This window comes from Pseudomonas sp. MWU318 (genome assembly GCF_016756945.1).
GTDB classification, from domain to species: Bacteria; Pseudomonadota; Gammaproteobacteria; order Pseudomonadales; family Pseudomonadaceae; genus Aquipseudomonas; species Aquipseudomonas putida_A.
In genome coordinates this window covers 169,500-282,830 of record NZ_JAESJL010000003.1, presented here as the reverse complement: position 1 = coordinate 282,830, position 113,331 = coordinate 169,500, and the positions used below count along the sequence as shown (strand labels likewise).

The following is a 113,331-nucleotide window of genomic DNA, read 5'->3' as shown; positions in this document are numbered from 1 at the left end:
GGGCCTGTCCGATCAGGTGTCGCTCAAGGGCGGGCAGGTGTTCGATACCCTCGAACTGGGGATGATTGCCGCCGCCCGAGGCTACGGTGTGTCGATGGGCGATCTGCTGATGGTCGCCGAGGATGTCGCGCAGGGGCGCTTGAGTCTGCCGTGGCCGACTGCCGTCGCCAGTGGGCTGAATTATTACCTGGTGTGGCCGAAAACCCGTCCGGGAGGTGAACGTTTGCGACGTCTCAGCGACTTCCTGCAAGGCGAAGTGCGTGCCATGGCGTTGCCGGTGGTCAAGCGCTTGAGCTGAAACGTTCGAGCCCGCACAATGCCGGCCTCGGGCCATAACCCCGCTATTTACTCAAGTATTCGCGTTCACCGCCGAAAATGAGCATGTGGAACCGCCGTGCCGGTTGCCACGATTCACCCCCATTATTAGAACATTCCGAGCAATTGCTGCGATCAAGGAGGATCCGGTGGCTCGGCCAGGAGCTGTCCATGTCTCAACCTCGTGCCCGGATCGCCTCGCAGCTGGGTCTTGCGCTCGCCGTGATTCTTGCGATTGTCATCAGTGGCAGTACGGTGTTCGCCCTGCGTTCGCTGGATACCGCCAACCTTGCCACCCGTGAAGAACACCTCGCCAGTGAGGCGCGACTGCTGGCCGACCAGTTGAGTACCTTTCACGGCACGTTGCGCGAAAGCACCCAGCGTCTGAGTGGGTTGTTCGAAAAGCGCTTCAGTGCGGGCCTGAGCATTCACCCGGATGAACCGGTGAACGTCGCCGGCACCCAGACCCCGGGCCTGCACCTGGGCAGCGAAGTGTTGAACAACAACTTCAAGGAAGTCGACGAGTTCAAGCAGATGACCGCCGGCGTTGCCACGCTGTTCGTGCGCAGCGGCGAAGACTTCGTGCGGGTCAGCACCTCGCTGACCAAACAGGACGGCACGCGTGCTATCGGCACTCTGCTCGATCACGCACATCCGGCCTACGCGAAGTTGATGGCCGGGCAGGGTTACGTCGGCCGCGCGCTGCTGTTCGATCGTTCCTACATGACCCAATACACTCCGGTGCGCGATGGCAGCGGCAAAGTGATTGCGGTGTTGTTCGTTGGTTTTGATTACACCGATGCGCAGAACGCCCAGTTCGACAACCTCAAGCGCTTCCGCATCGGCCAGACCGGTTCGCTGGCGCTGCTGGATGAGCAGAACAAATGGTTGGTGGCCCCGGCGGGTGTCCAGGCGCTGGATCAGGCGGTCACGGTGATCGGCGTTCTGGCCAAGACCCCTGGCAAGGGGCAGTTCTGGAGCGACAAGAACGAAGATTTCTACAGCGTTTCGGTGCCATTTGACGGTGGGCCGTGGGCGGTGGTGGCAAGTATGCCGAAAGCCGAGATCCGCGCGGTGACCTGGAGCGTCGGCACGCAACTGGCCATCGGCAGCCTGCTGGCGATGCTGTTGGCCGTCGGTTCGGTGGTGTGGTTGCTGCGCAGCAAACTGGCGCCGCTGAGTGATCTGGTGCGTCAGGCCGAAGCGCTGGGTGCAGGTGATCTGAGCGTGCGCCTGAACGTGTCGAGCAACGACGAGATCGGTCAGCTGTCCCGCGCGTTCAACCAGATGAGTCAGGCGCTGTCGACGATGGTCGAACACATCCGCCGCTCCTCGGAAGAGGTCAACAGCCGCGCCCAGGCATTGTCCGGTTTGTCCGGTGGTGCCTACGAAGGCATGGAGCAGCAGTCCGGCGAAATCACCAGCATGGCCGGCGCAGTTGAAGAGTTCAGCGCCACCTCGCTGAACATCGCCGACAACATGGGGGCCACCCAGCGTCTGGCCCAGGAAAACGCTCAGCAGACGCAGATCGGTCGCAGCTCTATGGAGGAAGCGTCGTCCTCGCTGGAGCAAATCGCTGGCGCGTTGAACACCACGGCTACCGTGATCAACACCCTCGGTCAGCGCTCCCAGGAAATCGGCGGCATCGTCAGCGTGATTACCTCGATCGCCGAACAGACCAATCTGCTGGCGCTTAACGCGGCCATCGAAGCGGCCCGTGCCGGTGAACAGGGCCGTGGTTTTGCTGTGGTGGCCGATGAGGTGCGCAACCTGGCTTCGCGCACCCGTCAGGCCACTGATGAAATCTCCGGGATGATTCACAGCATCCAGCAGGAAACCGGCAACGCCATCAGCACCATGGAACAGGGCAATCTGCTGATGCAGGAAGGCCTGTCGCGTAACGCCAATGTTGCCTCGGCGCTGGCGCGGATCGATGAGCAGAGCCGTTCGGCAGGACAGCAGTTCGCCGCGATTACCACCGCGACGCAGGAGCAGAGCAGCACGGCTACTTTGCTCAGCAGTAACCTGCAGAGCATTGCGCTGGCCAACAGTGAGCAGCGTGAGGTTGTTTCTAACTTGGCCGTGACCGCCAAGGAGCTTGAGAAATTGGCGGCGGACTTGCGTTCTGAGGTTGATCGTTTTCGTTGATGCGCAGATGAAATAGCTATCGCGAGCAGGCTCACTCCTACAGGTGTATTGGTCGATCACAATATTTGTGATCACTGAAGACCCCTGTAGGAGTGAGCCTGCTCGCGAATGCATCACTGCCAGTCCTGGATAAAGCACTCGATCTCTTACTCTTCTGGACTTGCTGAAACGTTTCCGCAGCGCTATAAAAATGGCACAACTCCAATAAAGGCTGCTGCCATGACCCCGCTCAAACTCGCCGTTGCACTCGGCGCACTGTTCGCTGCTTCCCATGCCCTTGCTTGGGATTACGTACTCCTCGATACCAACAAGCCCGCGCAAAACTGGAGCATTACCAGTGAGCAGCTCGGGGTGAAAACTGCCAAACCCTTCTCCGTAAGCCTGCGCACCTTGCACGGCGGTCGACAGGAAGGTGTCAGCATCGTCGATATCGATAACGGCACGATGAAACTCTCGGTGGTGCCGACCCGTGGCATGAATGTCCTGCAGGCGTCTGTCGGCAACGTGCGCATGGGTTGGGATTCGCCGGTCAAGGAAGTGGTCAACCCGGCCTTCATCGAACTCAACGGCCGCGGCGGGCTGGGCTGGCTGGAAGGTTTCAACGAGTTGGTCACCCGCTGCGGTTACGAGTGGGTCGGCCATCCCGGTTTGGACAATGGCGAGTTGCTGACCCTGCACGGCCGCGCCGCGAACATTCCGGCCAGCACTGTCACGCTGCACATCGATGAAAAACCGCCCTACGCCATCAGTCTGCGCGGTGAACTGAAAGAACAGGCGTTCAAGAAAGTCGACTTCTCAGTCGTTACCGAACTGGTCACCGAGCCGGGCACTGCGCATTTTGCCCTCAACGATACGCTGACCAACAACGGTGATTATCCGAAGGAGTACCAGGCGCTGTATCACAGCAACTTCAGCACGCCTTTCCTCGAGCAGGGTGCACGGTTCGCGGCGCCGGTGAAACAGGTCTCACCGTTTAACGACAAGGCTAAAGCCGAGTTGGCGGACTGGCAGATTTATCGCGGTCCAACCAAGGACTACGACGAAACCGTCTATAACGTCGTGCCCTACGCCGACGCCAAAGGCGAAACCCTGACTGTTTTGCACAACAAGGCTGGCAGCCTCGGTGTCTCTGTTGGCTTCAATACACAACAGCTGCCAGTGTTTTCCCTGTGGAAAAACACCGACACCCAAGGGCAGGGCTATGTCACGGGCCTTGAGCCAGGCACCAGCTTTTCCTACAACCGCCGCTATCAGCGTCCGCTGAATCTGGTTCCAACCATTGCGCCAAAGGCCAGCCAACAGTTCCAGATCAGCTACAGCCTGCTGGCAGACAAAGGCGCTGTGGATAATGCGTTGAAGCGCGTGAGCGAAATCCAGGCCGGGCGTGAAACCGAAGTGCGACAGGCGCCGCTGGTGGATCTGACCGAGCATTAAGGCGTCGCCGGGCGGTATTGCAGCGCTTCGGCCAGATGCTCACGGCTGATTGCATCGACTTGCTCAAGGTCTGCCAGGGTTCTGGCGACCTTGAGCAAACGATGGGCTGAGCGCAGTGACAAGGTCAGCCGTTCGCAGGCTGACTCCAGCCATTTCTCATCGGCTGTAGATAACTGGCAGTGCCGCTTCAGGCCTGGCAGATCGAGAAACGCATTGGCACAACGCTGACGCTTTTGTTGGCGTTCGCGTGCCTCGGCCACCACGGCTGCCGCACTGGCGCTGTCCTCGCCTGGCTTCACTGCCGGATTCAACGCCGTCGCTTCCCGCGCCACCGTCAGGTGCAGATCGATCCGATCCAGCAACGGCCCCGATAGCTTGTTGCGGTAGCGCTGTACCATGTCCGGTGTACACGAGCACTTGCCGCTCGGCTCGCCAAGATATCCACAGGGACAAGGATTCATTGCCGCCACCAACTGGAAACGCGCGGGAAAGCGTACGCGATCCTTGGCTCGGGCAATCACGATATGCCCGGATTCCAGCGGCTCGCGCAGCACCTCCAGCACCTTGCGATCGAACTCCGGCAGCTCATCGAGAAACAGTACGCCGTGGTGGGCGAGGGTGATTTCGCCGGGTTGCGGTTTCGAGCTGCCACCGACCAGCGCCGGTCCCGATGCAGAATGGTGCGGTTGACGGAATGGTCGCTGCGGCCAATGGGTCAGTGGCACGCCGCTGGCGACCGATTGAATCGCCGCCACTTCCAGCGCCTCGCATTCTGAGAGTGGCGGCAGCAGCCCCGGCAAGCGACTTGCCAACAAGGTCTTGCCGGTCCCCGGCGGCCCACTGAACAACAGGTTGTGCGCGCCCGCCGCCGCAATCAGCAGCGCCCGTTTCGCGGCCATCTGTCCTTGCACCTCATTGAGGTCGGGATAAGGTTTCGCCGCATGGATAAGCCCGTCCGAGACATAAGGCTCGACCGGCGTATGCCCGTTGAAATGCGCCACTGCTTCCAGCAGATGATCCACCGCAAACACCTTCAAACCCGAAGCCAGGCACGCTTCCTCGGCATTCGCCCGCGGCACCACCAGTGCCCGCCCGGCCTTGCGCGCCGCCAGCGCCGCCGGCAACACCCCGCGTACCGGACGCACAGCACCGGACAACGCCAGTTCACCGAGGCATTCCACTTCATCCAGCGTCAGACACGGTACCTGCACACTCGCCGACAGAATCCCCAAGGCAATCGCCAGATCAAAGCGCCCGCCATCCTTGGGCAAGTCCGCCGGCGCCAGATTCAAGGTGATCCGCCGCGCCGGAAACTGCAGCCCGGAATTGATGATCGCGCTGCGCACCCGGTCCTTGCTCTCCTTCACCGCCGCCTCGGGCAGGCCGACCATGGTCAGCGACGGCAGACCGTTGGCCAGATGGACTTCGACGGTGACGGCGGGAGCATCCACGCCAATCTGGGCGCGGCTGTGGACGATGGAGAGGGACATGGTCGTTCCTTGAGCTGAATCGGGGACCGCTTCCTGCGGGTTTTTGAAGGGTAGTTGGGGAAGGGCGATCAGGCGGGGGCGAACTTTCACTGGATGTTGCGGGAAAGCGGTCAACCAATTTCGAGGCGAAAAAAAACCGCCTTGAGGAGACGGTTTTCAGTTTGCAGGCTTCGGTGAGGCCAAGGCCTGCGTATCCTTTGCGGACACACTCACGTGCGATCAGGTTATGCATGTTTGCTCATTGGCGCAAGTATCAGATGGGCTTGAAAGGGGGGCAACGGTCCCGTTGATAGCGCCTCATAACGACTTGATACAAGTTGTTTAAATCGCTTTCTAAGGGCTGTCATAAAGTCCGCAATGACGATGCCCACTCATGGGGTATTCGCGAAGTGTGGCCGGGAGCGCAAAGACTTCATGTTCCTCGACACGGTGTGAGACCCGTGCCGGTGCTGTATTTGAGGAACCCACACCCGGCCGCCTTAGCGGACATACTCACGTGTAGTCCCGAAGGTGTTCGTACGCCGGAAAGTGCATCGGAGGTTTGGCCCCACGCAAGGAGGGCCAAAGTATGTCTAAGTTTCTTAAACATATGTGGCGCCTCGTCAGAATCGCGTTATGGGCTTTTCGCCTGTACGAGTTTCTGCGAGACCGTTGGAATAATTCGTTGTAGAGGATTGATCTGACGGAAACCGCTCCTGCCTAGGCAGGAGCGGTTTAATTTCTTTCGCAAACTTCAAGGCACTTTGGCTCAGGGTCTGCAGACTTACTCGGCCGGCGGCGTCAGCTTTGCTTCCATCTCGGCCACTTTGGCTTCGAGGCTTTCGAGGCGAGCGCGGGTACGCGCCAACACAACCATCTGACTATCAAACTCTTCACGGCTCACCAAATCGAGTTTGCTGAACGCACTCTGCAGCAGCATCTTGAACTGGCTTTCGATTTCGGCTTTCGGCAGCGGGGTGTCGCCGCTGAACAGGCGGGAGGCGGTGCCGCTCAGGGCGTCGAGGAAGTCTTTTGGCGCGAGCATGGAATGTGTCCTGTAAACAGTGGCGGGCAGTGTATCACGCAGTGTCTATAGTCATTGACGCAGGCGCGGATGCACGCTTTTCGCGCAGGCGGACGGACGGCAGCGCACCGTTGTTGTGCGTAACCGTCCGGCGTTTTTCGCGCAAACGCCTGTGGCAGCGGTCAAGGGCTTGAAATCAGAGGGATTTGGCGAGATGGCAAGCTTTCTGCTTAGTCGGTAGTGACCCATGCACTGATGCAGTCGCTGTGACGAATGCAGTGCGGCAGGCGGAGCGGGGAGTTTCGTCGGCAGCGGTTAGCTGGCGTCAGTCGGGCAGGTAAGGCCGACGATGCGTTACAAAGCCAGGCACTGCGCTTAGACTTGAGTCGGGTTTGTTTTCCTGGGGCAAGTCCACCAATTCGGGAGAGAGTTTCATGAAGCTAGTCACTGCCATCATCAAGCCGTTCAAGTTGGACGACGTGCGCGAGTCGCTGTCCGAAATCGGCGTGCAGGGCATTACCGTTACTGAAGTCAAAGGCTTCGGCCGGCAGAAGGGTCACACCGAGCTGTATCGCGGCGCGGAGTATGTGGTCGATTTTCTGCCCAAGGTGAAAATCGACGTTGCTATCGACGACAAGGATCTGGATCGGGTTATCGAGGCGATAACCAAGGCTGCCAACACCGGCAAGATCGGTGACGGCAAGATCTTCGTGGTCAATCTGGAACAGGCGATCCGCATCCGTACCGGCGAAACCGATACCGACGCGATCTAAACGCCGCCACAAACCCAACGCCCCAGGAGAAAACAATATGACTCTGCGTAAATTCGCAGGGCTAGGCGCCCTGTTGTCCATCGTAATGCCCGGCCTGGCTATGGCGGCAGATCCGGTGGCGCCTCCAGTCCTCAATTCCGGCGACACCGCCTGGATGCTGACCTCCACAGCCCTCGTGCTGTTCATGACCATCCCCGGCCTCGCGCTGTTCTACGGCGGCATGGTGCGGTCGAAAAACATTCTTTCCGTGATGATGCAGTGCTTCGCCATTACCGGTCTGATCAGCGTTCTGTGGGTCATTTATGGCTACAGCATTGCGTTCGACACCACCGGCATGGAGCAGGGCGTCGTCAACTTCAACTCGTTCTTCGGCGGCATGGGCAAGGCGTTCCTCGCCGGAGTCACGCCTTCAAGCCTGACCGGTCCCGCGGCGCTGTTCCCGGAGGCGGTGTTCGTTACCTTCCAGATGACTTTCGCGATCATCACTCCGGCACTGATCGTCGGTGCGTTCGCCGAGCGGATGAAGTTTTCCGCGATGCTGATCTTCATGGGCGTCTGGTTCACCCTCGTCTATGCGCCGATCGCACACATGGTCTGGTCCGGTAACGGCGGCCTGCTGTGGGACTGGGGCGTACTCGACTTCGCGGGCGGCACCGTGGTGCACATCAACGCCGGTGTCGCCGGTCTGATTGCCTGCCTGGTATTGGGCAAGCGCAAAGGCTTCCCGACCACCCCGATGGCGCCGCACAACCTCGGTTATACCCTGATGGGTGCTGCGATGCTGTGGGTTGGCTGGTTCGGCTTCAACGCAGGTTCGGCCGCAGCCGCCAACGGCACTGCCGGCATGGCGATGCTGGTCACTCAGATTGCAACCGCTGCGGCGGCACTGGGCTGGATGTTTGCCGAGTGGATTACTCACGGCAAACCAAGCGCTTTGGGCATCGCCTCGGGTGTGGTTGCCGGTCTGGTAGCGATTACTCCGGCTGCCGGCACCGTAGGCCCGATGGGCGCCTTGGTGATCGGTCTGGCGGCAGGCGTGGTGTGCTTCTTCTGCGCCACCACCCTGAAACGCAAACTCGGCTATGACGACTCCCTGGATGCCTTCGGCGTACACGGTATCGGCGGTATCCTCGGGGCGATCCTCACCGGTGTGTTCGCTGCACCGTCGCTGGGTGGCTTCGGCACCGTCACCGACATCGCCGCTCAAGTATGGATTCAGTGCAAAGGTGTCGGCTTCACGGTGATCTATACCGCAATCGTCACCTTCATCATCCTCAAGGTCCTGGACGCCGTGATGGGTCTGCGTGTGACCGAGGAAGAAGAGGCAGTGGGTCTGGACCTGGCACAACACAACGAACGCGGCTACAACCTGTAAGTACGCGCATCGAAAAAACTTGCCCGGCTTGCCGGGCATTTTTTTGTCTGGAATTTGTCATTCAGGTAGTGGCTGAAAGGATTTTTCGTACAGCTTTGGTCGTGTTTACGACAAGCGTTTTTCTGCGGCCAATGGCTTACATCATTGCAGGAATATTAGGGCCTTTGTTTTTTCCCAGAGCGCGCTAGAATGCGCCCCGAACGTGCGGAGAACTGTATGTGGCAACAGACTCTGATAACCCTGCGGGCACGGCCCCGGGGCTTTCATCTGGTAACGGACGAGTTACTCGCCGGCCTGCCTGAACTCAAGGCGTGCTGGGTCGGTCTGTTGCATTTGTGGCTGCAGCATACCTCGGCGTCGTTGACCATCAACGAGAACGCCGATCCGGCGGTCCGTCGCGACTTCGAACGATTTTTCAATCGTCTGATCCCACAAGGAACAGACGGCTATGAGCATAACGACGAAGGCCTGGACGACCTCCCGGCGCACTTCAAGGCCAGCGTGCTTGGCTGCCAGATCAGTCTGCCGGTTTCGGCAGGTCGCCTGGCACTGGGAACCTGGCAAGGCGTTTATCTGGGCGAGCACCGTGATCATGGCGGTGCCCGTAAAGTCCTCGCCACCCTGCACGGTGAAGGGGCGTAAACCGTTGGTCACCAGCGGTTACCGATTTTTTTACGGCGACTTTCGACAGTCGCCAAAGCTGGTCTATAACTAATCTGCTTTTCGCAAGTCATGAGGTAGAACATGAGCGACGATGATCTGGAAAACGACGACCTCGAAGTAGGCGACGAAGACGAGGCCGAGGAAGGCCTGGAAGCAGCAGCGGAAGACGTTGCTGACGACGATGGCGGTGACGATACGCCGGCCCCGGCTGCCAAAGGCAAAGCCAAGGCTGCGGTGTCGGTCGACGAGTTGCCGAGCATCGAAGCCAAGAACAAGGAGCGCGACGCCCTGGCCAAGGCCATGGAAGAATTCCTTGCGCGCGGTGGCAAGGTGCAGGAAGTGGAGGCCAACGTGGTCGCCGATCCGCCCAAGAAGCCGGACAACAAGTACGGCAGCCGCCCTATCTGAGGCGTGCTACCTGCTTGCTGAAAAAGCCCGCCGTCGCTGCGGGCTTTTTCATGCCTGAAACAAAAGCGCTCGTTCACTGCGACATTGTGGCGAGGGAGCTTGCTCCCGCTGGGTCGCGAAGCGACCCCAAAATCTGCAGGCGCAGTTTTTCAGGAATATTGTGTTGGCTGGTTTTACGACTGCTGCGCAGCCGAGCGGGAGCAAGCTCCCTCGCCACAAAAAAAACGGTTGTGTGTCAGGTGGCGAGGGCATTCCAGCGTGCGAGTACCGCTGGCAAGTCGGTCAGGCTACGGATTTCAGCATCCGGCAGTCGCTCCGCTTCCCAGACCTTGCCCGTCGGGTTGAACCAGACCGCGCGCATGCCCGCCTGCTGCGCCCCGGCAATGTCATCGCCTGGATGATCGCCAATGTGTACGGCCGCTTCCGCACTCACACCACCGCGTTGCAACGCTTCGTGGAACAGTCGCGCATCCGGTTTGGCGATGCCGATATCTTCGGCGCACAGGGCAAACTTGAAGTAGTCCGCGAGGCCCAGCCGACGCACGTCGGCGTTGCCGTTGGTGACCACGCCGAGGGCGTAATGGTTGGCGAGGATTTCCAGGGTTGGTTCGACTTCGGGAAATACCGTGATCTGATGCCGTGCATGCAGGAACACTTCGAAGCTCTTGTCCGCCAGCTCGGAAGCTTCGCCATGGGCGTAGCCAGCGTCTTCCAGCGCGTGGAACAGCACGCGCCTGCGCAACGCACTGATGCGGTGCTTGAGGCCCGGCTCGCTGGCCAGTACCCGCTCACGAATCCCCCACAAATGCTCCACCGGTACCGCGCCCAGATTCGGTGCGTGTTCGCTCAGCCATTCGCGCAATACCGCTTCGGCGCTGACGATCACCGGGGCGGTGTCCCACAGGGTGTCGTCGAGGTCGAAGGTGATCAACTGGATGTTCATGAATCGTCGCCTTTGCTGCGTTTGGCCCGTGGGTGGGCGCTGTCGTAGACCGCCGCCAGGTGCTGGAAGTCCAGGTGGGTGTAGATCTGCGTGGTCTTGATGTCCGAGTGGCCGAGCAATTCCTGCACCGCGCGCAGGTCCTGTGAGGATTCCAGCAAGTGGCTGGCAAAGGAATGCCGCAGCATGTGCGGGTGCAGGTTCTGCCCCAGTTCGCGCTCGCCGGCCAGTTTCACCCGCACCTGAATCGCCCGTGGGCCGAGGCGCCGGCCTTGCTGGCTGACGAACACGGCATCGTCGGCCGGGTTGGTCATGGCCCGCAGCGGCAGCCATTGCTCCAGTGCTTCGCGCGCCTTTTTGCCGACCGGCAGCAGGCGGGTCTTGCTGCCCTTGCCGAGCACCTGAACCATGCCGTCGGCCAGATCCAGCTGATCGAGATTGAGCCCGGTCAGCTCGGACAGGCGCAGGCCCGAGGAATAGAACAATTCGAGAATCGCCTGATCGCGACGGGCGAGAAAGTCGTCCTCGACCGCACCTTCAAGCAGTTGCAATGCGCGGTCGGTATCGAGGGTTTTCGGCAGGCGCCGTTCGCCTTTCGGCGGCGCCAGACCGGTCGCCGGGTCGTGGTCGCACAGACCTTCGCGATTCAGATAGTGATAGAGCCCGCGCACCGCTGAAAGCAATCGGGCGAGACTGCGTGACGACTGGCCCTGAGCATGCAGGCGGGCGATCAGGCTGCGCAGACGCTGAATATCCAGCGCCGCCCAACTGCCAATGTTCTGCTTGAGGCACCAGCCGAGGACTTTATCGAGATCGCGGCGATAGGCCGACAGGGTGTGCGGCGACACCTGTCGCTCACTGCGCAGGTGTTCGCAGTAAGCGTCCAGTTGTCGTTCCATGCTCAGCGTACCGAGCGCAGGGAACTGTTGACCCGTGGCAGCACGCGGCCCATGACTTCGGCGATGTAGCTGAGGAACAGCGTACCGACCGAACTCTTGTAGTGCTGCGGATCACGACTGGCGATTGCCAGAATGCCGTGGATGCCTTGATGGCTGACCGCAACCACCGCCGTCGAGCCGATCTGCTTGCGCTGTTCTTCGCCGAACAGGAAGTCCAGCTCATGTTCTCGCAGAGTGCCGCTGACGCTCTTGCCTTCGGTGAGCAGACCGCCGATCGCGGTTTGCGCGTCGGCATGAGTCACCCAGCGGCCAACCGGTGCCGGGTTGTCGCCGAGCAGGATCAGGCTGACAAAGGGCACCTGAAAGTCCTGGCGCAGGCTGTCCTCGACGCTGATCACCACGTCTTCCAGGCTGGCCGCGTCCATCAGGGACAGGATCAGGCGGCGGGTCTTGTCGAACAGCCGGTCATTGTCGCGGGCGACGTCCATCAACTGCGAGAGACGATGACGCATCTCGATGTTGCGGTCGCGCAGGATGCTCATCTGGCGCTCGACCAGCGAAACGGTGTCACCGCGCTGGTGGGGAATGCGCATGGCGGGCAGCAGTTCTTCGTGCTCGACGAAGAAGTCCGGATGAGCCTCCAGGTATGCGGCAACCGCTGCCGCCTCCAGGCTCTCGGACGCGGATTCGTCGGACTGTCGGGCGGGTACCTGAGGCTTATCGGTCATGGCTTCTGCTCACTCAAAGACGCACTTGTCCTTCGTATACACGCACTGCCGGGCCGGTCATCAGCACCGGGTGGCCAGGGCCTGCCCATTCAATGGACAGACGCCCGCCGGGCAGGTCGATCAACAGCGGCGAATCCATCCACCCCTGGCTGATGGCCGCAACTGCAGCGGCACAAGCGCCGGTGCCGCAGGCCTGGGTTTCCCCGGCGCCGCGTTCCCAGACGCGCAACTGCGCGCGGTTGCGGTCGATGACCTGGATGAAACCGACATTGACCCGTGCCGGGAAGCGCGGATGGTGTTCGATTTTCGGCCCCAGTTCATGCACCGGTGCATTGTTGATGTCCTGTACGCGCAGCACTGCATGGGGGTTGCCCATTGATACAGCGGCCAGTTCGACCGTGGTGCCGTCGACTTCCAGCTGGTAACTGCTGGCCTGCGCCGGCGCGTCGAACGGAATATCCGCCGGCACCAGACGCGGCGCGCCCATGTTGACACCGATCTGGCCGTCGTTACGCACGTCCAGCTCGATGATGCCGCCCTTGGTCTCGACGCGAATCTGCCGCTTGGCAGTCAGGCGCTTGTCCAGAACGAAGCGGGCGAAGCAGCGTGCACCGTTGCCGCACTGTTCCACTTCCGAGCCATCGGAGTTGAAGATCCGGTAACGGAAATCCACGTCCGGGTTGCTCGGCGCTTCGACGATCAGCAACTGGTCGAAACCGATACCGGTGTGCCGGTCGCCCCATTGCTTGGCGTGCTTGGGCTGAATATGCGCGTGCTGGCTGACCAGGTCGAGAACCATGAAGTCATTGCCCAGGCCGTGCATTTTGGTAAAACGCAGCAGCATGGGTTACTCCGGCAGCAGGCTTTCGCCGGCAAACAGCTCGGCCACGGTTTCGCGGCGGCGCACTTCAAAAACCTGATCACCGTCTACCAACACTTCAGCGGCACGGCCACGGGTGTTGTAGTTGGAACTCATGACGAAGCCGTAGGCACCGGCCGAATGCACGGCCAGCAGGTCGCCTTCTTCCAGCGCGAGCTCACGATCCTTGGCGAGGAAATCGCCGGTTTCGCAGATCGGGCCGACGATGTCGTATTTGCGCGCAGCGGAGTCACGCGGTTTGATCGCAGTGACGTCCATCCAGGCCTGATACAGCGCCGGGCGGATCAGGTCATTCATCGCCGCGTCGACGATGGCGAAATCCTTGTGTTCGGTGTGCTTGAGGTACTCGACCTGGGTCAGCAGCACGCCAGCGTTGGCGACGATGAAGCGGCCCGGTTCGAACACCAGCGCCAGGTCACGACCGTTCAGACGCTCGCGCACGGCCTTGATGTAGTCGCCGGCCAGTGGCGGTTCTTCATCGCGATAACGCACGCCCAGGCCACCACCGAGATCGATGTGGCGCAGGTGGATGCCGCAGTCGCCGAGGCGGTCGACCAGATCCAGCAGACGGTCGAGGGCATCGAGGAACGGCGGCAGGGTGGTCAGTTGCGAGCCGATGTGGCAGTCGACACCGATCACTTCCAGGTTCGGCAGGTGCGCGGCACGCACGTACACGTCTTCGGCGTCGGCAATGGCGATGCCGAACTTGTTCTCTTTGAGACCGGTGGAAATGTAAGGGTGGGTGCCGGCATCGACGTCCGGGTTCACGCGCAGCGAAACCGGTGCGCGAACACCCAGCTCGGCAGCCACGACTTGCAGGCGCTCGAGCTCGTCGGTGGATTCGACGTTGAAGCAGTGCACGCCGACTTCCAGCGCGCGACGCATGTCGTCACGGGTCTTGCCGACGCCGGAGAACACGATCTTGTCGGCGCTGCCGCCAGCGGCCAGCACACGTTCCAGCTCGCCACGGGAAACGATGTCGAAACCGGCGCCGAGACGGGCCAGGACATTCAGCACGCCGAGGTTGGAGTTGGCCTTGACTGCGTAGCAGACCAGGTGCGGCATGCCGGCCAGCGCATCGGCGTAGGCCAGATATTGGGCTTCGATGTGCGCACGCGAGTAGACATAGGTGGGCGTGCCGAAGCGGTCGGCGATGGCGGACAGCGCCACACCTTCCGCGAACAGCTCCCCGCCACGGTAGTTAAAAGCGTCCATGGCGATCCCTTATTGGTAAACGTCGTGCTTGTGTGCTTTGGACGGCTGCTTTTGCGAAGACTGGGCTTGCTCGGCCGGGTCCTGATCGTCATCCGGCAGGTACAGCGGGCCTTTTTGACCACAGGCCGAAACGAGGCAGGCAACCGCGACGAGCGCAGCAAGGGAAGAGATCAGGCGCTTCATGGCGAAATCCTTGAAAATGCGTTAATTGCGCCGGAGTATACCGGCCACCCGGCAGCTTGCCTATGCGAGGGGGTTCCCGTCCGGCGGGGCTGTCTGGATAGACCTGAAGCCTTGTGCGAGCGAGCCTGCTCGCGAAGAGGCCGGCACATCCGATATGTTCGCTGGCTGACACACCGCTTTCGTCGGATCGCCGCCCGGAGCAAGCTCGCTCCCACAGGGGCCAGTGCTGCATGGGAAACGGTGCTTGGTCGTTAATCTTTGCAATCGGCCGGCAGCGCCCGTATCTTGCGGCGCTTGAGCCTGAGCAGACATTTTTTGAGGTTGCCACAATGAGTTTGTCCGAAGCGCGTTTCCACGATCTGGTCGATGCCACCCAGCAGGCGTTGGAAGAGTTGCTGGAGGATCATGCCGACGATATCGAGATCACGGCCGGCATGATGACCATCAAGTTCGATAACGGCAGCCAGTTGATCATCAGTCGCCAGGAGCCGCTGCGTCAGCTGTGGCTGGCGGCGCGTTCCGGTGGATTCCATTTCGACTACGACGAAGAGTCGGGCAAATGGAGTTGCGAGAAGTCCGAAGAGTTGCTCGGTGAAGTGCTGGCTCGTTGTGTCCAGGACCAGGCCGGCCTCGAGCTGGATTTCGAAGAGATCTGATCGTGACCGAGGCTGCCCCGCGTCCCCCGAAGCCGCTCTACAGCAACGTCAGCCCGGCCGTGCCGTCGCCGTGCTCCGGCGTGTGCCGGCTGGATGAGCAGAAGGTTTGCCTTGGCTGCTTCCGCCATGTCGAGGATATTCGCGAATGGCGCTCGGCGGACGATCAACGCCGCCGGATCATCTGCGCCCAAGCCGCAGACCGCCGCAATTCCTCAATGTAGGAGCTGCCGAAGGCTGCGATCTTTTGCTTTTAAGATTCAAGGATCAAAAGATCGCAGCCTGCGGCAGCTCCTACAGGGTTAGCGGGTTGCCCGGGTGGGTGACTTGTATATTTTTTGAGCTGTGATAGTGTCCGAACACGCCTCAACCCATCGAGGCCTGGTGAAAACCCCGTCTTTTTTGGCGGGGTTTTGCTTTTTTTGTGTGCAGAAGAAAGGAGTCTGCCCGGATCATGACCGCACCTTCCATCACCCTTACCCGTCTGGACGTACAACGTCTGGAGCGCCTGATCGACAGCCTGGATGACACGCTGCCGGGCGTGATCGCGCTGCAAACCGAACTGGATCGCGCCGACACCGTGGTCGGCCACGATGAAGTGCCCGCCGATGTCGTGACGATGAATTCCCGCGTGCACTGCCGCGAAGAGGGCAGCGGCAAGGACTATCACCTGACGCTGGTCTATCCCAAGGATGCCAACGCCGACGAAGGCAAGATCTCGATCCTCGCACCGGTCGGCAGCGCGCTGCTGGGCCTGAAGGTCGGTCAGCACATCGACTGGCCGGCTCCGGGTGGCAAAACCCTGAAACTGATTTTGCTCGAGGTCGAATCGCAACCGATCAAGGGTGGCGATTTTCCGGAGTAACCCGCCTCAGACCTGTTCGAGCGCCTCGTTCAGGGCGCGCTCCAGGTCGGCCTTGTAGCGCAGATACAGATTGCTTGAACTCTGACCATCACCGAGCAGGCCCGAGAGGTCCAGGTCGGTGATGTAGCAGCGATAGCGCTCGGTCTCGCGGCGCTGCTCGACGATTTCCCGGGCGACCACGCGGAACAACTGGTCACCATGTTCCAGCTCGCTGAATTCCCGTTGATTGCAATACAGGGTGACTTGCACCTCTCCGGGCGCGGCTTTGCCGACGATCGCCTGCACGTCGTAGAACGGTTTGTTGACCGGTGTCTGCGGCGCCGGCCGTGCTTCGACCCGTCGCGCGCGCCCCGGGCCAGAAGGCAATAGCTGGTAATACAAGGTTTCTAGGCCGACCGTCGGGCTGCCATCCATCGGCAATAGCGCTTCGCGTCGGTACTGGATCGATTGCAGGAAGCGCTGCAGCGGCACCAGCAGGCTCTGTTCATCGTGGTACGGCAAATGCTGTTGCCACAACGCGTTGAACTCATCCAGCACGTACAGTTCGGCCTGTTGTTCGCTGATCCGGTAGAACACCTGAATCGATTCCGGCTGGCCCATCGGCAGGATCAGCGCGAGGTCGTGATCCTCCAGCGCCATCGGGTCCAGGTGCAGCGGGCTGTAGCGCGGCTGTTCTTCGCCCAGATAATCGAGCAGCGCCGGCAAGGTGGCGAGCGCGACATGATTGACCTGTCCCGGCACCAGCTCCAGCACGTGATAGTGCTGTTGCACCTGAATCAGGTAGCGGTGATTGAGCTCGCTGAGCAGCAGGGTTTGCGCGGTGTCGATGACTTCTTCGACGCGCCGGGCAATGAACTGCGCGCGGTTGTGGCAGAAACAGCGCACCTTCAACGACGGCTGCTGCGAGCCGCGCGGCAGATTGTTGAGATAGTCGCGCAGGCAATCGAGCAATGCGTGGGGGCCGTCGAAGCGGTTGACCAGCACTTCATTCCAGCTGTTGAGCGTGACCTGGTCGAGGGTCAGCACGAGGTTTTCGCGCACCCCGGCGTAACTCAGCGAGTCAGTACGCTCGGTGGTCATCAGGATGTTCAAGTCGCGGTGATGCTTGAGCGGATCGACACCGACGTTGACCAGCATCAGCACTTCGCTCGGCACCGCGGCACGCAGCAGCGGTTCTTCGGCGACGGTCGGCAAGGGCAGGGCGATGCACTGCTGCAGGCTGCCGAGCAGATTGAACAACTCGAACTCGCTCATGTCGCTGGTACCGGGGTGCAGCGCCAGTCGGGTGCTGCTATCGATCACACCGTTGCGATGGCACCAGGTCAGCAGTTCGAGCAGTTCGCGGCTGCGCTTGATCGGCGCGAAGTGCTCCCATTCCAGGGCATTCAGGCTGCCGTTGTACAAGCCCCACTGGGTTTGCCCAGGCTCTTTTTTATTCGGCGATTGCACCAGCGTCAGGGTGTCTTCGGCCAGATCCGGGGCGATGCCGGGATTGATGAATTCGACCTTGTCGGCCTTGCGCTCGAACGCGGCGTACAGGCGACGACCGAGCACGTTCAGGTCGCGCTTGTTGATCAGGCTGACGGTCTGTTCGGTGCGGGCGAACTGGGTCAGGAAGCGGTAGCTGTAATTCAGCTCATTGACCAGGGCGCGGCGTTCGGCGCTGACCTGGCGGACTTTCCACTGGCTGCGGCTGTCGAGCAAGGCCAGCTGGCGCTGATCCCAATGCCATTCGTGCGCCAGGCGCTCCAGCAACGAGCGCTGCCAGCTCTGGGTGCGGCTGTTGCCGGTGAGCTTGCGGTTGACCTTGAGGTACAGCGCGCGCCGCACCAGCTCCAGACGCTCCGGCTCGTTGCGGGCGCTGAGGTATTCCTCGATGCGTCGGTACACCACCATGTACGGATCGAGCTCATCCAGGTCCAGCTGATTGGCGAACACGGCTTGCTTGTAGCGCAGGCTCAGGCACTGCACGTTCGGGTGTTCGCTGGCGTAGACCTCGGTCAGCAACAGCTTGAGCACCGACTTGTAGGGCGACTCGATGCCCTTGAACAACTGCCACAGGCCGGCGCCGATGAACTCGCCCGGCGGAATCGTTGCCAGATGCCCGAGATCAAGCGTCTCGTCGGCGCGAATGAAGCGCTTGGACAGCAGAGTGTGGGTGTACAGGTCGTAAGCGCGTTCTTCGTAGACCGGCACCAGCCACCAGATCGGCGTGCGCCCGGCCAGCCAGATCGCGGTGCGATAAAACTCGTCCAGCAACAGATAGTGCTGCGTGCTGCCGCAGTTTTCGGAGCTGAGCTGGGTGTCGCGTTCGCCTTTGACGAAGCGTATCGGGTCGATCAGAAAGAAGTGCGCTTCGGCGCCTTGGGTCGCGGCCCAGGCTTCGAGGAGCTGGCATTTTTTGCGCAGCTCGGCGAGTTCGTTGTCGCTCAGGTCCGGCGCATGGCAGACCCACACATCCATGTCGCTCTGATCGGCCTGAGCCAGGGTGCCGAGGCTGCCCATCAGGAACAAACCGTGAATCGGTCGTGGCGGGTTGCTGCCGTGGCGCGGCTTGTAAGAGAACGAACGGGTCAGGCGCTGGGCTTCTGCCAGCGCGTTGGCATCCGGCTCGTAGGTGGACAGCCCGGCTGGCGTGCTGCCGGAAACATAACCCGGCAGCAGCGGGTGATTGACGTGGAAGAACAGTGGCAGCAGGGTCAGCACGCCTTGCTGGCGGGTCGACAGACCTTCTAACGCCCGGCCAAGGCGACCTTCATTGAGTTTGAGAAAGCGCGCACGCAGCTGGCTGAGCACCTTGCGGTCGATTCCCTCGTCCAGATCGGGGCGGATTTCATGGGTGCGCGTCATGTCAGCTCAAACCGGCTCGCAGGCCGGACGAAGAGGGTCTCGGAATGGGAGGCAGTTTAGCCTTTGCGCAGCTGGACTTTTAAGCTGAATTTGTTTTTTTGACGTCAGATTTTTAGCGGTGAGCGATCAAGCGGGCCCGCGGAAATCCCGTGGCAGGAGTTCCCGTGGGCGAAGACGGGAAAAATCAGGCGGTTGCCTGCTCTCTCAGAATGGTCAGCACGGTTTGCACATTTTGCGCGGCATCGCGACCCAGGCTGGTCAGATACCCGCCATCAGGCTGGTCGGTGAGTTCTTTCTCGAAGAGGCGTTTGGCGGCGGCGATATGTTTCGGGGCAGCGGTCTGATGAATTTTCAAACCTTCCTGGGAACTGTCCAGGTTGAAGAGTGCGAGGACTTCCAGTTCGGCAACCAACTCAGGGGTAAGCGACATAAGGACTCCAGACTTTCTAGGAATTGGACGACAGCGCCCCTAAGGTGAACCTGCTTTTGCGGCATGTCCAGTGCTCAGATCAGGGATTTTGTCTTGAGGCGAATTCCAGTGTAGCCCCCATAAAAAAGATCGCAGCCTGCGGCAGCTCCTACAGTGGATTCGTGTAGGAGCTGCCGAAGGCCGCGATCTTTTGATCTCAGGCTTTTTCCGGCGGCAACTCGGGCAGCGCACGCAGTGCGGTTTCATACCACTCGGTATTGAACGCGCGGTCTTCATCGAGCATCGCGTCAATCTCATAGGCCAGCACGTGCGCCATCAGGTTGAGGATCTCTTCACGCTCGACTCCCACCAGCGTCAGCTTGTTGAAGGTCGCTTTGGCCGCTGGCGGGTTGTCGCTTTCGATCTGGTTCTCGATGGCTTCGATCAACGTCGCCTCGGTGAACTCTTCTTCGTCGTTGTCGATGTCTGTCGGCTCGCTCATGGCAGGCTCCTCAAGGAAAGGCGCCAGTTTACCCGCATTCAGCGGCGTGATGCTGCTGGCGGGATCGAGCCCGGCGATCTATAAACAGTGACTGCCCACCCCGCACGGCCTGGAGGCTATGTGATGTTCAAGCTCTACGGATTCGCTGTCAGCAACTACTACAACATGGTCAAGCTGGCGCTGCTGGAAAAGGGCCTGGCGTTCGAAGAAGTCACCTTCTACCCGACGCCGACGCCTGAATCATTGGCGATCAGTCCACGCGGCAAAGTGCCGGTGCTGGGCGTCGAGGCGGGTTTCATCAACGAAACCGCGATCATCCTTGAATACCTCGAGCAGACCCAGAAGGGCACGCCGCTGCTGCCGAGCGATCCATTCGAGCGGGCGCAGGTGCTGGCGATCGCCAAGGAAATCGAGCTGTACATCGAACTGCCGGGCCGCGCCTGCTATGGCGAAGCGTTCTTCGGCTCGCCGGTGCCGGAGGCGATCAAGGAGAAAACCAAAGCCGAGCTGCTGCTGGGGTTCGCGGCGTTGGGCCGCCACGGCAAATTCGCCCCGTACGTGGCGGGCGACAGTTTGAGCATCGCGGATTTGTATTTCCTGTACAGCGTGCCGCTGGCGTGTGCGGTCGGGCAGAAACTGTTCGGGATCGATTTGTTGGCAGAGATGCCGAAAGCCAAGGCGCTGCTGGAGCGGCTTGAGCAGAATCCGCATGTGCAGAAGATTGCGGCGGACAAAGAATTGGCGATGCCGGCGTTTTTGGCGATGATCGCAGCGAAGAAGTAGGTCTTGCAGTGTTCTGAAGTCAGCATTCGCGAGCAAGCCCGCTCCCACATTTGGACTGTATTAACAAATCCAGACTGTGGGAGCGAGCCTGCTCGCGAAGCTTTTGACCTTTAGCGGCTGGCGATCAGGGCCTGACCGCGAACCACCGCTGCCTTGACCTGCGCCGGCGCAGTCCCGCCGATATGGTCACGGGCATTCACCGAGCCTTCCAGGGTCAGCACGGCGAACACGTCCTGCTCGATCTGGTCGCTGAACTGACGCAGTTCTTCCAGGCTCATCTCGGCCAGATCCTTGCCAGTGTCCACGCCGTACTTCACCGCGTGACCGACGATTTCGTGGCAGTCACGGAACGGCAGACCACGGCGCACCAGGTAGTCCGCCAGGTCGGTCGCGGTGGAGAAACCACGCAGGGCCGCTTCACGCATGATCGCGTGTTTCGGTTTGATCGCCGGGATCATGTCGGCAAACGCCCGCAGCGAATCGCGCAGGGTGTCGGCGGCGTCGAACAGCGGCTCTTTGTCTTCCTGGTTGTCCTTGTTGTAGGCCAGTGGCTGGCCCTTCATCAGGGTCAGCAGGCCCATCAGTGCGCCGAATACGCGACCGGTTTTGCCGCGTACCAGCTCCGGCACGTCCGGGTTTTTCTTTTGCGGCATGATCGAGCTGCCGGTGCAGAAGCGGTCCGGCAGATCGATGAACTGGAACTGCGCGCTGGTCCACAGCACCAGCTCTTCGGAGAAGCGCGACAGGTGCATCATCGCGATGCTGGCGGCCGAGCAGAATTCGATGGCGAAGTCGCGATCGGAAACGTTGTCCAGCGAGTTGCCGCCGACGGCGTCGAAACCCAGCAGTTGCGCGGTGTATTCGCGGTCGATCGGGTAGGTGGTGCCGGCCAGCGCAGCGCTGCCCAGCGGCATGCGGTTGGTGCGCTTGCGGCAGTCGACCAGGCGCTCGTAGTCGCGGCTGAGCATTTCGAACCAGGCCAGCATGTGATGCCCGAAGGTCACTGGCTGAGCAGTTTGCAAGTGAGTGAAGCCGGGCATGATGCTCGCCGCTTCACGTTCGGCCTGCTCCAGCAGGCCTTTTTGCAGGCGGGTGATCTCGGCCAGGATCAGGTCGATCTCGTCGCGCAGCCACAGGCGGATGTCGGTGGCGACCTGGTCGTTGCGGCTGCGCCCGGTGTGCAGTTTCTTGCCGGTGATGCCGATGCGATCGGTCAGGCGTGCTTCGATGTTCATGTGCACGTCTTCGAGGTCGACGCGCCAGTCGAACTGGCCGGCCTCGATTTCGCCCTGAATGGTCTTCAGGCCGTCGATGATGCTGTCGCGCTCGGCATCGGTCAGCACGCCGACCTTGGCCAGCATGGTGGCGTGGGCGATCGAGCCCATGATGTCGTGGCGATACAGGCGCTGGTCGAAGGTGACGGAGGCGGTGAAGCGGGCGACGAAGGCGTCGACGGGTTCACTGAAGCGGCCGCCCCAGGACTGATTGGTCTTGTCAGTGCTCATGAATTCGCTCGTATCGGCTTGAAGAAAGAAGGCGTGAAACGCTGGCGCGGATAATAACAGGGTTGCCAATCCTGTCGCTGACACCGGTCGATACGTTTTTTTCTCATCTGCTCATTCATAGTCGGCGCCGTCTGCAGCGGATTTGCGCAAGGATATTTTTCGATTGAGCAATATCGGCCCGGCAAGCGTCTACAGTTGGACATAAGGGTCGGCGCGACTGCGGATCGCACAAAGGTCCGGACGCCGACTATAAGAAGAGGGGGTGGGTGGTTTTGTCCTTTGGCATACCCCGTGAAAAACGCACGAAACAGCGGGCTTTGAGCGGTACGACCCGGACACTGGCAAATATTGCTGGCCGACGTACGGCACTTTTTGGCGCTCGGGCTAGTCTTAGCGTGGATCGCGGTGACGGACGTCACTTCACCTGTCTACGCTATCCTTGTGCGAGACTCACGCAGGAATCCAGCGCAATATGAATGTCCTGATCGTTGATGACGAACCACTGGCTCGCGAGCGCCTAAGCCGAATGGTAAGCGAGCTCGAGGGTTATACAGTCCTGGAGCCCAGCGCCACGAATGGCGAAGAGGCGTTGGCGCTGATCGACAGCCACAAGCCGGATATCGTGCTGCTCGATATCCGCATGCCGGGCCTTGATGGCCTGCAGGTCGCTGCCCGTCTGTGCGAACGCGAAACGCCGCCGGCCGTGGTGTTTTGCACCGGCCCCGATGAATTTGCCCTGGAAGCCCTGCAGGCCAGCGCCGTGGGCTATGTGGTGAAACCCGTGCGAACCGAACATCTGCATGACGCCCTGAAACGGGCTGAACGTCCCAACCGGACGCAACTCTCGGCTCTGACCCGTCCCGCCGCCGAAAGCGGTAACGGCCCGCGCAGTCATATCAGCGCCCGTACCCGCAAAGGCATCGAGCTGATCCCGCTGGATCAGGTGGTCTATTTCATTGCCGATCACAAATACGTGACCTTGCGCCATGAGAGCGGCGAAGTGCTGCTGGACGAGCCGCTGAAGGCCCTTGAAGACGAATTCGGCGAGCGTTTCGTGCGCATCCACCGCAACGCGCTGGTCGCCCGCGACCGCATCGAACGCTTGCAACGCACACCGCTGGGGCATTTCCAGCTGTTCCTCAAAGGCCTCAATGGTGATGCGCTGATCGTCAGTCGTCGACATGTGGCCGGTGTGCGCAAGATGATGCAGGGCCTCTGATCCGGCCTTCGCGCACGGTTTCACTTTCTTCTGCCGGGCATTGCAGGCCAGGGAGGCCACGCCGTTTCTGATTCAGGTCAAAGTGGATTTGGCTGAGCTGTTATTATCCGCCGTATCTATTCAGTACGGATTGATCCATGTCCTCTCGCGAAATCCGCATCGCCACCCGTAAAAGTGCGCTGGCCCTCTGGCAGGCCGAATACGTCAAAGCCCGTCTGGAGGCGGCCCACCCGGGTCTGCTGGTGACACTGGTGCCCATGGTCAGTCGCGGCGACAAGCTGCTCGACTCGCCGCTGTCGAAAATCGGCGGCAAGGGTCTGTTCGTCAAAGAACTGGAAACTGCGCTGCTGGAAAACGAAGCCGACATCGCCGTGCACTCGATGAAAGACGTGCCGATGGACTTCCCCGAAGGCCTTGGCCTGTTCTGCATCTGTGAACGCGAAGACCCGCGCGATGCTTTCGTTTCCAATATCTACGCCAGCCTCGATGCGCTGCCTGCTGGCGCCATCGTTGGCACCTCCAGCCTGCGGCGTCAGGCGCAATTGCTGACCCGTCGTCCTGATCTGGAAATCCGCTTCCTGCGCGGCAACGTCAATACCCGTCTGGCCAAACTTGATGCCGGTGAGTACGACGCTATCATCCTCGCGGCGGCCGGACTGATCCGTCTCGGTTTCGAAGACCGTATCACCTCGGCCATCAGTGTCGATGACAGTCTGCCGGCCGGTGGCCAAGGCGCTGTCGGCATCGAATGCCGCAGCGCCGACACGCAAATCCACGCCTTGCTCGCACCGTTGCATCACGCCGATACCGCTTCGCGTGTGACCGCTGAACGTGCCCTCAACAAACATCTGAATGGCGGCTGCCAGGTGCCGATCGCATGCTACGCCGTGCTCGAAGGTGAGCAGCTGTGGCTGCGTGGTCTGGTGGGCGAGCCGAGCGGCGGCAAGCTGCTCAGCGCCGAAGCGCGTGCGCCGCGTGCCAATGCCGAAGCGTTGGGCGTGCAGGTCGCTGAAGATCTGCTCGGTCAGGGTGCCGACGACATTCTCAAGGCGGTGTATGGCGAGGCAGGTCACGAGTGACTGGCTGGCGCCTGCTGCTGACGCGCCCTGCGGATGATTGCGCGGCGCTGGCCGAGGTGTTGGCCGGGCAGGGGATTTCCAGCAGTTGCCTGCCGCTTCTGGACATCGTGCCGCTGCCGGTTTCTGAGAAAATACGTCAGGCGCTGAAGCAGCTTTCCGGTTGCAGCGCGGTCATCGTGGTCAGCAAACCGGCGGCGCGGATTGCGCTTGATTTGCTGGACGCTCATGGGCTTCAGTCGATGTCGATGCCGTGGTTCAGCGTCGGTGCGGCGACCGCGCAGATTCTTCGCGATCACGGTCTCGATGTGCACTGTCCCGCCGACGGCGATGACAGTGAAGCCCTGCTGCAATTGCCGCGTCTGCGCGAGGCGGTCACCGGGCCCGGCGCGCAGGTGTTGATCCTGCGTGGCGAGGGTGGTCGCGAGCTGCTTGCCGAGCGCCTGCGCGCGCTTGGTGCTAGTGTCGAGTATCTGGAGTTGTATCGGCGTGACCTGCCGGCCTACCCGCCGCAAGAGCTGCCGCGGCGCATTGCAGCGGAACGCTTGAACGGGCTGGTGGTCAGCAGTGGACAGGGTTTCGAGCACTTGCGTCAGATGGCCGGCGATGCCTGGCTTTCAATTGCGCAGTTGCCGTTGTTTGTGCCAAGCCCAAGGGTCGCCGAGCTGGCACATGCCGCCGGGGCCCTAACAGTTGTGGATTGCCGCGGCGCGAGTGCCGCGGCTTTGCTGACGGCGTTACGGGAGCATCCCGTGCCCGTTCTCTAATGCAAAGGATGGATACGTGAGCGAAACAGCCTTGCCTAAAGATGATGTCCAGCCTGTGATTGATGCCCAGGTTGAAACTCCACCGCCGGCCAAAGAGCCGCGCCGAGGCAACGGACTGGCCATTGTCGCCCTGTTGCTCGGCGCTGCCGGCGTGGCGATCGGTGGCTGGGGTGTCTGGCAGGTGCGTCACCTGCAGAGCAACACCGCACAACAGTCAGGCCAGGTGCAGGCACTGAACGATCAGGCGCAGAGCCTCAAACTCAACGAACAGCGTCTGACCGAGCGCCTCGCGCAATTGCCCGGTGCCGATGAACTCGCCGAACGTCAGCGTCTGGTGACGCAATTGCAGGGGGATCAGCAGCGCCTCAATCAGCGTCTGGAAACCGTTCTCGGCGCCAGCCGCAAGGACTGGCGTCTGGCCGAGGCTGAGCATCTGCTGCGTCTGGCCAGCCTGCGTCTGTCGGCCTTGCAGGACATCAGCAGCGCTCAGGCGCTGGTGCAGGGTGCCGACGAAATTCTCCGTGAACAGAACGATCCCGGCTCGTTCGCCGCCCGTGAGCAAGTGGCCAAGACCCTCGTCGCCCTGCGCAGCACCGAGCAGCCGGATCGCACCGGGCTGTTCCTGCGCATCGGGGCCTTGCGTGATCAGGTCATCCAACTGACCGAACTGGCGCCGGAGTACAAGGATCGCGGCGAATCGCTGCTGGGCCTGACCACTGACGGCGATGGTGCCAGTCGCTGGGCGCAATGGTGGGATCAGGTGTCGCGCTACATCCGCATCGATTTCAATGCCGACAAGAATGTGAAGCCACTGCTGGCCGGGCAAAGTCTGAGTCAGGTACGCCTGGCGCTGAGTCTTGCGCTGGAGCAGGCGCAATGGGCGGCGCTCAATGGCCAGGGGCCGGTCTACAGCCAGGCGCTGACCGAAGCGCGGGACGTGCTCAAGGGCAATTTCAATCCGGATAATCCACAGAGCAAAATCATGCTCGAACAGGTCGCCGAGCTGAGCCAGCAACCGGTCACCGTCAAGACGCCGGACCTGACCGGTACGCTGAGTGCGGTGCAGGCTTATCTGGAGCGCCGCAACGTCAACGCTGAAGAATCGGTCAAGCCGTTCGCCAAACCTGCCGCCAATACCGCGCAGGAGACCACGCCATGAAACGCCTGTATGTGATCGTATTTCTGGTGATCGCGGCGACAGCGGCACTGGGCCTGGCGATTGCCGAGCACTCCGGTTACGTGCTGATTGCCTACAAGAGCTTTCGCTATGAATCGAGCCTGTGGGCGGCGCTGGCACTGATCGCGGTGTTGTGGTTATTGATCTGGGGCATCAAGGCCCTGGTCGAGCTGGTCATGGCCTCCAGTGGCGTGGTCAATCCGTGGTCGCGCCGCAACCGCAGCCGGCGGGTACAGGTGGCCATCGAACACGGGCAGTTGGATCTGGCCGAAGGTCGTTGGGCCAGCGCGCAACGTCACCTTTCTCGCGCCGCCGAGGCCGAGCGCCAGCCGCTGTTGTATTACCTCGGTGCGGCACGCGCGGCCAACGAACAAGGCAAGTACGAAGAATGCGATCAGTTGCTTGAACGTGCGCTGGAGCGCCAGCCGCAGGCCGAGTTGGCGATTGCCTTGAGTCATGCGCAGTTGCAGACCGATCGTGGTGACACCGACGGCGCCCTGGTAACCCTGCAAGCGATGCACGAGCGGCATCCGCATAACGTGCAGACCTTGCGACAGTTGCAGCGTCTGCATCAGCAGCGCGGCGACTGGTCGGCGGTGATTCGCCTGTTGCCGGAACTGCGCAAGGACAAGGTACTGCCGCCGGCCGAACTGGCTGAACTGGAACGTCGTGCCTGGGGTAACAACCTGTCCCTGGCGGCGCATCGGGACGAGGATGGCAAGGTCGGTCTGCAGTCACTCACTCGTGCCTGGGAACAGCTGACTTCTGCGCAGCGTCAGGAGCCGGCGCTGGTGTTGGCATACGCCGAGCAACTGCGTCAGTTGGGTGCTCAGGTGGAAGCGGAGGAAGTCCTGCGCAGCGCCCTCAAGCGCAAGTACGACAGCCATCTCGCGCGTCAGTATGGCCTGGTGCGCGGCAGTGATCCGGCGCGTCAGTTGCAGGCCGCTGAAGGCTGGCTCAAGGAGCATCCGGCGGATCCGAGCCTGTTGCTGACCCTCGGTCGGCTGTGTCTGCAAACCAGCTTGTGGGGCAAGGCACGGGATTATCTGGAAAGCAGTCTGCGGGTGCAGCGTAACCCGGAAGCCTGCGCAGAGCTGGCGCGTCTGCTTGCGCAACTGGGTGACACCGAGCGCAGTAACCAGCTGTTCCAGGAAGGCCTTGGACTGCTGGATGAGCGCCTGCTGGCCGCGCCGTTGCCGGTGCCGGTTCACGTCTGAAATCACGAGGGAGGACGCTCCCTCGTGAACGTTCAGTGAGCGAATAATTACCTCCGGCGGGCTTCTTGGGCAAAGTCCTACAGCGGGATACACCTTTTCCTCTCGCGCCTGTCGGGTTTTCCCTACGCTTCTGGTGAACTGTCGCCAGGCACCTGCCTTGAAAGGCTGACAAGCTTTCCTCTACCGTAACTGCCTGTCTCCACTGTTACGGAAAAGCCATGTCGTTGGCCTGTTCACGCTCCTTGTTTTTCACGGCTTTCACTGCAGGCGCACTGGCCCTGGGAGCTTCCTATTATCTCGAATATGCGGTGGGGCTGACGCCCTGCAGCCTGTGCCTGGCGCAACGTTTTTTCATGGCGTTGCTGACGGCCTGTTGCGGGCTGGCGGCGATCCATGGCCCACGGCGTGTCGGCCTGTCGCTCTATTGGGCTGCCGCGCTTGGCCTGAGCATGGGTGGAACGACGGCGGCCTGGCGGCAGGTGCTGTTACAGAGTGATCCGCTGGTGCAAATGACCCGTTGCGCGCCCGATTCCGAAGCGCTGTTCAGCAACCTGCCGTGGTTGTGTGCAACGGTGCGGATGTTCAAGGGTGGTGTCGATTGCGCGGAAATTTCCTGGACGTTGTTCGATTTGAGCATCCCGGAATGGAGTCTGCTGTTCTTTGTGGCGATGTCGATCCTTGCGGTGTACCAATTGCTGCGTCTGGTCTGGAGCGCTCTGCGACGACCGCTCAGCGGCGAAGCGTCGCACCGGGCGCTGGTCGGGGATTAAACACTTGTATGAACTTTATCTCCTGCGTACCTTGAAGCCATAGGCGTGCGGGCATAATCTGGCCCGCACGTGTCATTGGATTTATGTTGCTCGATGACGCTCTGCCCGGTCGGCCTCCAAGCGATAACAGCCAGAAGAGTGGCGCGGGTGTAGAGCAGCATGACCCACAAGGGAAGAGAGATCGCCATGCTCGAAAGTTGTCAGAATGCTCAGGAACGCTGGGGTGGAGTTCATCTGCTGATCGACCGCTGGTTGCAAGAGCGTGAAGAACTGATCGGTGCCTACGACAAGTTGGGCGACAAACCACAGGCTCTGTCCGAGAACCGTAAACCCTTGCTGGAATTCTGCGGCGTGCTGGTCGACTACGTCTCGGCCGGGCACTTCGAGATCTACGAACAGCTGACGGGCGAAGCCAAGGCGTTCAATGACAAGCGCGGACTCGAACTTGCCGAAACCCTCTACCCGCGTATCGACGTCATCACCGAAAAACTCCTCGCGTTCAACGACCTTTGCGATGCAGGCAAATGCGTCGCCGAGAAGTTCAAGGAACTGGGTGGCCTGCTGCACGAACGCTTCGAACTGGAAGACTGCCTGATTGAAGTGCTGCACACGGCACACAAGCAGGAAGATCCGGTCCAGGCCTGACAGGTTTCTCGCAGGCATAAAAAACGCGATGCGCCGAAAGCGCACCGCGTTTTTTTATGCCCGTGAATCGGCGTGAATCAGCTCGTTGCACCGCGCAATTCGACTTCAAACACCAACGGTGTGAACGGCGGGATCAGATCGCCCGCACCGTCTGCGCCGTAGGCCTGATCCGATGGAATCACCAGTCGCCACTTGGCACCAACCGGCATGTTCTGCAGTGCGGTACGCCACCCGGCAATCACGCTGTCGAGACTGAACCATTGCGGCTGAGTGTTCTGATCGAACACGGTGCCGTCCGGTAGGCGACCGACATACAGCACCTGCACTTTGCCATCGGGGCCGGCCTTGGCACCGGTGCCCGGTGTCAGCTCGGTCAGCAGGATGCCATCGGCCAGTTCCTTCACCCCCGGCTTGGCTTTTTCGGCGGTGAGAAAACGTTGCTCGTTTTCCATCGCGGCATCGCTCGAAGGCCGCGAAGCGTGTTCGGCGTTCTGCGATTCATGATCGGCGAGGATCTGCTCGATTCGCGCTTCGCTCAGTGCCAGTGGCTTGCCTTGATAGGCCTGCTGCAAACCGTCGACCAGTGCTTGAATCTGCAGTTGCGGCACCTCCTGGCGCAGCCGCTCGCCGAGGCTGGCACCGAGGCTGTAGGCCAGATCGTGAGCGTCGTTCGCGGTGGTTTTTTCGTCGGCCTGGGCCATGGAGAAAATCATCCAGAGGGATAAAAAAAGGTAGCGCGACATGGGCACTCTCCGTCCTGAGATGCGGGCGATTATGCCAGCGCGAAGGTCTGCAACGGTGAACTGCTTTTGTCTTTGTGCAGAACATTTTCGCTTCGTTGCAACGCAACGGTTTCGTTACTGTCAAGATGACCTAGCGGCGGTAACTGCAGAGGTCTAGTATGAGCCGCACTCACGTCAGCCAGGAGGTAAACCATGTCGGCCACCAAGAAGCCTGTAAACACTCCGTTGCACTTACTCCAACAACTCTCGGGCAGCCTGCTCGAGCATTTGGAAAACGCTTGCTCCCAAGCCTTGGCTGATGCTGAAAAACTGCTCGCCAAACTGGAAAAGCAGCGCGGCAAGGCGCAAGAAAAACTGCACAAATCCCGCACCAAATTGCAGGACGCAGCCTCTGCCGGTAAAGCCAAGGCGCAGAACAAGGCCAAGGCTGCCGTCAAAGAACTCGAAGACCTGCTCGATGCGCTGAAGGATCGTCAGTCCGACACTCGCGGCTACATTCTGCAACTCAAGCGCGATGCCCAGGAAAGCCTGAAACTGGCTCAGGGTGTCGGTCGCGTGCAAGAGGCCGCTGGCAAGGCGCTGTCCTCCCGCGCTGCCAAACCTGCAGCAGCTACAGCGAAAAAAACGCCAGCCAAACCTGCTGCGGCGAAAGCCCCGGCGAAAACCGCTGCGGCAAAACCGGCAGCCAAACCAGCAGCCAAGGCACCGGCTAAAACCGCCGCCAAACCTGCTGCAAAAACCGCAGTGAAAAAACCGGCTGCGGCGAGCGCTGCGAAACCGGCCGCACGTACTGCCGCTGCCAAACCTGCAGCGGCCAAACCGGCTGCCAAGCCAGCAGCAAAACCTGCTGCGCGCAAAGTCGCTCCGGCAAAAACCGCTGCGGCTAAACCAGCTGCCAAAGTAGCGGTAAAACCGGCTGCCAAACCTGCCGCGAAAACCGCCGCTGCAAAACCGGCAGCCAAGACTGCGGCCAAACCGGTCGCGGCAAAACCTGCTGCCAAGGTTGCTGCCAAACCAGCGGCCAAGCCTGCCGCTAAAACCGCTGCCAAACCTGCAGCAGCAAAACCTGCGACCGCTGCAGCCAAGCCTGCTGCCAAACCAGTAGCCGCAAAGCCGGCCGCCAAGCCAGCAGCAAAACCTGCCGCGAAAAAACCGGCCGTTGCCAAACCCGCTGCCGCCAAACCGGCGGCTGCACCGGCTGCCAAGCCAGCCGCTCCGGCACCGGCCGCCGCACCTGCTCCAGCCGCTTCTACCTCGACCACCACGACTGCGCCAACGCCAGCCGCTGCGTCGAGCGTCAGCAGCAACCCGACCAGCGCTTCCTAAGTGCCGGTTGCCGCGACGCGCAGCACGTGCAGCGCGTCGCGGTTCGGGCTGGCGGTCGATCCCGCCAGACTCTCCAGCCATTGCCCGGACGCTGATACTTCATCACGCGGCCAGTCCTGCGCAGCCTGTTCCAGTTGCCACAGCAAGTGCCGTTCGGCTTCCAGCTCCAGCGCTTTCATTTGCTCTCGCAGACCCTTGAGTACCGGATCGTCTTCGGCCAGGGTTTTCCATTGAGTGCGTAATGCACGCAGTGGCTGCACCACCTCCCGATCCCAAGGCCCCACCAGCTCTTTCAACTGCTCTACGCGCTGTTCGTCACAGTCCGTGCCCCGTTGCTCAAGCCACAGACCACAGAGCAGCAGGCAGACATTGGCCCCTGCCATTTGCAGTTGCAGGCAGGCAGGTTCCACGCCCGGTCGGGCGTAGGTGGCAAGGGAAAAGCTCCACAGGTCAGAGGACATCGTGCTACTCGCGCCAGTTGTGAGCGAAGCTGGTAGACTCCGCCGCCATTATGATCCGACTTCAGAACCTGACTTTACAGCGTGGCCCGCAACGTCTGCTAGAAGACGCCGAGCTGACCCTGCACGCCGGCCACAAAGCCGGCCTCATCGGTGCCAACGGTGCCGGCAAATCCAGCCTGTTTGCCTTGCTGCGCGGCGAGTTGCACCCGGACTCGGGCGATTGCCTGCTGCCGGCCGACTGGCGAATCGCGCACATGCGCCAGGAGGTCGACACCCTCGAGCGCCTGGCGGTCGACTATGTGCTCGATGGCGACCTGCGTCTACGTGAGGTGCAACGTGACCTCGCCGTCGCCGAAGCGGCCCACGATGGTACGGCTCTGGCCCGCCTGCACGCCGAGCTCGACAGCGCCGACGGTTATACCGCCGATGCGCGGGCACGCAAGTTGCTCGCCGGCCTCGGCTTCACCAACGAGCAGATGGACCGTCAGGTAGGAGATTTCTCCGGTGGCTGGCGGATGCGTCTGAACCTGGCGCAGGCCTTGATGTGTCCTTCGGACCTGTTGCTGCTCGACGAACCGACCAACCACCTGGACCTCGACGCGATCATCTGGCTCGAAGAGTGGCTGAAAAGCTACCCGGGCACCTTGCTGCTGATTTCCCACGACCGCGACTTCCTCGATGAAGTGGTCGATCACGTGGCTCATGTCGATCAGCGCAAACTGACCCTGTACCGTGGCGGCTACACCGCGTTCGAACGCGCCCGTGCCGAACGTCTGGCCCAGCAGCAACAGGCCTACGAGAAGCAGCAGGCGCAACGTGCGCACATGGAAAGCTACATCGCCCGCTTCAAGGCCCAGGCCACCAAGGCCCGTCAGGCGCAGAGCCGGATCAAGGCCCTGGAGCGCATGGAAGAGCTGTCGGCGGCGCATGTCGATTCGCCGTTCGACTTCGTGTTCCGCGAGTCGACCAAGATCTCCAGCCCGCTGATCGACCTGTCCGATGCGCGTCTGGGTTACGGCGAAAAAACCATCCTGGAGAAGGTCAAGCTGCAACTGACCCCGGGTGCGCGGATCGGTCTGCTCGGGCCGAACGGTGCCGGGAAATCGACCCTGATCAAGAACCTCGCCGGGGAGCTCGAGCCGCTGGCCGGGCGCCTGACCCGTGGCGAGAACACCGTGGTTGGCTACTTCGCCCAGCATCAACTCGACTCGCTGGATGCCAAGGCCAGCCCGTTGCTGCACTTGCAGCGTCTGGCGCCGACCGAACGCGAGCAGACCCTGCGCGACTTTCTCGGCGGTTTCGATTTCCGCGGCGCACGCATCGACGAGCCGGTGCTGAATTTCTCCGGTGGCGAGAAGGCCCGTCTGGCCCTGGCATTGATCGCCTGGGAACGGCCGAACCTGTTGCTGCTCGACGAACCGACCAACCACCTCGACCTGGAAATGCGCCTGGCGCTGACCATGGCGCTGCAGGAATTCAGCGGCGCGGTACTGGTGGTGTCTCACGATCGGCACTTGCTCAAGAGCACCACCGACAACTTCTACCTGGTCGCGGACGGCAAGGTCGAAGAGTTCGATGGCGACCTCGAAGACTACGCGCGCTGGCTGGTGGAATACCGTCAGCGCAACGCGCCGGTCAGCAATACCCCGGTGAACCCGGACAAGACCGACAAGAAGGCTCAGCGCCAGGCGGCTGCTGCATTGCGCCAGCAACTGGCACCGCACAAGCGTGAAGCCGACAAGCTTGAAGACGAGCTGGGCAAGCTCCACGAGAAACTCGCCAAGGTCGACGCCAGCCTCGGTGACAGCGACATCTACGAGCCGGCACGCAAGAACGAGTTGCGTGATCTGCTGGCCGAGCAGGCCAAGCTGAAAGTGCGCGAAGCCGAGCTGGAAGAAGCCTGGATGGAGGCACTCGAAACGCTGGAAAGCATGCAGGCGGAGCTGGAGGCGCTGTCCTGATGGAAGCGTTCAAGCTGCCGCTGCCGGCGATGTGGGTCGAGCCGATCTGGCTCGGCGTGCAGATTCTGCTGATCCTGGTGGCCGGCTACTTCGCTCAACGTGTCGTCGCTCGATTCCTCACCCGCCTGGGCGAGCGCTATCCGTTTCCGCCGCAGTTGTTGATGCCGCTGCGTGGCGGTCTGCGCTGGCTGATCATGGGCAGTGCGTTGATCTTCGTGCTGGAACGCCTCGGGGTGTCGGCCACGGTGCTGTGGACGGCGCTGTCGGGTTTCGTCGCGGTGGCGGCGGTGGCGTTCTTCGCCATGTGGAGTGTGCTGTCGAACCTGCTTTGCGCGATTCTGATCTTCACCGTCGGCCCGTTCCGCCTCGGCGATGTGGTCGAGCTGGTAGACACTACCGACAAGCCGGGTGTCAAAGGCCGGGTGGTGGCGATCAATCTGCTCTACACCACATTGATCGAAGCCGAGGAACTGGGTACTGGCAGCGCCATGGTGCAAGTGCCGAACAGCCTGTTCTTCCAGCGTTCGGTGCGGCGTTGGCGCGGGAGTGATGTGTTTCCTTCCAGCGGTTTCGAGAAGTAGTTTTTCCAAGCAAGATCAAAGATCGCAGCCTGCGGCAGCTCCTACATGGAATTGATGCTCACCTGTAGGAGCTGCCGCAGGCTGCGATCTTTTGATCTTTTGCTTTTAAGCCCAAACCGCATTAGCTTTGACGTCTTGTCACGAGCATGAGTCGAGGTGTGCGATGGAGCTTCAAACATGGCTGGCATTCTTTGCCGCCTGCTGGGTGATCAGTCTGTCCCCGGGTGCTGGCGCCATTGCGTCGATGTCCAGCGGTCTGCAATACGGTTTCTGGCGCGGTTACTGGAACGCCCTCGGCCTGCAGATCGGCCTGGCGGTACAGATTGCGATTGTCGGCGCCGGTGTCGGCGCGATCCTCACCGCATCGGCCACCGCATTCCATGCGATCAAATGGTTTGGCGTGGCCTATCTGGTCTATCTGGCGATCAAGCAGTGGCGTGCGCTGCCGATGGACATGAGCGATGACGCGGCGGTACGGCCGATCGGCAAACCGCTGGCGCTGGTGTTCCGTGGGTTTCTGGTGAACATCAGTAACCCCAAGGCGCTGGTGTTCATGCTGGCGGTGTTGCCGCAGTTCATCAATCCGCACGCACCGTTGCTGATTCAGTATGTGGTGATCGGGGCAACCATGATCTGCGTGGATCTGATTGTCATGGCCGGCTACACCGGACTGGCGTCCAAGGTGCTGCGTCTGTTGCGTACACCGCAGCAGCAGAAACGCATGAACCGCACGTTTGCCGGGCTGTTCATCGGCGCGGCTGCGTTCATGGCGACGTTGCGTAAAGCGGCGGTCTAAAAGCTTCGGCCACAAAAAAGGCGACCTCTTGAGGTCGCCTTTTTATTCCTACTGATTTCTCCAGTGAACTCCGTTGTAGCGAGGGGATTCATCCCCGATGGGGCGCGAAGCGGCCCCGCTCTTGACCTGACAAGAAGGGGCCTGCTGCGCAGTCCATCGGGGATGAATCCCCTCACCACAGAGTTATTCACTCAGCCGGTCAGTGCAAAATCACCGGCGCGGTATCGCGCGGCAGGTTGTTGCGCTGCTGTGCCTCACGCGGCTGCTCGTAACCACCGCCACCAAGCTGCATGCTCAGTTGCCCGGCGACGTCTTCGCCCAACGCTTTCGACACTTCACGTACCACCCGAGGGCGATTCAACGAAATCTTGATGTCGCGGCCATTCACCAGTTTGGTGTCCTGCGCTTCGCCCATCGCCGTGAAGGCCGAGGTGATCTCGTAGGTCTTGGTGTTGATCAGGCTGAAATCGGCCACCAGCGTCAGGCCCAGCACCGCCGAGTAGCTGTCGGTGTGCGCCAGCTCGTTCATGTCCTGGGTGAAGTCGATGTCCGACACGGTGCCGAACAGCACGTAGTCGGCACCCTTGAAGTTGCCGGCCTTGATGCGCTTGATCACGTCGTACACGTCACCCTTGGACGACGCGGTGTACGGCGTGCCCTGCACCAGCTGGAACATCCCGGTGCGCAGGATTTCGCCCTTGATGTCGCCGGTGAATTTACGCAGTTCACCCTGCTCGATGTAGCTGGTGGTCGCTTCCAGCTCGTTGTAGTTCGAGGAACCACTGGAGCTGTAGTAACCCTCGCGGTAATTGTTCTGCGCCGAAACGATGTGAATGTACTGCTCCACACGCTCCTGATACGCCAGATCCGTCACCGCGACTTTCGGGGCCGCTTGCACGCTGAACGCGCAAGCCAGGGCCATCATGCCAATCCATGCGCGCATCAATTAACGCTCCGTGGTTTTGCGGATCTCTTTTTCGTCCATCCACTCGGCCAGACCGCTTTCGACGTCGATCAGTTGCAGGCTGAATTTGTAGAAGACGTCCTTGTAGTCGCTGCTGCGCTTGACGATCGAGCTGATCGAGCCTTCCAGACGGTATTTGGCGGCGATCATGTTGCCGGTCTTGGCCACGGTGCTCTTCTTGTACAGGCCGCTCTGGTTTTGCAACTTGAGCTGGTCGACCTGGCTCTGCATCGCGGTGTTATCGCTGGCGAAGCGGGCGGTGCCGGATTTCATCAACTGAGTCTTGATGCTGGTGGTGATTTCGCGGGTATCGATGTACTCGCTGGTCTTGTTCTTCACGTCGTAGACCTGCACCACCGGGCGGCCCTGCAGAATGCCGGACTGGGCCAGCGAGCGGGTCATCGATTCGGCGATCATTTGCAGGTCGGTCGAGCCGAATTCGTTGGTCACGGTTTCAACCGCTTTGGTGTCGCCGTAGCTGATGTTCTTGCTGCCCAGGGTCGGCGAGGTGTTGGCGCAACCGGAAGCCAGCAGGGCGAGGACAGCGATCAGGGAAAAGCGTGCAAACATGGGAATGCTCTCTAAAACAGGAATAGGGTGGCGGACTTAAGGCGTCTTGAGTTCGAGACGGAAATCCACGGCTTTCGGGGTCGGGGCGATGCCCTGGATGAAGCTGGTCTGAGCGCCGTACATCATCTGGCTTTTCCAGACTTCTTCCTCGGCGACCGGGAAACCTTCCGGGCCAAGCCAGGCGAAGCGGTAGTAGAACGTCTTGTTGCTGTTGAGGGTGTTGGTCAACTGCACATTGACGGTCATGAAGCCGTTCTCACGGGCGACGCGCATGGCGCCGACCGCAATGTGTTTCTGCGGGCCCATGGCCACGACCTTGCTCGCGGCGCTGCCCGGCTCCGGTGGTGGCGGGGTGGCGCAGCCGCTGGCCAGGATGGCGAGAGCGACGACGGCGAAGAGTTTCAAGCGCATGCAAAGACTCCGTTCTTAAGGTTGTTTGAGGCTGGCGACGTTGGTCGCGCTGGCGCTCGGGATGACATGGGCGGCGACGCCGCCGGCAAATACCTGATTGCCCACGGCACGCAGGCTGATCACTTGATAACGCTGATCGACGGTGACCTTGACCAGCGAACCGCCGACGGCGCTCGGCAGGCTGACCTGGTGCTCGCCTTTCTTCAAGCGCAGACGCACCACTTGGGTGTTGTCCGGCAGGGTACGCCACGTACGGGTATCGGCACCTTCCAGCACAGCTGAAGAAATACCCACGGCCAGACCGGCCAGCGGGTTGGTTTCGTTGATCTTCTTCTGCGCCACGCCTTTGGTGATTGCGCGCACGGTGGTGCGCACAATGATCCCCGGCATGTCATCGCGCAGGGCGCGGCGGGACATGGCGGTGGTGCTGTTGAGGGCGGTCAGGTTGACTTGCTGGCCATCGACGCCAATCTGCGTGAATGGTGCGGTAGAGGTGTCAGGCTTGATGATCGGGAACGACAGCGGGGTGATCACCACGTTGTTGGAGATCGGCAATGGCAGCGGCACGCGGATCGAATCACGCGAGGGTGCCAGACCGCTTTGCACGACGATCAGGATATCGCTGTCGTCGGACTTGCTCGGCTTGTCGAGGTTGACCAGCGCCTGCTCCAGCAGCGGGGTGTTCGGGCGCAGTTCGGCCGCCTTGCGGTAGCCCGGCGCAGCCAGGTCTTTCTCGCCCAGGGCTTCGTAGACGAAACCGGCCAGGTAATGGCTGAACGCACTCTGGTAGCTGTTTTTCAGGCTGACTACTTCCGGCGCGTCGAGGCTGGCAACCGGGTAGCCTTGCAGATCCTTGTACTGAGTCTTGATGCCTTCTTTCTCGGCCTCTTCCTCACTCTTGAGGTATTCCTTGTCGCGCAGGTCGGCGATCACCGCTTCACGTTCGTGAGTCTTCTTGATCGCGGTGCGGGCGCCGTCGAAGTCATTGACGGCCAGCAGATTGAGGGCCATCTGCGTGGTCAGCATGACTTTTTCGTAGTCGTAGCCTTCGTAGCGACGCACCTTATCGTTGACCAGGAAACTGCCGAACTGAGCCAGGTATTTACCGGTATCGAGCTTGACCGAATCTTCCCACTGGCCAACCACCTGATCGGCGCTGGTCCAGGCGTTCTGGCTGCCGGACAGGTCGCCCTTGGCGCGCAGCAACTCACCTTTCTCGAAGTAATAGAGCAGGTCTTTGTCCGGACCGGTGTTGTTCTTTTCCAGCAGGCTCAGCGCGGCGTCGACGTTGCCGGTGGCCAGTTGCTGGTTGGTCTGGGCCAGTTCCGAATCGTAGTTGCGGAACGCCGAACAGCCGGACAGCAGAGTGACAGCGCTGAGCGCGATCAAGGTGGGAGTGCGCAATGCCATGGGGGTACTTCTTCCCTGAGCTAGTAACTGCATCAGCCGCCGGTGCTGGTCGGGCTGGTGTGACCCATCGACAGTGGCGCTGGCCTCCTGCCAATTCCTCATAACCAGAGGAGCTTTTATGCCGCATCGCGATAGCGCGGGCGCGGCATTATAAGCGGGCGATGCTGGCCATGTAATAGCTTTTTAATCGCACTTGTTAGTTTGGTGCCATTACTTATTTCAGGGCGGATACGCGATTTTCCACCGATGTGGCAGATTGAAAAGCGCTGCCGTTCGCATAAATTCGATCGCCCAGTACGCGCAAGCCAATCATCTGGCGATTCTGGTCGATGCGGATGTTCAGTGGAGCGCCTGAAGTGTTCGGCAGGCTTATCTGGTGCTCGCCCTTTTTCAGACGCAGGCGTACGACCTGTGTCAGGTTGGGCAGGGTACGCCAGGTGCGAGTGTCGGCCTGCTCGAAACCATCCCACTGGGTGACGTAGGAGGCTTTGCCTGGATTACGGCGATTGTCGGTACCCTGAACGTCCGCCGCGAGGAAGGCACGGTAGGTGGTGCGTTGGATAATCCCGGGCATGTCGTCACGCAGCGTGCGCAAAGACATATCGGTGATGCTGTTGACCGCGATCAGCTTTTTATCGCGACCGTCGACGCGGACCTGATTGAACGGCGCAGTGGAGTTATCCGGCACCATCACTGGGAACGAAATATTGGCGACGATCACCTGGCCGTCCTTGAGCTGCACCGGATACGGTACGCGCACCGAACTGCGGGCCGGCGCCAGGCCGCTTTGCACGATGATCAGCACATCGCTTTCGTCGGCCTTGAGTCCAGGGCTGTCGAGGTCGCGCAATGCCTGTTGGAAAAACGGCATGTCCGGGCGCAGTTCGATGGCCTGACGATAACCGGGCGCTGCGAGGTCTTTTTCGCCGAGTGCCTCATAGGTGAAACCGGCGAGATAGTGACTGAACGCGCTCTGATAACCGTTTTTCAGGGCAAGCACTTCCGGGGACTCGAGCATCACCACCGGATAACCCTGAAGGTCCTTGTAGTGCACGCGTGCGCCCTGGGCCTTGGCGGCTTCCTCGACCTTTTCGTATTCCAGCTCCCGTTGCCGGGCGATCAGCGCTTCGCGCTCATGGATTTTCTTGATGTCGGCACGAGCGCCGTCGAAGTCATTTTGCGCTAACTGATTGAGGGCCATTTGCGTGGTCAGCATGACTTTTTCATAGTCGTAGCCATCGTAGCGCCGCAGCTTGTCATTGATGATGCCGCCCCAGTGATCGCCCATCGCCGCGAGCAACTTGTCGCCGGTGGTTTCGATCGTGTCCTGGCGCTGGATGATCATCTGCTCGGCGCTGCGCCAGGTTGTCTGGCTTTGCGTGAACTCGCCGCCGGCACTGAGTACGGCGCCCTTTTCAAAGTAGTAGAGCAGGTCTTTATCCGGGTCGGGGTTGTGCGCTTCGATCAGCGTCAGGGCGCCGTCGATGTTGCCGGCCTTGAACTGGTCAGTGGTCTGTTGCAGTTCCAGGTCATAGTTGCGGTACGCGGCGCAGCCGCTCAGTTGCACTACAGCGGCTATCAACAGGGGCAGCAGCAAACGATGGCGCATGAAGGGGGTCATCCTTGAGCGGGAAATGCGACGAGGTGGCGCATTATAGGCGGCAATAGTGGCCAAGTGATGCGTGGTTTTTGTTTGCTGATTGCACAGATCATTGGGATCACGCGGCGGATTTACCGGTGGGATGGATGCGGGGTTTGGGCTAGCCTTGCTGGCCTGACGCTTAACCATTGCCAGGACTTCAATGAATCAACTGCAGGCCATGCGCGCGTTTCGTTGCATCGTCGAGTGTCGCGGGTTCAGCGCCGCTGCCGAGCGCCTCGACACCACTCACTCGACCATCTCCCGGCAGTTGCAGCAGCTGGAAAGCGAGCTGGGCACGCGGCTGATCAATCGCAACACCCGGGGTTTCAACCTGACCACGGCGGGGCAGCAGTATTACGCGGCTTGCGTGGACATTCTCGAACGCCTCGATCAAGCCGCACTGGCGGCGGGGCAGGCCCATGAAAGCCCCAGCGGTGTGCTGCGCATCAGCGCGCCAATGGTCATCGGTACGCTGGAACTGGCGAGCTGGCTGCCGTCGTTCCAGCAGCGCTATCCCGAAATTGAAGTCGACCTGTCCTGCGATGACCGTATCGTCGATCTGATCGCCGAGGGTTTCGATGTGGCTTTGCGCATCTGCGGACCCTTGGCCGATTCATCCATGGTTGCGCGGTTGCTGACCGTCTCGGACATGCTGCTGGTGGCTTCGCCTGTGTATGTGGCGCGCAATGGTCTGGTGCGCCAGGTGCGCGAACTCGCCGAGCAGCAGTTGCTGGCGTTTGCCGGTGGCAGTGACTGGGCGCTGACCGACGCGCGCGGGCTCACCACTGGTGTGCGCGTGCAGGGACGGTTCAAGGCCGACTCGATCAGTTCGCTGCACGCCGCCGCGTTGGCCGGAGTCGGCATCGCCGCGTTCACCCGGGCCACGGTGCAGGAGGATCTGCTCAGTGGCCGGCTGGTGCAAATCCTGCCCAACTACAACCTTGGGCGGCGCCACTATTACGCGCTCTATCCACATGCCCGGCACGTCGCGCTGAAGGTGCAGGTGTTCGTCGAGTTTATGCTTGAACACTACCGCAACACCACCGCAGCGCTGCGTTAAAGCGCCACGAGACGTCGACAAAGCTTGAGTGAAAGGCGTTCGAAGTGAACAATATGTAACTTCGCATTTCCATTTGAGACTCATTCATGACTGCCGCGTCCCGATTCCTGGCCTGGCTGGTGTTCCCGCTGTTTGCCCTGAGCAGTTTCAACCTGCTGGCTGACACCGTGGAAGGCGCCCCGCAGGCGCTGCACCTGCTCGATTACATCAGCGCCGACTATCCGCCGACGGTCGAGGCGGGCAAGGTCGTCGACGACGGCGAATACCGCGAGCAACTGGAATTCACCCAGGTGCTGCAAGGGCTGATCGGCGGTCTGCCGGCCAAACCGGAGAAGGCTGAGCTGGAGCAGGGTGTCGAGGCTCTGCACGCCGCCATCACCGCGAAACAGGACGGCGCCGACGTCGCGCGTCAGGCCCGACAACTGGGGGCGAAACTGGCGGTGGCGTATGAAGTCAGCCAGGCGCCGATCATCACTCCCGATCCGACCCGGGGCGCGCCGCTGTACGCGCAGAACTGCTCGGTATGCCACGGTGAAACCGGCGCCGGTGACGGCCCGGCGGGGCTCGGCATGACGCCGTCGCCAGCCAACCTGCGCGATGCCGGCCGCATAGATCATCTGAGTCTGTACGCGATCTACAGCACCCTCGGCCAAGGCGTCGAAGGCACTGACATGCCGGCGTTCGCCGATCAACTGGACGACCGTCAGCGTTGGGATCTGGCGACCTACATTGCCGGTTTCAGTGCCGACCCGGCTGCGGCCAAGTCCGACAAGACCTTCAACATCGCCGATCTGGCGCGCCAGACCCCGGCCGAGGTACAGGCCGCCGAAGGCCCGCAAGCGGCGGCGACCTTCCGTGCCCAGCGCGCGCAGCCGCCGCAGGTCAAGCGCGGCCCGGCGCAGTTGCTCGATTACACCGCCGCCACGCTGGACAAGAGCCTGGCCGCGTATCGCGCCGGCGATCACGATCAGGCCTATGACCTGTCGGTGGCGGCGTATCTGGAAGGCTTCGAACTGGTCGAAAGCTCGCTGGATAACGTCGACGCCAACGTGCGCAAGGACACTGAAAAATCGCTGATGGCCTACCGTCAATCGTTGCAGGACGGCTTGCCGGTGGCGCAGGCCGAACAGCGTCTCGACGCGGCCAAGGGCAAATTGAAAGAGTCCGCCGAACTGCTCGGCAGCGATGGCCTGAGCTGGTCGCTGAGCTTCATTTCCGGCCTGCTGATTCTGCTGCGCGAAGGCCTCGAAGCGATTCTGGTGCTGGCGGCGATCCTCGCGTTTCTGCGCAACACCGGCCAGCAGTCGGCGGTGCGCAGCGTCAACATCGGTTGGGGCTTGGCGCTGCTCGCCGGTCTTGGCACCTGGGCGCTGGCGGCGTACGTGATCGACGTCAGCGGCTCGCAGCGTGAACTGCTCGAAGGCGCGACGGCGCTGTTCGCCAGCGTCATGGTGCTGTGGCTCGGCGTGTGGATGCACGACCGGCGCCACGCGGCGGCCTGGCAGGATTACATCAAGCAGAGTCTGGTGGGCGGCGGCGGACGTTTCGGCTTCGCGATCCTCGCGTTCTTCTCGGTGTACCGCGAGTTGTTCGAAGTGATCCTGTTCTACGAAACCCTGTGGCTGCAGGCCGGCCCCGCCGGGCATGACGCGGTGCTGGCCGGTGGTGCGACGGCGCTGGTGCTGCTGATCGGTCTGGCCTGGGTGATCCTGCGCGGTTCGGCGAAACTGCCGCTGGCGCTGTTCTTCAGCATCAACGCCGGTCTGCTCTGTGCCTTGTCGGTGGTGTTCGCCGGGCATGGCGTGAAAGCGCTGCAGGAAGCCGGGATTTTCGGCACACGACCGGTGGCGTTCTTTGAGTTCGACTGGCTGGGGATTCACGCCGATGCCTATTCGCTGACAGCGCAGGCCTTGGCGATTCTGGCGATTGTCGTTTTGTATGGGCGCAGCCGGATGGCCGAGAAGAAGCGGGTTTCTGCTGCCTGATCGGGTTATCGTTTGAAAGATCGCAGCCTGCGGCAGCTCCTACAGGGGTTCGGTGTATCCCTCTAGGAGCTGCCGAAGGCTGCGATCTTTTGCTTTCAAGAGGTTATCAATATGCGTGTATGGATCGATGCCGACGCCTGCCCCCGGGCCGCCAAGGATCTGGTGGTGAAGTTCGCCCTAAAGCGCCAGTTCGAAGTGGTGCTGGTGGCCGGGCAGCCGCAGACCAAGCCGGGGCTGGCCATCGTCAAACTGATCGTGGTGCCCAGCGGCCCGGATGCGGCGGACGATTACCTGGTCGAGCACGCGGTGCCCGGAGAGCTGGTGATCTGCAGCGATATCCCGCTGGCCGATCGTCTGGTGAAGAAGGGCGTGGCGGCGCTGGATCCGCGCGGCAAGGAATTCGACGCGCAGAACATGGGCGAGCGGCTGGCGGTGCGCAACCTGTTCACCGACCTGCGTGAGCAGGGCCAGATCAGCGGCGGCCCGGCGCCGTTCGGCGAGCGTGAGAAGCAGGCGTTTGCCAATGCGCTGGACCGGATCCTCACCCGGCTGAGCCGTAAACCCTGATTCAACCGTATACCTGTGGTGAGGGGATTTATCCCCGATGGCCTGCGCAGCAGGCCCAGTGCTTCAAGATGCAAGGGGCTGCTGCGCAGCCATCGGGGGTAAATCCCCTCACCACAAAAACCTTCAGAAAGGTCGTGTCAGGCATCGTTCTCGTGAGTCAGTTCGAGCACCCGATCCACCAGCTTGTTGATCCCCGAAGCCGCCTCACTGATGTTCTGCGCCAGCATGTAAGCCGGGGTCGTCACCAGTTTGCGTGCCTTGTCTTCGATGATGTCAGTCACCGCGCAGTCTTCGTGGCTGGCGCCCATCTTGTTCATCGCGGTGGCGGTGTCGGCATCGTTGCCGATGGTGCAGGTCACGCCCGGGCCGTAGATCTTCGCTGCCAGCGCCGGCGAGATGCACATCAGGCCCACCGGTTTGCCCGCTTCGGCAAATGCTTCCGCCAAGGCCAGTACCTCGGGCTGTACTGCGCAGCCGGCACCTTCGACGGCAAAGTTCGAGAGGTTTTTCGCGGCGCCAAAACCGCCAGGTACGATCAGCGCGTCGAAGTCATCGACGTCGGCTTCGCGAATGTCCTTGATGTTGCCGCGGGCAATGCGTGCCGACTCCACCAGAACGTTGCGCGTTTCGGGCATTTCTTCACCGGTGAGGTGATTGATCACATGCAATTGCGCAATGTTCGGCGCGAAGCATTGCACCTGCGCACCACGTTGATCGAGGCGCAGCAGGGTGATGACACTCTCGTGGATCTCGGCGCCGTCGTACACGCCGCTGCCGGACAGGATCACTGCAACTTTTTTGCTCATGGGTTTCTCTCCAGATTCATGGCGCTAAATGTCCACTAATTTGTCGTGCGTTGCCATAGGCCCAAGTGGCGGCTGCACCTGCATGGAGCGCTTTCTAAATGGATCGCAGCAACGGCGGGGTGTTCATTATTTGCGGTTGCCTGCTTCGTGACGAACAGGAGATTTTTCGCGCGAGAACGCCGCTGGCGAACGGGAGTCCGCTGGCGCAGAGGGGATAAATGACTAAAAGAGCCGGCCAGCCCGGGCTTTGCGCAGGGCTGTACGCCAGGCGCCAGCGCGTTATTCGGCTGGCGTCTTCGGTTCGGCAGGTTTGGCCGCTTCGGATTGATTCAGCAGTGCCGCTTTTGCGGCTTGCTCATCGGCGTAAACCTGCTTGGCCAGACGCGCATTCTTGAAGCGGCGGCGCAGCCACAGACCAACGCCAAGAATCAGCAGCGCACCGAGCACCCACAGTTCGTACTTCTTGATGCTGCCGAGCATGCCTTCGAGCACCGCACCGAAGTGGTAGGCGGCGGCTGCCAGGGCGGTGGCCCAGATCGCTGCGCCGATGCCGTTCAGCAGCAGATAACGTCCCGGCGGATAACCCGACAGGCCGATCGCCACCGGCATCACCGTGCGCAGGCCGTAAACGAAGCGGAAGCTCAGAACCCAGATGTCCGGATGCTTGCGAATGTGTTCCAGCGCGCGGTCGCCCATCATCTGCCAGCGCGGTTTGCGCGCGAGCAATTTGCGCCCGTGCTTGCGCCCCAGGAAGTACCACAGCTGATCGCCGGCATAGCTGCCGAAGAACGCCACGACCACCACCAGGTTGATGTCCATGTATCCACGGAACGCGAGGAAGCCTGCGAGCACCAGGATGGTTTCGCCTTCGAAGAACGTGCCGAGGAACAAGGCAAAGTAGCCAAAGTCATGCAGAAATTGTTGGAGCATTGTCTGGGTGCTGGCGAAATGAACGCGCAGCCTAACCCTTCGGACACATTCATGAAAGTGTCGAAATGTGTCTCGACGTGAACAATTCCTACGCTAACAATGGAATGCGGCTACATGTCACGGGGTACGCACAACTGTAATCTGTTGGTCATAATGGCCGTCTATAACTGTCACGCTCGCCCGTTTGCGCGGGCTCAGGAGTCCGCCGTGAGCTTTACCCCTGCCAATCGTCTGTTCCCTGCCACTCGCCTGCGTCGCAATCGTCGTGATGATTTTTCGCGTCGGCTGGTGCGGGAAAACGTGCTGACGGTCGATGACCTGATCTTGCCGGTGTTCGTGCTTGAGGGTGAAAACCGTCGCGAAGCCGTGGCCTCGATGCCCGGTGTCGAACGCCTGACCATTGACCTGCTGCTTGAAGAGGCGGCGCAATGGGTCGAGCTGGGTATTCCGGCGCTGGCGCTGTTCCCGGTCACGCCAATCGAATTGAAATCCCTCGATGCTGCCGAAGCCTGGAACCCGCAAGGCATTGCCCAGCGCGCCACTCGCGCATTGCGTGAGCGTTTCCCGGAATTGGGCGTGATCACTGACGTCGCCCTTGATCCGTTCACCACCCACGGGCAGGACGGCATTCTCGATGAAGAAGGCTACGTGCAGAACGACATCACCGTCGACGCACTGGTCAAGCAGGCACTGTCCCACGCTGAAGCAGGCGCTCAGGTCGTGGCACCGTCGGACATGATGGACGGCCGCATCCAGGCGATCCGCGAGGCGCTGGAGCTGGCCGGTCACGTCAACGTGCGGATCATGGCCTACTCGGCCAAGTACGCCAGCGCCTATTACGGGCCGTTCCGCGATGCGGTGGGGTCGGCAGCGAATCTGGGCAAGGCCAACAAGGCCTCCTATCAGATGGACCCGGCCAACAGCGACGAAGCGCTGCACGAAGTCGGTGCGGACTTGTCTGAAGGCGCGGACATGGTCATGGTCAAACCCGGCATGCCGTACCTGGACATTCTTTTGCGGGTAAAAGATGCCTTCAAAGTGCCGACCTTCGTCTATCAGGTTAGCGGCGAATACGCCATGCACATGGCGGCGATCCAGAATGGCTGGTTGAGCGAGGCGGTAATTCTTGAATCACTGACCGCCTTTAAACGTGCCGGCGCTGATGGCATCCTGACTTACTTTGCTGTCCGTGCCGCTCAATTGTTACGAGAGCAGAAATAGCCCTCCCAGGAACATTCGATGAATACCGAAGGACTCACTGAAGTTGCAGTAAAAGAAGCTCAACCGGTGGTGGAGCAGATCACCGAAACCCCGCCGGAACTCGAGCCTGCGCCACCCGCGCCGGTCGCTGAAGCCGTCGCGGCGGCGCCAGTGATTGCGATCCCGGGCCTGGATGACAGCAGCCTGTATATCCATCGCGAGCTCTCGCAACTGCAGTTCAACATCCGCGTGCTGGAACAGGCGCTGGACGAGTCCTATCCGTTGCTGGAGCGGCTGAAGTTCCTGCTGATCTTCTCCAGCAACCTCGACGAATTCTTTGAAATCCGCGTCGCTGGTCTGAAAAAGCAGATCACCTTCGCCCGTGAACAGGCCGGTGCCGACGGTCTGCAACCGCACCAGGCGCTGGCGCGGATCAGCGAGCTGGTGCACGGTCACGTTGACCGCCAGTACGCGATCCTCAACGACATCCTGCTGCCGGAGCTGGAAAAGCATCAGGTGCGCTTTATCCGTCGTCGTCACTGGACGACCAAGATCAAGACCTGGGTGCGCCGCTACTTCCGCGACGAGATCGCGCCGATCATCACCCCGATCGGCCTCGACCCGACGCACCCGTTCCCGTTGCTGGTGAACAAGAGCCTGAACTTCATCGTCGAACTGGAAGGCATCGACGCCTTCGGTCGCGATTCCGGTCTGGCGATCATCCCGGCACCGCGCCTGCTGCCACGGATCATCAAGGTTCCGGAAGAAGTCGGCGGCCCGGGCGACAACTATGTGTTCCTGTCGTCGATGATCCACGCCCACGCCGATGACCTGTTCCAGGGCATGAAGGTTAAGGGCTGCTACCAGTTCCGCCTGACCCGAAACGCCGACCTTGCGCTCGACTCCGAAGATGTCGAAGACCTTGCGCGTGCCCTGCGTGGCGAGCTGTTCTCGCGGCGTTACGGCGATGCGGTGCGCCTGGAAGTCGCCGACACTTGCCCGAAACACCTCTCGGACTATCTGCTCAAGCAGTTCAACCTGAGCGAGACCGAGCTGTATCAGGTCAACGGCCCGGTCAACCTGACACGCCTGTTCAGCATCACCGGTCTGGACAGCCACCCGGAGCTGCAATACACGCCGTTCACCCCGCAGATCCCGAAACTGCTGCAGAACAGCGAGAACATTTTCAGCGTGGTGAGCAAGCAGGACATCCTGCTGCTGCACCCGTTCGAGTCGTTCACCCCGGTGGTCGACCTGCTGCGCCAGGCGGCGAAAGACCCGCATGTATTGGCTGTGCGCCAGACCCTGTACCGCTCCGGCGCCAACTCGGAAATCGTCGATGCGCTGGTGGACGCCGCTCGTAACGGCAAGGAAGTGACCGCGGTCATCGAACTGCGCGCCCGCTTCGACGAAGAGTCCAACTTGCAACTGGCCAGCCGTCTGCAAGCGGCCGGTGCGGTGGTGATTTACGGCGTGGTCGGTTTCAAGACTCACGCCAAGATGATGCTGATCCTGCGTCGCGAGGCCGGCGAGATCGTGCGTTACGCGCACCTCGGCACTGGTAACTACCACGCCGGCAACGCCCGTTTGTACACCGACTACAGCCTGCTGACTTCCGACGACGCCTTGTGCGAAGACGTCGGCAAACTGTTCAGTCAGTTGATCGGCATGGGTAAAACCCTGCGTATGAAGAAGCTGTTGCATGCGCCGTTCACCCTGAAGAAGGGCATGCTCGACATGATTGCCCGGGAAACCCAGTTCGCCGTCGAAGGCAAACCGGCGCACATCATCGCCAAATTCAACTCGCTGACCGATCCGAAGATCATTCGTGCGCTGTACAAGGCCAGCCAGTCCGGCGTGCGCATTGATCTGGTGGTGCGTGGCATGTGCTGTCTGCGTCCGGGCATTGCCGGGGTTTCGCACAACATCCATGTGCGCTCGATCATCGGTCGCTTCCTTGAACACACCCGAGTGTTCTACTTCCTCAACGGCGGCGAGGAGCAGATGTTCCTCTCCAGCGCCGACTGGATGGAGCGCAACCTCGACAAGCGCGTCGAGACTTGCTTCCCGGTGGAAGGCAAGAAGCTGCTGACTCGCGTGAAGAAAGAGCTGGAGCTGTACCTGACCGACAACACCCACAGCTGGAGCCTGCAGTCGGATGGCCGTTACATCCGCAACACGCCAACCGGCAACCAGAACCCGCGCAGCGCGCAGGCGACGTTGCTGGAACGCCTGGGCAGCCCGATTCTGCCGGTGAGCAGCTGACCTTCAGCCCAATAAAAAAGGCGATCCCCACGGATCGCCTTTTTTGTACTTCGAATTCACCTGTAGGAGCTGTCGAGTGAAACGAGGTTGCGATCTTTTGATGTTGATCCTGAAAACAAGATCAAAAGATCGCAGCCTTCGGCAGCTCCTACAGGGGACTGTCAGTGGACAGTGAGGACGATGCCAACCCGCGTCAGCCAGTCGGCCTCAAGGCCAAAGTCAGCCTGAGTCAGCTGGTTTTCATCCAGCCAGTTCTCCGGGAATTCCACGTCGAGGTTGTCGCCCTTGGCATGCAGTGTCACTTGCGGCATCGCCTGGGTGCCACGGATGTGGTGGAACAGGATCGCGAAGCGCAGCAGCACGCACAGACGGATCAGCTTGTCGCCGTCGTCACCGAACTCGGCGAACTTGTCCTTGGGGATGTTGCGGCGGTGGCCGCGCACCAGCAGAGCGAGCATTTGCTGGTCTTCGCGAGAGAAACCGGCAAGGTCCGAGTGCTCGATCAGGTAGGCGCCGTGCTTGTGATAGTGGTAGTGCGCGATGTCGAGGCCGACTTCGTGGACCTTCGCGGCCCAACCGAGCAATTCGCGCCAGATGCCGTCATCCAGCTCCCAGTCTGCGGCGACCTGATCGAAGGCGTGCAGTGCCTTGCGTTCAACTCGCGCGGCTTGTTCCAGATCGACGTGATAGCGCTCCATTAGCGAAGTCAGGGTGCGTTCGCGCACGTCTTCGTGATGATGGCGGCCGAGCAGGTCGTAGAGCACGCCTTCACGCAGCGCGCCTTCGCAGTGATCCATGCGTTGCAGTTCGAGGGCGTCGAAGATCGCTTCGAGAATCGCCAGGCCCGCCGGGAAGATCGCCCGACGGTCAGGCTTGATGCCTTCGAAGTCGATCTTGTCGACATCCCCCAGTTTGAACAGACGACGTTTGAGCCAGGCCAGACCTTCGGCATTCACTTCGCCGGTGCCATGCCCGCCGGCCTTCAGCGCCAGGCCGATGGCGCGGATGGTGCCCGAGGAGCCGATGGCTTCATCCCAGGTCAGGCGGTGCAGGGCGTGCTCGATGCTCATGATCTCCAGCCGCGCCGCCGTGTACGCCTGGGCGTAACGGGCCGGGGTGATCTTGCCGTCCTTGAAATAACGCTGAGTGAAGCTGACGCAGCCCATTTGCAGGCTTTCGCGCAGCAGCGGTTCAAAACGCTGCCCGATGATGAATTCGGTACTGCCGCCGCCGATGTCGGCCACCAGACGCTTGCCCGGGGTGTCGGCGAGGGTGTGTGAAACGCCCAGATAAATCAGCCGCGCTTCTTCACGGCCGGAGATGACTTCCACCGGGTGGCCGAGGATCTCTTCGGCGCGGTGGATGAATTCCAGGCGGTTGCGCGCTTCGCGCAGGGCGTTGGTGCCGACGATCCGCACGGCGCCCAGCGGCATGCCGTTGATCAGTTGGGCAAAGCGCTTGAGGCAGTCGAGGCCACGCTGCATCGATTCTTCGTTGAGATGGCGCTCATCGTCGATACCGGCGGCGAGCTGCACTTTCTCTCCGAGGCGCTCCAGGATACGGATTTCTCCGTTCTGGGCCTTGGCCACGACCATGTGGAAGCTGTTGGAGCCCAGGTCGATTGCGGCGATCAGGGACAGATTCTTGGCTTTGGATTGCGGCATGGTCAGGGGGTCTCGGTCGATAACCCCGCCATCGTGCCACGATCAAACGCTGACGCCAACGCGCATGGCTCAAACCGTTGATCCTGCGCATAAAAGCTTGAGACCGCGGCGCGGCCATTCGCGAGCAAGCTCGCTCCCACAGGTTTTTGTGTCGAACACACAATCATGTTCCGCCGCAGAACCCTGTGGGAGCGGGCTTGCCCGCGAAGGCGTCCGCTCAGGTGCTGAAGCGTTATCAGGCTGTCGCTTCCACGGTACCAATGAAATTCGCCAGCTCCGCCGTCTGCGGATTGGCAAACAACACCTTCGGATCCCCCACCTCATGCACCTTGCCATGGTGCATGAACACCAGCTTGTCGCCGATTTCCCGGGCAAAGCGCATTTCGTGGGTGACCATGATCAGCGTCATGCCTTCCTTGGCCAGTTGGCGCACCACGGCGAGCACTTCATTGACCAGCTCCGGGTCCAGCGCCGAGGTGATCTCATCGCACAGCAACACTTTCGGCGACATCGCCAGTGCCCGGGCAATCGCCACGCGCTGTTGCTGTCCGCCGGACAACCGATCCGGGAAGGCGTCGAACTTCTCCCCCAGCCCGACGCGTTCGAGCATCTTGCGCGCCAGTTCGGCCGCCTTGGCCTTCGGTACTTTCTGCACCACTTGCGGCGCGAGCATCACGTTCTCGCCGACGGTCAGGTGCGGGAACAGGTTGAACTGCTGGAACACCATGCCGACTTTCTGCCGCAGGCTGCGCAGGTCGGCGCGGGCGGCGTCGAGGTATTCGCCGTCGACTTCGATCACCCCGTCGTTGATCGACTCCAGACCATTGAGGGTGCGCAGCAGGGTCGATTTACCCGAGCCGCTGCGGCCGATGATCGCCACCACCTGGCCTTCCTCGACGCTCAGGTCGATGCCTTTGAGCACGTGGTGATCGCCGTAGTATTTATGCAGGGCGGAAATTCTAAGCAGAGGCATGCAGTCTCCTTTCCAGGTAGCGCGCACTGAGCGACAAGGGGTAGCAGAGCAGGAAGTAGCCGAGGGCGACGAGGCCGTAGACCATGAACGGTTCGAAAGTGGCGTTGGCGAGCATGCCGCCGGTCTTGGTCAGCTCGGTGAAGCCGATGATCGAGGTTACCGCAGTGCCTTTGACCACTTGCACCGAGAAGCCCACGGTCGGCGCCACCGCGATGCGCAGCGCCTGCGGCAGGATCACGTAACGCAATTGCTCCAGTGGATTCAGTGCCAGGCTCGACGAGGCCTCCCACTGGCCATTGGGGATCGCTTCGACGCAACCGCGCCAGATCTCCGCCAGATAGGCGCTGGTGAACAATGTCAGGGCAATGGCTGCCGCCATCCACGGCGAGATCTCGATCCCGGCCAGCGCCACGCCGAAGAACACCAGAAACAGCTGCATCAGCAGCGGTGTGCCCTGGAACAGCTCGATCCAGGTGCGGGCAATATTGCTCGGTAACGGATTTTTCGAGATGCGCATGATCAGAATCAGCAGCCCGACGATGCCGCCGCCAATGAACGCCACCAGCGACAGCGCCAGCGTCCATTGCAGGCCGGTGAGCAGGTTGCGCAGGATGTCCCAGAAGGTGAAGTCGCTCATCGGCTGCTCCTCGCGATATAGCGGCGGCCGATCCAGTTCAACAACTGGCGGATCAGCAGGGCCATGCACAGGTAGATCAGCGTGGTCAGCGCATAGGTTTCAAAGGCGCGGAAGTTGCGCGACTGAATGAAGTTGGCGGCGAAGCTCAGCTCCTCGGTGGCGATCTGCGAACACACCGCCGAACCGAGCATGACGATGATGATCTGGCTGCTCAGGGCCGGCCAGACCTTGCCCAGAGCCGGCAGCAGGACCACGTGGCGGAACGCCTCGAAACGGCTCATCGCCAGTGCGGCGGCGGCTTCCAGTTGCCCGCGCGGAATCGCCTGGATGCCGGCGCGGATGATCTCGGTCGAATACGCGCCGAGGTTGATCACCATCGCCAGCACCGCCGCCTGCCACTCGGAAATCTGCACCCCGAGCGAGGGCAGGCCAAAGAAGATGAAGAACAGCTGCACCAGAAATGGCGTGTTGCGGATCAACTCGACGTAGACGCCGAAGAGTGCCGAGAACGGGCGGATGTTCCACGCCCGCACCAGTGCGCCGACGATGCCCACGCCGACCCCGAACAGCGCGCCAATCGCCGTCAGCTCCAGGGTGAACAGCGCGCCGCGCAGCAGCAGGTCGGTGTTTTGCACCACCGGCATGAAATCGAACTGATAAGCCATCGATTGTCTCCCGCGCGACCGATCAGAGGTCGGCCGGCAGCGGCTCTTTGAGCCAGGTCTGCGAGTTTTTCTCCAGCGCGCCGTCGGCCTTGGCGGTGGCGAGGATCTCGTTGACCTTGCCCAGCAGCGCGGGCTCGTTCTTGTTCACGCCGACGTAGACCGGCGAATCCTTGAGCTTCACTTTCAGCGCCGGCACGCGTTTCGGGTTCTTCTCGCTGATCGCCACCATCACCACGTTGCCGCTGGCGATCAGATCGACCTGGCCGGCGAGGTAGGCGGCGATGGTCGAGTTATTGTCCTCGAAGCGCTTGATGGTCACGCCTTCGGGGGCGACCTTGGTCAGCTCGATGTCTTCGATCGCGCCACGGGTGACGCTGATGGTTTTGCCCTTGAGGTCGTCGAGCGTAGTGACGGCGGCATCAGGCGGGCCGAACACCGCGAGGTAGAAAGGCGCGTAGGCGTGGGAGAAGTCGATGACTTTCTCGCGCTCCGGGTTCTTGCCGAGGCTGGAGATCACCAGGTCGACCTTGCCGGTGGTGAGGAACGGGATGCGGTTGGTGCTGTTGACCGGGGTCAGTTCGAGTTTGACCTTGAGCTGCTCGGCCAGCAGTTTTGCCGTGTCGATATCCAGACCACGGGGTTTCATGTCCGGGCCGACCGAGCCGAATGGCGGGAAGTCCTGAGGCACGGCAACTTTCAGTGTGCCGCGTTTGACCACGTCTTCCAGGCCATCGGCGTGGGCGGGGATCTGGCTCAGCATCAGGCTGGAAAACAGAGCGGCGAGGAGGGCTCGGTAACGCAGGGTCATGGCAAATCTCCGGATCGACGGGAAGTGGTTTCTGCGATCGGACAGAGCATGCGCCGTGCCAATACCCGGATTTATCCCCGGCAGGCCGCAGGTTTGCCGGGTTTGTTCGGTCTTACTGGTCTGAACAGTCAGGTTGTTTTTCGCACCCCGATGGCGCACCGGCAGCGGGCGCCGAACCCCGCTGGGGCACGACTTGCCGGATCCGGCGAATAGCTTTACAACTAGCCGCACCTTGGCCTGGCTCGTCTGAAAAACCATGAACTCGATCTCCCGCGCCGTACCCGAAGTGGCGCTGCAAGCCATACGCAAACTGATCACCGAGCAGGGTTTCGGTGCGGGCGATGCGTTGCCGTCGCAACGGGATCTGGCGGTGCAACTGGGGGTCAGTCGGGCGTCGTTGCGCGAGGCGCTGTCGTCGCTCAGTGCGCTGGGCGTGGTCAGCATCCAGCCGGGCAAAGGTGTGTTCGTGCAGGCACCGGTGGAGATTGCGCAGGGCGACAATGCGCCGGGTTGGCCGTTTGCGGCGCAGGCCTCGCCGCTCGACATCTTTCAGTTGCGCTATGCGCTGGAGGGTTTTGCCGCCGGGCTGGCGGCGGTGACCTTGAGCACGTTTGACCTGGATGCGCTTGAGGACAACGTTGCGGCGATGCGCGAGCAATTGAAGGCTGGGGACTTCGAGGCTGCGGCGAAACTCGACTTCGAATTCCACCGGCGCATTCTGCTGGCCAGCGGCAATCAGGCGATGCTGAGCATCCTCACTGCGAGCGCCGAGATCTTTTTGGAGAGCCAGAAGCTACCGTTCATCCGCGCCGAGCGGGCGATGGAAACCTGGCAGGAGCACCGCAAGATCCTTCGTGCGCTGGCGCGCCGGGCATCCGCTGCGGCCCAGAAGGCCATGCAGGAGCACGTGCGCAACGCCGCCCTGCGCACCGGAATTTCCTTCATTGCCCCCGCCACGGCGTGACTTGGGCTATACCCAAACTCATCGAGTGCCATAGCAAGACTCAATCAACTGCGGCTTCCTGAACAAGGGAAGGGCGGCTATGATGGGCCACGTTTTTTTGCTTACAACCTGGAGAATTCCATGAGCAGCGATCTGATCAAACACGTTAGCGACGCCAGCTTCGAAGCCGACGTACTCAAGGCCGAAGGCGCTGTACTGGTCGACTACTGGGCTGAATGGTGCGGCCCTTGCAAAATGATCGCTCCGGTTCTGGACGAGATTGCCGAGACTTATAAAGGCAAGCTGACTGTCGCCAAACTGAACATCGACGAAAACCAGGAAACCCCGGCCAAGCACGGCGTACGTGGTATCCCGACACTGATGCTGTTCAAGAACGGCAACGTTGAAGCGACCAAAGTCGGCGCCCTGTCGAAGTCGCAACTGGCTGCTTTCCTCGACGCCAACATCTAAGCGTCGCAGTAAATCGCCGAAAAAAAGCCTCGCAATTTGCGGGGCTTTTTGCGTATTCAGGGCTAGACGCTCCGAAACTCAGGTGGTACATTCGGCCCCGCACTGGTTTCTCCACTGCCCCCTGCTAGCCGTCGCCGACGCACTCCTTTTCGAACAAGTTCGCGATCCTGTCGCCTTCTCCGCGGCGCGGCCTCATTAAGCCAAAAGCTTAATTTCCCCCCTCCATAAATGATTACGTCATTCCTATATGAATCTGACTGAACTCAAGCAAAAGCCGATTACCGAACTGCTCGAATTGGCCGAACAGATGGGCATAGAAAATATGGCCCGTTCGCGCAAGCAGGACGTGATTTTCTCCCTGCTGAAAAAGCACGCGAAAAGCGGCGAGGAAATCTCCGGTGATGGCGTGCTGGAGATTCTCCAGGACGGCTTCGGCTTCCTGCGCTCCGCTGACGCTTCCTACCTCGCCGGCCCGGACGATATCTACGTCTCGCCGAGCCAGATCCGTCGTTTCAACTTGCGCACCGGTGACACCATCGTTGGCAAGATCCGCCCTCCGAAGGAAGGCGAGCGTTACTTCGCTCTGCTCAAGGTCGACACGATCAACTTCGATCGTCCGGAGAACGCGAAGAACAAGATTCTCTTCGAGAACCTGACCCCGCTGTTCCCGACCGTGCGCATGAAGATGGAAGCCGGCAACGGTTCCACCGAAGACTTGACCGGTCGTGTGATCGACCTGTGCGCCCCGATCGGCAAAGGCCAGCGTGGTCTGATCGTTGCACCGCCGAAAGCCGGTAAGACGATCATGCTGCAGAACATCGCGGCGAACATCGCGCGTAACAACCCTGAAGTTCACCTGATCGTGCTGTTGATCGACGAACGTCCGGAAGAAGTAACCGAAATGCAGCGCACCGTGCGCGGCGAAGTGGTCGCCTCGACCTTCGACGAGCCGCCGACCCGCCACGTGCAGGTTGCCGAAATGGTGATCGAGAAGGCCAAGCGCCTGGTCGAACACAAGAAGGACGTGGTGATCCTGCTCGACTCCATCACCCGTCTGGCCCGTGCCTACAACACCGTGATCCCGAGCTCCGGCAAGGTGCTGACCGGTGGTGTCGATGCTCACGCCCTGGAGAAACCGAAGCGTTTCTTCGGTGCTGCGCGCAACATCGAAGAAGGCGGCTCGCTGACCATTATCGCCACCGCGCTGGTTGAAACCGGCTCGAAGATGGACGAAGTGATCTACGAAGAGTTCAAGGGTACCGGCAACATGGAACTGCCGCTGGACCGCAAGATTGCGGAAAAGCGCGTCTTCCCGGCCATCAACATCAACCGTTCCGGCACCCGCCGCGAAGAGTTGCTGACCGCCGACGACGAACTGCAGCGTATGTGGATCCTGCGCAAGCTGCTGCACCCGATGGACGAAGTGGCTGCCATCGAGTTCCTGGTCGACAAGCTGAAAACGACCAAGACCAACGACGAGTTCTTCCTGTCGATGAAGCGCAAGTAACATCGCCGGTTGAATCGATAAAAAGGGCGTCCCTTTGGGGGGCGCCTTTTTTTTGCATGAAATTTACCCCGGCAATGGGAGGTTCCTGATCTGGTAAGGTCTGTGATCGGGCAACCCACAAACAGCGCTCGGAGCCTCGGTGAATAAGGCTCGAGCTGTACAAAAACAACCATCTGATTGGCATTAAAGATTTTATGAGCACACTCGCTTATCGAAGGGATATCGACGGCCTGCGCGCAGTCGCGGTGATCGCCGTGGTGCTGTTCCATTTTGGCGTCCCGGGGTTTACCGGCGGTTTTGTCGGCGTGGACGTGTTCTTCGTGATTTCCGGCTACCTCATCACCTCGATCATCTGGAATCAGCGTCAGGCTGGCCGTTTCAGTTTCGTCGAGTTCTGGGCGCGGCGTGCGCGCCGCATCCTGCCGGCGCTGTTCGCAATGATCATTGCGGTGCTGGCGGTGGGCTGGTTCCTGCTGGCGCCCAAGGACTATGAAGAGCTGGGGCGCTCGGTGCGCTATCAGGTGACTTTCGTCTCGAACCTCCTGTTCATGCGTCAGGACGGCTACTTCGACGTTGCCTCTGACCTGAAACCGTTGTTGCACACGTGGTCACTGGCGGTGGAGGAGCAGTTCTACATCTTCTTCCCGCTGCTGCTGACGTTGCTCTCGAGTCGCCTGAAACACTGGCGGCTGGCGCTGTTCGGCGTGCTGTTGGTGTCGTTCGGGCTGAGTGTGTGGGCGATCCAGCATCATCCGGAAAAGGCTTTCTTCCTGTTGCCGATGCGCGCCTGGGAATTGCTCGCCGGGGCGATGCTGGCGGTCGCGCCGAAACACGCGTGGCGCTTGAAACCGATGGCTGCCCAGGCCTTGAGCCTGCTCGGCATGGGTTTGATCTTGCTGGCGGTATTCGTCTATGACAAGTCGACGCCGTTTCCGGGGGCCACCGCGTTGTTGCCAGTGCTGGGCGTGGTGCTGCTGATTCTGGCCAACGGTCATCGCGAGACAATGATTGGTCAATTGTTGAGCAGCCGGGTGATGGTCGGCCTCGGGCTGATCTCCTATTCCTGGTATTTGTGGCACTGGCCGGTATTCGTGTTTTCCAGCTACGCCAGTGTCGATGAGCCGGGCGCACTCGACACGGCCGGGTTGATTCTGCTGACGCTGGTGCTGGGTTATCTGTCGTGGAAGTTCGTCGAAACGCCATTCCGTGAACGGCGCTTGCTCGCCGGTCGTCGGCAGATTCTGCTGGCCGGTTTCTGCGGGATTCTGCTGCTCGGCCTGGCCGGGCAATCGCTGCGCTGGACCGATGGCCTGCCATGGCGTTTGTCCGAGCAGGCGCTGCAATACGCCAAGGGCCGCGAATGGCGGCCGGAGCTGATGGCGTGTCTGGCGGATGACAAGACCCCGGACGACAAGCTGTTCTGCCATTACGGCGTGGCGGATCTGCCGACCCACGCGATGGTCTGGGGTGACAGCCATGCCACGGCGCTGATCCCGGTGTTCGATGACGGTGCCAACGCCCACGGCGTCAGCGTGATCCTGGCCAGCTCCCCCGGCTGTATTCCGGTCGACGGGCTGGAACATGACGGTGTCTGTGCGCGCTTCAACAAGCGGGTCGAACAGGGGCTGAAAACCCAATCGGTCAGCGATGTGGTGCTGGTCGCACGCTGGAGCCTGTATCTGTACGGCGACGCCAAAGGCGATCTCGGCCATGTATTGAGAACACCTGACGGCCGCTACGACCGCGCCGACGCCGAACGACGTCTGGCTGAAGGCCTGCGCACTCGCGTGGCGCAATTGCGGGCAGCCGGGCATCGCGTATGGCTGGTGAAAGAGGCGCCGTTGCAGGCGTTCAGCCCGCCGTATCGGCTGACGCGGCTGGCGATGCTTGATCGTCCGGTGGATGGCGTCGGGCTGGACGTCGAGGCGCACCACAAGCGTCAGGTGTTCATCAGTCAGTTGTTCGCGCAGTTGGCGCAGAATGATCCGGCGGTGCGGGTAGTCGATCCGGCGCCGCGACTGTGTGATGAAAACGGCCTGTGCCACGCCGAACTCGGCGGCTACTCGCTGTACACCGACGACAATCATCTGTCCGAAGTCGGTGCGCGGTTTGTGGCGCCGATCCTTGAGCCGCTGTTTATCGGCCTGCAAGCCCGGGAAAACCGTGGAAAAGCACAGACGAATGCAGCCAAGTAAGCAGCGACAGGCTGCCACAGGGCTGCATAGCAGGTAGGATGTACGCCTATTTTGAGGGTGCCATCGTCAATGAAATTCAAGGATCTTCGGGATTTCGTGCAGCAGCTTGAGCAGCGCGGAGAGTTGAAACGCATCCAGATTCCCGTCTCGCCGGTGCTGGAAATGACCGAGGTGTGCGACCGTACGCTGCGGGCCAAGGGCCCGGCGCTGCTGTTCGAGAAGCCGACCGGCTACGACATTCCGGTGCTTGGCAACCTGTTCGGGACCCCGGAGCGGGTGGCCATGGGCATGGGCGCCGAGTCGGTCAGCGAGCTGCGCGAGATCGGCAAGCTGCTGGCTTTCCTCAAGGAGCCGGAGCCGCCGAAGGGCTTGAAGGACGCGTGGTCGAAACTGCCGATCTTCCGCAAGATCATCTCGATGGCACCGAAAGTCGTCAAAGACGCGGTGTGCCAGGAAGTGGTCATCGAAGGCGACGACGTCGACCTGGCGATGCTGCCGGTGCAGACCTGCTGGCCCGGCGACGTCGGCCCGCTGATCACTTGGGGTCTGACTGTCACCAAAGGCCCGAACAAGGATCGTCAGAACCTCGGTATCTACCGTCAGCAAGTGATCGGCCGCAACAAGGTGATCATGCGCTGGCTCAGCCACCGTGGCGGTGCGTTGGACTTCCGTGAGTGGTGCGAGAAGCATCCGGGCCAGCCGTTCCCGGTCTCCGTGGCGCTGGGCGCCGATCCTGCGACCATCCTCGGCGCCGTGACGCCGGTGCCGGACAGCCTCTCCGAATACGCTTTCGCCGGCCTGTTGCGCGGTAACCGTACCGAGCTGGTCAAGTGCCGTGGCAACGACCTGCAAGTGCCGGCCACTGCCGAGATCATCCTCGAAGGGGTGATTCATCCGGGCGAAATGGCCGACGAAGGCCCGTACGGCGACCATACCGGTTACTACAACGAAGTCGACAGCTTCCCGGTGTTCACCGTCGAACGCATCACCCACCGGATCAAACCGATCTATCACAGCACCTACACCGGCCGTCCGCCGGATGAGCCGGCGATTCTCGGCGTGGCGCTGAACGAAGTGTTCGTGCCGATCCTGCAGAAGCAGTTCCCGGAGATCACCGATTTCTATCTGCCGCCGGAAGGCTGCTCGTACCGCATGGCTGTGGTGACGATGAAGAAGTCGTATCCGGGGCATGCCAAGCGCGTGATGCTCGGTGTCTGGTCGTTTTTGCGACAGTTCATGTACACCAAGTTCGTTATCGTCACTGACGACGATATCAACGCCCGGGACTGGAACGACGTGATCTGGGCCATCACCACGCGCATGGACCCCAAGCGCGACACGGTGATGATCGACAACACGCCGATCGACTACCTCGACTTCGCCTCGCCGGTGTCCGGCCTGGGCTCGAAAATGGGCCTGGATGCCACCCACAAGTGGCCGGGCGAAACCACTCGCGAGTGGGGCCGTGTGATCGTCAAGGACGACGCCGTCACCCAGCGGATCGATGCCATCTGGAATCAGTTAGGAATAGATTGATGCGTGTAACCCTGCAGCCCTCCGGAGCAGTGCTTGAGATACGGCCCGGCGAGCGGATTCTCGATGGTGCGCGGCGCCTGGGCTACGACTGCCCGCAAAGCTGTCGCAATGGCAATTGCCACGTATGTGCGGCGCTGTTGGTGGAAGGCCGGGTCGAGCAGGCCGGCAAGGTGCACGACCACGGCGAGTTCTACACTTGCATAGCCGAGCCGCTGGAAGACTGCGTCCTGCTGTGGGATGGCGTGCTCGCGCTGGGAGAACTGCCGGTGCGCAGCCTGTCGTGTCAGGTCATCGAATGCCGGGATGTCGGTGGCGACACCTGGCGCGTGCGTCTGCGTGCGCCGGCCGGCAAGCCGCCGCGTTATCACGCCGGGCAGTACCTGATGATCGAGCGTGAAAACGGCGAGAAGTCGGCGTTCTCCATGGCCTCGGCGCCGCACGGCGGGCGCGATCTGGAAATCCACGTGCTGGCCCGCGAAGCCAGTGCACTGAGCCTGATCGAGCAACTGCAGCGCAACCCGCTGGTGCGCGTCGAACTGCCGTTCGGCGACACGCACCTCGCCGAATTGCCAGAGGGGCCGCTGGTGCTGATCGCCGCCGGTACCGGCATGGGTCAGATCCACAGTTTGATCGAACACTGCCGCGCCAACGGTTTCAAACACCCGGTGCATCTGTATTGGGGCGTGCGCCGTCCGGAAGATTTCTACGACATCGAGCATTGGGACGAATGGCTGAAGCTGCCCAATCTGTTCCTGCACAAGGTCGTCAGCGATCAGTGCGGTTGGGAAGGGCGCTGCGGGATGTTGCACCAGGCCGTATGCGAAGACTTCGCCGATCTGAAGTCCCTGCATGTGTACGCCAGCGGCTCGCCGGCGATGGTCTACGGGACTCTGGATGCGCTGGTGGAAGCCGGGATGGATGCGCACCAGATGCGCGCCGATGTATTTGCGTATGCGCCTCGGTCTTGACCCGCGCGAATTGAGCCGTGCGTTTGAGCTGCGCGTTTGAGTCCCGCCCCTAGAAACGCACGCCGCTAGTCACCATCGCCGCATTGGCGCCGAGAAATACCAGCTCGGCGGCCAATGGGCCATAGTGAGTTCCGATGGACGGAATGATCACCGGCGCAACGCCGTAACGGTTCAGAGGAATCTTGTCCTTGTAATCACCGCGATAACCTTGCAACAGCCCACCGGTGACTTTCAGATACAGCGGGTACTCGCTGCTGTCATAGCGCTTGCCGACGTAGGCGTAGTTCGAGCGCTGGCGGAACGAGTTGCGGAAAGTTGCCCCGCCAAAGACCCACCCGGAAGCCTGATTGCGTTCGATGCCGATCAAGTCTTGATGATTATTGTGTTCGGGGTCAGGCGAATAATGTCGGGTGTAGACACTGGTCTGGGCATACCAGAAACCCTTGTCTTGTGCATCGTCCTCGGCCAATGCATGGCTGGTCTGGGCCATCAGCAATGCGGTCAGAAGTCTTGGGATTTTCATAGTGCAGCCTCAGTTAAACGGGATGGCTTGCGCCAGAGGAAGGCCGTTATACGTAGGCGTTCAGCGACGGAGAAGAAAGAAAGTCCGATATTTTAGTAGGAAGTTTCCCGCGCCTTCATGAACGAAACCTGAACAAGCGAAGGCTTATGCATATTTCATTCGGGTATTTAAGATATTTCTGCAATGGTATTAGGCTATATAAAACCGCATGGCCGGGCTGATAATCCCCAATTAGCGCTATCGGGCAGGTCATACATCCTTTAGCACTTTTCGTTTTACAGTTACTGCTATATGTTCTATCAAGCGAATTGTGCTTACATCTTGTAATACTTGCGGGGCCGAACACTTCCGTCATGACAGCCATTGAATCTGCTTTTGTGAATCTGGCTTATCCTCCGCGGCTCGATCTGGGGCCGCAGCTGACCCACGAACAACTTCTCGTCTCGATGCAATCGACCATGGCGCGCCACAAGGGCGGGCCGGTGTGGCTGTTCGCCTACGGCTCGCTGATCTGGCGTCCGGAGTGCACGGCGGTGGAGCGGGTGCGCGGGCGGGTGCATGGCTACCACCGCGGCTTGTACCTGTGGTCGCACGAGCATCGCGGTACGCCGGAAATGCCCGGGCTGGTGTTTGGTCTGGATCGCGGCGGTTCATGCAGCGGCTTCGCTTATCGGCTGCCGGAAGAAAACCTCGACGCGGCGCTGTACGCGCTATGGAAACGCGAAATGCCGTTCCCGTCCTATCGCCCACACTGGCTCAACTGCCGGCTCGAAGATGGCAGTCAGGTTCAGGCGTTAGGGTTTGTTTTGGAGCGACACCTGCCCAGCTATGCCGGCAACTTGCCGGATCATGTGCTGAGCCAGGTGTTCGAAAGCGCTTGCGGGCGCTACGGCACCACTCGCGATTATGTCGAGCAGACCGTCAACGCCCTGCGCAGCCACGCCATGCCGGATCGAAATCTGGAGGCGCGGCTCAAACGCTGCAAATCAAAGGTCGATCAGGCGAGCGCCTCACGGCTCTGACTGGCGACGTTCTTGTGCCACAAGGTCGGAGCCAGGCAAATCATCGCCATGATGCAGCCGCCTACCAGCAGCACGAAGCCGCCGTCCCAGCCGAAATGGTCCACGGTATAGCCCATCGCTGCACTGGCCGCGACCGACCCACCCAGATAACCAAACAGGCCGGTGAAGCCTGCTGCCGTACCGGCGGCTTTCTTCGGTGCCAGTTCCAGCGCCTGCAAACCGGTCAACATCACCGGGCCATAGATCAGGAAGCCGATAGAGAACAGCGCGATCATGTCGATGGTCGGGTTGCCCGGCGGGTTGAGCCAGTAGACCAGCGTCGCCACGGTGACCAGCGCCATGAATACCATGCCCGTCAGGCCACGATTGCCACGGAAGATCTTGTCTGACATCCAGCCACAAAGCAGCGTGCCTGGAATACCGGCCCACTCGTAGAAGAAGTACGCCCACGACGTGGTGTCCACGGTGAAGTGCTTGGCCTCCTTCAGATACGTCGGGGCCCAGTCCAGTACGCCATAACGCAGCAGGTAGACGAACACGTTGGCCATGGCCACGTACCAGAGCATTTTGTTGCGCAGCACGTACTTGACGAAGATTTCCCTGGTGCTGAATTCGTCTTCGTGGCTGGCATCGTAGCCTTCGGGGTAATCGTTCTTGTACTGCTCGATTGGCGGCAGGCCAACCGATTGCGGGGTGTCGCGCATGGTCATGAACGCGAACGCCGCCACACCCAGGGCCACTGCAGCCGGCACGTAGAATGCCGCATGCCAGTCATTGAACAGGCCCATGCCAAGCAGGAACAATGGACCAATCAGGCCACCACCCACGTTGTGCGCCACGTTCCACACCGACACCACGCCGCCGCGCTCTTTCTGCGACCACCAGTGCACCATGGTGCGACCGCTCGGCGGCCAACCCATGCCCTGAGCCCAGCCGTTGATGAACAAAAGAATGAACATCATGGTCACGCTGGACGTGGCCCACGGTGCGAAACCGAAAATGAACATCACACCTGCCGAGATCAGCAAGCCGAACGGCAGGAAGTAACGCGGGTTGGAACGATCGGACACCAGGCCCATCAAGAACTTCGACAAGCCGTAAGCAATCGCGATGGCTGACATTGCCACGCCTAACTGACCCCGGGTGTAGCCCTCGTCGATCAGGTACGGCATGGCCAGCGAGAAGTTTTTGCGCAGCAGGTAGTAACCGGCGTAACCGAAAAAGATACCGGCGAATATCTGCCAGCGCAGGCGTCGGTAAGTACTGTCTATTTTTTCTTCAGGCAATGGAGCCTGATGTGCGGCAGGTCGAAAGAAAGCAAACATTCAAGAGCTCCAGAATTCTTGTTTTGACTGCGGATGCGAATGTTACAGTTTCGTTACCGAAAATAGCACCGGTTCGCATCAGCAAAACAGCGGAAAATGTTGGAAGTCGCATGTTCTTTTACGAACCTGTCGCTCAGCTGTAAGAACAGGGCGTTTTCACCACTTATCAACATGGGGTGACTTAGACTCGCGGTCCGTTCAGCCGATTGATCAGCCGAGATAAGAAATGTCACTGAAGGTTCGCATGTTGGTGCCGAGATTTTTGGTGGCAGCGGGACTTGCCGTCGTGTTGCTGACATTGATCGTCACCGATCATCCCGCCCATTCCGGTCTGCGCAACGCCACGGTGCTGATCATTCGGCATGCGGAAAAACCGGATACGGGCTCGGTGCTCAATGCCCGAGGTGAACAGCGCGCCGCCGCTTACGTTGACTATTTCAATCCGCTGAAACTCGACGGACAAGCGCTCACCCCCCAGCGTTTGATCGCTGCCGGCGACACCCCGGAAAGTTCGCGCTCACGCCTGACCCTGACCCCGCTGGCCCAGCGCTTGAACCTTGCGATCGAACAGCCCTACGTCAATGGCGACCTGCATCAACTGGTCAAACTGTTGCGCAAGAGCAATCAGGCGCAGACGGTACTGATCGCCTGGCACCATGGCCACATCAATAAACTGCTCAAGGCCTTTGGCGGCGACCCCACGGCGCTGATGGGCCAGGAAAAATGGCCGGATGAGGTCTTCGACTGGCTGATCGTCCTGCGCTTCGATGACAAGGGACGGTTGATTCCGTCCCGCAGCCTGAAGGTGCAGGAGCACCTGTTGCCGGGCGACGCGGCCCCATCGCCCGGCGGCTGAAACAGACTACGGTTTCAGCGCACCTGCACCACCACCTTGCCCACCGCCTTGCGCTGCCCCAGATCGTTGATCGCCTGCGCCGCATTGCTCAGCGGATACACCTGCGACACCAGCGGTTTCAACTTGCCCTCGGCGAACCAGGCGAACAGTTGCTGGAAGTTCGCCGCGTTGTCCTGTGGCTGGCGCTGGGCGAAGGAGCCCCAGAACACGCCGAGTACCGCTGCGCCTTTGAGCAGCGCGAGGTTGACCGGCAGTTCGGGAATGCGTCCGCTGGCGAAGCCGACCACCAGCAGCCGTCCGTTCCAGGCGATGGCGCGGATGGCCTGGTCAAACAGGTCGCCACCGACCGGGTCGTAGATCACGTCAGCGCCCTGGCCGTCGGTGAGGCGTTTGATTTCGTCCTTGAGGCTGGTTTCGCTGTAGTTGATCAGTTCATCAGCGCCGGCAGCCTTGGCCACCGCGAGTTTTTCCGCGCTGCTGGCGGCGGCGATGACCCGGGCACCCATGGCTTTGCCGATTTCCACTGCCGCCAGGCCGACGCCACCGGAGGCGCCGAGCACCAGCAGGGTCTCGCCCGGTTGCAGGTTGGCCCGTTGTTTGAGGGCGTGCATCGAAGTGCCGTAGGTCATGCTGAACGCGGCGGCGGTGTTGAAATTCATCGACGGCGGGATCGGCAGCACGTTGTAACCCGGCACCGCGACCTGTTCGGCGAAGCTGCCCCAGCCGGTCAGGGCCATGACCCGGTCACCGACTTTCAGGTGGCTGACTTTCTCACCGACGGCGCTGACCACACCGGACGCTTCACCTCCGGGGGAGAACGGGAAGGGCGGCTTGAACTGATACTTGCCCTCGATGATCAGCGTGTCCGGGAAGTTGACCCCGGCGGCGTGCACCTCCAGCAGGATTTCGTTCTTCTTCGCGACAGGACTGGCGACGTCTTCCAGCACCAGCGATTCGGCAGGGCCGAAGGCTTTGCACAGCACGGCTTTCATCAGGGCTATTCCTTTGGGAGTGATGGCCGATAAGTGTAGGTGTGTCAGTCAACGGGTCAACGAGCATGCCCGACCCTGATAGTCAGCCATAAGCTTGTGCTTGCGCGGCGGGTCGTTATGCTAGGCCGCAAACCGGATAAGGAGCGAATTGTGAAAGCGTGGATCATGTTGTTGCTGGCCCTGTCTCTGCCTGTGGCAGCGCTGGCCGAAGAAGCCAAAGAAGGCGAGGCGCCGAAGGTCAACTACATCACCCTGAGCCCGCCGTTCGTGGGCAACTACGGGCTGGACGGCACACCGAAGCTGAAGGTCTACAAGGCCGACGTGGCGCTGCGTGTGACGGGCGAAGAGGCGACCAAACTGGTCAAGGCCAACGAGCCGCTGATCCGCAATCAACTGGTGGCGCTGTTCACTCAGCAGACCACCGAGGCGATGGGCAGCATCGAAGGCAAGGAAAAGCTGCGTCAGGAAGCCCTGAAGCAGACCCAGCAAGTGATGAATGACGAGACCGGCAAACCGGTGGTTGAAGATCTGTTGTTCAACAACCTGATCATTCAGTAACCACGCTGGCCGCTGTTCAGGACGCCAGGCTTTTGCGAAAGCGCGCCAATGCGATAACGAAGAACAGCAGGCCGATGGCCGTCAGCGCCAGCAAGTCCGGCCAGACCACGCTCAGCCCGGCGTCGCGAAACAGAATCGCGGCGCTGAGGCTGACAAAATGCGTGGACGGCGAGCCCTGCATGACCCATTGCAGCCACTGCGGCATGCTGTCCAATGGCGTGCTGCCGCCGGACAGCAGCAACATCGGGATGATCACCGGAATCGCCAGCAGGCCGAACTGCGGCGTCGAACGCGCGAGCGTCGCCAGAAAGATGCCCAGCGCGGTACTGGCAAACAGATAAACCGCAGTCACCAGCAAAAACAGGCTCATCGAGCCGGCCAACGGCACATCCAGCAGGCCTTTGACCACCACCTCCAGCGACAGCCAGGTGCACAACACCACCACCAGCAAGTTGCTCCAGATTTTCGCCAGCATGATTTCCAGCGCCGTCAGTGGCAGCACCAGCAAATGGTCGAGCGTGCCGTGTTCGCGTTCGCGCAGCAGCGCCGTGCCGGTGAGGATGATCGCCAGAATGGTGATGTTGTTGACGATCTGAATCACCGCCAGAAACCAGCCACCCTCCAGATTGGTGTTGAACAGCGCGCGGGTGGTCAGTAGCACGGGTGCCTTGGCTGCTGCGTTGCCCTGACCGGCATAGTCGAGCAGTTCGCGCTGGAAGATCCGGCTGATGTAGCCGGCGCCCATGAACGCCTGGCTCATGGCGGTGGCATCGACGTTGACCTGAATCGCCGGTTGCCGCGCCGCCAGCAGGTCGGTTTGAAAGCCCGCCGGGATGTTGATGACGAAGGTGTACTGACCGCTGTCCATGACCTGATCCAGTTGCGCATAAGGCAACAACACCGGCGTCTGGAATTCTGGTGGCTGCAGGGCCTGGGCCAATTGGCGTGAGAGGGCGCTGTGGTCTTCGTCGACGATGGCCACGCTGGCGTTGTGCACGCCGATCACCGAACCGGCGGCGGGCATGTAGATCGCTACGGTGAAGGCGTAGAACAGGAACAGCAGCAAAACGCTGTCATGGCGCAGGCTGGTCAGTTCCTTGAGTCCCAGGCGCAGGATGTGCGCGAACTTGTGCATCAGGCCTCCTGCTTTTTCAGCATGATCAGGCTCAGCCCGGTGAATCCGACAAAGAACCCGAGCAGCGCCAGGCACTGTGGCCACAGCTGACGCAAGTCCAGCGCTTTGGTGAACGTACCCACCGCGATGTCGAGGAAGTGCCCCGCCGGAAACAGCATGCCCATAATCGCTGCCGCGCCCTCCAGTGAAGAGCGCGGCACGATCAGCCCGGAGAACTGGATGGTCGGCAGGCTGGTGATGATCATAGTGCCGAGGATCGCGGCAATTTGCGTGCGGGTGAACGCCGAGATCAGCAGGCCCATGCTGGTGGTCGCCAGCACGTACAGCAGGCCGCCGAATGCCAGCGTCAGCAGGCTGCCCTTGAACGGCACGCCGAACAGCCAGCGATTCATCGCCACCAGCAGCGCCAAGTTGACCAGACTGACCAGCAGGTACGGCGCCTGTTTGCCCAGCAGAAATTCGAGGCGGGTCAGGGGCGTGGCGTAGAAATTGGTGATCGACCCCAACTCCTTTTCGCGGACGATGCCCAGCGCCGTGAGCATCGCCGGAATGAAGGCGAGGATCAGCGCCATGACCCCGGGGCCAATAGCGTTGACGCTGACCACGTCCTGGTTGTAGCGAAAGCGGGTCTCGAGGCTGGCGGCCGCCGGGTGGGCCAGCGCGGGGCTGCTCTGCTCGGCCAGCTGTTGCAGGTTGCCCAGGTGCACGGCTTCAACATAGTTACGACTGGTTTCGGCGCGAAACGGCATGCCGCCATCCAGCCACGCCGCCACAGCGGGTTGGCGCCCGGCGTACAGATCGCGGCCGAATCCGGGGGGAATCTCAAGCGCCAGTTTGATTTCCGAGAGTTGCAGGCGCCGGTGCAGTTCCTGCGGGTCATGAATGGCCGGCTGTTCGTCGAAGTACCGGGAGCCGCGAAACGCCTCCAGATAAGCTCGGCTTTGCGGTGTCTGATCCTGGTCGTACACGGCGAACGCGAGGTTTTCCACGTCCAGCGAGATGCCGTAACCGAAGATCACCATCATGAAAATCGCCCCGGCCAAGGCGAACGCCATGCGCACTTTGTCGCGCAGCAGCTCCTTGCCTTCGCGACTGGCCACGGCCAACAGGCGACCGAGGCTGAAACCGTGACGGGGCAGCGGTGTTGTCGCTGCGCTCGGCGGCGCCATTTGCGGTTCGGCCACAGGCGCTGATGGCTGAGCGCCCTGAGCCTGTTCCAGGCAAGTGACGAAGGCCGCTTCCAGCGTGTCCCCGGCGAACTGGCGTTGCAGCGCCGCCGGGGTGTCGCAGGCGAGGACCTTGCCCGCGTGCATCAGCGAGATGCGGTCGCAGCGCTGCGCTTCGTTCATGAAGTGCGTGGAGAGGAAGATCGTCACGCCTTGTTCACGGGACAACTCGATCAACAGTCGCCAGAAATCATCACGGGCTGCCGGATCGACGCCGGAAGTCGGCTCGTCGAGAATCAGCACCTCCGGGCGGTGCAGCACCGCCACCGCCAGTGACAGACGCTGGCGCAGCCCCAATGGCAATGCCCCGGATGGCTGGTCGGCGACGGCGAGCAGATTGAAGCGTTCGATCAATGCTTCGATGCGTTGTGCGCTCTCGGTTTTGGGCAGGTCGAACAGCCGCGCGTGCAGTTCGAGGTTCTGCCGTACACTGAGTTCGCCATACAGCGAAAAACTCTGCGACATGAAGCCGACCCGCTTGCGCGTGGCCAGATCCTTGGCGTTCACCGGGTTGCCGAGCAGCGTCGCACTGCCTTCACTGGCCGGCATCAGCCCGGTCAGGACCTTCATGGTGGTGGTCTTGCCGCAGCCGTTGGAGCCAAGAAAGCCGAAAATCTCGCCACGCCCAATGGCAAAACTGACGTGATCCACAGCGGTGAAATCGCCGAAGCGCAGCGTCAGGTCGTGGGCTTCGATGGCGATGTCGCTGCTGGTGCCGGTGCGCGGTGGAATCACCAGCGGTTGAGCGTCATGCTGGCTGTCGCCCTGGAAGTGGGTGAAGGCGTCATCGAGTTTGCCGCTGGGGGTGACGGTCGCCAGCTCACGACTCAGGCCGGTGGCGATCAACTTGCCGGCATCGAGCATCAGGCAATGCTCGAACTGCTCGGCTTCTTCCATATAGGCCGTGGCGACCAGCAGCGTCAGTTGCGGGCGCTGGCGTCGCACATCGTCGACCAACTCCCAGAAGCGCCGGCGCGAGAGTGGGTCGACGCCGGTGGTCGGCTCATCGAGGATCAGCAGATCCGGTTCATGGATCAGCGCGCAGCACAGCCCGAGTTTCTGCTTCATGCCACCGGACAACTTGCCGGCAGGGCGCTCGGCGAACTTCAGCAGATCCGTGGCGAGCAACAGGCTGTGCATGCGCTGCTCGCTTTCAGCCTTGGACAGGCCGAACAGCGTCGAGAAGAACTGGATGTTCTCGCGGATCGACAGCTCCGGGTACAGGTTGCCGCCCAGCCCCTGCGGCATGAAGGCGATGCGCGCATAGAGTGTGTCGCGATGCCGGCGATCCTCGATCGCGCCACCGAGCACCTCCAGTTGCCCTTGCTGCAGGGTCTTCACGCCGGCAATCAATCCCAGCAGACTGGACTTGCCCGCACCATCGGGGCCGATCAGCCCGCAGCGCGTACCGGCGGGCAGGCTGAAGGCGATGTCGCTCAGCGCTTGCTGTTTACCGTAGCGGTGGGCGATACCGGTTGCTTGCACCGCAAGGCCGCTCATTGCAGATTGGCCGGCCATTCGACGGGCGCGATCCGCACGTAGCCGGCCCCCGGCATGCCGGGTTTGGCCTGCGGCACGGCGCTGGGTTGAACCAGGCGCAGCTTGACGCGGAACACCAGTTTTTGCCGCTCGTCGCGGGTCTCGACCTCTTTGGGGGTGAACTGCGATTTGGCCGCGACGAAGCTGATTTTTGCCGGCAGCGGGTTATCGGGCAAAGCATCGAGCAGCACGCGCGCCTCATCGCCCACCGCCAGGCGCCCGGCCACCGCGGCTGACAGATAGAGGTTCATGTACTGGTCGTTGGGATCGATCAGCAGCAAGACCCGGCCACCGGCCCCCAGCACTTCGCCGGGTTCGGCCATGCGCAGCTGGATCACGCCATCAATCGGCGCGCGCAGACTGCTGTCGTCAATTTCACTGGTCAACTGTGCGACTTGAGCCTGTGCCGCGCCAATCGCCGCACTGACAGCAGACACCTGGGCCCGGGCGGCGACAACGGCAGCGTTGCCAGTGCCGATGCGTGACTGCAACTGATCGATGATCTGCGCGCTGACGTAACCGTGCTTGAACAGTGATTGCGAGCGGCCGAGTTCTTGCTGGGCCAGCAGCAGTTCACTCTGGCGCAATTGCACGTTGGCCTGAGCAGCGTTGAGATTTTCCCGAGCGCGCAACACTTCGGCTTCTGCCTGATTGCGCTGGGCTTCGAGGGTGCGGGTGTCCATACGCGCCAGCAGTTGGCCCTTGCTGACCTTGTCGCCTTCGTCGACCAGCACCTCGGCGAGGCGCCCGGGGGTCTTGCTGGCGATCTGCACTTCAGTGGCTTCCAGCCGCCCGTTGCCCATCGACAGTCCTTCGACCAGGCGGCTGCTGATGGACATCCAGTAACCTAATCCGCCAGCGGCGGCGAGTAACACCAGGAGCGAACCGGCGTATAGAAGTGAAGAACGGCTGTGCGTCGACATGGGGGCATCCTGCGGCAGTGGCTTGCAGTCTGACTGTTCAAGCGTTCCGTTCGCTTGATGTCAGTCAAATGAGCGTCAAGCCTAGCCCCTTTTGTCGGTAAAAACCGTGACCGGCAAGTTCTCAGCGCAAGCCGAGCACGGCGGCCCACTGTTCGGCCGTCACTGGCATGACCGACAGGCGACTGCCTTTTTGCACCAGCGGCATTTCGGCCAGTGCGGTCTGCTGTTTCAGGTAATCAAGCTTCAGCACCCGGGCAAACGTCTCGACGTGTGCCACATCAATCGCACTCCAGGCGTTTTTCTCGGGTGTGGCCTTCGGGTCGAAGTAATGGCTCTCGGGTTCCAGTGCGGTGGGATCCGGGTACGCCGCCTCGATTATTTTGCCGATTCCGGCGATACCCGGCTCCGGGCAACTGGAGTGGTAGAAAAAGAACTCATCGCCCACCGCCATCGCCCGCAGGAAATTGCGCGCCTGATAGTTGCGAACCCCGTCCCAGCGCGCTTTGCCGAGTTTCTCCAGATCTTTGATCGAGAGTTCGTCGGGCTCGGATTTCATCAGCCAATAGGCCATGTCTTTTGCTCCTCAAGCGGTGATTGGGCAGGTTGTCGGGCAATTTTATGACAAACCGACGGTCGGTTGACGTCAGCGTTTGCGCCCGGGTTCACGTTGTCGCAAAATGCCGGCCTTTAAAGCTTGACGCTGCTGCACGGCCTACGAATGGAAACCGCTGCTGTCATCGTGATGATGTGCCTTGAGGGGGGCAATCGATGAAACGCAAACCGGATTTGCTATGGACTTTGGTTATTTTGTTCGGCCTTGGCGTCGTGACCACCGGTTACGCGCAAAGTCTGTGGACGAGCAAGACCGATGCTCCGGTTGAAGTCGCGCAACAGGTTCAACAGTCGACCGCTTTCAAACGCTGAAACTGCCTTCCCGACGCCGCTGATCTGCGCGGCGTCTATCCTGCGAAATACCACGCCTTATCGGTGACCGTGCCCTGCAACGGTACATCCCAGCTGGCCTGCGCCAGGCGTTCGACCTTCTGACATTCATGGGCCAGGCCCAGCAACGTCGGCTTGCGCCAGTTCTTGCGCCGGGCCAGGTACGCCAGACTGCGATCGTAGAATCCGCCGCCCATCCCCAGGCGTCCGCCAACATCGTCAAACCCCACCAGTGGCAACAGCACCAGATCCAGGGTCCAGATCTTGCGCTGATGAGCCAGATTGGCCCGCGGTTCGAGGATGCGGAAGCGATTGGGCTTGAGCTTGTCGCCGGGGCGAATCCGCTGGAACACCATTTTGGTTCGCGGCCAGGCGCTTAGCACCGGCAGATACGTGGCTTTGCCGCGACGCTGGGCTTCACGCAGCAGCAGACGCGGGTCGATTTCACCGTCGGTGGGCAGATAAAGCGAAATATGTCGGGCCCGGCGGAAGTGCGGGTCTTGCGCCAGTTGGCGGAACAGGCCTTTGGCGGCTTGTCGTTGTTCACCGGGAGTCAGTGAACGACGCGCCTTGCGCAGCAGGCGGCGGAGTTGCGGGCGGGGCAGCAGCGCAGGTTCGGTCATGGTTCGGCTTCGGCAGGTGAGGGCGAAAACGCACGCATAAAAAATCCGATGCCGGCAAAAACCGGCATCGGATTCGAATCAGGCTCCCCGGATGAACCGCTGTCAACTTAGCCCTTGAACCCGAAAGTTCAAGGTGGAGGATGCAGTAGACTTTAAGGCTTTCCGTCTGGCGGACATGCACACCAGCCCAACGTGCAACCTCCAGGGTAGTGCAAATCGGCTCAGGGACATCGTCAACTGGCAAGCACCCCAGGGAGTGCCGCGAGTATACCTCAAGCGGCCTGGCGAATCAGCCCTTGCTGATGTCCGGATCGTCGGCCAGCACCAGATCGACACGATCGAGCAAGTCGCGCACCTGTTCACGGGTCGAGCCGCTGGCCTGGATGTCCGGGCGCTCTTCTTTGTGCAAGAGGTCGTGGGTGATGTTCAGCGCGGCCATTACCGCAATACGGTCGGCGCCGATGACTTTGCCGCTGCTGCGGATCTCGCGCATCTTGCCATCCAGGTAGCGGGCGGCGCTGACCAGATTGCTGCGTTCTTCCTGGGGGCAGATGATCGAATATTCTTTGTCGAGGATCTGCACGGTAACGCTATTGCTTGAACTCATGAGTCTTGCTCCAGGGCCTTGAGGCGCGAAATCATCGATTCGACCTTACGCCGAGCGATTTCGTTTTTTTCAATGAGGTGAGCGCGTTCCTCGCGCCAGGTCTTTTCCTGAGCTAGTAAGAGTGCGTTTTGACTCTTTAGTTGCTCGACTCGGCTAATCAGCTTTTCGAGTCTGGCCATCAGCGCTTGCAGGTCGGTGTCTTCCATTGTGTCCACTGAATTCATCTGATGGGCGGCAGGCGCCTGGCTGGCGGACAGCCTTTAATAGTCTTGGCGAGTCTGTCGATGTAGGATACAAGGCCTTCATTCTAGACATAGCGCCGTCTGGCGCCTAGCTGCCCATGACCATTGCGAATTCCCCGTACCAAGCCTTTGCCACCCTGCTGACTTCCAGCGGCCACAACGTCTCGCCTGCCGAACTGCACGGCCTGCTGCTCGGCCGCAGCTGCGCCGGTGCCGGCTTCGATAACGAAGGCTGGCTGATCGACGCCGCCGAACTGCTCGAAGGCGACATCCAGGACAACGTCCGCAACGCCCTGATTGGCCTGCAAGAAATGGTCAAGGGCGAGCTGACCGGTAGCGACGTCACCGTCGTTCTGCTGCTGCCGACCGATGACGCGCCGCTGGCCGACCGCGCCGCCGCACTGGGCCAATGGTGCCAGGGCTTCCTCAGCGGTTTCGGCCTGAACTGCCGCGACAGCAGCATGCTCAGCACCGAAGCCACCGAAGTGCTGCAGGATCTGGCGGCGATCTCCCAGGTGCAAGACGCTCTGGAAGAATCCGAAGACGGCGAAAGCGACTACATGGAAGTCATGGAGTACCTGCGCGTCGCGCCGCTGTTGCTGTTCTCGGAAACCAAGAAAGCCGACGTGCCGCCAGCCGCCAAGCCGTCGCTGCATTAATCGCGTGCCAGGGAAAGCCATCTGCCCATGACCCATATCCCCAAAGCGGAATACAGCCGTCGCCGCAAGGCCCTGATGGCGCAGATGGAACCCAACAGCATCGCGATCCTGCCCGCCGCCGCAGTCGCGATCCGCAACCGCGACGTCGAGCACGTCTACCGTCAGGACAGCGACTTCCAGTACCTCAGCGGTTTCCCCGAGCCGCAAGCCGTCATCGTCCTGATGCCCGGCCGCGAGCACGGCGAGTACGTACTGTTCTGCCGTGAGCGCAACGCCGAACGCGAGTTATGGGACGGCCTGCGCGCAGGGCAGGAAGGTGCAATCCGTGATTACGGCGCTGACGACGCGTTCCCGATTACCGACATCGACGACATCCTCCCGGGCCTGATCGAGGGTCGCGACCGGGTGTATTCGGCGATGGGCAGCAACCCGGAATTCGATCGGCACCTGATGGACTGGATCAACGTGATCCGCTCCAAGGCGCACCTCGGCGCCCAGCCACCGAACGAATTCGTTGCCCTGGATCATCTGCTGCACGACATGCGCCTGTATAAATCGGCGGCAGAAGTGAAGGTGATGCGCGAAGCCGCACGGATTTCCGCTCAGGCGCATATCCGCGCGATGCAGGCCAGCCGGCCCGGGCTTTACGAGTACAGCCTGGAAGCCGAGCTCGATTACGAGTTCCGCAAGGGCGGGGCGAAGATGCCGGCCTACGGTTCGATCGTCGCTGCCGGGCGCAATAGCTGCATCCTGCATTACCAGCAGAATGACGCGCTGCTTAAGGACGGTGATCTGGTGTTGATCGACGCTGGTTGCGAGATCGACTGCTACGCCAGCGACATCACCCGCACCTGGCCGGTCAACGGCAAGTTTTCCACCGAGCAGAAAGCGATTTACGAACTGGTGCTGGCTTCGCAGGAAGCCGCGTTCGCTGAAATCGCCCCGAACAAAAACTGGAACCAGGCGCACGAAGCGACGGTACGGGTGATTACCGCAGGCCTGGTCAAGCTCGGAATCCTGCAAGGCGAGGTCGATGAGTTGATCGTGACCGAAGCCTATAAAGCGTTTTACATGCACCGTGCCGGTCATTGGCTGGGCATGGATGTACATGACGTTGGCGAGTACAAGGTCGGCGGCGAATGGCGGGTGCTGGAGGTCGGCATGGCGCTGACCGTGGAACCGGGCATTTATATCGCCCCGGACAACCAGAACGTAGCAAAGAAATGGCGCGGCATTGGCGTGCGCATCGAGGATGACGTGGTAGTGACCAAGACCGGTTGTGAAATATTGACCAGCGGCGTACCGAAAACCGTCGCCGAGATCGAAGCGCTGATGGCGCAAGCACGGACACACGCGGCATGAGTCGAGTCAATCTGGCAATCATCGGTGGCGGCCTGGTCGGCGCCAGTCTGGCGTTGGCCTTGCAGGCCGGGGCCAAGGCGCGTGGCTGGAAAATCGTCCTGATTGAACCGTTCGCCCCCGGCGACAGCTGGCAGCCGAGCTACGACGCGCGTTCGTCGGCGCTGTCCTTCGGTTCGCGGCAGATCTATCAACGGCTTGGCGTTTGGCAGGAGATTTCCCGCCGCGCCGAGCCGATCAAACAGATTCACGTATCCGACCGTGGTCGCTTCTCCACCGCCCGTCTGTCGGCGATGGAAGAAGGCGTGCCAGCGCTCGGCTACGTGGTGGAAAACGCCTGGCTCGGCCAGTGCCTGTGGCAGCACCTCGACAAAGACGTGATCAGCTGGCGCTGCCCGGCGGAAGTCACGCGCATGGAGCCGCTGCCCGACGGCTATCGCCTGACCCTCAACGATGAAACCACCGTCGAGTGCGATCTGGCGGTGCTGGCCGATGGCGGCCGTTCCGGTTTGCGCGAGCAACTGGGCATCAATGTGCGCAAGCGTCCGTACAACCAGAGCGCGCTGATCGCCAACATCACTCCGAGCGAATCACACAACGGCATGGCCTTCGAGCGCTTCACCGACGAAGGGCCGATGGCCTTGCTGCCGCTGCCGGACAACCGTTGCGCACTGGTCTGGACCCGCCTGGGCATGGATGCGCAACGCCTGGCAGACCTCAGCGAGCGCGATTTCCTCAGCGAACTGCAAGGCGTGTTCGGCTACCGCCTCGGCACCTTGAAACAGGTCGGCGCGCGGCATTTGTATCCGCTGTCGCTGGTCGAGGCCGAGGAGCAAGTACGCTCGCATCTGGCCGTACTCGGCAATGCCGCGCACAGCCTGCACCCGATTGCCGGACAAGGTTTCAACCTGTCCCTGCGCGACGCCGATGCCTTGGCCGCCGCACTGCTCGCCAGCGACAAACCGCTGGGCGACTTCGCCACCTTGCAGGCCTATCGCGAGCGGCAGCGTCTGGATCAGGAGCTCACCGTGGGCTTCTCCGATCAGGTCACCCGACTGTTCGGCAGCACCCAGCCGCTGGTCTCGCTGGGCCGCAACATCGGCCTGCTCGGTCTCGATCTGTTGCCACCGGCCAAGCGCTGGTTTGCTCGTCAGGCCATGGGGCTGGGGACGCGGCCGGATGCTTGAGCGGCGGGTCGGCACTTTCACTTTCAGCAGCGCGCCGCCAACTGGCGCGCTCGCTAAAACCTTTTACGGGCGGCGCATGCCGCCAGCGAGACAGGCTTAAAGCATGGAAATGCGCGCAGATCTGCTGATTGTCGGAGCCGGAATGGTCGGCAGCGCCCTCGCGTTGGCGTTGCAGGACAGCGGCCTGGAAGTGTTGCTGCTCGACGGCAGCCCGCTGAGCGTCAAACCGTTCGACGCCGCCGCGCCGTTCGAGCCGCGAGTGAGCGCCTTGTCGGCGGCCAGCCGGCGGATACTCGAACGCCTTGGCGTCTGGGACGGCATCGCCAAGCGCCGCAGCAGCCCGTACACCGACATGCACGTGTGGGACGGCAGCGGCACCGGGCAGATTCATTTCTCGGCGAGCAGTGTGCATGCCGAAGTGCTCGGCCATATCGTCGAAAACCGCGTGGTGCAGGATGCCTTGCTCGATCGTTTGCACGACTGCGATCTGGGCATGCTGGCCAACGCACGTCTGGAACAGATGCGCCGCTCCGGTGACGACTGGCTGCTGACCCTGGCCGACGGTCGCCAGTTGCGTGCGCCGCTGGTGATTGCTGCGGACGGCGCCAATTCGGCGGTGCGCCGGCTGACCGGCGTTGCCACTCGCGAGTGGGATTATCTGCACCACGCCATCGTCACCAGCGTGCGCAGCAGCAAGCCGCACCGGATGACCGCCTGGCAGCGTTTCACCGATCACGGGCCGCTGGCGTTTCTGCCGCTGGAGCGTGACGGGCAGCAGGACTGGTGCTCGATCGTCTGGTCGACCACACCGAGTGAAGCCGAGCGCCTGATGGCGCTGGATGAAGCGGCATTCTGCCGTGAACTGGAGCGAGCCTTCGAAGGTTGCCTGGGCGAAGTCGTCAGTGCTGATCCACGGCTGTGCGTGCCCTTGCGTCAACGCCATGCCAAACGCTATGTAGCCGAAGGCCTGGCACTGATCGGCGATGCGGCGCACACCATTCACCCGTTGGCCGGGCAGGGTGTGAACCTGGGTTTCCTCGATGCGGCGGTGCTGGCTGAAGTGTTGTTGCAGGCGGCGGAACGCGGCGAACGGCTGGCGGACGTGAAAGTGCTGAGTCGTTACGAGCGTCGGCGCATGCCGCACAACCTGGCATTGATGGCGGCGATGGAGGGCTTCGAGCGCTTGTTCCAGGCTGACCCGTTGCCGGTGCGCTGGTTGCGTAATGCCGGGTTGAAGCTGGTGGAGCAGATGCCGGAGGCCAAGGCTCTCTTTGTTCGCGAAGCACTAGGCCTAACAGGCGACCTCCCCGCGCTCGCCAAACCCTGAATCGATAACACTCCCTGTAGGAGCAGCCTCGTTTCACTCGGCAGCTCCTACAGGGGATGTGTTGCCCCGTGCAACATCTGGTAACTCCTTGGAAAAGAGTTCGATTGAGGTGGTAAATGTGAGTCCTTATCATTTGGCCCACATTTTCCGACCGAGAGATCACTCCCATGTTGGCACCCAAGCGTCTCCTGACCGCACTGGCCCTGACCCTGATCGGCAGCACTGCCGCCCAGGCCGCCGACGAGGTGGTGGTCTACTCCTCGCGTATCGATGAGTTGATCAAACCGGTGTTCGACGCCTACACCGCGAAAACCGGGGTGAAGATCAAGTTCATCACCGACAAGGAAGCGCCGCTGATGCAGCGGATCAAGGCCGAAGGCGAAAACGCCACCGCCGACCTGCTGCTCACCGTCGATGCCGGCAACCTCTGGCAGGCCGAGCAGATGGGCATCCTCCAGCCATTCACTTCGAAAACCATCGATACCAATATTCCCGCGCAATACCGCTCCTCCAGCCACGCCTGGACCGGTCTGAGCCTGCGCGCGCGGACCATCGCCTATTCCACCGAACGGGTGAAACCAGGCGAGTTGACCACCTACGAAGCGCTGGCCGACAAGAATTGGGAAGGGCGCCTGTGCCTGCGCACGGCGAAGAAGGTCTACAACCAGTCGCTGACCGCGACCATGATCGAAACGCACGGCGCCGAGAAGACCGAGAAGATCCTCAAGGGCTGGGTCAACAACCTGTCCACGGACGTGTTCTCCGATGATGTCGCGGTGCTGGAAGCGATCAACGCCGGGCAGTGCGACGTCGGCATCGTCAACACCTACTACTACGGGCGCCTGCACAAGCAGAAGCCGGATTTGCCAGTGAAACTGTTCTGGCCGAATCAGGCTGATCGCGGCGTACACGTGAACCTGTCGGGTATCGGCCTGACCAAGCATGCACCGCACCCGGAAGCCGCCAAGGCCCTGGTCGAGTGGATGACCACGCCTGAAGCGCAGAAGATCTTCGCCGACGTCAACCAGGAGTTCCCGGCCAACCCGGCAGTGAAGCCTTCGGAAGAAGTGGCGGCGTGGGGCAAGTTCGTCGCTGACACCTTGCCGGTGGAAGTGGCGGGCAAGCGTCAGGCGGAAGCGATCCGGATGATGGATCGGGCGGGTTGGAACTGAGTATTTGCCGGTCGCTGTGTTCGCTCAAGATCGCTGGCCTCACCCCAGCCCTCTCCCGGGGGGAGAGGGAGCCGATCTCCATGGCTTTCAATACTGGAGCTCGGCTCGATGTATCAGGTCGGCGTAAATCGAAAGATCACCACGTTCAGTCCCCTCTCCCTCCGGGAGAGGGTTAGGGTGAGGGCAGCAATCTCGAGCTGAAACACCTGAATCAGAACCACCAACCACCCCTCAGAGTCCCAAAAGTGGCCCACCCCGCCCAACGCCGCTGGTACCCCATCGTCCTCGCCATTGCCGCGCTGGTGCTGTTGCCCCTGAGTGTCCTGCTGCTGTCGTGGCAGACCATCGATCAGCAGATCTGGTCGCACCTGTGGGAAACCCAGATGCCGCGCCTGCTGGGCAACACCCTGACGCTGGTGCTCGGCGTCGGCGTCGGCGTGACGCTGCTCGGTGTCAGCCTGGCGTGGCTCACCAGCCTCTGCGAATTCCCCGGAAGACGCTGGCTCGACTGGGCTCTGATGCTGCCGTTCGCCATCCCGGCCTACGTGCTGGCGTTCGTCTTCGTCGGTTTGCTGGACTTCGCCGGCCCGGTGCAAACCCTGCTGCGCGAATGGTTCGGCAGCGGCTTGCGCCTACCACGCGTGCGCTCTACCGGCGGGGTGATTGTGGTATTGGTGCTGGTGTTTTATCCCTACGTCTACCTGCTGGCGCGCACCGCGTTTCTTGCGCAGGGCAAAGGCCTGATGGAGGCGGCGCGAGTACTCGGGCAATCGCCATGGCAGGCGTTCTGGCGGGTGGCGTTGCCGATGGCGCGGCCGGCGATTGGCGCCGGTGTGGCGCTGGCGCTGATGGAGACGCTGGCGGATTTCGGCGCGGTGTCGGTGTTCAATTTCGACACCTTCACCACCGCCATCTACAAGACCTGGTACGGCTTCTTCAGCCTGCCGAGCGCGGCGCAACTGGCGAGCCTGTTGCTGCTGGTGGTGATGCTGGTGCTGTACGGCGAGCGGCGCGCACGTGGCGCCAACCGGGCGAGCAACGAGCGCCCTCGGGTCAAGGCGCTGTATAAGCTGCGCGGGCTCAAGGCATTCGCGGCGACTGGCTGGTGCACGTTGGTGTTTGCCTGCGCGTTCGTGATTCCGCTGCTGCAATTGCTGGTGTGGTTCTGGCAGCGCGGGCGCTTCGACCTCGATGAGCGTTACGCCGGGTTGATTCTGCACACCCTGTACCTGGGTGGCATGGCGGCGTTGACCACCGTCAGCGTCGCGCTGTTGCTGGCGTTTGCCCGACGTCTGGCGCCGACCCCGGCGATCCGTTCCGGGGTCAGTCTGGCCAATCTTGGTTATGCACTGCCGGGTTCGGTGCTCGCGGTATCGATCATGCTGGCGTTCAGTTATCTCGACCGCGAACTGGTGATTCCGCTTTCGGGCTGGCTCGGCGGCGCCGGCAAACCATTGCTGCTGGGCAGTCTGGCGGCGTTGCTGATGGCCTATCTGGTGCGCTTTATCGCGGTGGCCTACGGGCCCCTGGAAAACAGTCTGGCGCGTATACGGCCTTCATTGCCCGAAGCGGCACGTAGTCTGGGTGTCAGTGGGCCGCGACTGTTTTTCAAAGTGTATCTGCCGCTGTTGCTGCCCGGCACACTGAGTGCGGCGTTGCTGGTGTTCGTCGATGTGCTCAAGGAAATGCCCGCGACCCTGCTGATGCGCCCGTTTGGCTGGGACACGCTGGCGGTGCGGATCTTCGAAATGACCAGTGAAGGGGAATGGGCGCGGGCATCGCTGCCGGCGCTGACCCTGGTGTTGGTCGGCCTGTTACCGGTCATCGGCCTGATCCGCCGCTCGGCGCACCGAAACACTTAGTCGTCAGTCCTGAATCATGCGGCTACAATGCGCGGCATTCGGTGCGGTTCGTCTGACAGACCCGTTCGCTGAAATCGGCTGAAAGCCTTCTATTTCGCGGCTTTCATCCCGTACAGCGGCTGTCCGCACCTTCGCCACGCCCGGAAGGAGAAACCCATGGGACAGCGTACGCCTCTGTATGACCTGCATCTCGCCCTCGGCGCGAAGATGGTCGATTTTGGCGGTTGGGACATGCCACTGCATTACGGCTCGCAGGTCGAGGAACACCACGAGGTGCGCCGCGATTGCGGGGTGTTCGATGTTTCCCATATGACCGTTATCGACGTCGATGGCCCACAGGCCAAGGCCTGGCTGCAGCATTTGCTGGCCAATGACGTCGAGCGCCTGCACCGCCCCGGCCGCGCGCTCTACAGCACGATGCTCAACGAGCGTGGCGGCATCGTCGACGACATGATCGTCTATCGCCTCGAAGACCGTTATCGTCTGGTATTCAACGCCTCCACTCGCGACCAGGATCTGGCGTGGATGCAGGCGCAGGTCGCCGGTTACGACGTGCAATTGCATGAGCGTCAGGATCTGGCGATGCTCGCCATTCAAGGCCCGCAGGCCCGGCAGAAAATTGCCGAACTGGTGACCCAGTCCCGCGCTGAACTGATCAAACATCTCAAACCGTTCGAAGCTCACGTCGATGGCGACTGGTTCATCGCCCGCACCGGTTATACCGGTGAGGATGGCCTGGAAATCGCTTTGCCGGCCGATCAGGCGCCGGGGTTTTTCAACGATCTGGTCGGTGCCGGCATTTCACCGATCGGCCTCGGCGCCCGCGACACGCTGCGGGTCGAGGCCGGGATGAACCTCTACGGCCAGGACATTCATCAGGATGTCTCGCCGCTGGCGTCCAATATGGCCTGGAGCATCGCCTGGGAACCGGCTTCGCGGCAGTTCATCGGTCGTGCGGCGCTGGAGGCGGAAAAAGCCGCCGGCGTTGCGCACAAACTGGTGGGTCTGGTGCTTGAGGAGCGCGGTGTTTTGCGCGCCCATCAAGTGGTTCGTATCGCCGATGTTGGCGAAGGAGAGATCACCAGTGGTAGTTTCTCTCCTACGCTAAGCAAATCGATTGCCCTGGCGCGTGTACCGATGGCTACCGCCGACCGCGCCGAAGTGGAAATCCGTGGCAAGTGGTATCCGGTACGAGTGGTCAAACCGACCTTCGTGCGCCATGGTAAAACCTTGATCTGACCTTTTCCGGCGGGCCTGACCGCTGACAATTTTCTTGAGGACACCGAGCATGAGCAATATCCCCGCCGAACTGCGTTTTGCCGAAAGTCATGAGTGGGCGCGTCTGGAAGCCGACGGCACCGTTACCGTGGGCATCAGCGATCACGCGCAGGAAGCGCTGGGCGATGTGGTGTTCGTTGAACTTGCCGAAGTCGGCAAGGTGTTTGCTGCCGGTGAGGCTGCCGGTGTTGTCGAGTCGGTGAAGGCCGCGTCCGACATCTACTCCCCGGTCGGCGGTGAAGTGATCGCGGTCAACGAAACGCTGGCTGACTCACCGGAAGAGCTGAACAACGATCCGTACGCCGCATGGATCTTCAAGCTCAAGCCAAGCGACAAGGCCGAGCTGGACAATCTGCTCGACGCCGCCGGCTACAAGGCTGCAATCGGCGAATAAGCCTCGCCCCCCGTAGGAGCTGCCGCAGGCTGCGATCTTTTGATTTTGTTTTTAAAGACAAGATCAAAAGATCGCAGCCTGCGGCAGCTACTACATTAAGAGCGCTTCAGGGTTTCAATACGGCTTTCACCGCCGCCACCGAACGCTCGACATCGTCCCTGGTCATGCTGGTGAACATCGGCAACGACACGATCAGTCGCCCGACGCGCTCGGCCACCGGCAACATCCCTTCCTTGAAACCGCGCTCGCGGTACAGGCTCAGCAAGTGAATCGGCGGGTAGTGATAGCCGATGCCGATGCCTTTGTCCTGCATCTGTTCCATGAACGTGGCGCGGGCCGGCAAGCCGTCCTTGCGCTCCGGCAGGACCAGCTGGAACAGGTGCCAGTTGCTCTGGGTGAAGTCCGCCGGTGGCAGTTGGGCGCCATAAGTCGCTTCAAAGTCATCGCCAAAACATTTGAAGTAGTGCCGGGCCAGTTCCTGACGATGGGCGGTCAGCGCCTCGATATGGGCGAACTGGCCGAGGCCGATGGTGGCAGCGACATCAGTCATGTTGAACTTGCCGCCGAGCACATCAACGTCCAGACCATCAAAGCCGTTGCGGGTCACGCCCTGCAAGCGGTACTTCTCCGCCAGCCGTGCTTCTTCCGGGGTGTTCAGCACCAGGCAGCCGCCCTCGGAGCAGGTGACGTTCTTGTTCGCCTGAAAGCTGAACGACACGAAATCGCCGGTGGCGCCGATGCGCTGGCCGTTCCAGCTCGACCCCAGGGCCTGAGCGGCGTCTTCGACAATGCGCAAGTTGTGTTTGCGGGCGATGGCGTACAAGCGTTCCATGTCCACCGGCAGGCCGGCGAGGTACACCGGAATCACCGCTTTGGTGCGCGGGGTGATGGCCGCTTCCAACTGGTCCAGATCGATGTTGCGGGTCACCGGGTCAATGTCGGCAAACACTGGTGTGGCGCCGACTTCGAGGATCACGTTGGCGGTGGCGACCCAGGAAATCGGCGTGGTGATCACTTCGTCACCCGGCCCGATGCCGGCGATGCGCAAGGCGATTTCCATGGTGCAGGTGCCGGAGTTGAAGGTGCGCACCGGGCGTCCGCCGAAGTATTCCGACAACTGTGCTTCAAAGGCTTGGACCTTCGGCCCGCTGGTGATCCAGCCGGAACGCAGCACATCGCCGACGGCGGCAATCGTGGCTTCATCAATGACAGGTTTGGAAAACGGCAGGAACGGCAGTTGGCTCATGAGGATTTGATCATCCGAAAGTTGGACGCATGATGCAGGCGCTACAGCATGCCCCGGAACCCCCTCTGCCGCCAAGCCGTGCGCGTCGGGATCGGCTGCTATGCTGGTTTGACCGTGTTGCATTGACGCCGAGCGCCAGCCAAGAGAGAGCCCGTCATGTCCCAGTTGCCATCCTTGAGCCAGTTACGCGACCCCGAAGCCTTCCTGCGCCGCCATTTGGGCCCCGACGCCGCCGAACAACAGGCGATGCTCGACAGCCTCGGTCTGGGCAGCCGGGTCGAACTGATCGAGCAGACGGTGCCACCGGGCATTCGCCTGAATCGGGTGCTGGACTTGCCGCCGGCCCTCGACGAGCAAGCGGCGCTGGCCAAGCTGCGCGGTTATGCCGAGCAGAATCAGGTCTGGACCAGCCTGATCGGCATGGGCTACCACGGTACGCTGACGCCGACGGTCATTCTGCGCAATGTGCTGGAAAATCCTGGCTGGTACACCGCCTACACCCCGTATCAACCGGAGATCGCCCAGGGCCGTCTCGAAGCGCTGCTGAATTTTCAGCAACTGACCATCGACCTCACCGGACTTGAACTGGCCAACGCTTCGTTGCTCGACGAAGCTACCGCTGCGGCGGAAGCCATGGCCCTGGCTAAACGCGTGGCGAAGTCGAAGAGCAATCTGTTCTTCGTCGACGAAAACTGTCATCCGCAGACCATTTCCGTGGTGCAGACCCGCGCCGAAGGTTTCGGCTTCGAGCTGATCATCGGCGCTGTGGATAACCTCAACCAGCATCAGGTGTTCGGCGCGTTGCTGCAGTATCCCGACACCCACGGCGAGATCCGTGATCTGCGTCCGGTCATCGATCAGTTGCACGCGCAGCAGGCGTTAGCGTGTGTCGCCACCGATCTGCTGAGCCTGTTGCTGCTGACACCGCCGGGTGAACTGGGCGCGGATGTGGTGTTCGGTTCGTCCCAGCGCTTTGGCGTACCGATGGGCTACGGTGGCCCGCATGCGGCGTTTTTTGCCAGCCGCGAGGAGTACAAACGGGCGATTCCGGGGCGGATCATCGGCGTGTCGAAAGACGCTCGTGGCAACGTCGCGTTGCGCATGGCCCTGCAAACCCGTGAGCAACATATTCGCCGCGAGAAGGCCAACTCGAACATCTGCACCGCGCAGGTGCTGCTGGCCAATATCGCCAGTTGCTACGCGGTGTATCACGGGCCGCAAGGCTTGAAACGCATCGCCCAGCGCGTGCACCGCTTGACCTGCATCCTGGCGGCGGGCCTTGAGCGCCATGGTATTGCGCGGGTCAACAGACAGTTTTTCGACACCCTCACGCTGGAGGTTGGCGGCGCGCAGACCGCGATCATTGACAGTGCCAGGGCCGCGCAGATCAACTTGCGGATTCTTGGCCGTGGGCGAGTGGGGTTGAGCCTCGATGAGACGTGCGATGAAAGCACGGTGGCCAAACTGTTCGACGTGCTGCTGGGCGCCGATCATGGTTTGAACGTCGACGACATTGACGCAGAAGCACTGGTTTCCGGCATTCCCGACCAGCTGCAGCGCAACACGCCGTACCTGCGCCACCCGGTGTTCAACGCGCATCACAGCGAAACCGAGATGCTGCGCTACCTCAAGCAACTGGAGAACAAGGATCTGGCGCTCAACCAGTCGATGATCCCGCTGGGCTCCTGCACCATGAAACTCAACGCTACCAGCGAGATGATCCCGATCACCTGGCCGCAGTTCGCCAACCTGCACCCGTTCGCGCCACGGGAACAGGCGGTCGGTTACACCTTGATGATCGAAGAGCTGGAGCACTGGTTGTGCGCGATCACCGGGTTCGATGCGATCTGCATGCAGCCCAACTCCGGCGCTCAGGGCGAGTACGCCGGGCTGCTGGCGATTCGCAAATATCACGAGAGCCGGCAGCAGGGCGCACGGGACATTTGCCTGATTCCATCCTCGGCCCATGGCACCAACCCGGCCTCGGCGCAGATGGCCGGGATGCGCGTGGTGATCGTCGAGTGCGACGAGGCCGGCAACGTCGATCTGGACGATTTGAAAACCAAGGCGGCCGAGGCGGGGGACAAGTTGTCGTGCCTGATGGCGACCTATCCATCGACCCATGGTGTGTACGAGGAGGGCATCAGCGAGATCTGCGAAGTTATCCACCAGCACGGCGGGCAGGTGTACATGGACGGCGCCAATCTCAATGCACAGGTCGGGCTGGCGCGTCCGGCAGATATCGGCGCCGACGTGTCGCACATGAACCTGCACAAGACGTTCTGCATTCCCCATGGCGGCGGCGGGCCGGGCATGGGGCCGATCGGCATTCGCGCGCACCTTGCGCCGTTCGTTGCCAATCATCCGGTGGTGCCGATTGACGGCCCGCTGCCGCAGAACGGCGCGGTCAGCGCGGCCCCGTGGGGCAGTGCGAGTATTTTGCCGATCAGCTGGATGTACATTGCGATGATGGGGCCGCAACTGGCGGATGCCAGCGAAGTGGCAATCCTCGCCGCGAATTATCTGGCGCAGCATTTATCCGGCGCATTTCCGGTGCTCTACACCGGCCGCAACGGGCGGGTAGCCCATGAATGCATTCTCGATTTGCGGCCGTTGAAGGCGCAGACCGGGATCAGCGAAGAAGATGTCGCCAAGCGCCTGATGGATTACGGCTTTCACGCTCCGACCATGTCATTCCCGGTGCCGGGGACGTTGATGGTCGAGCCGACCGAGAGCGAGTCCAAGGCCGAACTGGACCGGTTTATCGGCGCCATGCTGAGCATCCGTGCAGAAATCACCGAAGTGCAGAACGGCAACTGGCCGGCGGACGACAACCCGCTCAAGCGTGCTCCGCATACCCTGGCGGATGTCACTGGCGTCTGGGAGCGGCCTTACAGCATCGAACAGGGCATCACCCCGGATGCGCACACCAAGGCGCACAAGTATTGGCCGGCGGTGAATCGGGTGGATAACGTCTATGGGGATCGCAATCTGTTTTGTGCCTGCGTCCCGGTGGACGAGTACCGCTGAAGAGCAAAAGATCGCAGCCTTCGGCAGCTCCTACAGGGATCAGTAAAGGAGCTGCCGAAGGCTGCGATCTTTTGATTTTTTACTCGGAAGCCACTGCGTTCTTCGCCAGAATCGCATTCGCCAGTTCCATGTCCGTGGCCTGCAGGCCCGGATTGTCGGCGCGGACTTTCTGCATCGCTGCTTCCAGGTACGGCCCACGGATGCCGCCATCGCTGGCAACGAAGCTGCCGGCATCGTCCTGTGCGGCAACGATCAGCTTGTGATCCTTGAAGGTCAGGTAGGTCGAACCGGTGGTGGCGCCGGACGAAATGACGTTACGCCAAAAGCTGTCGGCCATCGCTGAACCAACGGGAAGGGACAGCAAGGCAAGGGTGGCGACAGCAAGTTTGAGACGCATGATTGAGTGACTCCTGGGGGTTAACTACGGCGTTGGATAACGATTCGCCAATCCGGTTCCGTAGTGGCCTATTTCTGCTCGCTCTGCGGTGTCACCCGCAGCACTTCTTCAAGGGTGGTCAGCCCCGCCGCGACCTTCTGCGCACCCGACAGGCGTAGGCTGCGCATGCCTTCCTTGAAGGCTTGCCGGCGGATGGCGGTGAGGTCGGTGTCCGGGGTGATGAGCGCTTTGAGGCTATCGCTCAACTGCATGATTTCGTAGACCCCGGCGCGCCCGCGATAACCGGTGTCGCGGCACTCCAGGCAGCCGATCGCCCGTTGCGCATTGCCCGGCAGCGGCGCCTGCCACGGGCGGGTCAGGGTTTGCCAGTCTTCCTCTTCCAGCGTCAGCGGCGCCTTGCAGTGCGGGCACAGGGTGCGCACCAGACGCTGGGCCATGACCCCGAGCACCGTGGCTTTAATTAGATAGTGCGGCACGCCGAGTTCCAATAGCCGACTGATCGCGCTGGGGGCATCGTTGGTGTGCAGGGTCGACAGCACCAGATGGCCGGTGAGAGCAGCCTGAATCGCCATTTCCGCGGTTTCCAGGTCACGGATCTCGCCGATCATGATGATGTCCGGGTCTTGCCGCATCAGCGCACGCACGCCGGCGGCGAAACTCAGGTCGATGTTGTGCTGCACCTGCATCTGGTTGAACGCCGGCTCGACCATTTCGATCGGGTCTTCGATGGTGCAGAGGTTGATCTCCGGCGTCGCCAGTTTTTTCAGCGTGGTGTAGAGCGTGGTGGTCTTGCCCGAACCAGTGGGCCCGGTCACCAGAATAATGCCGTTGGGCTGGCGGGTCATGTCCTGCCAGCGGCGCAGGTCGTCGGCGGAAAAACCAAGCTGGTCGAAGTCCTTGAGCAGCACTTCCGGGTCGAAGATCCGCATGACCATTTTTTCGCCAAACGCGGTGGGCAGCGTTGAGAGCCGCAGCTCCACCTCGCCGCCGTCCGGGGTTTTGGTCTTGACCCGGCCGTCCTGGGGTTTGCGCTTCTCGGCGACGTTCATCCGCCCTAGGCTTTTCAGGCGACTGACGATCGCCATGGTCACCTGCGGCGGGAATTGATAGACGTTGTGCAGCACGCCGTCGATGCGGAAACGCACGGTGCCCTGTTCGCGGCGCGGTTCGATGTGGATATCGCTGGCGCGCTGCTGGAAGGCGTACTGGAACAGCCAGTCGACGATGTTGACGATGTGCGCGTCGTTGGCGTCCGGTTCCTGATCACTGGCGCCGAGGTTGAGCAGTTGTTCGAAGTTACCGAGGTTGCCGTTTTGCTGATCGGCGTTGTTGGCGCCGCTGACCGATTTGGCGAGGCGGAAGAACTCGACGCTGAAGCGCTGGATGTCCACCGGGTTGGCGACCACCCGTTTGATCGGCAGCTTCAGCACATGGGTCAGGTCGGCCTCCCAACCGGTGACGTAAGGCTGAGCGCTGGCGACCACCACCGCATCGCGGTCGACCGCTACCGCAAGAATCTTGTGCCGTTGGGCAAAGGCGTAGGACATCAGCGGGGTGATGGCGGCGACGTTGATCTTCAACGGGTCGATGCGCATATACGGCTGGCCGGCCTGCTGCGCCAGCCACAGGGTCAGGCTTTCCAGGTCCAGATGTTTGCCTGGACGGCTGAGGTCATCCAATTGCTGGCTGGCGATGAACTCCAGCGGATGTTGCTGGCCGTGGGTCGCGTGGCGGCGCCGGGCATTGAGCGCCTGCTCCGCCGAATCCTGGCTGATAAAGCCTTGGGCGACCAGCTCACGCAACACATCGTTGAGATCCAGCCAGCGGTCCTGAGTGGCGAGTTGAACGGACATGCGGGCTCCTTTTGAACGACTGTGCGCAAAGGATAGTCGTGGCCCCGCCGACCGTTGGGCCACTACCCGACAAAGCCGTTGCCGGATTTGTCAGCCGGACGCCTGGGCCGGCGCAGACCACGCCGTGTCGGCGTCTTGCAGGTTCACCGAGCAGACGCTGATCAGGTTACGAAGTTTTTCCGCAATCACCTGGGCGCGATGCCAGCTCAGACCGTCAATGACGATATCGATCGACAGCAGATCGTCGAGCCGCTCGACGTGGACCTGTTGCGGCGTGAGGAACTGCAGCGCGAACAGGTTCAGCACCCGCACCAGCAGATCCGGCTCGGCTTCGGCGAGCAGTTGATAACGCACGCAGCAGTGCGCGTTGTTGACGTTCCACACATCGGCGCGGGGCGCGGGGGTATTCACGGCTTCGAGGTGAGGCATGTCCGGTCTCCAGAGTCAGTGGGGGAATTTTTACATTCGATGCCGGGCATTTCTTGTCTAAGATGAGCGGATTCGCGGATTGCTCGACTGGAACGATTCGAAAAATGAACATTTTGAGGATTGATTATGCATAGCGAGCTGGACAGCTACGACCGGCGGATTCTCGCCTTGCTGCAAGAGGACGCTTCGCTGTCCAGCGCACAGATCGCCGAGCAGGTGGGTCTGTCGCAATCGCCGTGCTGGCGGCGGATTCAGCGGATGAAGGAGGAGGGCATCATTCGCGGTCAGGTGACCTTGCTTGATCGCAAGAAGATCGGCCTGAACACGCAGATCTTCGCCGAGATCAAGCTCAACGCCCACGGGCGTTCGAACTTCACCGAATTCACCGAGGCGATTCGCGGCTTTCCGGAAGTGCTGGAGTGTTATGTGCTGATGGGTGCGGTGGATTTTCTGTTGCGGATTGTCGCGGCGGACATCGAGGCGTATGAGCGGTTTTTCTTCGAGAAGCTGTCGCTGGTGCCGGGGATTCAGGAGGTGAACTCGATTGTGGCGCTGTCGGAGATCAAGTCGACAACCAGTTTGCCAGTCTTGCGCTGATCCTTTTGTGGCGAGGGGATTTATCCCCGATGGGCCGCGAAGCGGCCCCAAAATCTGCAATTGCAGGAATTGGGAGTCCTTCGGCCTCCAGCGGGAGCAAGCTCCCTCGCCACAGTTTTCAGGTGTTGCTGAGCATCACATACGCAGCAGCATTTTCCACGCACGATTCTGATAAACCGCAATCGCCTGCTGCTTGCGCGCATCGAGCAGTTCGTCAGTGATCGTCGGTTCGTTAGCCAGTTGCGCCAGTTTGTTCAGCTCGCCGTACAGGCGATCCATTTCCGCGATCTCCAGCACGTTACGCGCGTGGTGCAGCCAGACCTGGATGCGTTCGATGCGCGGCAGTTGCTCGGCCAGATCTTCCGGTTGCTGCTGATAGCGCTGCAATTGCAGGGACGTGGCCTCCTCGCCGAGCATGCGTGGCAGCCAGCTGTGCAGTTGCGCGGCGCCCTGACGATTGCCGCGAGTGTTGCGCTCGGCGGCCCAGGTGCGGGCCAGCAGCCAGCGCGAGACAGTCAGCGAAAACAGGCCCCAGCGCGGGTCTTCCAGTTCTTCAAGGAATTGCTCCGGCGCCGCCTTGCGTACGTCTTCGTCTTCAATACCGACCTGAACCAGTGGGCGCCAGTCTTCCAGCAGAGCGTCCAGCGCCACGCGCAGGTCGTGAGTGGCCGGACGCGGTGCGGCCTGGCCGAGGCTGCTGAGCAGGGCGCGCATTTCCGCGAGGTTCTCGACCCAGTCCTGCAGCAGGCGCCAGTGGCCGTTGAAGCGATATTGTTCGGCCAGACGCTGGCTGCTGCCGAGCAAGTGCCAGGCCAATGCGGCGAAGGCGTCGTCGAGTTGGGTTTCCGGGGTCAATTGCGGCGCCGGCAGGCTCAGCGAGTAGCTGTTGGCGTCGTACAGACGGTAGCCGCGCTCGGCCTTGCTGATGTCGCACGGCATCAGGGCCAGGGTCTCGGCCAGTTCAGCGGCCAGTTCCAGCAGCGCGGCAGGCTCGCCTTCGCGCAGTTCCAGTTCCAGCTCGCAGATTTCTTCTTTCTGTTTGCCGACCACCACGTGACCGAGGTCCAGTGCGGCTTCGATCACCACTTTGGCCTTGCCGCGGCCCCAGGCGATTTCCGCGCGCTCGCGGACGAAATCGGTGGTGAAGATCGGCTTCAGGGTTTTCTTGTCCAGCTCGGCCAGCGCCTCGGGCCAGCATTCGCCGTCGAGTTTCTTCACGTCGAGCTTGGCTTTGGGCAATTTCCAGTCGTATTCGTTACGCTCGGACAGACCGGCCACGCTCTGGCCGCGGGTCTTGAGGGTCTGAATCACTTCGTCACCGTCCTTGCGCAGGCGCAGGGCGACTTTGGCCTGAGCCAGATCGCGCTCGGGGGTGTCGAAGTACTGGTTCATCAACTCACGGCGTTCCCAGCCATTTTTGTTGCGTTTTTTCAGTAGCGGGTGCTCGCGCAGGGCCGCGAGGGTTTCGCGGCTGACGCGGAGTTTGATTTCGGTTTCTTTCTGCATGGCCGGAAAATCCAGGATCGGGAGCGCAGCCGGGGGAATGTGTGGCTGCCAAGGCCGTGCAGTGTACAGGACTCAAACTTCCTACGCCCTGCGGCGGTTTATTCCGAGCGCCGGATGGCTCTATGATGGACTTCAAATCGGGAGTTGGAGTCAGCGATGCCTTTGCCATCCATGCAAGACCAGTTCGCGGCACTGATCGCCGCACCGTCGGTCAGTTGCACCCAACCGAGCCTGGATCAGTCCAACCGGGCGGTGATCGATTTGCTTGCCGGTTGGCTGGGTGATCTGGGCTTCAGCTGCGATATCCAGCAGGTCAGCCCCGGAAAATTCAACCTGCTCGCCAGTTTTGGCAGCGGGCCCGGCGGCCTGGTGCTGGCCGGGCACAGCGATACTGTTCCTTATGACGATGCGCTGTGGCAGACCGATCCGCTGAAACTCACCGAAGTCGATGGTCGCTGGGTCGGCCTGGGCAGTTGCGACATGAAGGGCTTTTTCGCCCTGATCATCGAAGCCGTGCAGCCGCTGCTCGAGCAACCGTTCAAGCAACCGCTGCTGATCCTCGCCACCTGTGATGAGGAAAGTTCGATGTCCGGTGCCCGGGCGCTGGCCGAGGCCGGCAAGCCACTGGGCCGTGCGGCGGTGATCGGCGAGCCGACCGGGCTCAAACCGATCCGCATGCACAAGGGCATCATGATGGAGCGCATCGATATCCTCGGGCAGAGCGGCCATTCGTCGGATCCGCGCCTGGGTCACAGCGCCCTCGAAGCGATGCACGATGCCATCGGCGAACTGCGTGGCCTGCGCCTGTTATGGCAGCGTGAATTCAACAACCCGCAGTTCAGCGTGCCGCAACCGACCATGAACTTTGGTTGCATCCATGGCGGCGATAATCCCAACCGCATCTGCGGCCAGTGTTCGCTGGAGTTCGACCTGCGCCCACTGCCGGGTATGGACCCGCAAGTCCTGCGTGCGGAAATCCTGCGCAAGCTCAACCCGGTGGCCGAGCGGCATCAAGTGAAGATCGACTATAAGCCGTTGTTCCCGGAAGTGCCGCCATTCGAACAGGCCGAAGACGCCGAATTGGTGCGCATCGCTGAAAAACTCACCGGTCATAGTGCCGAAGCAGTAGCGTTCGGCACCGAAGCGCCTTATCTTCAGCGCCTTGGCTGCGAAACCATCGTGCTCGGCCCCGGCGACATCGCCTGTGCACACCAGCCCGGCGAATACCTTGAAATGTCACGTTTGCAGCCTACCGTGCAGCTATTGCGGCAGTTGATTGAACATTACTGCCTGAAGAATTGAACGCATCCCTTGTAGGAGCTGCCGAAGGCTGCGATCTTTTGATTTTGTTTTTAAAGATCAAAAGATCGCAGCCTGCGGCAGCTCCTACAGGGGGAAGCCGTTAAATTAGTGGAAGTCCAACCCGTATTCATGAGGAGAGCGCGCGTGTCGCCAAGCCTGTTCCGACGATAACCATCAGCCCGCTGTGCGTTTTCTGTTTCGCCCTTTTTTCCGGCTGCTATTTATTACAGGCCCAGGTTCATGCCCGAATACGTCAATTGGCTTCGTCACGCGTCCCCTTACATCAATGCCCACCGCGACTGCACCTTCGTCGTCATGCTGCCCGGCGATGGCGTGGAGCATCCGAACTTCGGCAACATCGTCCACGACCTGGTGCTGCTGCACAGCCTCGGCGTGCGTCTGGTGCTGGTCCACGGTTCGCGTCCACAGATTGAAACCCGCCTCGCTGCTCGCGGCCTGACCCCGCACTACCACCACGGCATGCGCATCACCGATGCGGCGACGCTGGAGTGCGTGATCGACGCGGTCGGTCAGTTGCGCATCGCCATCGAAGCGCGGCTGTCGATGGACATGGCCTCGTCGCCGATGCAGGGCTCGCGCCTGCGGGTGGCCAGCGGCAACCTCGTTACCGCCCGGCCGATCGGTGTGCTTGAAGGTGTCGACTATCACCACACCGGTGAAGTGCGCCGGGTCGATCGCAAAGGCATCAATCGTCTGCTCGACGAGCGTTCGATCGTACTGCTGTCGCCGCTGGGCTACTCGCCGACCGGGGAAATCTTCAACCTCGCCTGCGAAGACGTCGCCACCCGCGCCGCGATTGATCTGGGGGCGGACAAGTTGCTGCTGTTCGGCGCGGACCTCGGTCTGATCGACGAGAACGGCAAACTGGTGCGCGAACTGCGCCCGCAACAGGTACCGGCGCATCTGCAACGTCTGGGCAGCAGCAACTATCAGGCGGAATTGCTCGACGCTGCTGCCGAGGCTTGCCGTGGCGGTGTCGCGCGCAGCCATATCGTCAGTTATGCCGAAGATGGTGCGCTGCTGACCGAACTGTTCACCCGTGACGGTGGCGGCACGCTGGTCGCGCAAGAGCAATTCGAGCTGGTGCGCGAGGCGGCGATTGAAGACGTCGGCGGTTTGCTCGATTTGATCAGCCCGCTGGAAGAGCAGGGGATTCTGGTGCGTCGTTCGCGCGAAGTGCTGGAGCGCGAGATCGAGCAGTTCAGCGTGGTCGAGCGCGAAGGGATGATCATTGCCTGTGCGGCGCTGTACCAGATTGCCGATTCGGACGCCGGTGAGCTGGCATGCCTGGCGGTGAATCCGGAGTACCGCCACGGTGGTCGCGGCGATGAGCTGCTGGAGCGCATCGAGACCCGTGCGCGGGCGCAAGGGTTGAAAACCCTGTTCGTCCTCACCACCCGTACCGCGCACTGGTTCCGCGAGCGCGGGTTCGAACCCAGCAGCGTCGAGCGTCTGCCGGCGGCGCGGGCGTCGCTGTACAACTATCAGCGCAACTCGAAGATCTTCGAAAAATCCCTGTAACCCAAGCCCTGTAGGAGCTGCCGCGGGCTGCGATCTTTTGACTTTGGTTTCCTGAAAACAAGATCCAAAGATCGCAGCCTGCGGCAGCTCCTACAGGTTTTTGTGTTTACTCAGCGATGAACTTCGCGCTGACATACGGCGAATAGTCCGGCAGCACCGTTTCAACCTTGCCCTGTTCCTTCAAAAACTTCGCCGTCTCACCAATCGCCTTGGCCGTGCCGCCGTCCAGCAGTGCGGTGGATTGCTGCGCCTTGGCATCAGGGAACGCGGAACCGGCGAGCAACTCCGGCACGTCGGCCGCATTGGCACCCGTCAGTTTTGCGATTTTCTGCACCGGTGCCGAGTCCGCTGTCCAGCTGTCCTTATGGCTGGCGTAATCGGCAAACGCGTCTAGAGTAACCTTGGCAAACTTGGCCACCACCTCAGGATGCTTCTCGGCGTAGTCCTTGCGCGCGACCCAGACTTCGAAGGTCGGTGCGCCCCACTGGCCGACTTGCGCGGCATCGGTCAGGGTCTTGCCGGTCTTGCGGATTTCACCCAGTGCTGGCGACCAGACAAACGCGCCATCGATATCCCCACGCTTCCAGGCTGCGGCGATTTCCGCCGGCTGCAGGTTCACCACTTTGACTTTAGAGGTGTCCAGGCCCCAGTGCTTGAGTGCACCGAGCAAGCTGTAGTGGGAGGTGGAAACGAAGGGCGTGGCGATGGTCTTGCCGACCAGATCCTGCGGGGAGTTGATCCCGCTGCCATTGCGCACCACCAAGGCTTCGGCGGCATTGATCTGCGCTGAAACAATGAAGGCGACGATCGGCAGATTGCGTGAAGCAGCCGCTGCCAAAGGGCTGGAGCCGAGGTTGCCGATCTGTACATCGCCCGATGCAATGGCTGTCACAACTTCCGGGCCACTATTGAAGCGCCGCCAGTCGATCTTCTGGCCGATGGTCGTTTCGTAAGTACCGTCGGCCTGAGGAACTTTGCTCGGGTCGATACCGGTTTGATAGCCAATCGTGAGGTTGGCCGCTTGAGCGGAAAAAGAAATTATTGCCGATACACAAACTGTAACAAATTGACTAGATAGTGCCCGTTTGGCCATGATGGCGTCGCCTTTTGGATAGGGTTTGACGTGATTCGAATACGTCAACGCTAATCGATCTAAAAATAGGCGAACAAATACCATTTAGTAATTAGCTTAGTAGCCGATATCCTGTGTTGCGCTGCAGGTGGCCATTACTGGGCCATATACCCAGATGGTATAAAAAAGAATGAAATAATTCTTTTTGGGGTTATCAGGAAAGTCAGTACTGTGCAGGGACCCAAATACTGCGATTAGACCTTGGTCGTAGACACACAAGGTTACGATTGACTTGTCAGTCACGCTCTGGCGCTAATCGCGAACCTACGGATCCGGGCATTCGACCAGGACCAGGAACACAAGAATTAGAAACGAGAGGAGCTTTACATGAACAAGTCCACCTTGGCCCTGGCTGTGGCCGTAGGGGTTATGGCGCAGCAGGCAGGCGCCGCCGGTTTCATCGAAGACAGCAAGGCCACTCTGGGCCTGCGCAACTTCTACATCAACACTGACAACCGCGATGGCACTGGCCCGAACAAGAACGAAGAGTGGGGCCAAGGCTTCGATCTGCGTTTCATCTCCGGCTACACCCAAGGCACCGTGCAGTTCGGTGTTGACGCGATCGGCCTGTACGGCGTGCGTCTGGATTCCAGCCCGGCTACCAGCGGTAACTCCGCAGGTACCGCTTCCGGCGGTACCGTATTCCCAAGCGATGGCAACCGTGCAGTGCATGACTTCGCCAGCCTGGGCGTGACCGGCAAGGTCAAGATCTCCCAGACCGAGCTGAAGGTCGGTACCCTGATGCCGAACAACCCGGTCATCAAATACAACGACGGTCGTCTGCTGCCGCAAACCTTCCAGGGTGAAGCAATCACCTCGAACGAGTTCAAGGATCTGACCCTGACTGCTGGTCAGGTTGAGGCCGTGAAAGGTCGTAACTCGAGCAACAACGAGAACATGTCGATCGCCGGCGCAAACGCCAGCTCGAACTACGACAGAGGCGTGTTCAGCAACAAGTTCTACTACGGTGGTGCTGACTACAAGGTCACCAAAGACCTGACCGCTTCGTACTACTACGGCGAGCTGAAAGACTTCTACTCGCAGAACTTCCTCGGTCTGGTGCACAACTGGGCAATCGGCCCGGGCGTGCTGAAAAGCGACCTGCGTTACTACCGCAGCCGTGACAACGGTGCCAACGGCGATACCGCTGCCTACTACACCAGCGGTTACTACGGTGGCACTACCACCAAGGGCAAAGTCGACAACGATCTGTACAGCTACCTGGCGCTGTACTCGGTTGAAGGTCACACCTTCGGTGCCGGCTACCAGTACACCAAAGGCGACAGCGACTTCCCTTGGCTGAACCAGGGTGACGGCTCGTCCAACAGCACCATCACCGACATGCAGATCCAGAAGTTCGCCCGTGCTGGCGAGCGCACCTGGCAGGCTCGCTACGGCTACGATTTCGCCAAGATCGGCGTTCCTGGCCTGACCGCCAACCTGATCTACCTGCGTGGTAACAACATCGATACCCCGCTGGGCGAAAAAACCGAGTGGGAACGTGACCTGACCATCGGTTACGTGATTCCGGAAGGCCCGCTGAAAAACCTCGGCGTAGCCTGGAAAAACGCGATGTGGCGTACCGACCTGGCGAACACCCGTTCCCAGGACGAAAACCGCCTGATCGTCAGCTACTCGATCCCGCTGCTGTAATAGCGCGCTCAAGCGGCTGATGTAAAAAAGCCCCGTCCGGCATCGCGCCGGACGGGGCTTTTGCATTTTCGAGTCAGGCTCACCCCCGTAAGCCTGACTCGAAATTCCCCTCTTTTGCAGCTACTCAAGGCCTTCTCGAACCTTGAGGGCGATGTTCGTCGCGATGCGGGCGAGCGTCCAGTGAACGATGTTTAATATTCCTTTAAGTGCTAGATATCTAGTTATTTATTCTTTTTAACGATGGCAAATCCCGAGCTACAGTTGAGTTCTCCAACAACTCATCAGGAGCAGCACCATGAGCCTCAGACTCGGCGACATCGCCCCCGACTTCGAACAGGATTCCAGCGCCGGCAAGATTCGTTTCCACGAGTGGCTGGGCGATAGCTGGGGCGTGCTGTTCTCCCACCCGGCCGACTTCACCCCGGTGTGCACCACCGAGCTGGGCTTCACCGCCAAGCTCAAGGATGAGTTCGCCAAGCGCGGAGTGAAAGCCATCGCGCTGTCTGTCGACCCGGTGGACTCGCACCACAAGTGGATCGAAGACATCAACGAAACCCAGAACACCATCGTCAATTTCCCGATCCTGGCCGATGCCGACCGCAAGGTGTCCGACCTCTATGACCTGATCCACCCCAACGCCAACGACACCCTGACCGTGCGTTCGCTGTTCGTGATCGATCCGAACAAGAAGATTCGCCTGACCATCACCTACCCGGCGAGCACCGGGCGCAACTTCCACGAGATCCTGCGGGTGATCGATTCGCTGCAGCTCACCGACAACTACAAGGTGGCCACTCCGGCCAACTGGCAGGACGGTGAAGAGGTGGTGATCGTGCCGTCGCTCAAGGATGAGGAGGAGATCAAGCGGCGCTTCCCGAAAGGCTATCGCGCGGTGAAGCCATACCTGCGCCTGACGCCGCAGCCGAATCGTTAAGATCAAAAGATCGCAGCCTGCGGCAGCTCCTACAGGAGGAAGCCGATCTATGTAGGAGCTGCCGAAGGCTGCGATCTTTTTGATGCATCCCAATAGCAGGGGATTTCAGGCCGTTTTCACGGCCTGTTTTTTTGCCCGGAACAAAGCAAATCGCATATCTCTTAAACGCATAACCAAATGAATAAATATGATTTATAGATATATAAATCAGCTGGTAAGGTCACTCCCATCGAAGCGAGATCGCAACCCGCGAATCGCCTGTAACGCGCAAGGAATTGTCTGAATGCTGGTCGTCTCACTCGGTGGCAGTCCCAGTCAGCGCTCCCGCTCAGGAGTGTTGCTCGAGCGCTCGCAACGCTGGTTGCAGGAGCAAGGGGTGGAAGTGGTGAGTTATCAGGTGCGGGACTTCCCGGCCGAAGACTTGCTCCACGCCCGCTTCGACAGCCCGAAGGTGCTCGACCTGCTGGCGCAGATTGAAAACGCCGACGGTCTGCTGATCGCCACGCCGGTGTACAAGGCGTCGTTCTCCGGTGCGCTGAAGACCGTACTCGATCTGCTGCCCGAACGCGCCCTGAACCATAAGATTGTTCTGCCGATGGCCACGGGCGGCAGCATCGCCCACATGCTGGTGGTCGATTACGCGCTCAAGCCTGTGCTGTCGGCATTGAAGGCCCAGGAAATGCTGCAAGGGATTTTTGCCGAGGACAGCCAGATCGCCTACGGCGAGGGCAGTGCCCAGGCGCAGTTGGCGCCGGCTCTGGAACAGCGGCTGCATGAAGCGCTGGACCAGTTTGTCAGCGCCATGGCCCGCCGGCCGAAGCCGCTGGAACCGGGGCTGTTGAACGAACGCTTGTTGAGTGCTCGCTGGAGCATTTGAGCCACACCGAAACTTGAAGTACTCACCTTACTCAGCCGCCAACGGCCAAGCAGGTGCAGCCACAACCCAACAGCAAAAAGGAGAGCGCTATGCGCACTGTATTTTTGCGTCGTGGTCTGGTCGCTCTGTTTGCTGCGGCTGTCACCTTCGGCGCCATCACTCAAGCTCAGGCCGAGACGCTTCGGATCGGTTATCAGAAATACGGCACGTTGGTGCTGCTCAAAGCCAAAGGCACGCTGGAAAAACGTCTGGCCGCCCAAGGCGTGGACGTGCAATGGACTGAATTCCCCGGCGGCCCGCAACTGCTGGAAGGCCTGAACGTCGGCTCGATCGACTTCGGCGTGACCGGCGAGACTCCGCCAGTATTTGCCCAGGCGGCGGGTGCTGATCTGCTCTATGTCGCTTACGAACCACCAGCGCCGAACAGCGAAGCGATCCTCGTACCGAAAGACTCGCCGATCAAATCGGTGGCGGATCTGAAGGGCAAGAAAGTCGCCCTGAACAAAGGCTCCAACGTGCACTACCTGCTGGTGCGCGCACTGGAAGATGCCGGCCTCAAATACTCCGATATCCAGACCGTATTCCTGCCGCCGGCCGATGCCCGCGCCGCGTTCGAGCGTGGCAGCGTCGATGCCTGGGTAATCTGGGATCCGTACCAGGCTGCTGCCGAGAAACAGCTGCAAGCACACACCCTGCGTGACGGCAAAGGCATCGTCGACAACCATCAGTTCTATCTCGCGACCAAACCTTACGCGCAGAAAAATCCCGAGGTGATCAAGACCCTCGTCGAAGAAGTGCGCGCTGTGGGCGAGTGGTCCAAAGCCAACCCTGAAGACGTGACCCAGCAGGTCGCGCCACTGCTCGGCCTGCCAGCGGACATCACCCTGACCTCGGTGAAACGCCAGGGCTACGGTGCGCTGTTCCTGACTCCGGAAGTGGTCGCCGCGCAACAGAAAATCGCCGACACCTTCTACCAGCTCAAGCTGATTCCCAAGCCGTTGAGCATCAAGGATGTGATCTGGACCCCACCGGCCGCTGTGGCCCAAAGCTCGGTTACCCAAGCCCAGTAAATCGAATCCCCAAGGAGACCACTCCATGAGCCTCAACATCTTCTGGTTCCTGCCTACCCACGGTGACGGCCATTACCTTGGCACCGCCGAAGGCGCCCGCGCCGTTGACCACGGTTATCTGCAACAGGTCGCGCAAGCGGCGGATCGTCTGGGCTTTGGCGGCGTGCTGATTCCCACCGGCCGCTCCTGCGAAGACTCGTGGCTGGTGGCCGCGTCGCTGATCCCGGTGACCCAGCGTCTGAAATTCCTTGTCGCCCTGCGCCCCGGGATCATTTCCCCGACGGTGGCGGCGCGGCAGGCAGCGACGCTGGATCGTCTGTCCGGCGGTCGTGCGCTGTTCAACCTGGTGACCGGTGGCGATCCGGAAGAGTTGGCCGGTGATGGTCTGTTTCTCAACCATGAAGAGCGTTATCAAGCCTCGGTGGAATTCACCCGCATCTGGCGTCGGGTGCTGGAAGGCGAAACCGTTGATTACGACGGCGAACACATCAGCGTGAAGGGCGCCAAGCTGCTTTATCCACCGATCCAGCAACCGCGTCCGCCGCTGTACTTCGGTGGATCTTCGGAAGCGGCGCAGGATCTGGCTGCCGAACAGGTCGAGATGGTGCTGACCTGGGGCGAGCCGCCAGCGGCCGTCGCCGAGAAGATCGAGCAGGTGCGCGCCAAAGCCGCCAAGCTCGGGCGTACCGTGCGCTTCGGCATTCGTCTGCATGTGATCGTGCGCGAAACCAACGCCGAAGCCTGGCAAGCGGCAGACCGGCTGATCTCGCATCTGGACGATGACACCATCAAACGTGCGCAAGCATCGCTGGCGCGCTTCGACTCGGTCGGTCAACAACGCATGGCCGCGCTGCACGGCGGCAGTCGTGACAACCTCGAAGTCAGCCCCAACCTGTGGGCCGGCGTCGGCCTGGTGCGTGGCGGTGCCGGTACCGCGCTGGTCGGCGATGGTCCAACCGTGGCGGCCCGCGTGAAGGAGTACGCGGATCTGGGCATCGATACTTTCATCTTCTCCGGTTATCCACACCTCGAAGAGTCGTACCGCGTCGCTGAACTGCTGTTCCCGCACCTCGACATCGAGCGTCCGGAGCTGCCGAAAAGCGCCGGTTACGTCAGCCCGTTCGGCGAGATGGTGGCCAACGACATTCTTCCCAAAGCCGCGTCGCAGAGCTGAGGCGCGTCATGAGAAAATTTATCCACAGCCTCGCGCCCTGGGCGTTGCCGGTGCTCTTGCTGGCGGTGTGGCAGTTGTCGGTGTCGGCTGGCTGGTTGTCGACGCGGATCCTGCCGGCACCGGTGGCGGTGATCGAGGCCGGTGTCAGTCTGGTGCGCAGCGGCGAGATCTGGACGCATCTGGCAATCAGCGGCTGGCGCGCCGCGCTGGGCTTCACCATCGGCGGCAGCATCGGCCTGGTGCTGGGCTTCATCACCGGCCTGTCGAAGTGGGGGGAACGCCTGCTCGACAGCTCGGTGCAGATGATCCGCAACGTGCCGCACCTGGCGCTGATTCCGTTGGTAATTCTGTGGTTCGGCATCGACGAGTCGGCGAAGATTTTCCTGGTCGCGTTGGGCACGTTGTTCCCGATCTACCTCAACACCTACCACGGCATCCGCAACGTTGATCCAGCGCTTGTGGAAATGGCGCGCAGTTATGGCTTGAGCGGTTTCAGCCTGTTCTGGCAGGTGATTCTGCCGGGCGCGCTGCCTTCGATTCTGGTCGGTGTGCGCTTTGCGCTGGGCTTCATGTGGCTGACGCTGATCGTTGCCGAAACCATCTCCGCCAGCTCCGGCATCGGCTATCTGGCGATGAATGCCCGCGAGTTTTTGCAGACCGATGTCGTGGTGCTGGCGATCCTGCTTTACGCGGTACTCGGCAAACTCGCTGATCTCGCGGCCCGTGGACTTGAGCGTGTGTGGCTGCGCTGGCATCCGGCCTATCAGGTGGCCAAGGGAGGTGCGGCATGACCGCTCAACAACCTCCACGCCTGCTGCGCGGGATTCCGCTGGTGGTGCGCAACCTGCAGAAAACCTTTGGTGCGCGACAAGTGCTGCGCGACATCGACCTGCACATTCCGGCGGGGCAATTCGTCGCCGTGGTCGGGCGCAGCGGTTGCGGCAAGAGCACCTTCCTGCGCCTGCTCGCCGGCCTCGACCAACCGACTGGCGGCGACCTGCTGGCCGGCGCCGCGCCGCTGAGCGATGCGCGGGAAGACACCCGGCTGATGTTCCAGGAAGCCCGGCTGCTGCCGTGGAAAAAGATCATCGACAACGTCGGCCTCGGCCTTAAAGGCAACTGGCGCCCGCAAGCTCTGGAGGCGCTGGAAGCGGTGGGTCTGGCCGATCGCGCCAACGAGTGGCCGGCCGCCTTGTCCGGTGGGCAGAAGCAGCGTGTGGCGCTGGCCCGGGCGCTGATTCATCAACCGCGCCTGCTGCTGCTCGACGAGCCGCTGGGTGCGCTGGATGCGCTGACCCGGATCGAGATGCAGCAACTGATCGAACGCCTCTGGCAAAAGCATGGGTTCACCGTGCTGCTGGTGACCCACGACGTCAGCGAAGCGGTGGCGATTGCCGACCGGGTGATTCTGATCGAGGACGGCGAAGTCGGCCTCGACCTGCAAGTGGAGCTGCCACGCCCGCGAGTGCGCGGATCGCATCGACTGGCAGCGCTGGAAACCGAAGTGCTCAACCGTGTTCTGTCCCTGCCCGGCGAACCGCCGGAGCCGGAACCTGTTTCACCACTGCCTACGCAATTGCGCTGGGCTCAATAACTCAAGCTTTATCAACGACAGGAATCAAAGCCATGACTATCAAAGCCATCAACGTGCGCAACCAGTTCAAGGGCTCGATCAAGGAGATCGTTCTCGGCGACGTGCTGTCGGAAATCGACGTGCAAACCGCCTCCGGCATCGTCACTTCGGTGATCACCACCCGCTCGGTCAAGGAGCTGGAACTGGCGGTGGGCAGCGAAGTGATCGCCTTCGTGAAATCCACCGAGGTGTCGATCGCCAAGTTGTAAGCCGGTGAGTAAAAAACAACCCCGAAAGGCGTGAGCCCTTCGGGGTTTTTCTTTTTGAAGATCAAAAGATCGCAGCCTTCGGCAGCTCCTACAAGGGAATGCGCGCCTGTAGGAGCTGCCGAAGGCTGCGATCTTTCAGCGTTTGGGCAGATAAGGCGGCAGATACAACCCGAGATAGGCATCAAACACCCGCATCCCTTCCTCGGCCATGCGCGGTGTGATCTGCCCGTGTTGCTGTACCGAGCGCGCATACACGCGGTCGCCCAGCTCCATCGCCAGTGCAAACACATCGACATCGCTCGGCAGGCGCGGCAATTCGAAGTGATGGTCGAACAGCTTGTGCATCAGGTCGCCCAGTTCGATGTCGTGCTGCCGGTCAGCCTGGGTCACTTCGGTCAGGCCGTGCTGGGCGAGGATCAACTGGCGGGCGGCAGCGTCTTCGTCATAGATCTCCAGCATGCGTTGCTCGATCAGTCGCGAGAGGTCGCGCCAGTCGCGCAGGGCGTCATGGTCGATCGGCGCTTGCAGGCAGGCGCGAAACGCCGCGTGCACATCGGCGGTCAATGCTTCGAGCAGCGCGGGGACGCTGGCGAAGAAGTGGTACACGGAGGAGGGCGGAATCTGCGCGCGTTCGGCGACGCTGTAGATCGACAGACTGGCCACACCCTCGGCGGCCAGCAGCGTACGCGCGGCGTCGAGTATCGAATCGATGCGCGCCTGGCTGCGGGCACGGGGTTTGCGGACGGGGGCGGGACGCGTCATGAAAGTCTCCTGCGGGGCAGCGGGCATTGTACGAGCCGGGTTCGATGTTGTCTGCCCGGACGCCATCGCTGGCAAGCCAGCTCCCACAAGGAATGTTTTTGTACCTGGAATTTATGTTCGACGAAGAACCTGTGGGAGCTGGCATGCCAGCGATCCGCCGCAGGCGGCCATTCACACCCAACACAGGGGGTTGTGTTCTGCCATAAAAAAACGCTGCGGGCTGAAATGGCCGGCAGCGCTTTTTATTCCTGCAATCCGCTTAAACGGTATGCAGATACCAGTTGTACTCAAGGTCGGAGATGGAGTGTTCGAACTCCTCCAGCTCGCTTTCCTTGCAGGCGACGAAGATATCGATGTATTTCGGATCGATGTACTTGGCCATCACCTCGCTGTCGTCCAGCTCGCGCAGGGCATCGCGCAAGTTGTTCGGCAGGCTTTGTTCGTTCTGCTCGTAGCTGTTGCCTTCGACCGGAGCGCCCGGTTCGATCTTGTTCACCAGACCGTGATGCACACCGGCCAGGACCGAAGCCATCAGCAGGTACGGGTTGGCGTCGGCGCCGGCCACGCGATGTTCGATACGCACGGCATCGGCAGAACCGGTCGGTACGCGGATCGCCACGGTGCGGTTGTCCAGGCCCCAGCACGGCGAGTTCGGCACATAGAACTGCGCGCCGAAGCGACGGTACGAGTTGACGTTCGGGCAGAGGAAAGCCATCTGCGCCGGCAGGGTCTCGAGCACACCGCCGATCGCGTGACGCAGCGCGGCGTTCTGCTCGGGATCCTCGCTTGCAAAGATGTTCTTGCCATCTTTGTCGAGCACCGAGATGTGGACATGCAGACCGTTACCCGCCTGGCCCGGATACGGCTTGGCCATGAAGGTGGTGTCCATTTCATGGTCGTAGGCGATGTTCTTGATCAGGCGCTTGAGCAGGACCGCGTAGTCGCACGCCTTGATCGGGTCGGCGACGTGGTGCAGGTTCACTTCGAACTGCGCCGGGGCACTTTCCTTGACGATGGCGTCGGCCGGGATGCCTTGTTCTTTGGCACCTTCCAGAATGTCCTGGAGGCAGTCGACGTATTCGTCGAGGTCGTCGATCAGGTAGACCTGAGTCGAGTGTGGGCGTTTGCCGGAGATCGGTGAGCGTGGCGGCTGTGGACGACCGTTCACGTTTTCCTGGTCGATCAGGTAGAACTCCAGCTCGAAGGCTGCGCAGATGGTCAAGCCCAGCTCGTCAAACTTTGCAACAACTTGACGGAGCACTTCGCGCGGGTCGGCGAAGAACGGGTCGCCTTCGAGTTCGTGCATGGTCATCAGCAGTTGCGCGGTAGGGCGCTTCTGCCATGGCTCGTTGCACAGGGTATCGGGGATGGGATAGCAGATCCGGTCGGCGTCGCCGATGTCCAGACCCAGGCCGGTGCTTTCCACCGTAGAGCCATTGATATCCAGAGCAAATAGGGAGGCCGGCAGGTTGATGCCTTTCTCGTAAACCTTGTGGAGGCTGGTGCGTTCGATGCGCTTGCCGCGCACCACACCATTCATATCCGCAATCAGAAGGTCAACGTACAGAACCTCAGGATGTTCCTTAAGGAACGCGTTCGCTTCGTTAAGCTGAACGGCACGCGGGGGTACCGACATGATGCAACACCTTTGTTGTTAAAAATATCAATCATTGATCTTTTCTGGTTTCAGTCAACCCGAACGGCCTGCCGAAGTCAAGCGAGGCCTTTTTTGCCCTAAAAAAGCGCTGCAAGGGCATTTATGGGGCACTTTGGGGCAGTTTTTTGTCCTTGGGACGCTTGGCACCCGCGGGCTTGAGCAGGCCGTGTTGTATTTTTTACGGGGGTGTTGTGTAAAAAAATGAACAAGGCTAAGCTCCGACCAAACCCATAACAGCAATAATACCGGGGTGCTTCATGTCTCGCCTGCCGTTAATCGGCATCACCGACTGCTCGCAACAGTCCGGTCTGCATGCTCATCACATCAGTGGCGACAAATCCGTCCGTAACGCAGCCAGCATGGCTCGTGGCTGGTCGACGAGGTTCTCGTGCGCATCAGGCCAAACGGCAACGTCCGATATTCTGGACGCACGGGACAGCATCCTGTTTATGGCGTCTCCTTCCAATATAGATCCCTTTGAGTCCCAAAGCCTGTGCCGCTCCCAAAGCCGTGCTCATGATTCTGCACGCCTTGAATGTGCACAGGAAATGCAACGCCAGCGTAAAGGGCAGGTAAGCTCCTCTTTCATTGTCTATGCGCGGTGCCAGGCGTAAGCCGGTACTGCGCGCAAGCAAGCCCCCTTTAACGCGACGCCACGGCGTCAAACTTTGCCTGACACGATGTCAGGAGACTCAGCCCAGAGGCATTTATGAGTAACAACCTCGACCAGCTCACCGATTGGTTGAAAGACCACAAGATCACAGAAGTCGAATGCATGATCGGCGACTTGACCGGTATCACCCGGGGCAAGATCTCGCCGACCAACAAGTTCATCGCCGAAAAGGGCATGCGCCTGCCGGAAAGCGTGCTGTTGCAGACCGTGACCGGCGACTACGTCGAAGACGACATCTATTACGAACTGCTCGACCCGGCCGACATCGACATGATCTGCCGCCCCGACCAGAACGCCGTGTACCTGGTGCCATGGGCGATAGAGCCGACCGCCCAGGTGATCCACGACACCTACGACAAGCAAGGCAACCCGATCGAGCTGTCGCCGCGCAACGTCCTCAAGAAAGTCCTGAAGCTTTATTCCGACAAGGGCTGGCAGCCGATCGTGGCGCCGGAAATGGAGTTCTACCTGACCAAGCGCAGTGACGACCCCGACTATCCGCTGCAGCCGCCGATCGGCCGCTCGGGCCGTCCGGAAATCGGTCGTCAGTCGTTCTCCATCGAAGCGGCGAACGAATTCGACCCGCTGTTCGAAGACGTCTACGACTGGTGCGAACTGCAGGAGCTGGACCTCGACACGCTGATCCACGAAGACGGCACGGCGCAGATGGAAATCAATTTCCGTCACGGCGATGCACTGTCGCTGGCCGACCAGATCCTGGTGTTCAAACGCACCATGCGCGAAGCCGCGCTCAAGCATGACGTGGCCGCAACCTTCATGGCCAAGCCGATGACCGGCGAGCCGGGCAGTGCCATGCACTTGCACCAGAGCATCATCGACATCGAGACCGGCAAAAACGTGTTCTCCAATGAAGATGGGACCATGAGCCAGCTGTTCCTGCACCACATCGGTGGCCTGCAGAAACTGATCCCGGAATTGCTCCCGCTGTTCGCACCGAACGTCAACTCGTTCCGCCGCTTCCTGCCGGACACTTCGGCGCCGGTGAACGTGGAGTGGGGCGAAGAAAACCGCACCGTGGGCCTGCGCGTACCGGATGCCGGCCCGCAGAACCGTCGCGTGGAAAACCGCCTGCCGGGCGCTGACGCCAACCCTTACCTGGCGATTGCCGCGAGTCTGCTCTGCGGCTACATCGGCATGGTCGAGGGCCTCAACCCGAGCGCGCCGGTCGTGGGCCGTGGTTACGAGCGCCGCAACCTGCGTCTGCCGCTGACCATCGAGGACGCGCTGGAGCGCATGGAAAACAGCGCGACCATCGAGAAATACCTGGGCAAGACCTTCATCACCGGCTACGTCGCGGTCAAGCGGGCCGAGCATGAAAACTTCAAGCGCGTGATCAGTTCCTGGGAGCGTGAGTACCTGCTCTTCGCCGTCTGATACGCCGGGCGCGGTGGCCAGCCGCCGCGCCTTCACCGATAACAAGGAGAATTGGCATGACCAGCAACAACCCGCAAACCCGTGAGTGGCAAGCCCTGAGCAGCGATCACCACCTGGCCCCGTTCAGCGATTTCAAGCAGCTGAAAGAGAAGGGTCCACGGATCATCACCAACGCCAAGGGCGTGTACCTGTGGGACAGCGAGGGCAACAAGATCCTCGATGGCATGGCGGGTCTGTGGTGCGTGGCGATCGGTTATGGCCGTGATGAACTGGCCGACGCAGCTGCCAGGCAGATGCGCGAACTGCCTTACTACAACCTGTTCTTCCAGACTGCGCACCCGCCGGCACTGGAACTGGCCAAGGCCATCGCCGACGTGGCGCCGGAAGGCATGAACCACGTGTTCTTCACCGGTTCCGGCTCCGAAGGCAACGACACCATGCTGCGCATGGTTCGCCACTACTGGGCGATCAAGGGCCAGCCGAACAAGAAAGTCATCATCAGCCGCAAGAACGGTTATCACGGTTCCACCGTGGCCGGCGCGAGCCTGGGTGGCATGACCTATATGCACGAACAGGGCGACTTGCCGATCCCGGGCATCGTCCACATCGCGCAGCCGTACTGGTTTGCCGAGGGCGGCGACATGTCGCCGGAAGAGTTCGGCATCTGGGCGGCCAATCAGCTGGAAGAGAAGATTCTCGAAGTCGGCGTGGACAACGTCGGCGCCTTTATTGCCGAGCCGATTCAGGGCGCTGGCGGCGTGATCATTCCGCCAGATACTTACTGGCCGCGCATCAAGGAAATCCTCGCCAAGTACGACATTCTGTTCGTGGCCGACGAAGTGATCTGCGGTTTCGGCCGTACCGGCGAGTGGTTCGGTTCGGATTTCTACGACCTGAAACCCGACATGATGACCATCGCCAAAGGCCTGACGTCCGGCTACATCCCGATGGGTGGCCTGATCGTTCGTGATGAAGTGGTGAAAGTGCTCAACGAAGGCGGCGATTTCAACCACGGCTTCACCTACTCCGGGCACCCGGTGGCGGCGGCGGTGGGGCTGGAAAACATCCGGATTCTGCGCGACGAGAAAATTATCGAGAACGCGCACAACGAAACGGCACCGTATTTGCAGAAACGTCTGCGCGAACTCAACGATCACCCGTTGGTGGGTGAAGTGCGCGGGGTCGGTTTGCTGGGGGCGATCGAACTGGTGCAGGACAAGGCCACTCGCAAGCGTTACGAAGGTCGGGGCGTGGGCATGATCTGCCGGCAGTTCTGCTTCGATAACGGCCTGATCATGCGCGCCGTGGGCGACACCATGATCATTGCGCCGCCGCTGGTGATCAGCAAGGCGGAGATCGATGAGCTGGTGACCAAGGCACGTAAATGCCTGGACCTGACCCTCAGTGCGTTGCAGGCCTAAGTGCTAGGCTTCGAGCGGGGGAGCTGCGGCGCTCTCGCTCGAAGGTGTCAGAAAGGTTGGCCTTTTCTTGAAAGACCGCCTCCGATCTTGCCAGACTAGCCGCGGTTCCAGTTGTCCGGGTTCGGCCGCTGAACAAAGTGGTTCAAAAAAGAAAAATTTGGAGCATGACGCATGAAGGCATTAGGTAAAAAGCTTGCTGGCAAGACTCTTCTCGCGCTGTCCGTCGCGGGCATGATGGCGGGTGCGGTTCACGCGGACGACAAGGTACTGCACGTCTACAACTGGTCTGACTACATCGCCCCGGACACCATCGCCAACTTCGAAAAAGAGTCGGGGATCAAGGTGGTCTACGACGTGTTCGACAGCAACGAAACCCTGGAAGCCAAGCTGCTGGCGGGCAAGTCCGGTTACGACGTGGTCGTGCCGTCGAACAACTTCCTGGCCAAGCAGATCAAGGCTGGCGTTTATCAGGAGCTGGACAAGTCCAAGCTGTCCAATTACGGCAACCTGAACAAATCGCTGCTCAAGGCGGTTTCGGTCAGTGACCCGGACAACAAGCACGCCTTCCCGTACATGTGGGGCTCGATCGGCATCGGCTACAACCCGGAGAAGGTCAAGGCTGCACTGGGCGTCGACACCATCGATTCCTGGGACACTCTGCTCAAGCCGGAGAACATCGCCAAGCTCAAGAGCTGCGGTGTGAGCTTCCTCGACTCGCCGACCGAAATGCTTCCGGTCGCGCTGCACTACCTGGGCCTGCCAACCGACAGCCAGAAGAAAGAAGACATCAAGAAAGCCGAGGAACTGTTCCTCAAGATTCGTCCTTCGATCACCTACTTCCACTCCTCCAAGTACATCTCGGACCTGGCCAACGGCAACATCTGCGTAGCAGTCGGCTACTCGGGTGACGTGCAGCAGGCCAAGTCCCGTGCCGCCGAGGCCGGTGACAAGGTCAAAGTCAGCTATGCCATTCCGAAGGAAGGCGCCGGCAGCTTCTATGACATGGTCGCGATTCCAAAAGATGCGGAAAACATCGACGGCGCCTACAAGTTCATGAACTACCTGCTGCAACCGAAAGTGATGGCCGAGATCACCAACGCTGTGCGCTTCCCTAACGGTAACGCCGAAGCGACCCAGTACGTGAACAAGGACATCACCTCCGATCCAGGCATCTACCCGCCAGCCGACGTGCAGGCCAAGCTGTATGCGATCGCCGATTTGCCGGCCGCTACCCAGCGTGAACTAACCCGCAGCTGGACCAAGATCAAATCCGGTAAATAAGCCGGTTTGAAGCAACAACCACTGGCCGTCGTCGCCGCGACGGCGGCCAGCGGATCAATTAAATGACAGGAAGTTTTGCAGGAACGGTTTTTCGAGGGTAAGTTGCGCGCCGGTTTGGTTGCCGGGCAGCCATGGCTGTCATGTAACGCGGGGCAACTTGGGCCCAACTAATTTAGAGGACCTCCACTTGCCTATTTTTTCTTCTTTGCGCAAAGCCCTGCTGGCCACTGCCGGCCTGACGATCGCTGTCGGAGCCCAGGCCGCCGGTACGGTGCATATTTATAACTGGTCGGATTACATCGGCGAGACCACCCTGGCCGACTTCGAGAAAGCCACCGGAATCAAACCGGTGTACGACGTGTTCGATTCCAACGAGACCCTGGAAGGCAAGCTGCTGGCCGGGCGTACCGGTTACGACGTGGTCGTGCCGTCGAACCACTTCCTCGGCAAGCAGATCAAGGCGGGCGCGTTCCAGAAGCTCGACAGGTCGCAGTTGCCGAATTATTCGAATCTCGATCCGGTGCTGCTCAAGCGCCTGGAGCAGAACGACCCGGGCAACCAGTACGCCGTGCCGTACCTGTGGGGCACCAACGGCATCGGCTACAACGTCGAGAAAGTCAAAGCGGTGCTCGGCATCGACAAGATCGACTCCTGGAGCGTGCTGTTCGAACCGGAGAACATCAAGAAGCTGCACAGCTGTGGCGTAGCGTTCCTCGACTCGGCCGACGAAATGATGCCGACCGTGCTCAACTACATGGGCCTGAACGCCAACAGCACCAATCCGAAGGACTACGCCAAGGCCACCGACAAACTGCTGGCCGTGCGTCCCTACGTGACCTACTTCCACTCGTCGAAATACATCGGTGATCTGGCTAACGGCGACATCTGCGTGGCCATCGGTTTCTCCGGCGATATCTTCCAGGCCAAGCACCGTGCCGAAGAAGCCAAGAAGGGTGTGAACATCGCCTACTCGATTCCGAAAGAGGGCGGCGCGTTGTGGTTCGACATGCTGGCGATTCCGAAGGACTCGTCCAACGTCAAAGAGGCCCACGCCTTCATCAACTATTTGCTGAAACCTGAGGTGATCGCCCAGGTCAGTGATTACGTCGGTTACGCCAACCCCAACCCGGGGTCGGACAAGCTGATGGAACAGTCCATCCGCACCGATGAAGCGGTTTATCCACCGCAAGCAGTCCTCGACAAGACCTACGTGTCGGTCGAGTTGCCACCCAATACTCAGCGTTTGATGACCCGTAGCTGGACCAAGGTCAAGTCGGGCAAGTAAGGCACAAACTATCCTGGGTTCGCCCGCATGGGGCGAACTGCACTGTTTTTTTCTGGGAGTTTCGTAAATGGCAGTTGCCTCCGGCGCCTATAAGAAAGCCCTCGAGGGCGACCAGACACCTAAGCAGGTGTTGGTCAAAATCGACCGGGTCACGAAGAAGTTCGACGAGACGATTGCCGTGGACGATGTGTCCCTGGAAATCAAGAAGGGCGAGATCTTCGCCCTGCTCGGCGGTTCGGGATCGGGCAAATCCACGCTGCTGCGGATGCTGGCAGGGTTCGAACGGCCCACGGAGGGGCGCATTTTCCTCGACGGCGTCGACATCACCGACATGCCGCCGTACGAGCGACCGATCAACATGATGTTCCAGTCGTACGCCTTGTTTCCGCACATGACCGTGGCGCAGAACATTGCCTTCGGCCTCAAGCAGGACAAGATCCCCAACGCCGAGATCGATGCGCGCGTGGCCGAGATGCTCAAGCTGGTGCAGATGAGCCAGTACGCCAAGCGCAAGCCGCATCAACTGTCCGGCGGTCAGCGGCAGCGTGTGGCTCTGGCGCGCTCGCTGGCCAAGCGGCCGAAACTGCTGCTGCTCGACGAGCCGATGGGCGCACTGGACAAGAAACTGCGTTCGCAGATGCAACTGGAGTTGGTGGAAATCATCGAGCGTGTGGGCGTGACCTGCGTGATGGTGACCCACGACCAGGAAGAGGCCATGACCATGGCCGAGCGCATCGCGATCATGCACCTGGGCTGGATCGCCCAGATCGGCAGCCCGATCGACATCTACGAAACCCCGACCAGCCGTCTGGTCTGCGAATTCATCGGCAACGTGAACATCTTCGAAGGCGAAGTGATCGACGACGCCGAAGGCCACGCGACCATCACCTGCAAAGACCTCGACCGGCAGATCTACGTCGGCCACGGCATCAGCACTTCGGTACAGGACAAATCGGTGACCTACGCGATTCGTCCGGAGAAGCTGCTGGTCACCGCCGAAATGCCGACCTGCGAATACAACTGGTCGAGCGGCAAGGTGCATGACATCGCCTACCTCGGCGGGCACTCGGTGTTCTACGTCGAATTGCCGAGCGGCAAACTGGTGCAGTCGTTCGTCGCCAACGCCGAGCGTCGCGGCCAGCGTCCGACCTGGGGCGATCAGGTTTACGTGTGGTGGGAAGACGACAGCGGCGTGGTACTCCGCTCATGAACATGCGCAAGTTCAAACGACGGCTCAACCGAATAATTCCCAATGGCCGGCAGCTGGTCATCGGGGTTCCGTTCATCTGGCTGTTCCTGTTCTTCATGCTGCCGTTCTTCATCGTCCTGAAGATCAGCTTCGCTGAAGCCGATGTGGCCATCCCGCCGTACACCGAGATCTACACCTTCGCCGAACAGAAGCTGCAACTGCTGCTGAACCTCGGCAACTACGCGATGCTCGGCGACGACGAGCTGTACATCGCTGCTTACCTGGGCTCGCTGAAGATGGCGTTCTTCAGCACGCTGCTGTGCCTGCTGATCGGTTACCCGATGGCCTACGCCATCGCCAGTGCGCGCAAAGAGCTGCAGACGGTGCTGGTGCTGC

Annotated in this window: 108 protein-coding genes and 1 other RNA gene (2 of these 109 running past the window's edge); 64 read left to right on the top strand and 45 right to left on the bottom strand. The window is 61.0% G+C overall.

All coding sequences use genetic code 11. The annotated features are described in order from the left end of the window. From JN524_RS09375 to JN524_RS09365, 3 genes are all read left to right on the top strand, one after another. Nucleotides 1-298 carry the 3' end of a LysR substrate-binding domain-containing protein gene (locus JN524_RS09375; RefSeq protein WP_202369178.1) on the top strand. 623 nt of this gene lie to the left of the window's left edge, so only the last 298 of its 921 coding nucleotides appear in the window; its start codon lies off the left edge, out of view; its stop codon occupies nt 296-298. A 188-nt stretch (nt 299-486) separates the two neighbouring features. Beyond that, nucleotides 487-2,463, top strand: a complete 1,977-nt coding sequence (locus JN524_RS09370) for a methyl-accepting chemotaxis protein (protein WP_202369177.1) — start codon at nt 487-489, stop codon at nt 2,461-2,463. A 219-nt stretch (nt 2,464-2,682) separates the two neighbouring features. Next, complete coding sequence (locus tag JN524_RS09365) at nt 2,683-3,897, top strand: aldose 1-epimerase family protein (protein ID WP_202369176.1); 1,215 nt, start codon at nt 2,683-2,685, stop codon at nt 3,895-3,897. On the opposite strand, the gene JN524_RS09360 is transcribed toward JN524_RS09365, so the two are convergent. Further along, entirely contained in the window at nt 3,894-5,387 is a 1,494-nt protein-coding gene (locus JN524_RS09360; RefSeq protein ID WP_097089516.1) for a YifB family Mg chelatase-like AAA ATPase, read from the bottom strand. The genes JN524_RS09365 and JN524_RS09360 overlap by 4 nt on opposite strands. A gap of 763 nt (nt 5,388-6,150) precedes the next feature. Next, the gene (locus JN524_RS09355; RefSeq protein WP_007920416.1) at nt 6,151-6,411 is read right to left on the bottom strand and encodes an accessory factor UbiK family protein; all 261 of its coding nucleotides are present in this window, start codon (nt 6,409-6,411) and stop codon (nt 6,151-6,153) included. A 413-nt stretch (nt 6,412-6,824) separates the two neighbouring features. Here JN524_RS09355 and glnK point away from each other — a divergent pair, with 413 nt between their 5' ends. The 4 genes from glnK (at nt 6,825) to sutA (ending at nt 9,609) form a co-directional block, all read left to right on the top strand. Then, a complete protein-coding gene (gene glnK, locus JN524_RS09350; RefSeq protein WP_002555808.1) occupies nt 6,825-7,163 on the top strand; it encodes a P-II family nitrogen regulator in 339 nt (112 codons plus the stop codon). Nucleotides 7,164-7,200: 37 nt separating this feature from the next. Beyond that, nucleotides 7,201-8,538 (top strand): ammonium transporter, encoded by a 1,338-nt coding sequence (locus tag JN524_RS09345; RefSeq protein ID WP_202369175.1) that lies wholly within the window; start codon nt 7,201-7,203, stop codon nt 8,536-8,538. 216 nt (nt 8,539-8,754) lie between these two features. Further along, a complete protein-coding gene (locus JN524_RS09340) occupies nt 8,755-9,180 on the top strand; it encodes a secondary thiamine-phosphate synthase enzyme YjbQ (protein ID WP_202369174.1) in 426 nt (141 codons plus the stop codon). A 102-nt stretch (nt 9,181-9,282) separates the two neighbouring features. Continuing rightward, on the top strand, nt 9,283-9,609 hold the full coding sequence (sutA, locus tag JN524_RS09335; protein ID WP_007964546.1) for a transcriptional regulator SutA: 327 nt from the start codon (nt 9,283-9,285) through the stop codon (nt 9,607-9,609). Nucleotides 9,610-9,844: 235 nt separating this feature from the next. Here sutA and JN524_RS09330 read toward each other — a convergent pair whose 3' ends face one another. Genes JN524_RS09330 through lptM form a run of 6 tightly spaced genes read right to left on the bottom strand, consistent with a single transcriptional unit; the run spans nt 9,845 to nt 14,454 of the window. Beyond that, the gene (locus tag JN524_RS09330) at nt 9,845-10,552 is read right to left on the bottom strand and encodes an HAD family hydrolase (protein WP_202369173.1); all 708 of its coding nucleotides are present in this window, start codon (nt 10,550-10,552) and stop codon (nt 9,845-9,847) included. Continuing rightward, nucleotides 10,549-11,448 (bottom strand): tyrosine recombinase XerC, encoded by a 900-nt coding sequence (xerC, locus tag JN524_RS09325; protein WP_003229409.1) that lies wholly within the window; start codon nt 11,446-11,448, stop codon nt 10,549-10,551. Before xerC ends, JN524_RS09330 begins: the two co-directional genes overlap by 4 nt. Before the next feature lie 2 nt (nt 11,449-11,450). After that, nucleotides 11,451-12,176: a DUF484 family protein gene (locus tag JN524_RS09320; RefSeq protein WP_097089519.1), complete on the bottom strand. Its 726-nt coding sequence runs from the start codon at nt 12,174-12,176 to the stop codon at nt 11,451-11,453. A gap of 13 nt (nt 12,177-12,189) precedes the next feature. After that, nucleotides 12,190-13,020, bottom strand: a complete 831-nt coding sequence (gene dapF, locus JN524_RS09315; protein WP_027610441.1) for a diaminopimelate epimerase — start codon at nt 13,018-13,020, stop codon at nt 12,190-12,192. 3 nt (nt 13,021-13,023) lie between these two features. Beyond that, entirely contained in the window at nt 13,024-14,271 is a 1,248-nt protein-coding gene (gene lysA, locus JN524_RS09310) for a diaminopimelate decarboxylase (RefSeq protein WP_098966238.1), read from the bottom strand. A gap of 9 nt (nt 14,272-14,280) precedes the next feature. Further along, nucleotides 14,281-14,454, bottom strand: a complete 174-nt coding sequence (gene lptM / locus JN524_RS09305; RefSeq protein WP_007911098.1) for an LPS translocon maturation chaperone LptM — start codon at nt 14,452-14,454, stop codon at nt 14,281-14,283. Between the two features lie 329 nt (nt 14,455-14,783). Between lptM and cyaY the strand changes: the two genes are divergently transcribed. From cyaY to rnk, 3 genes are all read left to right on the top strand, one after another. Beyond that, nucleotides 14,784-15,110, top strand: coding sequence for an iron donor protein CyaY (gene cyaY, locus JN524_RS09300; RefSeq protein WP_007964535.1), 327 nt, complete (start codon nt 14,784-14,786; stop codon nt 15,108-15,110). Between the two features lie 2 nt (nt 15,111-15,112). Beyond that, nucleotides 15,113-15,331 carry a DUF1289 domain-containing protein gene (locus JN524_RS09295; RefSeq protein ID WP_202369172.1) on the top strand — a complete coding sequence of 73 codons (219 nt, stop codon included), beginning with the start codon at nt 15,113-15,115 and terminating at the stop codon, nt 15,329-15,331. A gap of 230 nt (nt 15,332-15,561) precedes the next feature. Beyond that, entirely contained in the window at nt 15,562-15,972 is a 411-nt protein-coding gene (gene rnk / locus JN524_RS09290) for a nucleoside diphosphate kinase regulator (protein ID WP_202369171.1), read from the top strand. A 6-nt stretch (nt 15,973-15,978) separates the two neighbouring features. Here rnk and JN524_RS09285 read toward each other — a convergent pair whose 3' ends face one another. The 3 genes from JN524_RS09285 to JN524_RS09275 all read right to left on the bottom strand — a co-directional run bounded on the left by JN524_RS09285 (nt 15,979) and on the right by JN524_RS09275 (nt 19,733). Then, entirely contained in the window at nt 15,979-18,822 is a 2,844-nt protein-coding gene (locus JN524_RS09285) for a class I adenylate cyclase (RefSeq protein WP_202369170.1), read from the bottom strand. 184 nt (nt 18,823-19,006) lie between these two features. Then, on the bottom strand, nt 19,007-19,252 hold the full coding sequence (locus tag JN524_RS09280) for a TIGR02647 family protein (protein WP_007964531.1): 246 nt from the start codon (nt 19,250-19,252) through the stop codon (nt 19,007-19,009). 196 nt (nt 19,253-19,448) lie between these two features. Further along, nucleotides 19,449-19,733 (bottom strand): hypothetical protein, encoded by a 285-nt coding sequence (locus JN524_RS09275; protein WP_202369169.1) that lies wholly within the window; start codon nt 19,731-19,733, stop codon nt 19,449-19,451. Between the two features lie 123 nt (nt 19,734-19,856). Here JN524_RS09275 and JN524_RS09270 point away from each other — a divergent pair, with 123 nt between their 5' ends. Next, the gene (locus JN524_RS09270) at nt 19,857-20,516 is read left to right on the top strand and encodes a glutathione S-transferase family protein (RefSeq protein ID WP_202369168.1); all 660 of its coding nucleotides are present in this window, start codon (nt 19,857-19,859) and stop codon (nt 20,514-20,516) included. A 110-nt stretch (nt 20,517-20,626) separates the two neighbouring features. Here the strand turns inward: JN524_RS09270 and argH are convergent, their stop codons facing one another. Then, nucleotides 20,627-22,021: an argininosuccinate lyase gene (argH, locus tag JN524_RS09265; RefSeq protein ID WP_027610449.1), complete on the bottom strand. Its 1,395-nt coding sequence runs from the start codon at nt 22,019-22,021 to the stop codon at nt 20,627-20,629. 472 nt (nt 22,022-22,493) lie between these two features. Here argH and JN524_RS09260 point away from each other — a divergent pair, with 472 nt between their 5' ends. The 7 genes from JN524_RS09260 to rsd all read left to right on the top strand — a co-directional run bounded on the left by JN524_RS09260 (nt 22,494) and on the right by rsd (nt 28,892). Continuing rightward, entirely contained in the window at nt 22,494-23,240 is a 747-nt protein-coding gene (locus JN524_RS09260) for a LytR/AlgR family response regulator transcription factor (protein ID WP_202369167.1), read from the top strand. A gap of 137 nt (nt 23,241-23,377) precedes the next feature. Next, complete coding sequence (gene hemC / locus JN524_RS09255; protein ID WP_202369166.1) at nt 23,378-24,319, top strand: hydroxymethylbilane synthase; 942 nt, start codon at nt 23,378-23,380, stop codon at nt 24,317-24,319. Then, the gene (locus tag JN524_RS09250) at nt 24,316-25,083 is read left to right on the top strand and encodes a uroporphyrinogen-III synthase (protein WP_202369165.1); all 768 of its coding nucleotides are present in this window, start codon (nt 24,316-24,318) and stop codon (nt 25,081-25,083) included. Before hemC ends, JN524_RS09250 begins: the two co-directional genes overlap by 4 nt. A gap of 16 nt (nt 25,084-25,099) precedes the next feature. Beyond that, nucleotides 25,100-26,242 carry a uroporphyrinogen-III C-methyltransferase gene (locus JN524_RS09245; protein ID WP_202369164.1) on the top strand — a complete coding sequence of 381 codons (1,143 nt, stop codon included), beginning with the start codon at nt 25,100-25,102 and terminating at the stop codon, nt 26,240-26,242. Next, nucleotides 26,239-27,477, top strand: coding sequence for a heme biosynthesis protein HemY (locus JN524_RS09240; protein ID WP_202369163.1), 1,239 nt, complete (start codon nt 26,239-26,241; stop codon nt 27,475-27,477). The genes JN524_RS09245 and JN524_RS09240 overlap by 4 nt, the downstream gene beginning before the upstream one ends. Nucleotides 27,478-27,695: 218 nt before the next feature. Next, nucleotides 27,696-28,247, top strand: a complete 552-nt coding sequence (locus tag JN524_RS09235; protein ID WP_202369162.1) for a disulfide bond formation protein B — start codon at nt 27,696-27,698, stop codon at nt 28,245-28,247. A 186-nt stretch (nt 28,248-28,433) separates the two neighbouring features. Next, a complete protein-coding gene (rsd, locus tag JN524_RS09230; protein WP_131670681.1) occupies nt 28,434-28,892 on the top strand; it encodes a sigma D regulator in 459 nt (152 codons plus the stop codon). Between the two features lie 77 nt (nt 28,893-28,969). Here the strand turns inward: rsd and JN524_RS09225 are convergent, their stop codons facing one another. After that, complete coding sequence (locus tag JN524_RS09225) at nt 28,970-29,635, bottom strand: FKBP-type peptidyl-prolyl cis-trans isomerase (RefSeq protein ID WP_202369161.1); 666 nt, start codon at nt 29,633-29,635, stop codon at nt 28,970-28,972. Between the two features lie 192 nt (nt 29,636-29,827). Here JN524_RS09225 and JN524_RS09220 point away from each other — a divergent pair, with 192 nt between their 5' ends. After that, nucleotides 29,828-30,961, top strand: coding sequence for an AlgP family protein (locus tag JN524_RS09220; protein ID WP_202369160.1), 1,134 nt, complete (start codon nt 29,828-29,830; stop codon nt 30,959-30,961). Here the strand turns inward: JN524_RS09220 and JN524_RS09215 are convergent. Further along, the gene (locus tag JN524_RS09215; RefSeq protein WP_202369159.1) at nt 30,958-31,422 is read right to left on the bottom strand and encodes a TIGR02444 family protein; all 465 of its coding nucleotides are present in this window, start codon (nt 31,420-31,422) and stop codon (nt 30,958-30,960) included. The two genes, JN524_RS09220 and JN524_RS09215, sit on opposite strands and share 4 nt — an antisense overlap. Before the next feature lie 50 nt (nt 31,423-31,472). On the opposite strand from JN524_RS09215, the gene JN524_RS09210 reads away from it, so the two are divergent. From JN524_RS09210 to JN524_RS09200, 3 genes are all read left to right on the top strand, one after another. After that, complete coding sequence (locus JN524_RS09210; RefSeq protein ID WP_202369158.1) at nt 31,473-33,383, top strand: ATP-binding cassette domain-containing protein; 1,911 nt, start codon at nt 31,473-31,475, stop codon at nt 33,381-33,383. After that, nucleotides 33,383-33,964 carry a mechanosensitive ion channel family protein gene (locus JN524_RS09205; RefSeq protein WP_202369157.1) on the top strand — a complete coding sequence of 194 codons (582 nt, stop codon included), beginning with the start codon at nt 33,383-33,385 and terminating at the stop codon, nt 33,962-33,964. The genes JN524_RS09210 and JN524_RS09205 overlap by 1 nt, the downstream gene beginning before the upstream one ends. A gap of 163 nt (nt 33,965-34,127) precedes the next feature. Beyond that, nucleotides 34,128-34,760 (top strand): LysE family transporter, encoded by a 633-nt coding sequence (locus JN524_RS09200; protein WP_027610461.1) that lies wholly within the window; start codon nt 34,128-34,130, stop codon nt 34,758-34,760. A gap of 199 nt (nt 34,761-34,959) precedes the next feature. Here the strand turns inward: JN524_RS09200 and JN524_RS09195 are convergent, their stop codons facing one another. The 5 genes from JN524_RS09195 to JN524_RS09175 form a co-directional block, all read right to left on the bottom strand. After that, complete coding sequence (locus JN524_RS09195; protein WP_027610462.1) at nt 34,960-35,703, bottom strand: hypothetical protein; 744 nt, start codon at nt 35,701-35,703, stop codon at nt 34,960-34,962. A 3-nt stretch (nt 35,704-35,706) separates the two neighbouring features. After that, the gene (gene lpoB, locus JN524_RS09190; RefSeq protein WP_003229365.1) at nt 35,707-36,294 is read right to left on the bottom strand and encodes a penicillin-binding protein activator LpoB; all 588 of its coding nucleotides are present in this window, start codon (nt 36,292-36,294) and stop codon (nt 35,707-35,709) included. Between the two features lie 36 nt (nt 36,295-36,330). Further along, the gene (locus JN524_RS09185; RefSeq protein ID WP_202369156.1) at nt 36,331-36,705 is read right to left on the bottom strand and encodes a YcfL family protein; all 375 of its coding nucleotides are present in this window, start codon (nt 36,703-36,705) and stop codon (nt 36,331-36,333) included. Between the two features lie 15 nt (nt 36,706-36,720). Next, nucleotides 36,721-38,115 carry a COG3014 family protein gene (locus JN524_RS09180; RefSeq protein WP_202369155.1) on the bottom strand — a complete coding sequence of 465 codons (1,395 nt, stop codon included), beginning with the start codon at nt 38,113-38,115 and terminating at the stop codon, nt 36,721-36,723. Between the two features lie 214 nt (nt 38,116-38,329). Next, nucleotides 38,330-39,724 carry a COG3014 family protein gene (locus tag JN524_RS09175; RefSeq protein WP_202369154.1) on the bottom strand — a complete coding sequence of 465 codons (1,395 nt, stop codon included), beginning with the start codon at nt 39,722-39,724 and terminating at the stop codon, nt 38,330-38,332. Between the two features lie 193 nt (nt 39,725-39,917). Here JN524_RS09175 and JN524_RS09170 point away from each other — a divergent pair, with 193 nt between their 5' ends. From JN524_RS09170 to JN524_RS09160, 3 genes are all read left to right on the top strand, one after another. Then, on the top strand, nt 39,918-40,817 hold the full coding sequence (locus tag JN524_RS09170; RefSeq protein ID WP_202369153.1) for a LysR family transcriptional regulator: 900 nt from the start codon (nt 39,918-39,920) through the stop codon (nt 40,815-40,817). 86 nt (nt 40,818-40,903) lie between these two features. Then, on the top strand, nt 40,904-42,802 hold the full coding sequence (locus JN524_RS09165; RefSeq protein ID WP_202369152.1) for an FTR1 family protein: 1,899 nt from the start codon (nt 40,904-40,906) through the stop codon (nt 42,800-42,802). Between the two features lie 111 nt (nt 42,803-42,913). After that, the gene (locus tag JN524_RS09160; RefSeq protein WP_139055143.1) at nt 42,914-43,369 is read left to right on the top strand and encodes a YaiI/YqxD family protein; all 456 of its coding nucleotides are present in this window, start codon (nt 42,914-42,916) and stop codon (nt 43,367-43,369) included. Nucleotides 43,370-43,506: 137 nt separating this feature from the next. On the opposite strand, the gene elbB is transcribed toward JN524_RS09160, so the two are convergent. Beyond that, nucleotides 43,507-44,175 (bottom strand): isoprenoid biosynthesis glyoxalase ElbB, encoded by a 669-nt coding sequence (elbB, locus tag JN524_RS09155; RefSeq protein ID WP_027610468.1) that lies wholly within the window; start codon nt 44,173-44,175, stop codon nt 43,507-43,509. A 279-nt stretch (nt 44,176-44,454) separates the two neighbouring features. Then, nucleotides 44,455-45,105, bottom strand: a complete 651-nt coding sequence (locus JN524_RS09150; protein WP_202369151.1) for a DedA family protein — start codon at nt 45,103-45,105, stop codon at nt 44,455-44,457. Nucleotides 45,106-45,312: 207 nt separating this feature from the next. On the opposite strand from JN524_RS09150, the gene hemB reads away from it, so the two are divergent. Beyond that, nucleotides 45,313-46,326 (top strand): porphobilinogen synthase, encoded by a 1,014-nt coding sequence (gene hemB / locus JN524_RS09145; RefSeq protein ID WP_202369150.1) that lies wholly within the window; start codon nt 45,313-45,315, stop codon nt 46,324-46,326. Between the two features lie 18 nt (nt 46,327-46,344). After that, on the top strand, nt 46,345-48,570 hold the full coding sequence (ppk1, locus tag JN524_RS09140) for a polyphosphate kinase 1 (RefSeq protein WP_123585821.1): 2,226 nt from the start codon (nt 46,345-46,347) through the stop codon (nt 48,568-48,570). 161 nt (nt 48,571-48,731) lie between these two features. On the opposite strand, the gene ppx is transcribed toward ppk1, so the two are convergent. From ppx to JN524_RS09115, 5 genes are all read right to left on the bottom strand, one after another. Next, a complete protein-coding gene (gene ppx / locus JN524_RS09135; RefSeq protein ID WP_202369149.1) occupies nt 48,732-50,234 on the bottom strand; it encodes an exopolyphosphatase in 1,503 nt (500 codons plus the stop codon). Nucleotides 50,235-50,469: 235 nt separating this feature from the next. Further along, nucleotides 50,470-51,207, bottom strand: coding sequence for an amino acid ABC transporter ATP-binding protein (locus JN524_RS09130; protein WP_202369148.1), 738 nt, complete (start codon nt 51,205-51,207; stop codon nt 50,470-50,472). Then, nucleotides 51,194-51,844, bottom strand: coding sequence for an amino acid ABC transporter permease (locus JN524_RS09125; protein WP_095137639.1), 651 nt, complete (start codon nt 51,842-51,844; stop codon nt 51,194-51,196). Before JN524_RS09125 ends, JN524_RS09130 begins: the two co-directional genes overlap by 14 nt. Further along, nucleotides 51,841-52,509 (bottom strand): amino acid ABC transporter permease, encoded by a 669-nt coding sequence (locus tag JN524_RS09120; protein ID WP_202369147.1) that lies wholly within the window; start codon nt 52,507-52,509, stop codon nt 51,841-51,843. The genes JN524_RS09125 and JN524_RS09120 overlap by 4 nt, the downstream gene beginning before the upstream one ends. A 22-nt stretch (nt 52,510-52,531) precedes the next feature. After that, on the bottom strand, nt 52,532-53,317 hold the full coding sequence (locus tag JN524_RS09115; RefSeq protein ID WP_139055146.1) for a transporter substrate-binding domain-containing protein: 786 nt from the start codon (nt 53,315-53,317) through the stop codon (nt 52,532-52,534). Nucleotides 53,318-53,573: 256 nt separating this feature from the next. On the opposite strand from JN524_RS09115, the gene JN524_RS09110 reads away from it, so the two are divergent. The 6 genes from JN524_RS09110 (at nt 53,574) to JN524_RS09085 (ending at nt 60,937) form a co-directional block, all read left to right on the top strand. Further along, a complete protein-coding gene (locus tag JN524_RS09110; RefSeq protein ID WP_027610476.1) occupies nt 53,574-54,281 on the top strand; it encodes a FadR/GntR family transcriptional regulator in 708 nt (235 codons plus the stop codon). A 120-nt stretch (nt 54,282-54,401) separates the two neighbouring features. Continuing rightward, on the top strand, nt 54,402-54,731 hold the full coding sequence (trxA, locus tag JN524_RS09105) for a thioredoxin TrxA (RefSeq protein ID WP_003206727.1): 330 nt from the start codon (nt 54,402-54,404) through the stop codon (nt 54,729-54,731). Between the two features lie 247 nt (nt 54,732-54,978). Further along, complete coding sequence (gene rho / locus JN524_RS09100) at nt 54,979-56,238, top strand: transcription termination factor Rho (RefSeq protein ID WP_003229334.1); 1,260 nt, start codon at nt 54,979-54,981, stop codon at nt 56,236-56,238. A gap of 194 nt (nt 56,239-56,432) precedes the next feature. Next, complete coding sequence (locus JN524_RS09095; RefSeq protein ID WP_202369146.1) at nt 56,433-58,433, top strand: acyltransferase family protein; 2,001 nt, start codon at nt 56,433-56,435, stop codon at nt 58,431-58,433. A gap of 69 nt (nt 58,434-58,502) precedes the next feature. After that, the gene (gene ubiD, locus JN524_RS09090; protein WP_003229330.1) at nt 58,503-59,969 is read left to right on the top strand and encodes a 4-hydroxy-3-polyprenylbenzoate decarboxylase; all 1,467 of its coding nucleotides are present in this window, start codon (nt 58,503-58,505) and stop codon (nt 59,967-59,969) included. Further along, nucleotides 59,969-60,937: a CDP-6-deoxy-delta-3,4-glucoseen reductase gene (locus tag JN524_RS09085; RefSeq protein ID WP_202369145.1), complete on the top strand. Its 969-nt coding sequence runs from the start codon at nt 59,969-59,971 to the stop codon at nt 60,935-60,937. Before ubiD ends, JN524_RS09085 begins: the two co-directional genes overlap by 1 nt. A 49-nt stretch (nt 60,938-60,986) precedes the next feature. Here the strand turns inward: JN524_RS09085 and JN524_RS09080 are convergent, their stop codons facing one another. Continuing rightward, entirely contained in the window at nt 60,987-61,460 is a 474-nt protein-coding gene (locus JN524_RS09080) for a sn-glycerol-3-phosphate transporter (RefSeq protein ID WP_202369144.1), read from the bottom strand. A 353-nt stretch (nt 61,461-61,813) separates the two neighbouring features. Here JN524_RS09080 and JN524_RS09075 point away from each other — a divergent pair, with 353 nt between their 5' ends. Next, a complete protein-coding gene (locus JN524_RS09075; RefSeq protein WP_202369143.1) occupies nt 61,814-62,482 on the top strand; it encodes a gamma-glutamylcyclotransferase in 669 nt (222 codons plus the stop codon). Here the strand turns inward: JN524_RS09075 and glpT are convergent. Further along, on the bottom strand, nt 62,458-63,807 hold the full coding sequence (gene glpT, locus JN524_RS09070; protein ID WP_202369142.1) for a glycerol-3-phosphate transporter: 1,350 nt from the start codon (nt 63,805-63,807) through the stop codon (nt 62,458-62,460). The genes JN524_RS09075 and glpT overlap by 25 nt on opposite strands. Before the next feature lie 226 nt (nt 63,808-64,033). Here glpT and JN524_RS09065 point away from each other — a divergent pair, with 226 nt between their 5' ends. Continuing rightward, on the top strand, nt 64,034-64,663 hold the full coding sequence (locus tag JN524_RS09065) for a flagellar basal body-associated protein FliL (protein ID WP_202369141.1): 630 nt from the start codon (nt 64,034-64,036) through the stop codon (nt 64,661-64,663). A gap of 14 nt (nt 64,664-64,677) precedes the next feature. On the opposite strand, the gene JN524_RS09060 is transcribed toward JN524_RS09065, so the two are convergent. Next, nucleotides 64,678-65,655: an NADPH:quinone oxidoreductase family protein gene (locus JN524_RS09060; RefSeq protein ID WP_202369140.1), complete on the bottom strand. Its 978-nt coding sequence runs from the start codon at nt 65,653-65,655 to the stop codon at nt 64,678-64,680. Between the two features lie 150 nt (nt 65,656-65,805). On the opposite strand from JN524_RS09060, the gene JN524_RS09055 reads away from it, so the two are divergent. After that, nucleotides 65,806-66,213, top strand: coding sequence for a flagellar basal body-associated protein FliL (locus JN524_RS09055; protein WP_027610485.1), 408 nt, complete (start codon nt 65,806-65,808; stop codon nt 66,211-66,213). 16 nt (nt 66,214-66,229) lie between these two features. Here the strand turns inward: JN524_RS09055 and JN524_RS09050 are convergent, their stop codons facing one another. The 4 genes from JN524_RS09050 to JN524_RS09035 form a co-directional block, all read right to left on the bottom strand. Next, nucleotides 66,230-67,348, bottom strand: a complete 1,119-nt coding sequence (locus JN524_RS09050; RefSeq protein WP_202369139.1) for an ABC transporter permease — start codon at nt 67,346-67,348, stop codon at nt 66,230-66,232. After that, entirely contained in the window at nt 67,348-70,074 is a 2,727-nt protein-coding gene (gene rbbA / locus JN524_RS09045) for a ribosome-associated ATPase/putative transporter RbbA (RefSeq protein ID WP_202369347.1), read from the bottom strand. The genes JN524_RS09050 and rbbA overlap by 1 nt, the downstream gene beginning before the upstream one ends. Continuing rightward, nucleotides 70,071-71,036, bottom strand: a complete 966-nt coding sequence (locus tag JN524_RS09040) for an HlyD family secretion protein (RefSeq protein ID WP_202369138.1) — start codon at nt 71,034-71,036, stop codon at nt 70,071-70,073. The genes rbbA and JN524_RS09040 overlap by 4 nt, the downstream gene beginning before the upstream one ends. A 121-nt stretch (nt 71,037-71,157) precedes the next feature. Then, on the bottom strand, nt 71,158-71,607 hold the full coding sequence (locus JN524_RS09035) for an EVE domain-containing protein (protein ID WP_003229310.1): 450 nt from the start codon (nt 71,605-71,607) through the stop codon (nt 71,158-71,160). A 197-nt stretch (nt 71,608-71,804) separates the two neighbouring features. Between JN524_RS09035 and JN524_RS09030 the strand changes: the two genes are divergently transcribed. Continuing rightward, nucleotides 71,805-71,960 carry a hypothetical protein gene (locus JN524_RS09030; protein WP_003229308.1) on the top strand — a complete coding sequence of 52 codons (156 nt, stop codon included), beginning with the start codon at nt 71,805-71,807 and terminating at the stop codon, nt 71,958-71,960. A gap of 35 nt (nt 71,961-71,995) precedes the next feature. Here JN524_RS09030 and JN524_RS09025 read toward each other — a convergent pair whose 3' ends face one another. The 4 genes from JN524_RS09025 to JN524_RS09010 form a co-directional block, all read right to left on the bottom strand. Beyond that, nucleotides 71,996-72,601: a 5-formyltetrahydrofolate cyclo-ligase gene (locus JN524_RS09025; protein ID WP_095137625.1), complete on the bottom strand. Its 606-nt coding sequence runs from the start codon at nt 72,599-72,601 to the stop codon at nt 71,996-71,998. An 80-nt stretch (nt 72,602-72,681) separates the two neighbouring features. Further along, nucleotides 72,682-72,860: non-coding RNA, 6S RNA (gene ssrS, locus JN524_RS09020), on the bottom strand. A gap of 30 nt (nt 72,861-72,890) precedes the next feature. Beyond that, a complete protein-coding gene (locus tag JN524_RS09015; RefSeq protein ID WP_007967943.1) occupies nt 72,891-73,208 on the bottom strand; it encodes a cell division protein ZapA in 318 nt (105 codons plus the stop codon). Then, a complete protein-coding gene (locus tag JN524_RS09010; protein WP_047597101.1) occupies nt 73,205-73,414 on the bottom strand; it encodes a TIGR02449 family protein in 210 nt (69 codons plus the stop codon). Before JN524_RS09010 ends, JN524_RS09015 begins: the two co-directional genes overlap by 4 nt. A 134-nt stretch (nt 73,415-73,548) precedes the next feature. Here JN524_RS09010 and JN524_RS09005 point away from each other — a divergent pair, with 134 nt between their 5' ends. From JN524_RS09005 to gcvH, 8 genes are all read left to right on the top strand, one after another. Further along, a complete protein-coding gene (locus tag JN524_RS09005; protein WP_202369137.1) occupies nt 73,549-74,109 on the top strand; it encodes a YecA/YgfB family protein in 561 nt (186 codons plus the stop codon). Between the two features lie 27 nt (nt 74,110-74,136). After that, nucleotides 74,137-75,471 carry a Xaa-Pro aminopeptidase gene (gene pepP, locus JN524_RS09000; protein ID WP_202369136.1) on the top strand — a complete coding sequence of 445 codons (1,335 nt, stop codon included), beginning with the start codon at nt 74,137-74,139 and terminating at the stop codon, nt 75,469-75,471. Further along, nucleotides 75,468-76,655 carry a 2-octaprenyl-6-methoxyphenyl hydroxylase gene (ubiH, locus tag JN524_RS08995; RefSeq protein WP_103368194.1) on the top strand — a complete coding sequence of 396 codons (1,188 nt, stop codon included), beginning with the start codon at nt 75,468-75,470 and terminating at the stop codon, nt 76,653-76,655. The genes pepP and ubiH overlap by 4 nt, the downstream gene beginning before the upstream one ends. A gap of 109 nt (nt 76,656-76,764) precedes the next feature. Continuing rightward, the gene (locus tag JN524_RS08990; RefSeq protein WP_202369346.1) at nt 76,765-77,982 is read left to right on the top strand and encodes a 2-octaprenyl-3-methyl-6-methoxy-1,4-benzoquinol hydroxylase; all 1,218 of its coding nucleotides are present in this window, start codon (nt 76,765-76,767) and stop codon (nt 77,980-77,982) included. Nucleotides 77,983-78,149: 167 nt separating this feature from the next. Next, nucleotides 78,150-79,154: an extracellular solute-binding protein gene (locus JN524_RS08985; protein WP_202369135.1), complete on the top strand. Its 1,005-nt coding sequence runs from the start codon at nt 78,150-78,152 to the stop codon at nt 79,152-79,154. A 245-nt stretch (nt 79,155-79,399) separates the two neighbouring features. Then, entirely contained in the window at nt 79,400-81,016 is a 1,617-nt protein-coding gene (locus tag JN524_RS08980) for an ABC transporter permease subunit (RefSeq protein ID WP_202369134.1), read from the top strand. Between the two features lie 156 nt (nt 81,017-81,172). Further along, the gene (gcvT, locus tag JN524_RS08975) at nt 81,173-82,255 is read left to right on the top strand and encodes a glycine cleavage system aminomethyltransferase GcvT (protein ID WP_202369133.1); all 1,083 of its coding nucleotides are present in this window, start codon (nt 81,173-81,175) and stop codon (nt 82,253-82,255) included. Nucleotides 82,256-82,304: 49 nt separating this feature from the next. Next, on the top strand, nt 82,305-82,688 hold the full coding sequence (gene gcvH / locus JN524_RS08970) for a glycine cleavage system protein GcvH (protein WP_202369132.1): 384 nt from the start codon (nt 82,305-82,307) through the stop codon (nt 82,686-82,688). Nucleotides 82,689-82,794: 106 nt separating this feature from the next. Here gcvH and JN524_RS08965 read toward each other — a convergent pair whose 3' ends face one another. Further along, nucleotides 82,795-83,934 (bottom strand): DegT/DnrJ/EryC1/StrS family aminotransferase, encoded by a 1,140-nt coding sequence (locus tag JN524_RS08965; RefSeq protein WP_202369131.1) that lies wholly within the window; start codon nt 83,932-83,934, stop codon nt 82,795-82,797. A gap of 156 nt (nt 83,935-84,090) precedes the next feature. On the opposite strand from JN524_RS08965, the gene gcvP reads away from it, so the two are divergent. Beyond that, entirely contained in the window at nt 84,091-86,964 is a 2,874-nt protein-coding gene (gene gcvP / locus JN524_RS08960) for an aminomethyl-transferring glycine dehydrogenase (RefSeq protein WP_202369130.1), read from the top strand. Nucleotides 86,965-87,043: 79 nt separating this feature from the next. On the opposite strand, the gene JN524_RS08955 is transcribed toward gcvP, so the two are convergent. The 3 genes from JN524_RS08955 to JN524_RS08945 all read right to left on the bottom strand — a co-directional run bounded on the left by JN524_RS08955 (nt 87,044) and on the right by JN524_RS08945 (nt 89,643). Continuing rightward, the gene (locus JN524_RS08955; protein WP_169843014.1) at nt 87,044-87,364 is read right to left on the bottom strand and encodes a DUF2388 domain-containing protein; all 321 of its coding nucleotides are present in this window, start codon (nt 87,362-87,364) and stop codon (nt 87,044-87,046) included. Nucleotides 87,365-87,429: 65 nt separating this feature from the next. Beyond that, nucleotides 87,430-89,214: a GspE/PulE family protein gene (locus JN524_RS08950; RefSeq protein ID WP_027610501.1), complete on the bottom strand. Its 1,785-nt coding sequence runs from the start codon at nt 89,212-89,214 to the stop codon at nt 87,430-87,432. Nucleotides 89,215-89,304: 90 nt separating this feature from the next. Next, nucleotides 89,305-89,643 carry a hypothetical protein gene (locus JN524_RS08945; protein WP_202369129.1) on the bottom strand — a complete coding sequence of 113 codons (339 nt, stop codon included), beginning with the start codon at nt 89,641-89,643 and terminating at the stop codon, nt 89,305-89,307. 126 nt (nt 89,644-89,769) lie between these two features. Between JN524_RS08945 and JN524_RS08940 the strand changes: the two genes are divergently transcribed. Beyond that, nucleotides 89,770-90,240, top strand: a complete 471-nt coding sequence (locus JN524_RS08940; RefSeq protein ID WP_007951785.1) for an Lrp/AsnC family transcriptional regulator — start codon at nt 89,770-89,772, stop codon at nt 90,238-90,240. Between the two features lie 135 nt (nt 90,241-90,375). Here the strand turns inward: JN524_RS08940 and JN524_RS08935 are convergent, their stop codons facing one another. After that, nucleotides 90,376-91,746: a CYTH domain-containing protein gene (locus JN524_RS08935; protein ID WP_027610504.1), complete on the bottom strand. Its 1,371-nt coding sequence runs from the start codon at nt 91,744-91,746 to the stop codon at nt 90,376-90,378. Nucleotides 91,747-91,902: 156 nt separating this feature from the next. Here JN524_RS08935 and argE point away from each other — a divergent pair, with 156 nt between their 5' ends. Further along, on the top strand, nt 91,903-93,048 hold the full coding sequence (argE, locus tag JN524_RS08930; RefSeq protein ID WP_202369128.1) for an acetylornithine deacetylase: 1,146 nt from the start codon (nt 91,903-91,905) through the stop codon (nt 93,046-93,048). 240 nt (nt 93,049-93,288) lie between these two features. Then, complete coding sequence (gene argA, locus JN524_RS08925; protein ID WP_202369127.1) at nt 93,289-94,590, top strand: amino-acid N-acetyltransferase; 1,302 nt, start codon at nt 93,289-93,291, stop codon at nt 94,588-94,590. 106 nt (nt 94,591-94,696) lie between these two features. Here argA and tauA read toward each other — a convergent pair whose 3' ends face one another. Continuing rightward, nucleotides 94,697-95,683, bottom strand: coding sequence for a taurine ABC transporter substrate-binding protein (tauA, locus tag JN524_RS08920; protein WP_202369126.1), 987 nt, complete (start codon nt 95,681-95,683; stop codon nt 94,697-94,699). 366 nt (nt 95,684-96,049) lie between these two features. On the opposite strand from tauA, the gene JN524_RS08915 reads away from it, so the two are divergent. The 8 genes from JN524_RS08915 to JN524_RS08880 all read left to right on the top strand — a co-directional run bounded on the left by JN524_RS08915 (nt 96,050) and on the right by JN524_RS08880 (nt 103,272). Beyond that, nucleotides 96,050-97,375 (top strand): OprD family porin, encoded by a 1,326-nt coding sequence (locus JN524_RS08915; RefSeq protein ID WP_202369125.1) that lies wholly within the window; start codon nt 96,050-96,052, stop codon nt 97,373-97,375. Between the two features lie 295 nt (nt 97,376-97,670). Continuing rightward, nucleotides 97,671-98,309, top strand: coding sequence for a peroxiredoxin (locus JN524_RS08910; RefSeq protein WP_202369124.1), 639 nt, complete (start codon nt 97,671-97,673; stop codon nt 98,307-98,309). A 283-nt stretch (nt 98,310-98,592) separates the two neighbouring features. After that, complete coding sequence (gene ssuE / locus JN524_RS08905) at nt 98,593-99,186, top strand: NADPH-dependent FMN reductase (protein WP_027610508.1); 594 nt, start codon at nt 98,593-98,595, stop codon at nt 99,184-99,186. Nucleotides 99,187-99,275: 89 nt separating this feature from the next. Then, on the top strand, nt 99,276-100,256 hold the full coding sequence (locus JN524_RS08900) for a sulfonate ABC transporter substrate-binding protein (protein WP_202369123.1): 981 nt from the start codon (nt 99,276-99,278) through the stop codon (nt 100,254-100,256). A 25-nt stretch (nt 100,257-100,281) separates the two neighbouring features. Beyond that, on the top strand, nt 100,282-101,430 hold the full coding sequence (gene ssuD / locus JN524_RS08895; RefSeq protein ID WP_003229262.1) for an FMNH2-dependent alkanesulfonate monooxygenase: 1,149 nt from the start codon (nt 100,282-100,284) through the stop codon (nt 101,428-101,430). 8 nt (nt 101,431-101,438) lie between these two features. After that, the gene (ssuC, locus tag JN524_RS08890) at nt 101,439-102,221 is read left to right on the top strand and encodes an aliphatic sulfonate ABC transporter permease SsuC (RefSeq protein WP_202369122.1); all 783 of its coding nucleotides are present in this window, start codon (nt 101,439-101,441) and stop codon (nt 102,219-102,221) included. Then, nucleotides 102,218-103,024: an aliphatic sulfonates ABC transporter ATP-binding protein gene (gene ssuB / locus JN524_RS08885; protein ID WP_095137604.1), complete on the top strand. Its 807-nt coding sequence runs from the start codon at nt 102,218-102,220 to the stop codon at nt 103,022-103,024. Before ssuC ends, ssuB begins: the two co-directional genes overlap by 4 nt. Nucleotides 103,025-103,056: 32 nt before the next feature. Continuing rightward, nucleotides 103,057-103,272, top strand: a complete 216-nt coding sequence (locus JN524_RS08880) for a TOBE domain-containing protein (protein ID WP_007967989.1) — start codon at nt 103,057-103,059, stop codon at nt 103,270-103,272. A 135-nt stretch (nt 103,273-103,407) separates the two neighbouring features. On the opposite strand, the gene JN524_RS08875 is transcribed toward JN524_RS08880, so the two are convergent. Together JN524_RS08875 and JN524_RS08870 are read right to left on the bottom strand one after the other, a co-directional pair. Beyond that, on the bottom strand, nt 103,408-104,034 hold the full coding sequence (locus JN524_RS08875) for a TetR/AcrR family transcriptional regulator (RefSeq protein ID WP_202369121.1): 627 nt from the start codon (nt 104,032-104,034) through the stop codon (nt 103,408-103,410). A gap of 259 nt (nt 104,035-104,293) precedes the next feature. Continuing rightward, nucleotides 104,294-105,670 carry a glutamine synthetase family protein gene (locus tag JN524_RS08870; protein WP_003229254.1) on the bottom strand — a complete coding sequence of 459 codons (1,377 nt, stop codon included), beginning with the start codon at nt 105,668-105,670 and terminating at the stop codon, nt 104,294-104,296. A 278-nt stretch (nt 105,671-105,948) separates the two neighbouring features. Here JN524_RS08870 and JN524_RS27375 point away from each other — a divergent pair, with 278 nt between their 5' ends. The 7 genes from JN524_RS27375 to JN524_RS08840 all read left to right on the top strand — a co-directional run. Continuing rightward, nucleotides 105,949-106,305: a gamma-glutamyl-gamma-aminobutyrate hydrolase family protein gene (locus JN524_RS27375; protein WP_337248649.1), complete on the top strand. Its 357-nt coding sequence runs from the start codon at nt 105,949-105,951 to the stop codon at nt 106,303-106,305. Between the two features lie 95 nt (nt 106,306-106,400). Beyond that, on the top strand, nt 106,401-107,759 hold the full coding sequence (locus JN524_RS08865) for a glutamine synthetase family protein (RefSeq protein WP_003229252.1): 1,359 nt from the start codon (nt 106,401-106,403) through the stop codon (nt 107,757-107,759). A gap of 56 nt (nt 107,760-107,815) precedes the next feature. Continuing rightward, nucleotides 107,816-109,180 (top strand): aspartate aminotransferase family protein, encoded by a 1,365-nt coding sequence (locus JN524_RS08860; protein WP_202369120.1) that lies wholly within the window; start codon nt 107,816-107,818, stop codon nt 109,178-109,180. A 171-nt stretch (nt 109,181-109,351) separates the two neighbouring features. Continuing rightward, on the top strand, nt 109,352-110,461 hold the full coding sequence (locus JN524_RS08855) for a polyamine ABC transporter substrate-binding protein (protein WP_202369119.1): 1,110 nt from the start codon (nt 109,352-109,354) through the stop codon (nt 110,459-110,461). Between the two features lie 187 nt (nt 110,462-110,648). After that, a complete protein-coding gene (locus JN524_RS08850; RefSeq protein ID WP_202369118.1) occupies nt 110,649-111,746 on the top strand; it encodes a polyamine ABC transporter substrate-binding protein in 1,098 nt (365 codons plus the stop codon). Between the two features lie 67 nt (nt 111,747-111,813). Further along, a complete protein-coding gene (locus JN524_RS08845; protein ID WP_003229245.1) occupies nt 111,814-112,956 on the top strand; it encodes an ABC transporter ATP-binding protein in 1,143 nt (380 codons plus the stop codon). Nucleotides 112,957-112,991: 35 nt separating this feature from the next. Next, a protein-coding gene (locus JN524_RS08840) for an ABC transporter permease subunit (protein ID WP_171061891.1) crosses the window boundary here: on the top strand, nt 112,992-113,331 show its start. Its footprint extends 542 nt past the window's final position; 340 of the gene's 882 nt are visible here — the first part of the coding sequence; it begins with the start codon at nt 112,992-112,994; its stop codon lies beyond the right edge, outside the window.

Coding starts and splice junctions, on each gene's coding strand:
- JN524_RS09370 (WP_202369177.1), top strand. CDS start 487: ATGTCTCAACCTCGTGCCCGGATCGCCTCGCAGCTGGGTCTTGCGCTC.
- JN524_RS09365 (WP_202369176.1), top strand. CDS start 2,683: ATGACCCCGCTCAAACTCGCCGTTGCACTCGGCGCACTGTTCGCTGCT.
- JN524_RS09360 (WP_097089516.1), bottom strand. CDS start 5,387: ATGTCCCTCTCCATCGTCCACAGCCGCGCCCAGATTGGCGTGGATGCT.
- JN524_RS09355 (WP_007920416.1), bottom strand. CDS start 6,411: ATGCTCGCGCCAAAAGACTTCCTCGACGCCCTGAGCGGCACCGCCTCC.
- glnK (WP_002555808.1), top strand. CDS start 6,825: ATGAAGCTAGTCACTGCCATCATCAAGCCGTTCAAGTTGGACGACGTG.
- JN524_RS09345 (WP_202369175.1), top strand. CDS start 7,201: ATGACTCTGCGTAAATTCGCAGGGCTAGGCGCCCTGTTGTCCATCGTA.
- JN524_RS09340 (WP_202369174.1), top strand. CDS start 8,755: ATGTGGCAACAGACTCTGATAACCCTGCGGGCACGGCCCCGGGGCTTT.
- sutA (WP_007964546.1), top strand. CDS start 9,283: ATGAGCGACGATGATCTGGAAAACGACGACCTCGAAGTAGGCGACGAA.
- JN524_RS09330 (WP_202369173.1), bottom strand. CDS start 10,552: ATGAACATCCAGTTGATCACCTTCGACCTCGACGACACCCTGTGGGAC.
- xerC (WP_003229409.1), bottom strand. CDS start 11,448: ATGGAACGACAACTGGACGCTTACTGCGAACACCTGCGCAGTGAGCGA.
- JN524_RS09320 (WP_097089519.1), bottom strand. CDS start 12,176: ATGACCGATAAGCCTCAGGTACCCGCCCGACAGTCCGACGAATCCGCG.
- dapF (WP_027610441.1), bottom strand. CDS start 13,020: ATGCTGCTGCGTTTTACCAAAATGCACGGCCTGGGCAATGACTTCATG.
- lysA (WP_098966238.1), bottom strand. CDS start 14,271: ATGGACGCTTTTAACTACCGTGGCGGGGAGCTGTTCGCGGAAGGTGTG.
- lptM (WP_007911098.1), bottom strand. CDS start 14,454: ATGAAGCGCCTGATCTCTTCCCTTGCTGCGCTCGTCGCGGTTGCCTGC.
- cyaY (WP_007964535.1), top strand. CDS start 14,784: ATGAGTTTGTCCGAAGCGCGTTTCCACGATCTGGTCGATGCCACCCAG.
- rnk (WP_202369171.1), top strand. CDS start 15,562: ATGACCGCACCTTCCATCACCCTTACCCGTCTGGACGTACAACGTCTG.
- JN524_RS09285 (WP_202369170.1), bottom strand. CDS start 18,822: ATGACGCGCACCCATGAAATCCGCCCCGATCTGGACGAGGGAATCGAC.
- JN524_RS09280 (WP_007964531.1), bottom strand. CDS start 19,252: ATGTCGCTTACCCCTGAGTTGGTTGCCGAACTGGAAGTCCTCGCACTC.
- JN524_RS09275 (WP_202369169.1), bottom strand. CDS start 19,733: ATGAGCGAGCCGACAGACATCGACAACGACGAAGAAGAGTTCACCGAG.
- JN524_RS09270 (WP_202369168.1), top strand. CDS start 19,857: ATGTTCAAGCTCTACGGATTCGCTGTCAGCAACTACTACAACATGGTC.
- argH (WP_027610449.1), bottom strand. CDS start 22,021: ATGAGCACTGACAAGACCAATCAGTCCTGGGGCGGCCGCTTCAGTGAA.
- JN524_RS09260 (WP_202369167.1), top strand. CDS start 22,494: ATGAATGTCCTGATCGTTGATGACGAACCACTGGCTCGCGAGCGCCTA.
- hemC (WP_202369166.1), top strand. CDS start 23,378: ATGTCCTCTCGCGAAATCCGCATCGCCACCCGTAAAAGTGCGCTGGCC.
- JN524_RS09240 (WP_202369163.1), top strand. CDS start 26,239: ATGAAACGCCTGTATGTGATCGTATTTCTGGTGATCGCGGCGACAGCG.
- JN524_RS09235 (WP_202369162.1), top strand. CDS start 27,696: ATGTCGTTGGCCTGTTCACGCTCCTTGTTTTTCACGGCTTTCACTGCA.
- rsd (WP_131670681.1), top strand. CDS start 28,434: ATGCTCGAAAGTTGTCAGAATGCTCAGGAACGCTGGGGTGGAGTTCAT.
- JN524_RS09225 (WP_202369161.1), bottom strand. CDS start 29,635: ATGTCGCGCTACCTTTTTTTATCCCTCTGGATGATTTTCTCCATGGCC.
- JN524_RS09220 (WP_202369160.1), top strand. CDS start 29,828: ATGTCGGCCACCAAGAAGCCTGTAAACACTCCGTTGCACTTACTCCAA.
- JN524_RS09215 (WP_202369159.1), bottom strand. CDS start 31,422: ATGTCCTCTGACCTGTGGAGCTTTTCCCTTGCCACCTACGCCCGACCG.
- JN524_RS09210 (WP_202369158.1), top strand. CDS start 31,473: ATGATCCGACTTCAGAACCTGACTTTACAGCGTGGCCCGCAACGTCTG.
- JN524_RS09205 (WP_202369157.1), top strand. CDS start 33,383: ATGGAAGCGTTCAAGCTGCCGCTGCCGGCGATGTGGGTCGAGCCGATC.
- JN524_RS09200 (WP_027610461.1), top strand. CDS start 34,128: ATGGAGCTTCAAACATGGCTGGCATTCTTTGCCGCCTGCTGGGTGATC.
- JN524_RS09195 (WP_027610462.1), bottom strand. CDS start 35,703: ATGCGCGCATGGATTGGCATGATGGCCCTGGCTTGCGCGTTCAGCGTG.
- lpoB (WP_003229365.1), bottom strand. CDS start 36,294: ATGTTTGCACGCTTTTCCCTGATCGCTGTCCTCGCCCTGCTGGCTTCC.
- JN524_RS09185 (WP_202369156.1), bottom strand. CDS start 36,705: ATGCGCTTGAAACTCTTCGCCGTCGTCGCTCTCGCCATCCTGGCCAGC.
- JN524_RS09180 (WP_202369155.1), bottom strand. CDS start 38,115: ATGGCATTGCGCACTCCCACCTTGATCGCGCTCAGCGCTGTCACTCTG.
- JN524_RS09175 (WP_202369154.1), bottom strand. CDS start 39,724: ATGCGCCATCGTTTGCTGCTGCCCCTGTTGATAGCCGCTGTAGTGCAA.
- JN524_RS09170 (WP_202369153.1), top strand. CDS start 39,918: ATGAATCAACTGCAGGCCATGCGCGCGTTTCGTTGCATCGTCGAGTGT.
- JN524_RS09165 (WP_202369152.1), top strand. CDS start 40,904: ATGACTGCCGCGTCCCGATTCCTGGCCTGGCTGGTGTTCCCGCTGTTT.
- JN524_RS09160 (WP_139055143.1), top strand. CDS start 42,914: ATGCGTGTATGGATCGATGCCGACGCCTGCCCCCGGGCCGCCAAGGAT.
- elbB (WP_027610468.1), bottom strand. CDS start 44,175: ATGAGCAAAAAAGTTGCAGTGATCCTGTCCGGCAGCGGCGTGTACGAC.
- JN524_RS09150 (WP_202369151.1), bottom strand. CDS start 45,105: ATGCTCCAACAATTTCTGCATGACTTTGGCTACTTTGCCTTGTTCCTC.
- ppk1 (WP_123585821.1), top strand. CDS start 46,345: ATGAATACCGAAGGACTCACTGAAGTTGCAGTAAAAGAAGCTCAACCG.
- ppx (WP_202369149.1), bottom strand. CDS start 50,234: ATGCCGCAATCCAAAGCCAAGAATCTGTCCCTGATCGCCGCAATCGAC.
- JN524_RS09130 (WP_202369148.1), bottom strand. CDS start 51,207: ATGCCTCTGCTTAGAATTTCCGCCCTGCATAAATACTACGGCGATCAC.
- JN524_RS09125 (WP_095137639.1), bottom strand. CDS start 51,844: ATGAGCGACTTCACCTTCTGGGACATCCTGCGCAACCTGCTCACCGGC.
- JN524_RS09120 (WP_202369147.1), bottom strand. CDS start 52,509: ATGGCTTATCAGTTCGATTTCATGCCGGTGGTGCAAAACACCGACCTG.
- JN524_RS09115 (WP_139055146.1), bottom strand. CDS start 53,317: ATGACCCTGCGTTACCGAGCCCTCCTCGCCGCTCTGTTTTCCAGCCTG.
- JN524_RS09110 (WP_027610476.1), top strand. CDS start 53,574: ATGAACTCGATCTCCCGCGCCGTACCCGAAGTGGCGCTGCAAGCCATA.
- trxA (WP_003206727.1), top strand. CDS start 54,402: ATGAGCAGCGATCTGATCAAACACGTTAGCGACGCCAGCTTCGAAGCC.
- rho (WP_003229334.1), top strand. CDS start 54,979: ATGAATCTGACTGAACTCAAGCAAAAGCCGATTACCGAACTGCTCGAA.
- JN524_RS09095 (WP_202369146.1), top strand. CDS start 56,433: ATGAGCACACTCGCTTATCGAAGGGATATCGACGGCCTGCGCGCAGTC.
- ubiD (WP_003229330.1), top strand. CDS start 58,503: ATGAAATTCAAGGATCTTCGGGATTTCGTGCAGCAGCTTGAGCAGCGC.
- JN524_RS09085 (WP_202369145.1), top strand. CDS start 59,969: ATGCGTGTAACCCTGCAGCCCTCCGGAGCAGTGCTTGAGATACGGCCC.
- JN524_RS09080 (WP_202369144.1), bottom strand. CDS start 61,460: ATGAAAATCCCAAGACTTCTGACCGCATTGCTGATGGCCCAGACCAGC.
- JN524_RS09075 (WP_202369143.1), top strand. CDS start 61,814: ATGACAGCCATTGAATCTGCTTTTGTGAATCTGGCTTATCCTCCGCGG.
- glpT (WP_202369142.1), bottom strand. CDS start 63,807: ATGTTTGCTTTCTTTCGACCTGCCGCACATCAGGCTCCATTGCCTGAA.
- JN524_RS09065 (WP_202369141.1), top strand. CDS start 64,034: ATGTCACTGAAGGTTCGCATGTTGGTGCCGAGATTTTTGGTGGCAGCG.
- JN524_RS09060 (WP_202369140.1), bottom strand. CDS start 65,655: ATGAAAGCCGTGCTGTGCAAAGCCTTCGGCCCTGCCGAATCGCTGGTG.
- JN524_RS09050 (WP_202369139.1), bottom strand. CDS start 67,348: ATGCACAAGTTCGCGCACATCCTGCGCCTGGGACTCAAGGAACTGACC.
- rbbA (WP_202369347.1), bottom strand. CDS start 70,074: ATGAGCGGCCTTGCGGTGCAAGCAACCGGTATCGCCCACCGCTACGGT.
- JN524_RS09040 (WP_202369138.1), bottom strand. CDS start 71,036: ATGTCGACGCACAGCCGTTCTTCACTTCTATACGCCGGTTCGCTCCTG.
- JN524_RS09035 (WP_003229310.1), bottom strand. CDS start 71,607: ATGGCCTATTGGCTGATGAAATCCGAGCCCGACGAACTCTCGATCAAA.
- JN524_RS09030 (WP_003229308.1), top strand. CDS start 71,805: ATGAAACGCAAACCGGATTTGCTATGGACTTTGGTTATTTTGTTCGGC.
- JN524_RS09025 (WP_095137625.1), bottom strand. CDS start 72,601: ATGACCGAACCTGCGCTGCTGCCCCGCCCGCAACTCCGCCGCCTGCTG.
- JN524_RS09015 (WP_007967943.1), bottom strand. CDS start 73,208: ATGAGTTCAAGCAATAGCGTTACCGTGCAGATCCTCGACAAAGAATAT.
- JN524_RS09010 (WP_047597101.1), bottom strand. CDS start 73,414: ATGGAAGACACCGACCTGCAAGCGCTGATGGCCAGACTCGAAAAGCTG.
- JN524_RS09005 (WP_202369137.1), top strand. CDS start 73,549: ATGACCATTGCGAATTCCCCGTACCAAGCCTTTGCCACCCTGCTGACT.
- pepP (WP_202369136.1), top strand. CDS start 74,137: ATGACCCATATCCCCAAAGCGGAATACAGCCGTCGCCGCAAGGCCCTG.
- ubiH (WP_103368194.1), top strand. CDS start 75,468: ATGAGTCGAGTCAATCTGGCAATCATCGGTGGCGGCCTGGTCGGCGCC.
- JN524_RS08990 (WP_202369346.1), top strand. CDS start 76,765: ATGCGCGCAGATCTGCTGATTGTCGGAGCCGGAATGGTCGGCAGCGCC.
- JN524_RS08985 (WP_202369135.1), top strand. CDS start 78,150: ATGTTGGCACCCAAGCGTCTCCTGACCGCACTGGCCCTGACCCTGATC.
- gcvT (WP_202369133.1), top strand. CDS start 81,173: ATGGGACAGCGTACGCCTCTGTATGACCTGCATCTCGCCCTCGGCGCG.
- gcvH (WP_202369132.1), top strand. CDS start 82,305: ATGAGCAATATCCCCGCCGAACTGCGTTTTGCCGAAAGTCATGAGTGG.
- JN524_RS08965 (WP_202369131.1), bottom strand. CDS start 83,934: ATGAGCCAACTGCCGTTCCTGCCGTTTTCCAAACCTGTCATTGATGAA.
- gcvP (WP_202369130.1), top strand. CDS start 84,091: ATGTCCCAGTTGCCATCCTTGAGCCAGTTACGCGACCCCGAAGCCTTC.
- JN524_RS08950 (WP_027610501.1), bottom strand. CDS start 89,214: ATGTCCGTTCAACTCGCCACTCAGGACCGCTGGCTGGATCTCAACGAT.
- JN524_RS08945 (WP_202369129.1), bottom strand. CDS start 89,643: ATGCCTCACCTCGAAGCCGTGAATACCCCCGCGCCCCGCGCCGATGTG.
- JN524_RS08940 (WP_007951785.1), top strand. CDS start 89,770: ATGCATAGCGAGCTGGACAGCTACGACCGGCGGATTCTCGCCTTGCTG.
- JN524_RS08935 (WP_027610504.1), bottom strand. CDS start 91,746: ATGCAGAAAGAAACCGAAATCAAACTCCGCGTCAGCCGCGAAACCCTC.
- argE (WP_202369128.1), top strand. CDS start 91,903: ATGCCTTTGCCATCCATGCAAGACCAGTTCGCGGCACTGATCGCCGCA.
- argA (WP_202369127.1), top strand. CDS start 93,289: ATGCCCGAATACGTCAATTGGCTTCGTCACGCGTCCCCTTACATCAAT.
- tauA (WP_202369126.1), bottom strand. CDS start 95,683: ATGGCCAAACGGGCACTATCTAGTCAATTTGTTACAGTTTGTGTATCG.
- JN524_RS08915 (WP_202369125.1), top strand. CDS start 96,050: ATGAACAAGTCCACCTTGGCCCTGGCTGTGGCCGTAGGGGTTATGGCG.
- JN524_RS08910 (WP_202369124.1), top strand. CDS start 97,671: ATGAGCCTCAGACTCGGCGACATCGCCCCCGACTTCGAACAGGATTCC.
- ssuE (WP_027610508.1), top strand. CDS start 98,593: ATGCTGGTCGTCTCACTCGGTGGCAGTCCCAGTCAGCGCTCCCGCTCA.
- JN524_RS08900 (WP_202369123.1), top strand. CDS start 99,276: ATGCGCACTGTATTTTTGCGTCGTGGTCTGGTCGCTCTGTTTGCTGCG.
- ssuD (WP_003229262.1), top strand. CDS start 100,282: ATGAGCCTCAACATCTTCTGGTTCCTGCCTACCCACGGTGACGGCCAT.
- ssuC (WP_202369122.1), top strand. CDS start 101,439: ATGAGAAAATTTATCCACAGCCTCGCGCCCTGGGCGTTGCCGGTGCTC.
- ssuB (WP_095137604.1), top strand. CDS start 102,218: ATGACCGCTCAACAACCTCCACGCCTGCTGCGCGGGATTCCGCTGGTG.
- JN524_RS08880 (WP_007967989.1), top strand. CDS start 103,057: ATGACTATCAAAGCCATCAACGTGCGCAACCAGTTCAAGGGCTCGATC.
- JN524_RS08875 (WP_202369121.1), bottom strand. CDS start 104,034: ATGACGCGTCCCGCCCCCGTCCGCAAACCCCGTGCCCGCAGCCAGGCG.
- JN524_RS08870 (WP_003229254.1), bottom strand. CDS start 105,670: ATGTCGGTACCCCCGCGTGCCGTTCAGCTTAACGAAGCGAACGCGTTC.
- JN524_RS27375 (WP_337248649.1), top strand. CDS start 105,949: ATGTCTCGCCTGCCGTTAATCGGCATCACCGACTGCTCGCAACAGTCC.
- JN524_RS08865 (WP_003229252.1), top strand. CDS start 106,401: ATGAGTAACAACCTCGACCAGCTCACCGATTGGTTGAAAGACCACAAG.
- JN524_RS08860 (WP_202369120.1), top strand. CDS start 107,816: ATGACCAGCAACAACCCGCAAACCCGTGAGTGGCAAGCCCTGAGCAGC.
- JN524_RS08855 (WP_202369119.1), top strand. CDS start 109,352: ATGAAGGCATTAGGTAAAAAGCTTGCTGGCAAGACTCTTCTCGCGCTG.
- JN524_RS08845 (WP_003229245.1), top strand. CDS start 111,814: ATGGCAGTTGCCTCCGGCGCCTATAAGAAAGCCCTCGAGGGCGACCAG.